Annotated in this window: 101 protein-coding genes, 2 tRNA genes and 4 pseudogenes (2 of these 107 only partly in view); 61 read left to right on the forward strand and 46 right to left on the reverse strand. The window is 40.4% G+C overall.

The window, feature by feature from the left end; translation table 11 throughout:
- The 6 genes from NOS7524_RS12170 to NOS7524_RS12200 form a co-directional block, all read left to right on the forward strand.
- Nucleotides 1-259 carry the end of a BCD family MFS transporter gene (locus NOS7524_RS12170; protein ID WP_015138782.1) on the forward strand. It extends 1,169 nt beyond the left edge of the window, so 259 of the gene's 1,428 nt are visible here — the last part of the coding sequence; its start codon lies beyond the left edge, outside the window; its stop codon occupies nt 257-259.
- Between the two features lie 23 nt (nt 260-282).
- Nucleotides 283-1,089 (forward strand): inositol monophosphatase family protein, encoded by an 807-nt coding sequence (locus NOS7524_RS12175; RefSeq protein ID WP_015138783.1) that lies wholly within the window; start codon nt 283-285, stop codon nt 1,087-1,089.
- Between the two features lie 232 nt (nt 1,090-1,321).
- Nucleotides 1,322-1,897, forward strand: coding sequence for a hypothetical protein (locus NOS7524_RS12180; protein WP_015138784.1), 576 nt, complete (start codon nt 1,322-1,324; stop codon nt 1,895-1,897).
- 74 nt (nt 1,898-1,971) lie between these two features.
- Nucleotides 1,972-2,926 (forward strand): IS630 family transposase gene (locus tag NOS7524_RS28610; RefSeq protein ID WP_216087509.1). Its coding sequence is split into 2 segments (ribosomal slippage): nt 1,972-2,315 and nt 2,314-2,926, totalling 957 coding nucleotides; the frame shifts between segments, so codons are not numbered across the junction.
- Between the two features lie 340 nt (nt 2,927-3,266).
- Entirely contained in the window at nt 3,267-3,836 is a 570-nt protein-coding gene (locus NOS7524_RS12195) for a hypothetical protein (RefSeq protein ID WP_015138785.1), read from the forward strand.
- Nucleotides 3,837-3,953: 117 nt separating this feature from the next.
- Nucleotides 3,954-4,907, forward strand: coding sequence for an MDR/zinc-dependent alcohol dehydrogenase-like family protein (locus NOS7524_RS12200; RefSeq protein WP_041555295.1), 954 nt, complete (start codon nt 3,954-3,956; stop codon nt 4,905-4,907).
- A gap of 55 nt (nt 4,908-4,962) precedes the next feature.
- Here NOS7524_RS12200 and NOS7524_RS28615 read toward each other — a convergent pair whose 3' ends face one another.
- The 4 genes from NOS7524_RS28615 to petP form a co-directional block, all read right to left on the reverse strand.
- Entirely contained in the window at nt 4,963-5,250 is a 288-nt protein-coding gene (locus NOS7524_RS28615; RefSeq protein ID WP_015138787.1) for a hypothetical protein, read from the reverse strand.
- A 274-nt stretch (nt 5,251-5,524) separates the two neighbouring features.
- Entirely contained in the window at nt 5,525-6,535 is a 1,011-nt protein-coding gene (gene chlG, locus NOS7524_RS12205; RefSeq protein WP_015138788.1) for a chlorophyll synthase ChlG, read from the reverse strand.
- 157 nt (nt 6,536-6,692) lie between these two features.
- Nucleotides 6,693-7,793 carry a Get3/ArsA fold putative tail anchor-mediating ATPase NosAFP gene (locus NOS7524_RS12210; protein WP_015138789.1) on the reverse strand — a complete coding sequence of 367 codons (1,101 nt, stop codon included), beginning with the start codon at nt 7,791-7,793 and terminating at the stop codon, nt 6,693-6,695.
- A gap of 86 nt (nt 7,794-7,879) precedes the next feature.
- Nucleotides 7,880-8,071 carry a cytochrome b6f subunit PetP gene (petP, locus tag NOS7524_RS12215; protein WP_015138790.1) on the reverse strand — a complete coding sequence of 64 codons (192 nt, stop codon included), beginning with the start codon at nt 8,069-8,071 and terminating at the stop codon, nt 7,880-7,882.
- Between the two features lie 249 nt (nt 8,072-8,320).
- Between petP and NOS7524_RS12220 the strand changes: the two genes are divergently transcribed.
- The 12 genes from NOS7524_RS12220 to NOS7524_RS12275 all read left to right on the forward strand — a co-directional run bounded on the left by NOS7524_RS12220 (nt 8,321) and on the right by NOS7524_RS12275 (nt 22,250).
- A complete protein-coding gene (locus NOS7524_RS12220; protein ID WP_041555728.1) occupies nt 8,321-9,118 on the forward strand; it encodes a Uma2 family endonuclease in 798 nt (265 codons plus the stop codon).
- 12 nt (nt 9,119-9,130) lie between these two features.
- On the forward strand, nt 9,131-9,826 hold the full coding sequence (locus tag NOS7524_RS12225; protein ID WP_015138792.1) for a Uma2 family endonuclease: 696 nt from the start codon (nt 9,131-9,133) through the stop codon (nt 9,824-9,826).
- A gap of 226 nt (nt 9,827-10,052) precedes the next feature.
- Complete coding sequence (locus NOS7524_RS12230; RefSeq protein WP_015138793.1) at nt 10,053-10,859, forward strand: ABC transporter permease; 807 nt, start codon at nt 10,053-10,055, stop codon at nt 10,857-10,859.
- On the forward strand, nt 10,860-11,591 hold the full coding sequence (locus tag NOS7524_RS12235) for an ABC transporter ATP-binding protein (protein ID WP_015138794.1): 732 nt from the start codon (nt 10,860-10,862) through the stop codon (nt 11,589-11,591).
- 92 nt (nt 11,592-11,683) lie between these two features.
- Complete coding sequence (locus NOS7524_RS12240; protein ID WP_015138795.1) at nt 11,684-12,871, forward strand: glycosyltransferase family 2 protein; 1,188 nt, start codon at nt 11,684-11,686, stop codon at nt 12,869-12,871.
- Between the two features lie 96 nt (nt 12,872-12,967).
- On the forward strand, nt 12,968-15,319 hold the full coding sequence (locus tag NOS7524_RS12245; protein ID WP_015138796.1) for a glycosyltransferase: 2,352 nt from the start codon (nt 12,968-12,970) through the stop codon (nt 15,317-15,319).
- 25 nt (nt 15,320-15,344) lie between these two features.
- Nucleotides 15,345-17,615 (forward strand): glycosyltransferase, encoded by a 2,271-nt coding sequence (locus NOS7524_RS12250; protein ID WP_015138797.1) that lies wholly within the window; start codon nt 15,345-15,347, stop codon nt 17,613-17,615.
- A 7-nt stretch (nt 17,616-17,622) separates the two neighbouring features.
- Nucleotides 17,623-18,567 carry a glycosyltransferase family 2 protein gene (locus NOS7524_RS12255; RefSeq protein WP_015138798.1) on the forward strand — a complete coding sequence of 315 codons (945 nt, stop codon included), beginning with the start codon at nt 17,623-17,625 and terminating at the stop codon, nt 18,565-18,567.
- A 10-nt stretch (nt 18,568-18,577) separates the two neighbouring features.
- Entirely contained in the window at nt 18,578-19,648 is a 1,071-nt protein-coding gene (locus tag NOS7524_RS12260) for a glycosyltransferase family 4 protein (protein ID WP_015138799.1), read from the forward strand.
- Between the two features lie 97 nt (nt 19,649-19,745).
- The gene (gene rfbC / locus NOS7524_RS12265) at nt 19,746-20,291 is read left to right on the forward strand and encodes a dTDP-4-dehydrorhamnose 3,5-epimerase (RefSeq protein WP_015138800.1); all 546 of its coding nucleotides are present in this window, start codon (nt 19,746-19,748) and stop codon (nt 20,289-20,291) included.
- Nucleotides 20,284-21,177 carry a dTDP-4-dehydrorhamnose reductase gene (rfbD, locus tag NOS7524_RS12270; protein ID WP_015138801.1) on the forward strand — a complete coding sequence of 298 codons (894 nt, stop codon included), beginning with the start codon at nt 20,284-20,286 and terminating at the stop codon, nt 21,175-21,177. Before rfbC ends, rfbD begins: the two co-directional genes overlap by 8 nt.
- Complete coding sequence (locus NOS7524_RS12275; RefSeq protein ID WP_015138802.1) at nt 21,174-22,250, forward strand: glucose-1-phosphate thymidylyltransferase; 1,077 nt, start codon at nt 21,174-21,176, stop codon at nt 22,248-22,250. The genes rfbD and NOS7524_RS12275 overlap by 4 nt, the downstream gene beginning before the upstream one ends.
- A 378-nt stretch (nt 22,251-22,628) precedes the next feature.
- Here the strand turns inward: NOS7524_RS12275 and pyk are convergent, their stop codons facing one another.
- The gene (gene pyk, locus NOS7524_RS12280; RefSeq protein ID WP_015138803.1) at nt 22,629-24,398 is read right to left on the reverse strand and encodes a pyruvate kinase; all 1,770 of its coding nucleotides are present in this window, start codon (nt 24,396-24,398) and stop codon (nt 22,629-22,631) included.
- 366 nt (nt 24,399-24,764) lie between these two features.
- Here pyk and crtR point away from each other — a divergent pair, with 366 nt between their 5' ends.
- The 5 genes from crtR to NOS7524_RS12305 all read left to right on the forward strand — a co-directional run bounded on the left by crtR (nt 24,765) and on the right by NOS7524_RS12305 (nt 29,357).
- Entirely contained in the window at nt 24,765-25,655 is an 891-nt protein-coding gene (crtR, locus tag NOS7524_RS12285) for a beta-carotene hydroxylase (protein ID WP_015138804.1), read from the forward strand.
- Between the two features lie 187 nt (nt 25,656-25,842).
- Nucleotides 25,843-26,433 carry a Crp/Fnr family transcriptional regulator gene (locus NOS7524_RS12290; protein ID WP_015138805.1) on the forward strand — a complete coding sequence of 197 codons (591 nt, stop codon included), beginning with the start codon at nt 25,843-25,845 and terminating at the stop codon, nt 26,431-26,433.
- Nucleotides 26,434-26,442: 9 nt separating this feature from the next.
- Nucleotides 26,443-28,416 carry an MFS transporter gene (locus tag NOS7524_RS28620; RefSeq protein WP_015138806.1) on the forward strand — a complete coding sequence of 658 codons (1,974 nt, stop codon included), beginning with the start codon at nt 26,443-26,445 and terminating at the stop codon, nt 28,414-28,416.
- 246 nt (nt 28,417-28,662) lie between these two features.
- Nucleotides 28,663-28,944, forward strand: a complete 282-nt coding sequence (locus NOS7524_RS12300; protein WP_015138807.1) for a hypothetical protein — start codon at nt 28,663-28,665, stop codon at nt 28,942-28,944.
- Nucleotides 28,941-29,357: a type II toxin-antitoxin system VapC family toxin gene (locus NOS7524_RS12305; protein WP_015138808.1), complete on the forward strand. Its 417-nt coding sequence runs from the start codon at nt 28,941-28,943 to the stop codon at nt 29,355-29,357. Before NOS7524_RS12300 ends, NOS7524_RS12305 begins: the two co-directional genes overlap by 4 nt.
- 141 nt (nt 29,358-29,498) lie before the next feature.
- Here the strand turns inward: NOS7524_RS12305 and aroH are convergent, their stop codons facing one another.
- The 3 genes from aroH to NOS7524_RS12320 all read right to left on the reverse strand — a co-directional run bounded on the left by aroH (nt 29,499) and on the right by NOS7524_RS12320 (nt 31,745).
- Complete coding sequence (aroH, locus tag NOS7524_RS12310) at nt 29,499-29,912, reverse strand: chorismate mutase (protein WP_041555297.1); 414 nt, start codon at nt 29,910-29,912, stop codon at nt 29,499-29,501.
- A gap of 137 nt (nt 29,913-30,049) precedes the next feature.
- Nucleotides 30,050-30,871 (reverse strand): signal peptide peptidase SppA, encoded by an 822-nt coding sequence (gene sppA / locus NOS7524_RS12315; protein ID WP_015138810.1) that lies wholly within the window; start codon nt 30,869-30,871, stop codon nt 30,050-30,052.
- Nucleotides 30,872-31,448: 577 nt separating this feature from the next.
- Nucleotides 31,449-31,745, reverse strand: coding sequence for a hypothetical protein (locus NOS7524_RS12320; RefSeq protein ID WP_015138811.1), 297 nt, complete (start codon nt 31,743-31,745; stop codon nt 31,449-31,451).
- Between the two features lie 420 nt (nt 31,746-32,165).
- Here NOS7524_RS12320 and NOS7524_RS12325 point away from each other — a divergent pair, with 420 nt between their 5' ends.
- The 6 genes from NOS7524_RS12325 to NOS7524_RS12350 all read left to right on the forward strand — a co-directional run bounded on the left by NOS7524_RS12325 (nt 32,166) and on the right by NOS7524_RS12350 (nt 36,908).
- Nucleotides 32,166-32,963 carry an MlaE family lipid ABC transporter permease subunit gene (locus NOS7524_RS12325; RefSeq protein ID WP_015138812.1) on the forward strand — a complete coding sequence of 266 codons (798 nt, stop codon included), beginning with the start codon at nt 32,166-32,168 and terminating at the stop codon, nt 32,961-32,963.
- Nucleotides 32,964-33,155: 192 nt separating this feature from the next.
- Nucleotides 33,156-33,542 carry a DUF3119 family protein gene (locus NOS7524_RS12330; RefSeq protein WP_015138813.1) on the forward strand — a complete coding sequence of 129 codons (387 nt, stop codon included), beginning with the start codon at nt 33,156-33,158 and terminating at the stop codon, nt 33,540-33,542.
- Nucleotides 33,543-33,662: 120 nt separating this feature from the next.
- On the forward strand, nt 33,663-34,946 hold the full coding sequence (locus NOS7524_RS12335) for a DUF3086 domain-containing protein (RefSeq protein ID WP_015138814.1): 1,284 nt from the start codon (nt 33,663-33,665) through the stop codon (nt 34,944-34,946).
- 61 nt (nt 34,947-35,007) lie between these two features.
- Nucleotides 35,008-35,679 carry a Uma2 family endonuclease gene (locus tag NOS7524_RS12340; protein ID WP_235622428.1) on the forward strand — a complete coding sequence of 224 codons (672 nt, stop codon included), beginning with the start codon at nt 35,008-35,010 and terminating at the stop codon, nt 35,677-35,679.
- Nucleotides 35,680-35,920: 241 nt separating this feature from the next.
- Nucleotides 35,921-36,601: a glycerol-3-phosphate 1-O-acyltransferase PlsY gene (gene plsY / locus NOS7524_RS12345; RefSeq protein WP_015138816.1), complete on the forward strand. Its 681-nt coding sequence runs from the start codon at nt 35,921-35,923 to the stop codon at nt 36,599-36,601.
- 55 nt (nt 36,602-36,656) lie between these two features.
- Entirely contained in the window at nt 36,657-36,908 is a 252-nt protein-coding gene (locus NOS7524_RS12350; protein WP_015138817.1) for a TIGR03643 family protein, read from the forward strand.
- Between the two features lie 92 nt (nt 36,909-37,000).
- On the opposite strand, the gene NOS7524_RS12355 is transcribed toward NOS7524_RS12350, so the two are convergent.
- A complete protein-coding gene (locus NOS7524_RS12355) occupies nt 37,001-37,333 on the reverse strand; it encodes a hypothetical protein (protein WP_015138818.1) in 333 nt (110 codons plus the stop codon).
- The gene (locus NOS7524_RS12360) at nt 37,333-37,719 is read right to left on the reverse strand and encodes a hypothetical protein (protein ID WP_015138819.1); all 387 of its coding nucleotides are present in this window, start codon (nt 37,717-37,719) and stop codon (nt 37,333-37,335) included. The genes NOS7524_RS12355 and NOS7524_RS12360 overlap by 1 nt, the downstream gene beginning before the upstream one ends.
- A 234-nt stretch (nt 37,720-37,953) precedes the next feature.
- On the opposite strand from NOS7524_RS12360, the gene NOS7524_RS12365 reads away from it, so the two are divergent.
- Complete coding sequence (locus tag NOS7524_RS12365) at nt 37,954-39,363, forward strand: DUF3370 domain-containing protein (protein WP_015138820.1); 1,410 nt, start codon at nt 37,954-37,956, stop codon at nt 39,361-39,363.
- 79 nt (nt 39,364-39,442) lie between these two features.
- Nucleotides 39,443-40,159, forward strand: a complete 717-nt coding sequence (locus tag NOS7524_RS30690; protein ID WP_015138821.1) for a 4-Cys prefix domain-containing protein — start codon at nt 39,443-39,445, stop codon at nt 40,157-40,159.
- Nucleotides 40,160-40,255: 96 nt separating this feature from the next.
- On the opposite strand, the gene NOS7524_RS12375 is transcribed toward NOS7524_RS30690, so the two are convergent.
- The 7 genes from NOS7524_RS12375 to NOS7524_RS12400 form a co-directional block, all read right to left on the reverse strand.
- Entirely contained in the window at nt 40,256-40,465 is a 210-nt protein-coding gene (locus NOS7524_RS12375; RefSeq protein ID WP_041555730.1) for a DUF6887 family protein, read from the reverse strand.
- Nucleotides 40,462-40,641: a DUF6888 family protein gene (locus NOS7524_RS31190; protein ID WP_442789477.1), complete on the reverse strand. Its 180-nt coding sequence runs from the start codon at nt 40,639-40,641 to the stop codon at nt 40,462-40,464. The genes NOS7524_RS12375 and NOS7524_RS31190 overlap by 4 nt, the downstream gene beginning before the upstream one ends.
- Nucleotides 40,642-40,747: 106 nt before the next feature.
- Nucleotides 40,748-41,599 carry an Rpn family recombination-promoting nuclease/putative transposase gene (locus tag NOS7524_RS12380; protein WP_015138824.1) on the reverse strand — a complete coding sequence of 284 codons (852 nt, stop codon included), beginning with the start codon at nt 41,597-41,599 and terminating at the stop codon, nt 40,748-40,750.
- A 150-nt stretch (nt 41,600-41,749) separates the two neighbouring features.
- Nucleotides 41,750-42,055, reverse strand: a complete 306-nt coding sequence (locus NOS7524_RS12385) for a small RNA NsiR4-regulated ssr1528 family protein (protein WP_015138825.1) — start codon at nt 42,053-42,055, stop codon at nt 41,750-41,752.
- Between the two features lie 84 nt (nt 42,056-42,139).
- The gene (locus NOS7524_RS12390) at nt 42,140-42,394 is read right to left on the reverse strand and encodes a hypothetical protein (protein WP_015138826.1); all 255 of its coding nucleotides are present in this window, start codon (nt 42,392-42,394) and stop codon (nt 42,140-42,142) included.
- Nucleotides 42,395-42,470: 76 nt separating this feature from the next.
- Nucleotides 42,471-45,548, reverse strand: coding sequence for a phosphoenolpyruvate carboxylase (ppc, locus tag NOS7524_RS12395; protein WP_015138827.1), 3,078 nt, complete (start codon nt 45,546-45,548; stop codon nt 42,471-42,473).
- Nucleotides 45,549-45,721: 173 nt separating this feature from the next.
- A complete protein-coding gene (locus NOS7524_RS12400) occupies nt 45,722-45,946 on the reverse strand; it encodes a hypothetical protein (protein ID WP_015138828.1) in 225 nt (74 codons plus the stop codon).
- Nucleotides 45,947-46,162: 216 nt separating this feature from the next.
- Between NOS7524_RS12400 and NOS7524_RS12405 the strand changes: the two genes are divergently transcribed.
- The 4 genes and pseudogenes from NOS7524_RS12405 to recR all read left to right on the forward strand — a co-directional run.
- Nucleotides 46,163-49,162: a DUF1574 family protein gene (locus tag NOS7524_RS12405; protein ID WP_015138829.1), complete on the forward strand. Its 3,000-nt coding sequence runs from the start codon at nt 46,163-46,165 to the stop codon at nt 49,160-49,162.
- Nucleotides 49,163-49,236: 74 nt separating this feature from the next.
- Complete coding sequence (locus tag NOS7524_RS12410; protein WP_015138830.1) at nt 49,237-50,736, forward strand: MBOAT family O-acyltransferase; 1,500 nt, start codon at nt 49,237-49,239, stop codon at nt 50,734-50,736.
- A gap of 204 nt (nt 50,737-50,940) precedes the next feature.
- On the forward strand, nt 50,941-52,023 hold the full coding sequence (gene psbA, locus NOS7524_RS12415; protein ID WP_015137045.1) for a photosystem II q(b) protein: 1,083 nt from the start codon (nt 50,941-50,943) through the stop codon (nt 52,021-52,023).
- Between the two features lie 180 nt (nt 52,024-52,203).
- Nucleotides 52,204-52,800: pseudogene (gene recR, locus NOS7524_RS12420) on the forward strand (recombination mediator RecR); the annotation flags it as partial.
- Between the two features lie 79 nt (nt 52,801-52,879).
- On the opposite strand, the gene NOS7524_RS12425 reads toward recR, so the two are convergent.
- The 4 genes and pseudogenes from NOS7524_RS12425 to NOS7524_RS12435 all read right to left on the reverse strand — a co-directional run.
- On the reverse strand, nt 52,880-53,719 hold the full coding sequence (locus NOS7524_RS12425; RefSeq protein WP_015138832.1) for an SWIM zinc finger family protein: 840 nt from the start codon (nt 53,717-53,719) through the stop codon (nt 52,880-52,882).
- A gap of 5 nt (nt 53,720-53,724) precedes the next feature.
- A pseudogene (locus NOS7524_RS12430) lies at nt 53,725-55,731 on the reverse strand (DEAD/DEAH box helicase); the annotation flags it as partial.
- A gap of 99 nt (nt 55,732-55,830) precedes the next feature.
- Entirely contained in the window at nt 55,831-55,989 is a 159-nt protein-coding gene (locus tag NOS7524_RS30005; protein WP_171815336.1) for a hypothetical protein, read from the reverse strand.
- A gap of 339 nt (nt 55,990-56,328) precedes the next feature.
- Nucleotides 56,329-57,489, reverse strand: a pseudogene (locus NOS7524_RS12435) (ATP-dependent helicase); the annotation flags it as partial.
- A 203-nt stretch (nt 57,490-57,692) separates the two neighbouring features.
- Here NOS7524_RS12435 and NOS7524_RS12440 point away from each other — a divergent pair.
- The 4 genes from NOS7524_RS12440 (at nt 57,693) to NOS7524_RS12455 (ending at nt 61,470) form a co-directional block, all read left to right on the forward strand.
- On the forward strand, nt 57,693-58,082 hold the full coding sequence (locus NOS7524_RS12440) for a hypothetical protein (protein WP_015138833.1): 390 nt from the start codon (nt 57,693-57,695) through the stop codon (nt 58,080-58,082).
- Nucleotides 58,083-58,460: 378 nt separating this feature from the next.
- Nucleotides 58,461-60,800 carry a WD40 repeat domain-containing protein gene (locus NOS7524_RS12445; protein ID WP_015138834.1) on the forward strand — a complete coding sequence of 780 codons (2,340 nt, stop codon included), beginning with the start codon at nt 58,461-58,463 and terminating at the stop codon, nt 60,798-60,800.
- A gap of 27 nt (nt 60,801-60,827) precedes the next feature.
- Nucleotides 60,828-61,145: a DUF433 domain-containing protein gene (locus NOS7524_RS12450; RefSeq protein ID WP_015138835.1), complete on the forward strand. Its 318-nt coding sequence runs from the start codon at nt 60,828-60,830 to the stop codon at nt 61,143-61,145.
- On the forward strand, nt 61,138-61,470 hold the full coding sequence (locus NOS7524_RS12455) for a DUF5615 family PIN-like protein (protein ID WP_015138836.1): 333 nt from the start codon (nt 61,138-61,140) through the stop codon (nt 61,468-61,470). Before NOS7524_RS12450 ends, NOS7524_RS12455 begins: the two co-directional genes overlap by 8 nt.
- A 236-nt stretch (nt 61,471-61,706) precedes the next feature.
- Here NOS7524_RS12455 and fba read toward each other — a convergent pair whose 3' ends face one another.
- The 4 genes from fba to pdhA form a co-directional block, all read right to left on the reverse strand.
- Entirely contained in the window at nt 61,707-62,786 is a 1,080-nt protein-coding gene (fba, locus tag NOS7524_RS12460) for a class II fructose-bisphosphate aldolase (RefSeq protein ID WP_015138837.1), read from the reverse strand.
- Between the two features lie 494 nt (nt 62,787-63,280).
- A tRNA-Lys gene (locus tag NOS7524_RS12465) sits at nt 63,281-63,352 on the reverse strand.
- Between the two features lie 60 nt (nt 63,353-63,412).
- Entirely contained in the window at nt 63,413-64,282 is an 870-nt protein-coding gene (locus NOS7524_RS12470) for an aldose epimerase family protein (protein ID WP_015138838.1), read from the reverse strand.
- A 98-nt stretch (nt 64,283-64,380) separates the two neighbouring features.
- Nucleotides 64,381-65,415, reverse strand: coding sequence for a pyruvate dehydrogenase (acetyl-transferring) E1 component subunit alpha (gene pdhA, locus NOS7524_RS12475; protein WP_015138839.1), 1,035 nt, complete (start codon nt 65,413-65,415; stop codon nt 64,381-64,383).
- 719 nt (nt 65,416-66,134) lie between these two features.
- On the opposite strand from pdhA, the gene NOS7524_RS12480 reads away from it, so the two are divergent.
- The 4 genes from NOS7524_RS12480 to NOS7524_RS12495 all read left to right on the forward strand — a co-directional run bounded on the left by NOS7524_RS12480 (nt 66,135) and on the right by NOS7524_RS12495 (nt 72,485).
- Nucleotides 66,135-68,438 (forward strand): IMS domain-containing protein, encoded by a 2,304-nt coding sequence (locus NOS7524_RS12480; protein ID WP_015138840.1) that lies wholly within the window; start codon nt 66,135-66,137, stop codon nt 68,436-68,438.
- Between the two features lie 104 nt (nt 68,439-68,542).
- Nucleotides 68,543-69,532, forward strand: coding sequence for an AEC family transporter (locus NOS7524_RS12485; protein ID WP_015138841.1), 990 nt, complete (start codon nt 68,543-68,545; stop codon nt 69,530-69,532).
- Nucleotides 69,533-70,059: 527 nt separating this feature from the next.
- Nucleotides 70,060-71,301 (forward strand): DUF4912 domain-containing protein, encoded by a 1,242-nt coding sequence (locus NOS7524_RS12490; RefSeq protein ID WP_015138842.1) that lies wholly within the window; start codon nt 70,060-70,062, stop codon nt 71,299-71,301.
- Nucleotides 71,302-71,537: 236 nt separating this feature from the next.
- The gene (locus NOS7524_RS12495) at nt 71,538-72,485 is read left to right on the forward strand and encodes a phosphodiester glycosidase family protein (protein ID WP_015138843.1); all 948 of its coding nucleotides are present in this window, start codon (nt 71,538-71,540) and stop codon (nt 72,483-72,485) included.
- An 82-nt stretch (nt 72,486-72,567) separates the two neighbouring features.
- Here NOS7524_RS12495 and NOS7524_RS12500 read toward each other — a convergent pair whose 3' ends face one another.
- Together NOS7524_RS12500 and pirA are read right to left on the reverse strand one after the other, a co-directional pair.
- Entirely contained in the window at nt 72,568-73,581 is a 1,014-nt protein-coding gene (locus NOS7524_RS12500) for an alpha/beta hydrolase (RefSeq protein WP_015138844.1), read from the reverse strand.
- A 164-nt stretch (nt 73,582-73,745) separates the two neighbouring features.
- Nucleotides 73,746-73,901, reverse strand: a complete 156-nt coding sequence (gene pirA, locus NOS7524_RS30010; protein ID WP_015138845.1) for an arginine synthesis PII-interacting regulator PirA — start codon at nt 73,899-73,901, stop codon at nt 73,746-73,748.
- Nucleotides 73,902-74,012: 111 nt separating this feature from the next.
- Here pirA and NOS7524_RS12505 point away from each other — a divergent pair, with 111 nt between their 5' ends.
- Nucleotides 74,013-74,804 carry an SAM hydrolase/SAM-dependent halogenase family protein gene (locus NOS7524_RS12505; protein WP_015138846.1) on the forward strand — a complete coding sequence of 264 codons (792 nt, stop codon included), beginning with the start codon at nt 74,013-74,015 and terminating at the stop codon, nt 74,802-74,804.
- Nucleotides 74,805-74,857: 53 nt separating this feature from the next.
- On the forward strand, nt 74,858-75,523 hold the full coding sequence (locus NOS7524_RS12510) for a DUF2301 domain-containing membrane protein (RefSeq protein WP_015138847.1): 666 nt from the start codon (nt 74,858-74,860) through the stop codon (nt 75,521-75,523).
- An 82-nt stretch (nt 75,524-75,605) separates the two neighbouring features.
- On the opposite strand, the gene NOS7524_RS30950 is transcribed toward NOS7524_RS12510, so the two are convergent.
- A complete protein-coding gene (locus NOS7524_RS30950) occupies nt 75,606-77,300 on the reverse strand; it encodes a calcium-binding protein (RefSeq protein WP_015138848.1) in 1,695 nt (564 codons plus the stop codon).
- A 403-nt stretch (nt 77,301-77,703) separates the two neighbouring features.
- Between NOS7524_RS30950 and NOS7524_RS12520 the strand changes: the two genes are divergently transcribed.
- From NOS7524_RS12520 to NOS7524_RS12530, 3 genes and pseudogenes are all read left to right on the forward strand, one after another.
- Nucleotides 77,704-77,901 (forward strand): hypothetical protein, encoded by a 198-nt coding sequence (locus tag NOS7524_RS12520; RefSeq protein ID WP_015138849.1) that lies wholly within the window; start codon nt 77,704-77,706, stop codon nt 77,899-77,901.
- Nucleotides 77,902-77,926: 25 nt separating this feature from the next.
- On the forward strand, nt 77,927-79,045 hold the full coding sequence (gene dprA / locus NOS7524_RS12525) for a DNA-processing protein DprA (RefSeq protein ID WP_015138850.1): 1,119 nt from the start codon (nt 77,927-77,929) through the stop codon (nt 79,043-79,045).
- Nucleotides 79,046-79,224: 179 nt separating this feature from the next.
- Nucleotides 79,225-80,035, forward strand: a pseudogene (locus tag NOS7524_RS12530) (IS5 family transposase).
- Between the two features lie 434 nt (nt 80,036-80,469).
- Here NOS7524_RS12530 and psb28 read toward each other — a convergent pair.
- The 4 genes from psb28 to NOS7524_RS12550 form a co-directional block, all read right to left on the reverse strand.
- The gene (psb28, locus tag NOS7524_RS12535; RefSeq protein WP_015138851.1) at nt 80,470-80,838 is read right to left on the reverse strand and encodes a photosystem II reaction center protein Psb28; all 369 of its coding nucleotides are present in this window, start codon (nt 80,836-80,838) and stop codon (nt 80,470-80,472) included.
- 339 nt (nt 80,839-81,177) lie between these two features.
- Entirely contained in the window at nt 81,178-82,653 is a 1,476-nt protein-coding gene (locus NOS7524_RS12540) for a serine hydrolase (RefSeq protein WP_015138852.1), read from the reverse strand.
- 212 nt (nt 82,654-82,865) lie between these two features.
- The gene (locus tag NOS7524_RS12545; protein WP_015138853.1) at nt 82,866-83,606 is read right to left on the reverse strand and encodes an RNA methyltransferase; all 741 of its coding nucleotides are present in this window, start codon (nt 83,604-83,606) and stop codon (nt 82,866-82,868) included.
- Between the two features lie 235 nt (nt 83,607-83,841).
- Entirely contained in the window at nt 83,842-84,990 is a 1,149-nt protein-coding gene (locus NOS7524_RS12550) for a cysteine desulfurase family protein (protein ID WP_015138854.1), read from the reverse strand.
- Nucleotides 84,991-85,151: 161 nt separating this feature from the next.
- On the opposite strand from NOS7524_RS12550, the gene NOS7524_RS12555 reads away from it, so the two are divergent.
- Nucleotides 85,152-85,427 (forward strand): hypothetical protein, encoded by a 276-nt coding sequence (locus NOS7524_RS12555; protein WP_015138855.1) that lies wholly within the window; start codon nt 85,152-85,154, stop codon nt 85,425-85,427.
- Nucleotides 85,412-85,810 (forward strand): type II toxin-antitoxin system VapC family toxin, encoded by a 399-nt coding sequence (locus tag NOS7524_RS12560; protein WP_015138856.1) that lies wholly within the window; start codon nt 85,412-85,414, stop codon nt 85,808-85,810. Before NOS7524_RS12555 ends, NOS7524_RS12560 begins: the two co-directional genes overlap by 16 nt.
- A 45-nt stretch (nt 85,811-85,855) precedes the next feature.
- On the opposite strand, the gene NOS7524_RS12565 is transcribed toward NOS7524_RS12560, so the two are convergent.
- The 6 genes from NOS7524_RS12565 to NOS7524_RS12590 all read right to left on the reverse strand — a co-directional run bounded on the left by NOS7524_RS12565 (nt 85,856) and on the right by NOS7524_RS12590 (nt 92,950).
- Entirely contained in the window at nt 85,856-86,125 is a 270-nt protein-coding gene (locus tag NOS7524_RS12565; RefSeq protein ID WP_015138857.1) for a hypothetical protein, read from the reverse strand.
- 166 nt (nt 86,126-86,291) lie between these two features.
- Complete coding sequence (locus tag NOS7524_RS12570; protein ID WP_015138858.1) at nt 86,292-88,115, reverse strand: ATP-binding protein; 1,824 nt, start codon at nt 88,113-88,115, stop codon at nt 86,292-86,294.
- Nucleotides 88,108-89,730: a DEAD/DEAH box helicase gene (locus NOS7524_RS12575; RefSeq protein ID WP_015138859.1), complete on the reverse strand. Its 1,623-nt coding sequence runs from the start codon at nt 89,728-89,730 to the stop codon at nt 88,108-88,110. The genes NOS7524_RS12570 and NOS7524_RS12575 overlap by 8 nt, the downstream gene beginning before the upstream one ends.
- Before the next feature lie 56 nt (nt 89,731-89,786).
- On the reverse strand, nt 89,787-91,397 hold the full coding sequence (locus NOS7524_RS12580; protein ID WP_015138860.1) for an ORC-CDC6 family AAA ATPase: 1,611 nt from the start codon (nt 91,395-91,397) through the stop codon (nt 89,787-89,789).
- An 18-nt stretch (nt 91,398-91,415) separates the two neighbouring features.
- Nucleotides 91,416-92,135 (reverse strand): hypothetical protein, encoded by a 720-nt coding sequence (locus NOS7524_RS12585; RefSeq protein ID WP_015138861.1) that lies wholly within the window; start codon nt 92,133-92,135, stop codon nt 91,416-91,418.
- A 14-nt stretch (nt 92,136-92,149) separates the two neighbouring features.
- Nucleotides 92,150-92,950, reverse strand: coding sequence for a phosphoadenosine phosphosulfate reductase family protein (locus tag NOS7524_RS12590; RefSeq protein WP_015138862.1), 801 nt, complete (start codon nt 92,948-92,950; stop codon nt 92,150-92,152).
- A 910-nt stretch (nt 92,951-93,860) separates the two neighbouring features.
- On the opposite strand from NOS7524_RS12590, the gene NOS7524_RS12595 reads away from it, so the two are divergent.
- Nucleotides 93,861-94,769, forward strand: a complete 909-nt coding sequence (locus NOS7524_RS12595) for a DUF4351 domain-containing protein (RefSeq protein ID WP_015138863.1) — start codon at nt 93,861-93,863, stop codon at nt 94,767-94,769.
- Nucleotides 94,770-94,973: 204 nt separating this feature from the next.
- Here the strand turns inward: NOS7524_RS12595 and NOS7524_RS12600 are convergent, their stop codons facing one another.
- The gene (locus NOS7524_RS12600) at nt 94,974-95,180 is read right to left on the reverse strand and encodes a hypothetical protein (protein WP_015138864.1); all 207 of its coding nucleotides are present in this window, start codon (nt 95,178-95,180) and stop codon (nt 94,974-94,976) included.
- A 193-nt stretch (nt 95,181-95,373) separates the two neighbouring features.
- Between NOS7524_RS12600 and NOS7524_RS12605 the strand changes: the two genes are divergently transcribed.
- Together NOS7524_RS12605 and NOS7524_RS12610 are read left to right on the forward strand one after the other, a co-directional pair.
- Nucleotides 95,374-95,790, forward strand: a complete 417-nt coding sequence (locus NOS7524_RS12605) for a XisH family protein (RefSeq protein ID WP_015138865.1) — start codon at nt 95,374-95,376, stop codon at nt 95,788-95,790.
- Nucleotides 95,778-96,113 (forward strand): XisI protein, encoded by a 336-nt coding sequence (locus NOS7524_RS12610; RefSeq protein ID WP_015138866.1) that lies wholly within the window; start codon nt 95,778-95,780, stop codon nt 96,111-96,113. Before NOS7524_RS12605 ends, NOS7524_RS12610 begins: the two co-directional genes overlap by 13 nt.
- Nucleotides 96,114-96,192: 79 nt before the next feature.
- On the opposite strand, the gene NOS7524_RS12615 is transcribed toward NOS7524_RS12610, so the two are convergent.
- From NOS7524_RS12615 to NOS7524_RS12630, 4 genes are all read right to left on the reverse strand, one after another.
- On the reverse strand, nt 96,193-96,534 hold the full coding sequence (locus tag NOS7524_RS12615) for a type II toxin-antitoxin system HicB family antitoxin (protein WP_015138867.1): 342 nt from the start codon (nt 96,532-96,534) through the stop codon (nt 96,193-96,195).
- Nucleotides 96,535-96,576: 42 nt separating this feature from the next.
- On the reverse strand, nt 96,577-100,101 hold the full coding sequence (locus NOS7524_RS12620; RefSeq protein ID WP_015138868.1) for a hypothetical protein: 3,525 nt from the start codon (nt 100,099-100,101) through the stop codon (nt 96,577-96,579).
- 62 nt (nt 100,102-100,163) lie between these two features.
- Nucleotides 100,164-101,084 (reverse strand): DUF4007 family protein, encoded by a 921-nt coding sequence (locus NOS7524_RS12625; RefSeq protein ID WP_015138869.1) that lies wholly within the window; start codon nt 101,082-101,084, stop codon nt 100,164-100,166.
- A gap of 389 nt (nt 101,085-101,473) precedes the next feature.
- Nucleotides 101,474-101,545, reverse strand: a tRNA-Thr gene (locus NOS7524_RS12630).
- Nucleotides 101,546-101,986: 441 nt separating this feature from the next.
- Here NOS7524_RS12630 and argF point away from each other — a divergent pair.
- The 6 genes from argF to NOS7524_RS12655 all read left to right on the forward strand — a co-directional run bounded on the left by argF (nt 101,987) and on the right by NOS7524_RS12655 (nt 112,274).
- On the forward strand, nt 101,987-102,907 hold the full coding sequence (gene argF, locus NOS7524_RS12635; protein ID WP_015138870.1) for an ornithine carbamoyltransferase: 921 nt from the start codon (nt 101,987-101,989) through the stop codon (nt 102,905-102,907).
- 199 nt (nt 102,908-103,106) lie between these two features.
- Entirely contained in the window at nt 103,107-103,712 is a 606-nt protein-coding gene (gene lexA / locus NOS7524_RS12640) for a transcriptional repressor LexA (protein WP_015138871.1), read from the forward strand.
- A 276-nt stretch (nt 103,713-103,988) separates the two neighbouring features.
- Nucleotides 103,989-105,467, forward strand: a complete 1,479-nt coding sequence (locus tag NOS7524_RS12645; protein WP_015138872.1) for a DNA phosphorothioation system restriction enzyme — start codon at nt 103,989-103,991, stop codon at nt 105,465-105,467.
- Between the two features lie 475 nt (nt 105,468-105,942).
- Nucleotides 105,943-109,977 carry a PAS domain S-box protein gene (locus NOS7524_RS12650; RefSeq protein ID WP_015138873.1) on the forward strand — a complete coding sequence of 1,345 codons (4,035 nt, stop codon included), beginning with the start codon at nt 105,943-105,945 and terminating at the stop codon, nt 109,975-109,977.
- Nucleotides 109,978-110,031: 54 nt separating this feature from the next.
- On the forward strand, nt 110,032-110,205 hold the full coding sequence (locus tag NOS7524_RS30015; RefSeq protein ID WP_015138874.1) for a hypothetical protein: 174 nt from the start codon (nt 110,032-110,034) through the stop codon (nt 110,203-110,205).
- The gene (locus NOS7524_RS12655) at nt 110,202-112,274 is read left to right on the forward strand and encodes an AAA family ATPase (protein WP_015138875.1); all 2,073 of its coding nucleotides are present in this window, start codon (nt 110,202-110,204) and stop codon (nt 112,272-112,274) included. The genes NOS7524_RS30015 and NOS7524_RS12655 overlap by 4 nt, the downstream gene beginning before the upstream one ends.
- Nucleotides 112,275-112,408: 134 nt before the next feature.
- On the opposite strand, the gene NOS7524_RS30710 is transcribed toward NOS7524_RS12655, so the two are convergent.
- Genes NOS7524_RS30710 through NOS7524_RS28635 form a run of 3 tightly spaced genes read right to left on the reverse strand, consistent with a single transcriptional unit; the run spans nt 112,409 to nt 113,685 of the window.
- Nucleotides 112,409-112,810, reverse strand: coding sequence for a transposase (locus NOS7524_RS30710; protein WP_327084611.1), 402 nt, complete (start codon nt 112,808-112,810; stop codon nt 112,409-112,411).
- Nucleotides 112,726-113,478, reverse strand: coding sequence for an IS630 family transposase (locus NOS7524_RS29435; RefSeq protein WP_015137665.1), 753 nt, complete (start codon nt 113,476-113,478; stop codon nt 112,726-112,728). The genes NOS7524_RS30710 and NOS7524_RS29435 overlap by 85 nt, the downstream gene beginning before the upstream one ends.
- Nucleotides 113,479-113,514: 36 nt before the next feature.
- The gene (locus NOS7524_RS28635; RefSeq protein ID WP_015138876.1) at nt 113,515-113,685 is read right to left on the reverse strand and encodes a Photosystem I reaction centre subunit IX / PsaJ; all 171 of its coding nucleotides are present in this window, start codon (nt 113,683-113,685) and stop codon (nt 113,515-113,517) included.
- A 378-nt stretch (nt 113,686-114,063) separates the two neighbouring features.
- On the opposite strand from NOS7524_RS28635, the gene NOS7524_RS12670 reads away from it, so the two are divergent.
- Complete coding sequence (locus tag NOS7524_RS12670; RefSeq protein ID WP_015138877.1) at nt 114,064-114,534, forward strand: DNA phosphorothioation-associated protein 4; 471 nt, start codon at nt 114,064-114,066, stop codon at nt 114,532-114,534.
- Nucleotides 114,535-114,555: 21 nt separating this feature from the next.
- Nucleotides 114,556-115,343, forward strand: the 5' portion of a protein-coding gene (locus NOS7524_RS12675; RefSeq protein WP_015138878.1) for an HNH endonuclease. 154 nt of this gene lie beyond the right edge of the window; the window shows 788 of its 942 coding nt (coding positions 1-788); it begins with the start codon at nt 114,556-114,558; its stop codon lies beyond the right edge, outside the window.

A 115,343-nucleotide genomic window follows, 5' to 3' on the forward strand; every position in this document is an offset into this window, starting at 1 on the left:
AACAGCAGGGACATTTATTGGTGCTTGGGGATTGGCGCAGTCTGTCTCCAGGGGGCTAGCAGTAGTAGCAGGTGGCGCGGTGTTGGATTTAGGCCGGAGAGTGCTACCAACATTAGAATTAGCCTATGGGCTGGTATTTGCTTTGGAAGCTGTGGGAATGGTGCTGTCGATTTTGTTGCTCAATAGAGTCAACGTCACCGAATTTCAAACCAATACCAAGCAAGCGATCGCTTCTGTCTTAGAAAGTGATTTAGACTAGAACGGCTTTGTGAGAATTTATAAATGAATGATTTTTGGACAACAGTTGTTGATTTTGCCCAAACCACTACTAACAGAGTGGGAAAGCAATTAATGCAAGATTTTGGACAGGTGCAGGCTGCACAAAAAGCTGATGGTAGCCTAGTGACACAGGCTGATAAATGGGCAGATCAAGAAATTCGGGATGCGATCGCTTCTACTTTCTCCGGTTACGGGATTTTGAGTGAAGAAGGCGATCAGGTTTTTCCCGGTACAGATTGGTGTTGGGTAATAGATCCCTTAGATGGCACAACCAACTTTACACGAGGTATTCCCATCTGGTCGATTTCTTTGGCTTTACTATATCAAGGCACACCCATTTTTGGTTATGTGTACGTGCCACCATTGAATCAAGCCTTCCACGGATTTTGGGAAGGTACTTCCGGACTTACTACACCATCGGGAGCATTTCTCAATCATCACCCCATTCATACCAGTATTGACGCTCCCACTAGCAATCATTTTTTCAATCTTTGTTCCCGTAGTTTAGCTGTAGTGCAGCAAGGCTTTCCTTGCAAAATTCGGATGTTAGGTGTAGCGAGCTATAACTTCCTCACCGTTGCGGCTGGGGCTACATTAGGCGGTGTAGAGGCGACACCCAAAGTTTGGGACATTGCAGCAGCTTGGGTGATTGTGCAAGCGGCTGGTGGTAGCTGGATATCGCTTAATTCACAGCCATTTCCTTTAGTATCGGCAGCAGATTATAGCGATCGCTCTTTCCCTACCCTCGTTGTCAGTCGTGGGGAATTAGTTCCGTTTTTTACGCCTTTTACCCAATCTGTGAAGATCTAAAGAGTTTTTTCAGCTTTTAATCCTAAATATTTCTCATTAGCCCAAGTTGCCTAAAGCCAAAATTTTTACAGGCAACTTGGGTATTTTTTCAGGATATTACATCTTTACCGCGTATATGTAATTAGATGATGTCATTAGCTGATGACTGTACTGTCAATAGCCAATTAATTCATACTGAAACACTGAATTGCTTTTCTTATAAGCATAAGTTGCTTTTTGGGTATCAAAACTTATGTTAACTAATCTAGATTTAATGCGAGAATTTGTTGGGCAATCTATCCAAAAGAAAGAAGTTTTATTAGCAAACTCTTCTTTGAGAGCGCAAATGGTTTATAAAAGCAATCAACTAATTGCTAAAAATGAAGGGGTAATTGCTACTGCCAAGCTAGATCACACGCCATCTGATTTTTTGATTTATGCGACTTCATCTTATTGGGAAGTCATAAACGAAACTTTAGCAGAATACAGTTATATCTGTACTGGTGAAATAGATAGAAAGGGCTGCTATCAATATCAACCATGTTCCATTCCCCAAGGTTATAAACTACGATGTACTAACTCGGTTTGCCTCTGGCAGACTTGGTGGAAATACCGTAAATATGCTTCACAACTAAAAGTTCCCTTAGATATTTTAATCAGAAGTAGAAATTCCTGGTATGGCGTTAGAGATTTGATGATTAGTGATGGACTGGTTTACATTAAGACCTTGGTCAGTGAAATTGCATTAGATTCTAAAGATTTAGTAATTTGGTTAAGCAAAATTGAATCAAATTCTCAAGGAGAAATTGGTAGTGAAAATAGTCATTAGTGAGTATATAGCGTTTACCGGTCTAATGAAGTACACTAAATCAAATAAAACTGTACATCTTCGCCAGGGTAAAAATGAAAGCATATTCGCTCGATTTACGCCAAAAAATACTTGATACATATAAGACAGGTGGAATATCACAACGTCAGTTAGCCAAAAGATTTTGTGTAACTTTAAGCTTTATTGAGAAATTACTTAAACAATATAGAGAAACAGGAAGTATCGCGCCTAAAGTCAGGATGCAACAAACTCCACCAAAGCTAAATGAAGAACAATTGAATGTTCTTTTTGAAATAGTAGAAGCCAAGAATGATGCCACTTTATCAGAAATTCGTGAGCAACTCAAAGAGAAGACAGGGATAACGATTGGTATTTCCACAGTAGACAGAATGTTACAGAAGATGGAAATCAGCTTAAAAAAAAACATTGCACGCCGCAGAAAAGGAAACTGAGAGAGTTCAATTATTAAGAGTCCAGTTCTGGCTCTTAATTCAAGGAATACCTGCTGATCATCTGATTTTCCTTGATGAAGCTGGAGCTAATCTATCTTTGAGCCGACATTCTGCTCGTTCCCCTAAAGGTAAAAGAGCGCATGGTTCTCGACCTCAAAAACGCAGTAAAAATGTTTCGATAATTGGTGCAATTGGTCTGAGGGGTGTGATTAGTCAATATAGCATTTTAGGTGCAACTGATGGGCTGACATTTGAGGCTTATATTGCTCAAAAATTAGTTCCTAAACTTAAGGAAGGTGATTATGTAATCATGGACAATTGCTCAATTCATCAAGGTGGAGATATTGAAGCACTCATTGAGGCTGCCGGAGCTAAGTTGATTTATTTACCACCATATTCTCCTGATTTTTCCCCTATTGAAAATTGTTGGTCGAAGCTGAAGAACATACTACGTTCTCTTGGTGCTAGAAGTTATCCAGATTTAGCAAAAGCAATTGAAATGGCTTTTAACCAAATCTCTTTAAATGATATTTATAATTGGTTTACCCACTGTTGCTACTGTACTTCACCAGACTGAGAAACGCTATATTTATTTCATTTCCTATTTCTCACTTCTTTTTCCAGTATTTATACTGGGTTTATATAAAAACTTTATTTTTTATCAAAGTGATTTTTAGATATTGGTTAAAAAATCATCTAAAATACATGAATAAAATATTTTTTCATAAAAACTTTACTACCTGTAATAGACAAATTTAAAGAATCAAAATAGTTCACCGTATATTTACAAATTTAAAAAATAGTTTGTGTATAATTAAGTCTCAAGCGATTATATAGTACCAATGATATTACGGTAATTGCGGACTGACACTGAGCGATCGCTTAAGTAAAAATGGTGCATTGAATATAAAATAGCTATGTTATCTAATTTAGATTTACTCAGAGAGTTTGTTAACCAATCTATCCACAACAAAGAAGTTTTGTTAGCTAACACTTCTTTACAGGCGCAGACAGTCTACAAAAGTAACCAAGTCACAGCTAAGGCAGAAGGTGTGATTGCTACTGTCCAACTAGCTCACAAAACACTAGAGTTCTCAATTAAATCTACTTCATCCTATTGGGAATTAATGAACGAAGCCTTGGCAGATCACAGCTATATTCTTACAGGGGAAATAGATGAACGCCATTGCTATCGGTATCAATACTGTCCACTGCCTCCAGGTTATCGTATGCACTGTACGAAATCCGTCCATCTGTGGCGGGCTTGGTGGAAGTATCGCAAAAATAAGTTACAGTTAGGTATTCCCTTAGATTTGTTAATCCGTACACGCACTTCATGGTATCCCATCCGAGACTTAATTATCAGTGACGGACTTTTATATATAAAAACCTTGGGTAGTGAGATTGCAGTTCACTCCGATGACTTGGTAATTTGGTTAAGCAAAACTGAGGTCAAATTTCCCAGTTTATCGGAGTTAGAAAACTAAGTGGTGTAAATACTTGCAAAAAAGGTATCAAAATCTTTCTTACCCAATCCCCAGTTCCTTCACAAGCTACTTTCAGTGTGGTTAAAATGCCTGTGAGTGTTTGGCAGGAAAAAGATGATGAAAGGACTTTGGCTAGAAAATAACCAATTACACCTGCGTACAGATATTCCGATTCCTGAACCACCCCCAGATGAAGCACTGGTGCGTGTTTTACGTGCAGGAATTTGTAATACGGACTTAGAATTACTGAGAGGCTACTATCCTTACACTGGTATTTTAGGGCATGAATTTGTCGGTTTGGTTGAACAAGGGCCGGAACATCTTGTCAATCAGCGCGTAGTGGGTGAAATTAATGCGGTGTGCGGTTATTGCCGTTTCTGTCGCCGGGGACAACCAACCCATTGTGAAAATCGTACAGTCTTAGGGATTGTCAACCGTCACGGGGCATTTGCTGACTATCTTTGTTTACCAGTAAAAAATTTACATCCCGTACCCGAAAATGTACCAACAGACATTGCCACCTTTACCGAACCCCTAGCAGCCGCCCTGGAAATTCAGCAGCAGGTAACAATATGTGCAGATGACCGCGTGCTAGTAGTAGGAGATGGCAAACTCGGCCAGTTAGTGGCGCAAACATTGGCTTTAACTGGTTGTGAATTATTAGTAGTTGGTCGTCATCGAGATAAACTAGCTAATTTAGAGGCACGGGGGATAAAAACTGGTTTAGTTGATGCTGTGACAGATAGAAGTTTTGATATATCAGTAGAGTCTACTGGCAACCCTGAAGGATTTGCGATCGCTCGTCGCGCTTTACGTCCTCGTGGTACTCTCGTACTGAAAAGTACCTATGCAGGCAACCTCAGTTTAGATGCTTCTGCTTTAGTAGTAGATGAAATTACCCTGATTGGTTCTCGTTGCGGTCCTTTTCCAGCCGCGCTCGATTTATTAGCCGCCCAAAAAGTAGACGTAAAACCCCTAATTCATGCCAGTTACCCCCTCCATGATGGACTAGAGGCTTTTAAACAAGCCCAACGTCGAGGGACTTTAAAGGTATTGTTGGAGATGAGTTAAGAGTGCTGAGTCAGGAGTAACAAACAAAAATTACTAACCTCCTGCCCCCTGCCTCTTAATACAAATAAGGATTCGTCTTCGGTTGAAAATCACAACAATGAATTGCCTCTTCTGTGTTCGCTATAGATGGGTGGACAGTGCATTTAAGGCGGTAGTTGTCGGTGAAAAATTGGCAACCGGGACAGGGTATCTGGTGCATTCGTTTTGCTGTAGTGATGCCGTCTCGTGTGGCTGTCCATAGACTCCAAACGACGAGAGAAATGAGTAACCAAGCGCCGACAAAGCAAATGGGTACTAAAAATGGTTGAATGCCTCTGATTAGTAAAGATATTAATTCCAACACGGCAAGTTCTGACAAAAATTAAGAGCTAGAAGTATATTAACTCCTAACTCTTTCAAGCTAACTTCTGGCTACAGAAGTATAAATTCATTGGGATTGGGGAGTGGGGATTGGGGATTGGGGATTGGGGACTGGGGACTGGGTAAAAATTCTACCTTATCTCCCCTCACTCCCACCCTACGGGTAGGCTTACGCCATCGTAAGAGAAGCAAGCTACATCCTCCCCTGCTCCTCTGCTCCCCTACACCCCTACACCCTAAAACCAGTGTCTTATATCTTAAATTCCCGCATGACCTAATGCTAAACCTGCTACTAGCATTCCCAGCACCAGGAAGGGTTGGGCGCTGGCTTGGTATTTCACATCATTCTTTAGGGGGTCACGTAAAAAATACATATCCTGGAAGGTGATTTGGGGAATGATTAACAGTACCAAAATTGCCGCATACAAATTTTCATGGATACTCACCAGATAAGCAGCTATCAACCCTTGAAAGACATCAATCATCACTACACAAATCAAAGCTGCTTTGTCGATACCAAACATTACAGGTAATGATTTTAGACCAAGTTGGCGATCGCCTTCCACACTCTTAAAATCATTAACAATGGCTATCCCCAACCCTGCCAAGCTGTAAATCAAGGTGAGAACGATAATTTTCCAGTTGAGTTCGCCAAACAAAGCATGACCAGCCCACCAAGGTAAGGCGATATAACTAGCACCTAAAGCGTAGTTACCCAACCAACCGTTTTGTTTTAACTTTAGAGGTGGGGCAGAGTAGATAAAGGCGATAAAAGAACCAAATATTGACAAAACTGTGACGTTAGGAAATTCATGACCTGCCCATACATCTAAAACAAAGGCTAGGGCAATACCAGCGAGAAATAAAAAGATAATTTGACTAACTACTTGCGGTACAGAAATTGCGCCGGAAGGGATGGGACGATAAGGTTCATTAATGGCATCAATTTCGCGATCGTAGAAATCATTTAGGGTTTGAGTGTAACCCGTCAGCAATGGCCCGGACAACAGCATACAAGCGGCGGCCTTCAGGACGTTTTCTAGAGTCCATGTGTAGTTACCAGAAGAAGCCGCACCACAGACAACGCCCCAAATTAAAGGAATCCAGGTAATTGGCTTCATCAATTGCAGGCGGATTTTCCAAATGGAAGTTTCCCCTGGTGCTGCGCCTTTCATCCCTAACAATTGCCGGGTTTTCGCAGTACGGTCACTAGGGGCAGCACTAGCTTCAGAATTAGAATCGGGAGTTATGGGAGTTAGTTCTGACATAGGAATTAATTATGAATTTGGGCATGGGGGAGGCAATGCGTTGGGTGAGTTTCCCGACTTGTAGCAACTGCCGTCATAGGGAATAGGACATGAAGAACGGGGTATCAAAACACTCCCAGTCCCCAGTCCCCAATCCCCAGTCCCCAGTCACCATTACCTAAAAAGAAATGATCAAATAATTATTTTGAAACTTAGCCCCGGTTACAGGTCTGCCACTCAATGCGGGCGGGAGAAAGATGTTCCGCCGTTGGTCGCCAGCTTCTACCGTGACTTCGGGGCCATACTGAGTGAGTTTGACTTGTTTTTTATCGAATCCAGGCAAAAACAAGCGTACTTGCAGGTTGTGGACATCGATAGTAATTGGTGTGGGGGCTTGCACTGCCTGTTCAACAAAATTAGGTAAAGCATCTATTAATGGTTGCCAATTACCATTTGTCAAGTCAGGCACAATGCTTACACTTAAAGGTGTAAATTCTTCTGATAAGTTGGTATTTACCTGGGAGGAGATTTGGATTACACCACCAACTATTAACCCGATTTGTTGGGCGCTGCCCCACAAATAACGGGCGCTGGCTACTTCTAGGGGGTCTGGTGTAGTGACCAAAAAGGCGGCAATCCGCTTGGGGTCAGCAAGAGCCGCTTTTCCTTTGTCTAAGAAATTATTGACTTGGTTGGTAGGATGAGCAAAGTTATCTGCTGTCCAGTTGATATTGAAAAAGCTGGTGATTAGCGGTTGAATCAAGGGTGATTCGGCAATAGTTTTACCTAAGTCCGAGTTGACTATTAATTGTCGAAATCGCCTGACATACCAGCTCAATGACTCTGGCATACCAAACAGTCGCAGGTTGGAAGAGTCACCCGTGCCGTTGTAGACGATCGCATCATACTTGCCACTGGCATCATATTCACGGATAGCATTCAGGGCAAGGGCATGATCCATGCCTGGTAATACCACCAGTTCTTGACCGTAGACATCTTTAATGATGGGCGTTTTGAGGTATTGCGCCTCAAGTTTTTTCACTTCATCCCAACTACGCTCTAAGAGTACAGATGCTTGGAACTGTACAACATCTAGATTAGGTGCAATTTCCTGGGGGTCAGTTGCCAGGGTTTGCTCTAAGAGTATGGGTAGTATTGGTTCTGCTAATCCTGCTAGCAGGACACGCTTGCCTTGAGTTGCCAATGACTTAGCAGCAGCGATCGCTATTTTGGTACGCGTAATGCTGCTTGCACCCAAAAATGTCAATATCTGGGACATTATCTTGATTTCCAATTACCGCCGGTCTTTCCAATTCCAACTTAGCACTAGGCAAATACTCTTAGCTTCTACCTTGAGTGCCGATGCTAGACGGCTTTAATTTCATCCTCAAAAAACCAAGTGGCAGTATTATCATCAAACTTTACGACTACACCTACACCGCTACCATCGGTAACTTTATAACCTTCAATTATGCCAATTTTTCCTAGTTTCTGAGCGATGCCAGTAGAAACGCGATCGCGTAAACGAAACACCTTAACCTTTTGTCCGATTTCCATGCCTACATTAAATGCAATAAACCAAGAATTAGTTTAGCTGAATCTGGTACTATCCGAAATTCAAAATTCCAAATTGACTATTGACTAAAAGTTTAAAATTAAATCAACTAGCAATCAGTTGCAAGAGTTTAACTTCAACCAGCAATTGCTTTCAAAAACCTCATGGGAAAAACTCACAACCAATATGAAAAAGTTTTTCCCTTACACCCCATTCCCAACTCCCCACTCCCTACTCCCCATTTCATAACCATGTATCAAACTGATCCACCCCGTCCACCCCAAGAAACCATGCCGACAATGTATGATTTACCCAGTGAATTGGTAGGGGAATCAGGCTTGCCAGACGAATTTCATTGTATACAGGCAGATTTGCTCAGTGAGACTTGTCAGCCTCCTAATTATCTACCAGAGGAGATTTTACTGGTTAGTGACTTAAACCTTTACTACGATCCCCGCCATCCTTTATGGTACAAGCGTCCTGATTGGTACATGGTTTTGGGAGTATCCGGTGCTACTCAACAGCAAGACCTACGTTTAAGTTACGTTATATGGCAAGAGGGAGTAGCCCCGTTTTTAGTAGTGGAATTACTTTCACCAGGGACAGAACAGGAAGATTTAGGGCAAACGCTACGAGAAGTAAACAAACCGCCAACCAAGTGGGAAGTGTATGAACGCATTTTGCGTGTTCCCTACTACGTTGTTTATGACCGTTATGAAAATAATTTGCGGGCGTTTCGACTCAATGGTACTCGTTATGAGGCAATACCTTTACCAGAGAAGCGATTTTGGTTAGAAGAGTTAGAACTAGGTTTAGGTCTTTGGCAGGGTACTTATCAACAGACAACGGGTTTATGGTTACGTTGGTATGATGCAGCAGATTGGCTACCAACCTCAGATGAACAAGCACAACGAGAACGCCAACGGGCTGAACAAGAACGGCAACGGGCTGAACGAGAACGGCAACGGGCTGAACAAGAACGCCAACGGGCTGATAGACTAGCTGAATATTTGCGATCGCAAGGAATTGACCCAGACAACTTACCGTAGTCAGAGGTAGCTATGACGACAAGCATCAAGTTAGTCAATCCTAATATTGAATATCCCAGCTCTGACGGTGAACCATTGGCGGAATCTTACATCCATCTCTACGCAATTCTGACTACTCTAGAAGTAATCAAACAATACCTAGCAGGCAGACAAGCAACCGTTCTGGCTAATCAGTTTCTCTACTATGCTCAAGGTTTTCCCAAACTCAGGGTTGCACCGGATGTCATGGTAATTTTTGATGTGCCGCCTGGAGGTCGAGATAGTTATAAAGTCTGGGAAGAAGGTCAAGTTCCCCAGGTAGTCTTTGAAATGACTTCTCAAGGAACCCAAAAACAAGACCAAGAGCAAAAGAAAAACCTGTATGAACAGTTAGGAATTGTAGAATATTGGTTATTTGACCCGAAAGGGGAATGGATTACAGAAAAGTTAAGAGGATATAGGTTAGAGGATGAGACTTATCAATTAATTACTGATGGGATATGTCAACCTTTACAATTGCGGGTAACAGTTGAGGGGGAATTATTGGGATTTTATCGTCTAGATACGGGTGATAAATTACTCATACCCACAGAACTAGCCCAACAGTTACAGCAGGAACGTCAAAGAACTGAACAGGAACGCCAACGGGCGGAACAGGAACGTCAACGAGCTGATAGACTAGCTGAGTATTTGCGCGCTCAAGGAATTGACCCTGATAGTCTCAGTTAAACCAGAAATTACTCTGAAACTGACAAGCATTAAGAAGCACAATGATTGATAAATTTATTTTTGCTAAAAATAGACTCAGGTATATTTAGTTGATTTTCTGATTACGCAAGTAAGATTGTATTATAATACGCCAAGAAATCATGGTTGATATAAATCATTCATACCAGGGGAACTTTCATCAATAGTCAGCTTCATTGAAGAATTAAATGTGTGGTGGTTGTTGAGGATGACAATTTCGATTAAAGGCAATTCAAATTGGGTGCAAATGCGCCGCTACTGGGAACTGCTGCACGTCTTAGTCACGCGAAATCTCAAAGTGCGTTACCGAGGTTCTTTATTAGGCGTATATTGGTCACTACTCAACCCGTTAATTATGACAGCACTTTATAGTGCGATATTCGGTACAACATTTGCTTCCTACTATGGAAATTCTATACTGAACTACGTGCTAGCTGCCTTCACTGGCTTGGTGGTGATTAATTTTTTTTCAGCCTCCACATCCCAAGCTTTGTCAAGTGTAGTAGGCAATGGGGCATTATTAAACAAAATTCGCTTACCCGTAAGTGTTTTTCCTGTCTCAATGGTAGTAGCCAATATCTTTCAGTTTGCAGTTGGGGCATTTCCGTTATTGGCTGCGATCGCTCTCATTAATTCTAAAAGTTTTGTCAATGTTTTAGCACTACTGTTTCCTTTCCTATCTTTGGTTTTAGTTTGTACCGGAGTAGGATTTCTAGTGAGTGCATTGTATGTGTTTTTTAGAGATTTACCTTATTTCTACGAGTTAGTTGTATTTGTACTGTGGATTAGCAGCCCTGTATTTTACCCAGCAGCTATTGTGCCATTGCAAGTTCAAAAATTTTTATTTCTCAATCCCCTCTCACCAATTATTGAAAGTTTGCGTCAAATCACCTTATCCGGTAATTTACCTGATTTAACACTAATTTGGGGTGGTTTGTTAAGTGGTATCATTATTTTGTCATTGGGATGGGTTAGTTTTCATATGTGGCGACATCAATTTATGGATCTGTTGTAGATGGAAGTTATTCGTCTAGATCAAGTTTCACTGTGGCGAAGAACACAAGAAGAGTTTTCTTACGACCTCAAGAAAACAATTTTATCTATTATTGAAGGGAAATACCGCCAACCTGCCAGAAAATTAGTAATTGATCAAATTAATCTGGTTGTTAATTCAGGTGAAAAGATAGGTATTATCGGCGCAAATGGTTCTGGTAAATCTACTCTCTTGAAAATTATTTGTGGGATTTTGCAACCAACAAAAGGTACAGTCAGAGTAAGAGGACAAATAGCACCCTTAATTGAACTAGGTGCAGGGTTTGATCCAGAAATTGCTGTAATGGATAATATTTTGCTGTATGGTGTATTACTAGGTTTTTCTAGAGCCGAGATGAAACAGAGAGTGCGGTCTATTTTAGAGTTTGCAGAATTGGAGGATTATGCTTTAGTTCCAGTGAAGGGTTTATCTTCAGGTATGGTTGCTCGTTTGGGTTTTTCTATTGCTACCGATGTACAACCTGATATCTTGATTTTAGATGAAGTTTTATCTGTAGGAGATGAAAAGTTTAAAAATAAATGTAAGCAAAGAATTGATAAATTTTGGAACATGGACGCAACCGTTTTAGTTGTATCTCATGATTTAGACTTTGTGAAACAATATTGTGAACGTGTAGTTTGGTTAGATAAAGGCACAATAGTGTTTATTGGTGAACCTCAAAAGACTATATCTTGCTATTTAAGTGGACTTTGAATCAATTTTGGTTAAATATAAAATTAGATTAAATTAAATCACCTTGGTTGAGATGTTGAGTCTCAAAAATTTAAGTAGACACTATAAAAAATATGGTCGAGCTAAAGCATTTACATCCTAAAATAACTGTTATAATGCCAGTTTTTAATGGAGAAAAATATATTCAAACAGCAATTGATAGTATTTTAAATCAAACTTTTACTGATTTTGAATTAATAGTTATTGACGATTGTTCATGTGATAAAAGCTTAGAAATTATAAAATCTTATAATGATAACCGAATAAAACTATTAGAAAACAATACTAACTTAGGAGTCACGAAAACAAAAAATAAAGGGATAGAAAAATCTTTAGGTGAATATATTGCTTTTTTAGATTGTGATGACTATGCCTATCCTTCGAGGTTAGCAGAACAACTTGAATTTATGGAAAGTAACCCAGATTTTGGTATGATTGGGTCTTGGGTTGAGGTAATGGATGAAAATGGTGTTTTAACAGGAGAGGTTTGGAAATATGTAGAACCTGCTCAAAAAATTCCATCTATACTTCTCTTCCACAACTATTTTGCTCAATCAGCAGTTTTCCTCAGAAAAAGTGTATTGTGTGATGAATGGTATAGACGACAAAGAGCAGAAGATTACGACCTATGGGTAAGAATAGCAAGAAAATCCAAAGTAGGGAATATTCAAAAAGTTCTAATAAAGTATCGACTACATCCGAGTTCTCGCAGTCAAAAAGCAGTACATGCAATTGAAACGAATGTAGTAGATATTGTTTCAGAGCAGATCAACTATTTAGGTATAACACCGACATCTGAAGAGTTAGCCTTACATAGACAATTAGGTGCATATAATTACAACGATATTAATTTATCTTTAAAATTTATTCAAGAATCAGCAGAGTGGTTGACGAAGTTGAGGAACGCCAACTCACAAGTAAACATATATCAGAATAATGATTTTAATCAAGTATTAGCAGATATACAGTTAGCCGTATTTTGCAAATGTTTAGAAAACCAAGAAATACAAGTCACAACCAAACAATGGGAATTGGAACAAAAGCAGTATCAAATTCAAGCCACTCAAAATGAATTGGAAGAATGTAAACATTGGATAAAAGAGCTTCAGGAAGGAAAAGATTGGCTGGAATCTCAGTATTATATTTGGATTAAAGTTGCCAAAGATAAACAGACAGAAATCGAACAATATCAAACTCAATTACAATATCTAAAGCTTGAGTTAGAAAATTTGCAATTAAAATTACAAAAATTTCAAAATTGATAACAGAATTACAGTCCGGCATAGTCTGGAAAATGCGAAATCAATGGCTTAAATAAAAAGATTTTTTTTAAATTAAAAAATTATAAGGATTCAAGAATGACTACACCTAGACCTTCAAAAAACGTCAATGAATTTATTAATTTAATACTTGCGAACAAGCAAAATTACAAAATTGAATCGAGCAAGGAAGTACCTGTTGTTTCTATAATATCTTCCTTTTATAATGCTGATAAATACTTTGAACAATGCTATAGCTGTCTAGCCAACCAAAATTTTCAAGAATTTGAATGGATTATCGTCAATGATGGTTCTACCGACAAAAATGCTCTCGAATTATTTGATTCGCTACCAGAAAGAGACTCAAGAATTAAAACTGTGCATCATCAAGTAAATAATGGAGTTTCTGCTGGAAGGAATACAGCAGTTTCTTATGCAAAAGGCAAATATTTATTTTTCCTAGATCTAGATGATTTGCTAGATCCTACTTACATAGAGAAGTGCGTTTTATTCTTAGAATCTCATCCGGAAATTTCTTTAGTTAATTCATATTCTGTGGGCTTTCAAGAGCAAGAATATTGGTGGTCTCATGGTTTTGAGAAAGTCTCTGATTTTATTGAACAGAACTGGTTGACAGTAATGTTAATGTATAGAAAAGAAGACTTTGTTAAACTAGGAGGTTTTGATGAAAGTCTGAGATTTTATGAAGATTGGGAAAGATGGCTAAGAGCGATCGTTAATCAACAAAAGTGCTGGACAATACCGGAGTATTTACATTGTTACCGACGTAGTAATTCTGGTCTTTTACTCACTTCAATAAATAATACACTGCAAAAAAATCAGGCAACTGACCTAATACAGTCACGCTATAAGCAATTTTTTAAAGACAATAATATACAAAATACTTACTTAAAACGTCCTTCAGCATTTGAAGTTGATTTACAGAGCTATAACTTTTCAATAAACAATTATGTTGGTAACCGACAAACACGTAAGCGTATTCTTTGTTTTTTCCCCTGGCTAGAAGTAGGTGGAGCAGATAAGTTTAATCTTGATTTAGTTACATTGCTAAGTGAGAGAGGGTATGATATTACCATTACTACTACTTTAAAATCTGAACATCCTTGGCATCATCATTTCTATCAAGTCACTTATGATATTTTCCATTTAAATAATTTTTTACATTATACTTACTTCCTTGCTTTTGCACGCTATTTAATAAAATCTCGCCAAATTGATATTGTTTTTATTTCTAATTCATACATTGCCTATTACTTAGTACCCCTTCTAAAAGTAGAATTTCCCAATGTTGTTTTTATAGATTATGTCCACACTGGTGATCCAGGTTGGCGTAAATGTGGCTATCCACGAATATCTTGTCAACTCAACCAATTTCTTGACTGTCAAGTAGTGTCATCAAAACATCTATTAAACTTTTATAAAAATCTCCATCCTGAAACTGAAAGTAAGTTGAGAGTTTGTTACACCAACGAAGATACTCAAAAATGGACTCGCAATCAAGAAAAAGGTAAAAAATTACGTGACCAACTCAGGATTGATGAACACAATGTAATTTTATTATATCCTGCCAGAATTGTTGGTCAGAAAAGACCTTTATTGCTAGTAGATATTGTTCAGGAACTAGTAAGTAAATCTTTGCCAATATCGGTTATTGTTCTGGGACAGGGAGAACTACTGTCTCAAATGCAAGCTAAAATTACTCAGCTAGGATTGGAATCAGTATTTCATATCCTCCCACCATGTGAACCAGAACAGATGATTGATTTTTACTCAGCATCTGACATATTGCTATTACCTTCAGAATATGAAGGTCTTTCTTTAGCTATTTATGAAGCTATGTCTATGCAGTTACCAATCGTAGCTTCAGACGTAGGTGGACAAAGTGAATTAGTTATACCGGGAACTGGATTTTTGATTCCTAAAGGAAATGGCGACGCTAATGAAATAAAAGCATATATAGAAGTATTAATGCCATTAATCCAAGATTCTGTTTTGCGCGATAAGGTAGGATTTGCAGCTCGACAGCGAATTCAAGAATCTTTTTGTTTAGAGGCGATGGGCGATCGAATGGAAAGTATTTTCGCAGAAGCGATAGCCAACAATCAAACTAAACCTAAAATATCCATTAATCCAGATATAGCAGAGGAAATGCTGCGTTTAGGGCTAGAGTATCTTCATCAAGAGCAAGTCTTAAACGACATATGGCAAGAAAAATGCCAAATAGAACAAGAAAATAAAGCACTCTGGTTAGAAAAATGCCAAATAGAACAAGAAAATAAAGCACTCTGGTTAGAAAAATGCCAAATAGAACAAGAAAAAAATGTACTCTTCTCAAGAAAGAATGCAATGGAGACATCCAAGTTTTGGCAACTCAGAAAATTGTGGTTTAAATTCAAACGGAAACTACGATTAACTGATGAAGAACCATAATAGTAAGCAATCTTAAATAAAAATTATGAAAATATTTTTAATTGCTAGTGAATGTCCCCCAATACCAGGTGGCATAGCTACGTATGTACAAAATGTTACAACAATGTTTGCTGATGCAGGGCATGAAATGACTGTATTTGCTCGTAATAATCAAGGTGGTATCGAGCAACGAGGAAATCTGAAATTTATTAAAATACCTCCAAAAGATGTTCACTTAATAGCCTCTACAAATATATCCCCACTTTCAGAAAAGCATCCTGCTTTTCCATACAATGTTATGGGTTATTGGGCTGCACTGAGTTATCAGTTAGCAGAGGAAGTCATTAGTTACATTCGTAGTCATGGGAAACCAGATGTTATTGAGAGTGAAGACTTCAGCGGTATTGCATATTTCCTAATTCAGAGAAAATTATTAGGTAGCCCTGAATTACAAGGAGTACCAATCGTATTAACATTGCACAGTTGCCAATATATGCTATACCCAGCAGATAAGATGCCTAGCTATCAACTATCTGACTATTGGGTAGGACGTATGGAAAAATTCTGCACTTTAGCTGCTGATGGTATTATTGCCCCAACTCACTACATCGCAAAACAAGCAACAGATGCTTTGGGTACTGATTTAGATATTGACATTATTCCATTACCAGCACCGAAAACTTTATTAGATGAAACTCAATACCCTAAATCAAATCCTACACCTAGAGATATTGTTTATTTTGGCAGATTAGAAGTAAGAAAAGGTGTCATACCTTTATTTGAAGCTTGTAGTCATTTATGGGATGCTGGTATTGATTTTAAATTAACAGCTATTGGTGGCGACACTTGGTATCACTTACAGGGTTGCCATGTCAAAGAATATCTTAGGGATAAATATTCCGCATATATAAATAATGGTCGCTTAATTATCTCGCCTCCCCTCAAACAAACTGAACTTTATGAACGGATATCTAAAGCATGGTGTGTAGTTATTCCTTCACTGTGGGAAAATTTTCCTAACACTTGCCTAGAGTCCATGCTGCTAGGAAAACTTATACTAGCATCTTCTGATGTTGGTCATGTAGAGATGCTTCAACATTCAGACAGACAAGGTGGGTTTATTTTTGATTGGAAACAGCCAGAAGATTTTGGCATAAAATTACAACATATTTTAAATTTATCTATTGCAGAAAATTTAGAAATTGGGCAAAAAGCTCGTGCTTTAATAAGTGACATTTCTGGATATAAGAATGTATTAAATCAACGGGTTCAACACTTTGAAAAAGTTATTAAAGCTTCTTATATTAAAGATAAAAATATTTTTCCTTCGTTAAATTATCCTCCACATGGAAAGGTAGCTTATCCCAAATTTCTGTCTGTGGAAGATAGAGAAAAAGGTATAGTATCTGTTTGTATACCTTTTTATAATCACGGCGCATATATTAGAGATACGTTAAATTCTGTATATGCGTCTGATTATTCTAACTTAGAAGTAATCATTTTCAATGATGGTAGTACAGATAGCTCTAGTCTCAAGGTACTAGCTGAAGTTGAAAAAGAGTATAGCGATCTCACAGTTATTCATAGCCATAATCAAGGTGTCGCCACGGCAAGAAATAAAATGGCCGAAATAGCTAGGGGAGAATACATAGCATTTCTTGATTCAGATGACAAAATATCTCCTAGCTTTTATTCACAAGCTGTAAAAGTTTTGAATCAGTATGAAAATGTTGGTTTTGTCGCTTCTTGGATTAAAGAGTTTGGTGATTCGCAAAAAGTTTGGGTTGCATGGAATACAGAATTTCCATACTTACTTTGTCATAACACTCTTGGTGTTTGTACTGTAGTCCGGAAGGGTGCTTACATAGCATCTGGGGGTATGAAGCCGTTATTAGCTGAAAATTTAGAAGATTATGAGTGTTGGATCAGCATTTGTGAACAAGGTTGGCTAGGTGTAGTAATTCCAGACCTTCACTATTTTTATCGCATTCGTTCAGATTCTCGATTGAGAAATAGTAATCGCGATCAACTACTTTATCTTTATGAAGTAATTGCTGCTTTACACCCAAATTTGTATCGTGAATATGGAGAAGAAATTTACCATCTATTAAATCAAAATGGTGCATCCTGGTTATGGGATAATCCTTCAATGAAAGTGGGAGGAGTTAATACAGATATGACAGGTATGGAAATATTGTCTCTAGTTGTCAATAAGTTGAAAAGGGTTTATGGTGATGGGGGTTTATCTTTAATATCAAACAGATTATTGAGAGTTACAAAATCATGGCTATTTAGCAAAATATCAGATCAGAAGTGAGTATTTTGTGTTATCTTATTCTATCTCTATTGTTATCTGTACTGTTGATAGATGTCATTCTTTACGCAATACTTTAAATTCTATTGCTGAATGGCAATCCTCTTTCTCAGAATTAATTGTTGTTCATGGACCTTCGCAAGATGAAACTAACGATTTACTGCAAGAATATGAACATTTAATTGATAAAGTTATCGTTACTGCTAGCAAAAATGTTAGTGTAGCTAGGAATTTAGGCTTAAAAGAGGCAACTCAAGATATTGTTATGTATCTTGATGATGATGTTATACCACCTCAAGATTGGCTAGAAACACATTTAAGTTTTTACAAATTATATGGTCAAAAGTGTGGCTGTGTCGCAGGGGATGTTAGGGATAAAACTAAACCTGATGCACCTTTACAATTTTCTAGAGGAGTTAACAGTTTACTTAGTGAATCTAAGCCGATTTTATCTGAGGATACTGCTACAAAATATTTATCTAGTCCGTATTGGTTCAGTGCAGTCATGGGAGCAAATGCATCTTATAGAAGAGATGCTTTATTAAAGATTGGTGGATTTGATGAATTTTTTGAATATTTTTTAGAAGAAACTGATGTTTGTCTAAGACTTATTCAATCAGGATATAAAGTTTATTATACAGAAAATACTGTAGATCATTATCCTGCACAAAGCCATAATCGCCAAGACCAAAAACATCTTACTTGTTGGTATTCACTGGGCAAGAATACTACTTATTTTGCCTTAAAACACGCTTTCCACAAAATTCCATTTCCTATTTTAATTACACGTCTTTATCTACTACTAAATTATCGTTGCTTTTTAAGAATTATACGCCTCAAATTTATTTATAATCTTTCTAATAAGCTTATATTAAAGTATTTGCAGGAGTCTATAGAAGGTATTCGTGTAGGCTGGACTGCTGGTTTTGCTTTGCATAAAGTAAATAGCAACTAAATTTGATATTGTGTCTCAGAAATTCCTGATTAATTTTTCATTTCTACTCACTAAGCCTACAGGTACAACTACTTATGCACTGAACCTACTACCTTACTTGCAGCAGCTTCAGCCTACACTATTAGCGGCACAGTCCTGTACTAATTACAACTGCTATCCAACACCTCCTGAGCAAACAGCAGAACAAGGAATTAAAGGCCATGTTCGACGCTTAGTTTGGACTCAATTTCAACTACCGCGAATATATACACAGATCAAAACAAAGCTTTTATTTTCCCCAATTCCAGAAGCACCTTTATATAGCAATTGCCGTTATGTTGTCATGTTTCATGACTTAATACCGTTGCGTTTTCCCAAACGCTTCTCGCCTATCACACCCTACTATCGGTACTACGTTCCTCAAGTGCTGAAACAGGCGCAACACATCATCTGCAATTCTCAGGCTACAGCTAGGGACATGATCGAATTTTACCAAGTCCCAGCCAACAAAATTACCCCCATTCCCTTAGCACACGATCGCACTCACTTCCGCTATCTCAATTTACCAACTGGCAACTATTTTCTCTACATTGGTAGACAAGATACTTATAAAAATCTACATCGCCTCATCGCCGCCTTTGCTGCGCTACCCAATAACGACTATGAACTATGGCTAGCAGGCCCCACTGACAAGCGTTATACCCCGCTTCTACAAACACAGATTGAGGAACTGGGTATAACTCACCGAGTCAAGTTCCTCAATTATGTAGCGTATAGTGAATTACCTACCATTATTAATCAAGCGATCGCACTTGTCTTTCCTAGTCTGTGGGAAGGCTTTGGTTTCCCTGTATTAGAAGCAATGGCTTGCGGTACACCAGTCATCACTTCTAATCTCTCCTCACTTCCAGAAGTTGCTGGTGATGCAGCCATTTTAATTAATCCCTACAACACAGCAGAAATCACTGATGCAATGCAAATGGTAGCTAATGATATTAAATTGCGATCGCAGATTTCAACCCAAGGTATCATCAGAGCAAATCAATTTAGTTGGGACAAAACAGGAGAAACTACCGTTGACGTTTTATTACGCTTTTTGTAAAAGTATCTGACGATGCAGTGAGAAGTTTAACCTTTGTTGCTGTAAACTACCAAATTTACAATCGCCAGATTTACAAAGCATAAATGAAAATATTCCCATGAACATCATCCCAACGCCCATCCTCGATGTTCTCCTCATCGAACCGCAAATATTTCAAGATGATCGCGGTTTTTTCTTTGAATCCTACAATTACCAAAAATTCACGGATAAACTAGGTATTACAGCTAACTTTGTTCAAGATAACCACTCTTGTTCAAACAAAAATGTCCTGCGTGGACTGCACTACCAAATCATTCAACCCCAAGGTAAACTTATTCGTACTGTCGTCGGTACTATCTTTGACGTAGCTGTAGACTTGAGAAAAAGTTCTCCCACCTTCGGACAATGGGTGGGTTATGAACTCAGTACCGAGAACAAACAGCAAATGTGGATACCTCCAGGTTTTGCTCACGGGTTTCTCGTACTTTCCGAAACAGCAGAGGTTATTTACAAAACTACAGATTACTATACGCCTCAAGGCGATCGCACTATTCTATGGAATGATCCTGATTTAGCTATAGATTGGCCTCTCAAAGTACCACCAATACTATCAGCTAAAGATAGCAACGGTCAGGCATTTAAAAGCGCAGAAGTCTATGGGTAAATCAATCTTACTACTGGGTAGCAACGGTCAAGTAGGTCAAGAAATCCAACAACTCCTCTCACCACATCACAAAATTATCCCAGTTGCGCGCCCCACTGTAGACTTGACTCAACCCGAAAACCTGCGTCCAATTATCAGAGACACTCAACCACAAATCATTATTAACGCCGCCGCTTACACTGCTGTCGATAAAGCCGAAACCGAACCAGAACTAGCCACAACCATCAATGCTACAGCACCTCAAATTATCGCGGAAGAAAGTCAAAAACTCGGCTCGTTTTTAATTCACCTTTCTACAGATTATGTATTTGATGGTCAACAAAGTCACCCATATCAAGAAACTGATACCACTAACCCATTAAATGTTTACGGTAAAACCAAACTAGCCGGAGAAATAGCAATTGGGCAAACTCACCCTGATCACATTATTCTCCGCACAGCTTGGGTTTATGGCAGTTTTGGGAAAAGTAACTTTGTCAAAACTATGCTGCGACTGGGTAAAGAACGCCAAGAAATCCGTGTAGTCGCAGATCAAATTGGTAGTCCTACCTGGGCGCAAGATATTGCTGACGTAATCGCTCAAATCATACCCCAGCTAAAACCAGAAATTGCTGGCACTTACCACTATACCAACAGTGGTGTTATTAGCTGGTACGACTTTGCTGTTGCCATTTTGGAGGAATCCCGACAGCTAGGCTTTCCTCTCACAGTCCACAACATTGTCCCTATAACCACTGCTGAATATCCGACCTTAGCCCGTCGCCCGGCTTATCCTGTTCTGGCTTGTAGGAAAATATCACAAATTATAGGGAATTATCCACCCCATTGGCGACAAAGACTAAGACTAATGCTCAAAGACTGGCTCTCTAAATCTTCATCATTATGAAAGCACTAATTCTCTCCGGCGGTAAAGGTACACGTCTGCGTCCACTCACCTATACAGGCGCAAAACAACTTGTTCCAGTTGCTAATAAACCAATTTTGTGGTACGGCATAGAGGAAATGGTCGCTGCTGGAATCACTGATATTGGTATCGTGATTAGCCCAGAAACAGGGACAGAAGTAAAAAATCAAACTGGAGATGGCAACCTTTTTGGAGCTAAAATCACATATATCTTACAAGATGAGCCGGCTGGACTAGCTCATGCTGTCAAAGTTGCCCGTCCTTTTTTGACAGATTCACCCTTTATTATGTATCTAGGTGATAACCTGATTCAACAAGGTGATTTAAAAAACTTTCTGCAAAAATTTACCCAACAACAACCAGATGCTTTAATTCTTTTACATGAGGTTGTCAATCCTACTGCCTTTGGTGTGGCTAAAGTAGATGATACGGGACGGGTATTACAATTGATTGAAAAGCCTAAAGTTCCCCCGTCAAATTTAGCATTAGTGGGTGTTTATTTCTTTTCACCTATTATTCATGATGCGATATCTCTAATTCAACCTTCAAACCGAGGTGAGTTAGAAATTACCGATGCTATTCAAAGTTTAATAGATCAGCAAAAACAAGTTTTAGCTTGTAACTTAGATGGTTGGTGGCTAGACACTGGTAAAAAAGATGATTTATTAGAAGCTAACCGGATAATTCTTGATACCTATTTGACTCCATCTAATGTAGGCGAAGTTGATGCCAAAAGTCAGATTATTGGAAGAGTCCAAATTGGTGCTAATTCTAAAATTATCAATTGTACAATTCGCGGTCCAGTGGTTATTGGCAGCAATTGTTATTTAGAAAATTGCTTCATTGGCCCTTATAGTAGCATTGCTCATAATACAACCCTGATTGATACGGATTTAGAACACAGCGTTATTTTAGAAGGTGCTAAAATTGTCGGAATTAATCAGCGTATTATTGATAGCGTCATTGGTCAACGGGCAGAATTAACCATCGCCCCCCGTCGTCCTAAAGCTTTAAGATTTTTGATTGGTGATGATTGCCAAATTGAACTGACATGATTGAATTTTTAGCAGTTAACTATTTTTCTAGCAATCTCTTATAGCAGGTGACAGGTGACAGGTGACAGGTGACAGGTGACAGGTGACAGGTGACAGGTTGAAAAGCCTCTGATGGTAATGGTTTTATGATTCCCTGATGTCCTAAACTCATTACCTACAGCTATAATTGTCAAATTATTAATCAAGCGATCGCACTTGATTTTTAAGAAAATTTAGTGATACAAGTATTAAAATCACAATCAAAATAAAAAACTAGCGATGAAGAATAAGTTTCAACTGTTGTTAAAAACAACCAAATTCTTCATCGCCAGATTTATGAATCTATCAATATTTATTAACTAATTCAAAATCCAAAATGATTTTTTGGATTTTGAATTGTTACGGTGTTCCCACTGCCCCAGAGTAAACTATACCCCGTTGCAAATCCATAGTGAGAATCGCCCCATCACGAATGACTTGGGTAGCTTGCTTCACACCCACAATCACAGGTACACCTAAGCGTAAACCAATCACAGCTGCGTGACTCGTCAAACTTTCATCTTCTGTAATAATCCCGCCAGCTTTGCGAATTGCGTCCACATAATCTGCACCAGTGCGAGAAGCAACTAAAATATCGCCAGGGTTAAAGTTACTCGCATCCATTCCGGTGTGAGCTACCCTAGCACGACCACTGATTGAACCTTGTCCCAGTCCAATACCCTGGCCGAGTATAGCTGTCACCACCTCAACTTTAATTAAATCCGTTGAGCCGGAAACCCCTTGGAGTGTACCGGCTGTCATCACCACCAAATCACCTTCAAACAGCAATTTATGCTCCTGTGCCACATTAATCGCAGCTTGGAAGGTTTGACCAGTGGAAGGTAATTCTAATACTAACAACGGCTTAACTCCCCATACCATCTGTAGCTGTCGCGCTACATTGACATGAGGTGTCACTGCCAAAATGGGTGTGTGAGGACGGAATTTCGACACGTTGCGAGCTGTCGCCCCAGTTTGGGTTAAGGTCATAATTGCTGCTGCTCCCAATTGTTCAGCAATTTGCCCTACAGCTTGGCTAATGGCATTGGGAATAGAACGGCGATTATCTCGCAGTTGCCGTAGTTTGCTGGCGTTGGCTTCTTCCTCCTCTATACGTTCGGCAATACGTGCCATTGTCGCCACTGCTTCCACAGGGTAGCTACCTACAGCCGTTTCATTGGAAAGCATCACCGCGTCTGTACCATCTAAAATGGCGTTGGCTACATCTGACACTTCCGCACGAGTGGGACGGGGGTTACTCACCATGCTGTCTAGCATTTGGGTAGCGGTGATGATGGGAATCCCCAAACGGTTGGCTGTGGCAATTAGCCGTTTTTGGAGTACGGGTACATCTTCTGCTGGTAGTTCTACCCCTAAGTCACCTCTCGCCACCATTACGCCATCGCATAAAGCTAGAACTGCTTCCATTTGTTCAATAGCTTCATGTTTTTCAATCTTGGCAACTACTGGGACTTGCTTACCGGTGCTGGAAATGAGTTCTTTAATTTCGATGATGTCTTGGGGGTTGCGGACAAAGGACAATGCTACCCAATCTACACCCTGGTCTAGACCGAACATCAGATCCTCTCGGTCTTTGTCGGTCATGGCTTTAATCGAAAGGTACACCCCAGGAAAGTTTACGCCTTTATTATTAGATAACTTACCAGCAACCGTCACACGGCAATGTAAATCACCTTTCTCACGGTTGATCTCCTCCACTACCATTTCTACACGGCCATCATCGAGGAGGATTTTTGCACCTACAGGGACTTCTTCTGCCAAATAATCGTAGGTGACACAGCTAATTTCTTGGGTACCGACAACTGGGCGATTTGTCAAGGTGAAGCGATCGCCTTTAGCTAAAACTATAGACCCGTTTTCAAACTTTCCTAAACGAATTTTTGGCCCTTGCAAATCTTGGAGAATTGCCACTGGCTGATTGAGTTCAAAAGCAGTTTGCCGAATTAAGCGAATATTACGCTGATGGTCGGCATGGGAGCCGTGGGAGAAGTTGAGCCGCAGCGTTGTTGCACCCGCTTCAATAATTGCTTTTAGCATTTCTGGGCTGCTAGTGGCGGGGCCGATTGTCGCGACAATTTTTGTCCGGCGTACAGAATCTCTTAATTGCATAGGGGCTGATTCTAGGGAGCTATTTAGTGAGTCATAGTAAATTGAGGAGCGTTTAATTTTCAGTCACTACTATATCCGTGACTTAAACAACGCCAGAGGTAGGGGAACTGTGACACAGAGTAGATATCGTACACCAATCTGGGTTCCATCCTCCCTCAGTGAGAGATTTTTACATCAAGATTATTCCTTAAGCGGATAGCACACCCTAATCAGCAAATCATGGAGTCTTGTCTGGAATCATAGCGTTATTCATCTACTAATCGACAAAGATATAGATAAATCTTGCTATGGAAATCCTTACAAAAGTTTATTATTCACTAATCTTTGTCGTATATTCGTAATTATTTGATCAAAAAGGAGATATTAATGCTCACATTGGAGGCACAGCAACGACTAAAAGTCCCACCGAAGGAATTTTTAGCGCCTCCTGGTGATTTTAACCCCACAATGCTGTTATTTCTGTCAGCTGTGGTCATGTTGGTGTTGTCGAACTTTGGCTATTGGCTTTGGCAATGGCCCCATTGGTTATGTTTTGGCATCAATACTCTAGCTTTGCATTGTTCAGGGACGGTGATTCATGATGCTTGTCATCAATCTGCTCACCGTAACCGGTTAATTAATGCGATGTTGGGTCATGGTAGCGCCTTGATATTAGCTTTTGCGTTTCCTGTGTTTACGCGGGTGCATTTGCAGCATCATGCCCATGTCAATCATCCCAAAGACGACCCAGATCATTACGTCTCTACAGGTGGGCCACTCTGGTTAATTGCTGTGCGGTTTTTGTATCACGAAGTATTTTTCTTTCAACGGAAACTTTGGCGTAAGTATGAATTACTAGAGTGGTTTATTAGTCGCTTGATTGTGGTAACAATTGTCTATATTTCCGTGCAGTACCACTTTTTAGGATACCTTCTCAATTTTTGGTTTATCCCAGCTTTTATCGTGGGGATAGCACTGGGGTTATTTTTTGATTATCTGCCCCATCGTCCCTTTGTTGAGCGCGATCGCTGGAAAAATGCCCGCGTCTACCCTGGGAAACTGCTCAACATCTTGATTCTTGGTCAGAATTATCACCTAATTCATCATTTGTGGCCTTCTATCCCTTGGTATAACTATCAGCCTGCTTATTATGTGATGAAGCCATTGTTAGATGAGAAAGGCTGTTATCAAACTTCAGGTTTGTTGCAGAAAAAAGACTTTTTTGAGTTTGTTTATGACATCTTTTTAGGGATTCGATTTCATCATGATCAGGAATAAATTTCGCTGATGATGTTTGCTTTGTTGTATCAATAATTTCGTTGTGCTGAGAATATGGGTTAAAAGTTCGCGCCAAGGCAGCGCGCTGGACGGGTTTCCCGACTTGAAGCGACTGCCGCGCAAAGGCGCAAAGATTCCAAGTAGCTTCTCGCAGATTGGGCGCAAAGAAGAATAATGATTAAACTCTATGTTTAGTCCTGCATATCTCCAACTTAACAAGGTTTTGCAAAATCTGGTTGAGATGCCAGCAGATGAAATCGCGAAATTAACCCGTGTCTTTCAACCACTAACCTTAAAGAATGGAGAGTTTTTAGTTCGGGCGGGTGAAATTCCCTCCCAAATTGGATTTGTGGTTTCAGGTATTTTACGTCTTTACTATGTGAATTCAGCCGGGACTGAATTCACAAAATCATTTTGTCCAGAAAATCATTTTGTTACTGCCTACAGTGCGCTAGTTTTAAATCAACCTGCCAAATTTTTTATTGAAGCTTTAGAAGAATCTTTATTGTTAGTTGTAGATTATAGTCAGTACGTGCAATTATGTGCAGGTCATTCATGCTGGCAAACTATTGATCATAAATTGGTTGAGGCGTTGTTTATTAAGAAGGAAAAACGGGAGGCGGAGTTACTTCTTGATGACGCTACCACACGATATCAAAAGTTTTTGAAAGAGTACCCCGATTTAGAAAATAGAGTTAAGCAATATCACATAGCGTCTTATCTGGGAATTTCACCTGTTTCTCTCAGCCGCATTCGTAAAAATCTTCAGCAGAATTAACATAAGTTAATGACTTCACCATTGTTTCAGATTACATCTGAACAAGATGTTATCAAATGCGATCGCACTCAACTGGCAATGGTGAAAACAACGCTACATCCTTTTATCCTTTACACAGGCTTTTTAGCATTTTTGGGCTTCGGAGTCCTAAATCCGATTATGCCGACTTTGGTGGGGCTTTATGGTGGCACAGCATGGGAAGTTGGACTGCTATATGCCGCATACTCACTAGCCCAATTTTTGACGCTGCCAGGAATCGGCTGTCTTAGTGATGTCTATGGGCGGCGATTTATGATGCTGGTGAGCCTTTTCGGGGCTAGTTTGGGATATTTCATCTTTGGGAGTGGCGGCGCATTAGCGTTACTGTTTGCGGGATGGCTGATTGTGGGGCTAACCGATGGTACTGCTAGCATGGTGTTTGCAGCGATCGCAGATTCTACCACCCATCAACAGCGCACTCGTGCTTTTTCCTGGGTGAGTGCGATGATAGCCCTAGGGTTGATTATCGGCCCCATTTTGAGTGGAGTCATGTCTGGGATTCATCCTAGTTTACCTGTGTATGTTGTGGCGATCGCCTTTTTTGTGGCTTTGGTGTGGGGGTATTTCGCCATGCCAGAAACTTTACCGCCAGCCCAGCGTTCTCCCAAACCTAGCTTTGCTCAATTAAATCCCTTCACGCAATTGCAAGCCTGTCTCGCATTGCCGCATCTGCGCTGGCTGATGTTCAGCTTTTTGATTGTCAATATGGCTATGTTTGCGCTCATTTCTAACTTGCCTGCTTTAGCAAATGAGCAATTTAATTGGCAAGCATCACAAATTGCCCCGTTATTTGCCCTATTTGGTGTAATTAGCGTTTTCGATCAAGCAATTATTATTCCGTGGTTATTGCCCAGATGGGGCGAAGTCCGCATGGCATTTTATGGCGCGTTAATCACCGGATTAGCTTTTACTTTGTCTGGCGTATTCGCAATTACTGGCTCAGTAATGGTTCTCTATATCAGTATTGTACTTGTAGGAATTGGACAGCCTTTAGCAGAAACTTCCTTAATTGGATTGATGTCCAAAAGCGTTGGGGAAAAAACTCAAGGGCGAATCAACAGCAATATTCAGACAGTACAAGCTTTAGCTAGAATGATTGCCCCATTGTTAGCTGGTTGGTTATATCAAAACATTAGCCCATCTACACCTTATTGGTTAAGTGCTGCCCAAATCCTTGTAGCTGCTGTTGCTGTCAAGTTGTCAGTGCAGAAATCTACAATGTCAACCCAAAATAATACAGTTTTAATTACTGGCGGTTCATCAGGAATTGGTTTAGCACTGGCGCGAAAGTTTCTGCAAGAAAACAATACAGTGATTATTACTGGACGTAATCCCCAAAAATTAGCTGATGTCAAGAAAATATTTCCTGATATTATCACTGAAGTTGCTGATTTAAATGATTTCAATGCCTTGCAACAGCTAGTCAATCGCTACCCAAATGTAAATATTTTGATTAACAATGCAGGAATTCAATACAACTATGAATTTATTAATCCAGAGATAAAAGTAGAGTTAATTGAGACAGAATTACGCACCAATTTAATTGCTCCATTGCAATTAATTAAATTGATGTTACCCCATCTGCTGACAAAAAAAGAAGCGGCTATTGTCAATGTTTCCTCTGGTTTAGGATTAGTTCCTAAACAAAGTGCGCCTGTCTACTGCGGTAGTAAAGCTGGACTACATATTGCTACAAAAGCTTTGCGCTGGCAATTGGAAACCACATCTATTAAAGTGTTTGAAATTATTGCGCCTTTAGTGGATACACCGATGACTCAAGGACGGGGTAAAGGGAAAATCTCACCTGATGCGTTAGTAGATGAATTCTGGGATAATTTTACACGCGATGGCTATGAGATGCGAATCGGTAAAACTAAACTGCTGTTTTTCCTCCAGAGATGGTTTCCCCAAGTAGCTGAGAAGATTCTCCGCCCTGGACTTTAGGTTTTGCTAACGCTTTTTCATGACTTTCTGGGATAGTTCTGTTGTGTTCATCTATCTTCTGTTATCGGTTGCTGAAAGCATCATCATTATTTGCAGCACATGATTTCATTGAATAACTATGAACAAAAAACAGCGTGGTATATTGGTTTATAGCCAGCATATTTGACGGCTCTGTATGTAGTTAAAGTATAAAATTTATGTAATATTTCAAAATGTTCTAAACCACAAAATAAAATAGGTCAAGTTATGAGTACAAAAGAAGAACTAATCAAAGAAATTGCTCAAGCACCTGATTTTATAATTGAAGAAGTCTTAAATTTCTTACTCTTCATCAAAAACAGATTTAAGCAAAGGATTTCCGAAAGCCAAACAGGTGATCATACCGAAAACTTACCAGAAGAACCTTTTTTAAACTTAGTTGATGATATGACCAACCAAATTCCTCAATCAGAGTGGGAAAAGCTACCATCTGACCTGTCAAAAAATTTAGATTACTATCTATATGGTTCACCAAAAATTGAAGAATGAGAAAGGTATTTGCTGATACAGGTTATTGGATTGCTCTACTAAATCCTAACGATGAATTAAATCTGAAAGCTAGAAGTGTAACTGCATCTTTATCAGCTAATGCACGCATAGTTACCAGTGAAATGGTATTCACGGAATTATTGAATGCTTTTTCTAAACAAGGAAGTATTTTAAAAAAAACAGCAATTAGTTTAATTAATAAATCTTTTAGTAACCCTAATATTGAGATTATCCCCCAAACGAGTGAATTGTTTATTGGCGCACTCGAATTGTATAGCCAACGTCTAGATCAAGGTTGGAGTCATACAGATTGCGCTTCATTTAAAATCATGGAAATGCAAAATCTTTCAGAGGCTCTAGCTTATGATAAACACTTTGAACAAGCAGGTTTTATAGCTTTGCTTCGGTATTGAATTTTTAAATTTCCTAGATTATTGTATAGCAGTCATAACTTAGGCAACTGATAAAGCGATCGCTTCCCCAAGTAGCTGAAAAAAATCTCCGCCCTGGAATTTAACGAAATCGGGCGGAAGCGAGTTTTTCAAATAATCGAGTTAAACTTTTGACTCCACTACTTGCTGCGGGGCTTGTAACACCTGGGGTAAACTCCAATCAGGACGCAACTTTTTAGCTTCGCGCAAATAAATATGATGAATGGGCGTAGAGGTGGGTAGATAGGCGTGGATTAAAAACCGAATGCAACGCTGTAAACTGCCTTCGACGTGCATTTGCTGCACATCTAGCATAGCGACATTATCCCAACCTGGGCGGGGTCTGGCGATCGCAGCTGGAAAAACCGCGTCTAAATCACGGGTTACAGAAAACGTCACACTAATCATGTCTTCTGGCTGGAGTTGATTTCGCCTTTCCAGTTCGTCTAGCAGTTCTGTCACCGCTTCTCGCATGGCTTCCACTGTGTTTTCAGAAACTGTTGTTGCTCCACGAATCGCCTGCATTCGCCACTCCACGCCAAAATCCTCCTGAATTAGTTAATAGTTAATAGTCATTAGTCAATAGTCATTAGTCAATAGCCATTACCTATCTTCCTCTGCATCCTCTGCTCCCCACTCCCCTGTCACCTGTCACCTGTCACCTGTCACCTTCATCACGGCCTATATAACCACAACGGTAAACCACTGGTAGACATTTCAAATTCGAGCCAGTCAACTCCTGCACCTAGTCTAGAAGAAACTTGGCGACTCCCAGGTAGAATCCGACTCAACAAGGGTTTTCTTTCTTCTAGCGTATAACAGGGTGTTTTCTCTGGATCAAGTCCAACTAACTCTGCTGTCCAACGGCGGGCTTCTTCTTCAGTTCCCAGGCGATCTACAATACCCAATTCTAAAGCTTGCTGCCCAGTGAAAATCCGTCCATCAGCAAAGCTTTTAACTTTTTCTACTGCTAAAGACCGTCCCTCGGCAACAGTCTGGACAAACTGCTGATAACTGGTGTCAATCAACTCCTGCAAAATATCTTGTTCTGGTGCGGTTAGTTCCCGATCAAATGCCAAAATATCTTTATAAGGGCCAGACTTAATTACTTTGAAGGAAACACCAATCTTTTCTAACAGGCGTTCTAAGTTATTCCCCCGCAGAATTACACCAATGCTACCTGTGATAGTTCCAGGGTTAGCCATGATATGTTCAGCGCCCATACCAATGTAAACGCCACCGGAAGCCGAAATATTGCCAAAACTGGCGACTATTTTGATTTTTTCCCGTAACCGCTTCAAGGCACTGTAAATTTCTTGGGAATCCCCAACTGTTCCGCCGGGGCTATCGATGCGTAGCAGTAAAGCCGGAAATTTCTTTTCCTCGACAGTTTTTAAGGCTTCTAGTACCCGTTTGCGCGTAGCACTAGCGATCGCACCTGTAATTTCAATTCGAGCAATTTGTTTACGAAACTTGGACTTGAAAGGCCAAACCATGAGCAAATAACAAACTTAGTAATAATCTCAATATAAATTGTCTAGCGCCCAAATAACCTGATTTGAACGAGTTCTATTATTAGCGTAGCTAGTGCTGAGTGCTGAGTAAAAATACTAATCTCTAGTTTCTAGTCTCTAACCTCTAGCCTCCAGCCTCCCATCTAAGCAGTAGGTACTGCGCCATGAAAAATTTTAATGAAATTTTTCTGGTTTACATGGATGTTTGTTTGCTATCCTCGATTCATAGCAATTACAACCTGCTCAAAATTAAATTTAATCCTTCACGAGTTAAACAATTAAAAGATACATCCCTTGTTATTACACACAGATCTGTTTCTTTTACTTAGTCCAGGCAACCAGAAAAAATTGGATGTAGCCATATTCAGGCAACATGAATACATATAAAATTTAGTAACTTAATAACTTTTAAATTATTTTAAATAAAATTAATTAATACAAACCGATTAATTTCTATCCCAACTGAAATCAGGACTCACAATAACTCCTTTTTTTTAGGAACAATGCTTTAACGTCTCGGTATTTAGTTAGTCAAAACCTGACAAAGGCAATTCCATCATTAGGAGTCTAGACGCAAGATTTGATAGCGGTAGTAAACATAAGTATCAAATAGCCCACCGACGAAACCGCAAGTCAAGCTAATCACTAAAATACCATTCAAGATCGAACCACTACCAAAAACAGACAGAAAGTTCAAAATGCTAGTGGCACATACCTCAGCCAACTCTTGCAACAAAGGAACATAGCCACCAACAGATAAAAATAGCAATACGCCGCCGATGAAAACAAAAGGAGTCACGAAACTAAAAATAATCGTGAGCATTAAAGAGCGAAGATAGTTAGTGAAAGTAGACATTTCAGACCAACTCCTAGAATTCGAGTCAACAATAGCTAATTAGCTATACGTCCTCTTCTACAATACGTGCGATCGCTCCTCTGTGGGCAAGATGTCAAAAATCTTAAGTTTTCATTAAAAAAATAGTTACCTGTTACACTCGGTGATTAAGTCCCAAAAAAGATAAAAATCCCTAAAACCCCTGTTAAATCAAGCTTATATTTCCAGATATCGGGACTTTACAACTTGTAACGTGTTTATGCAAAGCTATATTATCTGAGAAAATCATTAAGCTAAGTTAACAATGTCTGGGGAGCAGGGAGAAAAGGGGAAAGTCCTCCCCCTTGCAGCCTACCCCAATGCCTAATACCCAATACCTATTGACTATTAACTATTGCCTTTCGCTATTCTTAAGGCAGTCACTGAGTTAGCTACAGAACATTGAGTCAAACTACATCTAAATTCGGGTTAGGAACGTGGGGTCAGCGATTGCTGGCGGCGGTTTTTTTAGGTGGACAAGCTATCATTCACCTATTGAGGGGTAAAATCCACTGGCGCAATACTACAGAGCAAATGGCAGCCGTAGGGCCAGATTCCTTATTTATTGCATTGTTAACTGCTATTTTTGTCGGCGCAGTATTTACTATTCAGGTGGCGAGGGAATTTATTAATTTTGGTGCGGGGAATCTTGTAGGGGGTGTATTGGCGGTAGCCTTAACACGAGAATTATCACCAGTGCTGACAGCAGTCATATTAGCCGGGCGTGTTGGTTCTGCCTTCGCCGCAGAAATTGGCACAATGCGAGTTACTGAACAAATTGATGCCATGTTAATGCTCAGAACCGACCCGATTGATTATTTAGTTATTCCCCGTCTCATAGCTTGTGGCTTGATGCTACCAATTTTAACCCTTCTATCTCTGGTGACAGGAATGTTGGGAGGGTTGCTGATTGCATCTAATATGTATGGCATCTCGGACACTGTATTTTTAGATTCTGCACGCAATCTTGTCGTCAGTTGGGATATTTTAAGTGCCATGATCAAAGCCTGTTGCTTTGGGATGTTAATTGCCATCATCGGTTGTAGTTGGGGTTTAACCACTACAGGAGGAGCCAAAGGCGTAGGACAATCAACCACAACTGCCGTTGTCACCGCTTTGCTCATTATCTTTATCAGCAATTTTTTCCTATCATGGATAATGTTCCAGGGTCCCGGTAGCGCACTATTGAAAGGTTTTTAAGATGGATGTGTTAGTCAATAGTAGTAGGCAATAGGCAATCACTCTTCCTCCTCTTCCCCATCTCCCACCCTGTGGGTAGGCTTACGCCATCGTAAGAGAAGCTAAAGCTACATCTTCCCCCATCTCCCCGATCTAACCCATAACTTTTACAATGGTGAAAGTGTCTACTTAAAGAAAGCAGGACGGGAAACTGTGACAAGTTCAATTGCTCCAAACTCCGCAGCAACTGTGGAACTGAAACCTAGTTACAATATCCCTGTAATTCTGGTAATTACTGCCATTCCACTCATGTTTATACAACCCTTGTTAGGAGCGGTGTTTGCGTTTTTGGGTTTATTTCTCTTATTTCAAACCGTGACGTTACGTTTGGAATTTACCGCCACTGATTTAGATATTAAACGCGGCGAAACCCTAATTCGGCGTTTTCCTTACCGAGAATGGCAAAACTGGCGGATATTCTGGAACAGAGTGCCTATTTTGTTTTATTTTAAAGAAATTAACAGCATTCACTTTTTGCCGATTTTATTTGACCCTAATACCCTCAGAAGTTGCTTAGAAGAACGTTGCCCACGTATTTAGCGCCAAATGCTGAGTGTTGAGTAGTTTCGAGTTAGACTGATAACTCAGGAATTTTCAGGCAAGTCAAGAGTATATTTCTGAAAGCTATTTATTCGCATTATAGGGATTGCACTATAGTTTATGAACCCAGAGGAATCTCAAACCCCAGAACAAATTGATGAATGGTTGGAGCAAATCCAATTAGAAAACCCTCAGCCGGAGAATCAAGAGAACTCATCCGTAGAGATAGCTGTGGACTTAGAAGCCCAAAATCAATTTGTTGAGCCACAATCAGACAATACAAATTTTGACTCACCTGTCTTTAATGAAGTTGGAGATAGTACAGGAGATTCAACAGAAGAGTTTGTCCAGCAATTGGCAGAGGAAAGCACAACACTGGGATCAGAAATAGAATCAGACACACAAGAAAGTTCACTATACGCACAAGCAGAACAACGCATCGCTGAACTGCAAAGCACCGAAGCAGCCCTGAAACAAGAAATAGCTACTCTGCAAACTACATACAATACTCTGAAGGCACAACTGGGTGAAACTCAATCTGCACTAGGAAAAATTGTGCAAGAGTCTTTAGGGCAATTAGAACAACGCAAACAAACCCTACAAATTTCTATAGAGCAATTAGAACGCCGCCAAGAAAGGATTCGCAATGAAATGCGAACAACTTTTGCGGGTGCGTCTCAAGACTTGGCAATTCGGGTACAAGGTTTTAAAGATTATCTCACGGGTAGTTTACAGGATTTGGCAGCAGCAGCAGAACAATTACAGTTAGTACCTCCTGTGACTGAAAGAGAAAAACCAGCTGTAGTTGTCAAAGAAGCTAAACAGGCACAACCCCAACCAGGAACTCCGCAATTTGCCGCACAACAATTTCAAGACACAACTAAGCAAATCCGTCGTCTAATTGACCAATACCGCAATAAGCCTGATTACTATGGCCCGGCTTGGCAGCTACGCCGTACATTTGAACCAGTCCATGCTGAACGAGTAGCTAATTGGTTTTTTAACCAAGGTGGACGGGGTGCTTTGCGAACAATGGGTAGCCGCTTGCAGAATGTTTTGATTGCTTCGGCGGCAATTTCGATATTGCATAAACTGTATGGCGATCGCCTCCGTACCCTGGTTTTAGCTAACACACCAGAACGCCTCGGTGAATGGCGGCGTGGTTTACAAGATTGTCTAGGTATAGGTCGTCCAGATTTTGGACCTGACCGGGGGGTAGTATTATTTGAAACAGCAGATGCCTTAGCTCAAAAAGCAGATCGTTTAGTGAAAGCCAATCAACTACCCTTAATTCTGATTGACGATTCTGAGGAGCAGATTAGCCTGGGACTACTGCAATTTCCCCTGTGGTTAGCTTTTGCTCCTGATCCTAAAACCATGAGAAGTTATGATGATGATTTTTGATAGTGAAAATAGCTGAAGATTGGTAATAGATTTAACAAAAGTGTGGAACTAACCCCGAACAATGAACGGTACGGAGGATCAAATGGTTGTTACACTGCAACTACGTCAAATTGATGTTCAACCAGGGCAGTGCTTGACATTGCGGGATATTAGTTGGGCAGAGTTTAAAGCAATTTTAGAAGAACTGGGAGAACATCGCGCCGCACGAGTCGCTTATTATCAAGGGGTGCTAGAGATTCGGATGCCGTTACCAGAACATGAATTTACCAAGGAACTCATTGGTGACATGGTTAAGCTTGTACTGGATGAGTTAGATCTTGACTGGGAACCTTACGGCTCAACCACATTTAAGCGTCCAGAAATGTCAGCAGGTGTAGAACCAGATACCTGTTTCTATATCCAAAACGCTCGTCAAATGATCGGCAAGCGACGGTTAGATTTATTAGTTGATCCACCACCGGATTTAGCCATTGAAATCGATGTCACTTCCAAAACTCAGTTGTCAGCTTATGTGGCGTTGAAAGTACCTGAAATCTGGTGTTATGCAGATGGCAAGTTAAAAGTTTTTGTGCTGCATCAACAAGAGTATATTGAGGTAGAAACTAGCCCCATATTTGGGAAATTGCCTGTGATTGAGGGAATATTGCAGTTTTTAAAATTGAGTTTGACAAAAGGATCTAGTACAGCAAGACGAGCATTTCGTCAGTGGTTGCATGAAGTGTTAACAAAATAATGCTCTTTGAAGTAATCAATTGCTTCTTGAGGAGAATAATTATGGAATTGATTAACATCTTCCTCATCGATTTGGAATGAAAAATTAATCATCAAATATTATGAGTCAATAATTTTGCTACTAGCAGTATATGGATAATTGCCTTTATTTCTTGATTTGGTTAAAGCTTGACTAATAGTATTAACTTAGACAACTCAATATAGACTATTGACTATAAACTATTGAAGCTTGTGAATTTCCTATGGCTGTTTGGTTAAGTTTGTGTGGTGCAGTTGTACTTTTAGCTTACCTTTTAGGTTCTTTCCCCACTGGGTATATTGCTGTCAAACAACTCAAGGGTATTGATATCCGGGAAGTGGGTTCAGGCTCAACAGGTGCAACCAATGTTCTCAGAACCTTGGGTAAAGGGCCAGGGGCATTCGTTTTATTAGTAGATTGTTTAAAGGGAGTATTAGCGATCGCTCTAGTCTACTATTTATTCAACTTCGCCTCTATGCAAAATCTGATTCCCAGCACAGTAGATGTAAAACTTTGGCAACCTTGGCTAGTTACTTTAGTAGGTTTAGCCGCTATCTTGGGACACAGTAAGTCTATCTTTTTAGGCTTTACAGGTGGTAAATCTGTCGCCACCAGCTTGGGGATTTTGTTGGCGATGTGTTGGCAAGTGGGTTTGGCTACATTGGGTGTGTTTGCCATCGTGGTAGGAATATCGCGGATTGTATCATTGAGTTCAATTGCTGGAGCGATCGCAGTTTCTATTTTCATGGTAATTTTCCACCAACCCTTACCCTATATTTTGTTTGGTGTGGCTGGTGGGGTGTATGTCATTTTGCGACACCGAGGTAACATTGAGCGTTTGCTAGCAGGTACAGAACCAAAAATTGGACAGAAGCTAGCAACTGAAACAGAAAATAACGCATAAAATTAATTAATCAATGCAAACTTGCTAAATTAGTTTGTGCCACTCCAGTCAAAATATGAACTTACCCGAACTAGATTCTACAACCATAGATCGCATTATAGAAATGGCCTGGGAAGATAGAACACCTTTTGATGCTATTGAAATTCAATTTGGCTTATCAGAAAAAGAGGTAATTAACCTCATGAGGCGAGAAATGAAAGAATCTAGTTTTCGGATGTGGAGGGAACGAGTTACCAAGCGCAAAACGAAACACCTACGTAAGCGAAATTTTATTGCAGGCAGGTTTAAATCAGATAATCAAAAATAAGCTGATTGGTCAGCAATGCGACAGTTTACTGAAGAATGAAATCGTCAATGCCTATTAATGGAAGATTTTTATCGGCAAGGCTAATAATATTACTAATCATATCGATGTTTTTTGGATTTAATAACTTCTATCACATCATCATGACGCTGACCTTCAATGATGTCATTCAAATGAATTTTACCTTCAATATATTGCAAATGAATACGCCATCCAGATAATTTATCAATATCAGCACGGTAGATTGCCTGTTTAATACCTTTAACTTTACGGAGTCTTGTCTTGGGAAAAGTTCTGGTTCTATGACATTCATTATCTTCTAATTCAGCCAAAGCTTCTAGAAAATCTATTTTGAGATTGTCCGGTAAAATCTCCATAGCTTCATGGATAACACCATGCTCATCTAGAAGGGGTTTAATCCGTGACATTAGCTAGAACTAACCTCAATTTCTTGATGTTTTACGCTAAAGTCTTGGTAGAGAGACTCGGCGACTAAAGTATATGCTTTTGAAGCATTTTCAGTATTGACAACCCTGAATAATGTAATTACTGTAGTATCAAAAATTGGATCATCATCAATAGTCAGGATCAATCTGATATCTTTATCAATAATTAAGGCATAAAGTGAAGAATCATAATCATCACTAAGCTTAATTTCTTTGAGTTTGAAAGCTTGATTTTCTAATAATTTTTTGTTTTTCGATAGTAGTTCAACATATCGATTTAACTTTTTGACAATTTTAAATTTTTCTTTATTAGTAAATTTATCTAAATCTTGCTCAAAATCTTTGGTTGACTCAATAAGTATTTCCATTTAACTGATTCCAGAACTGAAATACTAAACTAATTTCAAATTTAACGTATAACTGGAGATGTTTGAAGTATTCCAAGTATATTCATTGGAAAAATAAATGATGTTAATAGAGTTATAATTATAGTCCAATTTTCTAAGTTAAATATTACATAAATTATAGATAGCGATCGCCTTCAGAAATCAGCTTAAATACAGTTGTATTTAACATAGGTTATCTTTAGCACCCAATTTCTTATGCCAACTAAATTAATATCACCTTTATTGATAATTTTATTAGGGTTGACTCTGACTCCAACTGCCGGATGTACTAAAAATAAAAGTGATTCAGCCGTTGCTCAAAATTCACCCAATCCAGCACACCAAATCATTGTCCAACCTGGAGAAGTAAGACCTTTACCTGGCAAGTTAGATAACATCCCTGTCTTTAACAGTAATAGTCCAGAATGGATTAAAACTGAGGGCATTTTACTGTCTACCTTCCCAGCAACTGGCAGAAAAACCACAACCGCGCACCTCAATTTTCCTTTACAGGGACGCTTTGATTTATTTGCTCACCACTATACTCACACGCCCAAAGACTTACAAACTCTATACCTGGGGGTAATTGTCCAAAACCCTGGTAAGCAACCTGTAACCATTAATGTATTGCAAGCAGCTAGTTATTTGATGCAGGATGCACCCTTTGTCACCTTACCCTCTTACAGAGAAAATAATGATGGTAAAGTATACTCCGGGCCGGGTGCTAGGGCTGTTGCTGATGTACTGCGGGGTGTGCGACAAGCTGACTTTCCAGCCAAGTTAGTCATTCCTCCAGGACAAAGCCGGATGTTGTTGAATCATCCTATTCCAGTGCGGAATTTGGAAAGACCTGTGAACGGTCGGTCTAGCTTTATGCGATTGCGGAGTAATGGTAAGGTTTATGCGGCGAGTTTGGCGATGTTTGCCAAGAAAAATGCTGATGGTTCTGATCGCGCACCAACTCAGGCTGAATGGCAAGCTTTGCTCAATAACGGTAACTTCGCCGGGCCAAGGGATAAAACACCCACTCCTCCTAATGCTACCAGTGGGGCGTTGATTTATGGACGGGTGGCTGGCGTTTCCCAAGGTTCGAGGTGGCAAGCGAACTTAGTAAATCCTCAAGCGACAACACTTACTATTCCTGAATCTGGTAAAGGTATTTCTTACCCGTTAGTGAGTTTGCGGGGTGGACGTTTAGGCACTGGACAAAACCAAACCGCCAAATTGCTGGTACGGTATCCTGACACAGCCTATGAAGCGCATGGTAATTATGGAGTGGAATATAATCTCAGTTTGCCCTTAAAAAATAATACCAATCAAACTCAAAAGGTGACAGTCACCTTAGAAACACCTTTGAAGGAAGATAAATTATCTCAAGGTGGGATACGTTTTCGTAAACCTTCCCTTGATTTTCCCTTTTTTAGAGGGACTGTTAGGTTACGTTATGTGGATGACCAAGGCAAACAACAAAGTCGCTACATACATCTATGGCATAGAACTGGTCAGGTTTTAGAACCATTGGTGCAGTTGGTTATGCCACCATCTAGTAACCGTAATGTGCAGGTAGATGTGATTTATCCTCCAGATTCCACTCCACCGCAGGTTTTGACGGTGAGAACTTTGTAAAAGCTGATGAATTAATTAACTGGTGTGAAACATATCAATACTGGTAGACTAGCAGATAAAACTTTTACCTGCTGATGCCATGAGCCTCTGCATAAACCCCAGTTGTACACAGCCGCAAAATCGTGATGATGAGCTATTTTGTTTGACTTGTGGCTCAGAACTGCTATTAAAAGGACGTTATCGAGTAATGCGTCAGTTGGGTGGTGGTGGCTTTGGCTTAACTTTTGAAGTCAACGAAGTGCGTAGTAACACCCCCAAGGTTCTCAAAGTCCTGATTAACAATCAAGAGTGGCTGCAATGGATGTTAGCAAACACTGTGGCGTGGGTTGTAGGGTTTACTATGTTCAATATGAACCGATTTAATAGTAATTTTTTGATTGGTTTCACGCTTGTTATTTTATTGCCCGCTACTTTGTGGGGGGGTATGCAATGGTTCATACTGAGGAGGTTGTTTCCCTGCAAGTGGTGGGTTGTGTTAACAGTTTTAGGCGTGACTGTAGGATTTTTTTTGTCTGCTGGGATTTACGATAATTGGAGGTTTTTAGGTTGGGTTTGGGTAGCTATGTCTGGTGCGGTGTGGGGAGGTGTACTTGGCATAACGCAATGGTTAATGCTGAGGTGGCAATTCTCTCACAGTAGTTGGTGGCTTGTAGCAAATACTATCTTGGGTTCACTAATAATTTACAGTTTTTATGCGGGTAGTTTAGTTTATGGTTTTGTGGCTCTTACAGGTTTCGGAGCAGTTACAGGGGGTACTCTAGTTTGGCTGATGAGACAGCCTGCTGTAAAATATTAAGTCTTTGACGTAGGGGCGATCGCTCTCGATAAAATATGGCAAGGCGATGCTTATAATTACAAGTGTAGGTGCAGCCCACCGCAGGCATCATTTCCCTTAAGAATCTGAACCTTTATTCAACTTGTTGAGAAATTCAGGGTAATTTTGCAAGTCATCTAAAGATTGCAAAGGTGGCATTTCAATCCATGTTGCTTGTACGTGTAGTTTGTCCACGTAAGTATGGAAGGCTTCTATATTTTCTCGGTGCGCCAAAACATACGTATGTAGTTCTTTTATACTCATTGCTTGGAAATTAGGCTGACTCACACTACATACCTCCATTTGCCATTGGGATATATCTCTATAATATTTTCTTCACCCGCTAATAGAAAGGTATTGCCTGTACGCTCATCCACTCTTACAAGACTAATAGGCAAGTACAATTTTGTTAACCAACAGCACAAGATAAAGCACTGGGTTTTTTGCTCAAGTGTAGGAATAATTTGCTAACCTCAGTATTGATCACAAAACAATAACACGATGAGCGATGCCTACGGCTGACTGCGCCTATGCCTATCCTCATCATTACAGGCGATGTCTGGGTTCAATTTAATTCATTCTTGCCTGTAACCAAGCTTGCAAATCAGCCACACTCGTAAAATCCAGTAACGCTTCCCCCAACTCTTCCAGCATTGGTAATTGCAAACCTCCTACCACAGAAAGCACATCTTGGGGAATTTCCCCCAATCGCTTCGTTAACTGTCGGCTAATCATATTAGCCATTGCCTCTCGTCCTTCCTCTCGTCCCTCTTCCTTGATTTCTCGATAAACTCGTGTTTCTTTCAATGTGATGTCTAACATTGACTCCACCTCCGTTCGACTTAGTTGCTCAAACCGATAAGCGATGATCGTGGTAATTATTTCAATTATCGCATTGCTGAGTGGTGCAGCAGTTTCTTGACGAGTTCTACTCAACAAATACCTGGCTTCTGAGGGGGCTTGCTCTTCCTTGATAGTAGTTAACACCATCACCGCCATCCATAAGGGTAAAGAACGAATATCTCCCAACTCATCTAAATATATCCGATGCACTTGGTCGCCGTTGAGTAATGTGCGATGGGGACGAGTATCACTTTGCTCAATACTCCGTGATGGATAAATGATTACAGCTTGCCAATCACTAAATCGGTCACGGTTGCGGTAGAAATAGAGTGAAGATTCTGCAAATACTCTTTCATACAGCTTTTCGTCTTTTTGGAATTGGACTTCACAAAAATAAACAGTCCCTGGAGTTGCATTTTCTGGAGGTAAAAATACCCCATCAATTTCAAACTTGGGTTCTTTAACAGCTACCGAGTCGAATGTATATTTATCTGCGTTTTCTGGGCGATTTGTCAATAATTCAAATAATAAACTAGGCGACTGTTGGAATATTTTGTAAAAAATCGAATCTCGACGCATGATACCAATTCAAAATTCAAAATTCAGACAATAAGATTTGCTATGGCTTTTGCAGTTTGCAGATGTATGAGGTTTTGTGTGAATTGGTATGAAAAAATGAGAGTGGAATATTATGTAGAAGTAATGCGTAGGCTAGGCCTACGCATAAACTTACTTACCGCCGTAGAAAAAGGCAACTTCTTTTTCTTTCAGGGGGGCGAAACCTGCGTCTGCTAGTAATTGATCAAGTTCTGCTTGGGGGATGTGTTTTGCACCTATGCGGACAATGCGCGATCGCATAGTATTAGATACACCACTACGCTGTCTGTTTGCTTCTAATGCCATGACTTTGGTGTATAGTTCTAACTTGGCAGTTGGAATCGGTGTACCATCAAAATCGATGCCGTTAGCGATCGCTTCATCAATGGCATCAGCACCCTTGGTAGTAGAATTTACTTGTGTAGTGTCAGCAGTCATGGTAATTTTTCCTGAAAGTTCTAGGCATATATTACCAGTTATGCTGATACCGGAGATTGGGGGTTAGGTAGGAGTATTTATTCACTAATAACGATTTTCCCGTATTACCAAACCACCAGCAAAAGCACCTAATATTGTCCCTGTCCAAATGCCGGTTGTACTACCTTGCCATGTTGCGCCGGGTGTTATCCAAACTTGGCACATTTGCTGTAAACCCCAAGCCTGATTTTGACACTTTTGGCGATGAAGCATTAAGGTAATTTGTCCGCCGATATAACCGCCGAAAAATCCTGATGTTAGTGCTAAGAATGTACAAATTAAAATGGGATTTTTAGTCATCTCCAGCCATGAAATATGCGTTATCCAAAAACCTTGTAGAGACGTAGCACTCCTACGCCTCTACATGATTTATCAATCAACCTGTATTTCTCATCCCTGCGGCAATACCGTTAATGGTTAATAGTGCGCCTCTGAGTAACTCGCCTTTGCTGTAACGCGAATGAATTACGCCGGAGGTGGCAATATTTTTGGATTGGCGCAGGCGCTTGAGGAGGGAAACTTGGATAAAACCAAGGGGGACGATTGTACCGTTGCGTAACTGTACAGAACGTTGTAGCACGGGATCGCCATCTAATAACCGATGATGATCGGTAATTTTGAGAACTAAATCCCTAGTAAGGTAGAATTCACTGGCAATTTGCTCAAACACTTTTTCAAACCGGGCTTTGTCTTCTGGGTTAGATAATTCTTGGACGTAATGGCGTGCCATTTGCATATCTACCTTTGCCAGTGTCATTTCCGCTTTGGAAATGACCATTTTGAAGAACGGCCACTTAACGTAAAAGTAGCGGAGTAATTTTAGGTGTTCTTCTGCTTCTTCACCCAAAAATTCTTGTAAAGCTGTACCTACACCGTACCAAGAAGGTAGCAAAAAGCGGGTTTGTGTCCAACTAAATACCCAGGGGATAGCGCGGAGACTGCTTAAATCTTTTTTGCCAGAGGGACGACGGGCGGGACGAGAACTAATTTGTAGCTGGCTGATTTCTTCAATTGGGGTGACTTGGTGGAAAAAATCAATAAAATCCGGCTGTTCGTAAATTAAAGCACGATAATGTTGCCGCGATCGCGCTGCCAATTCTTCCATAATCTCGTTCCAAGGTTCGATGTCATCAAACCCTGTCCGTAACAAGCTGGCTTGAATTACTGCCGTGGTGATGGTTTCCAGGTTGTATAAAGCCAAATCTAGTAAGGAGTATTTGGAAGCTAACACTTCCCCTTGTTCCGTAATCTTGATGCGGCCGTTGATACTATGGCCTGGTTGTGCCAAAATTGCTTCGTGGGCAGGGCCGCCTCCTCGTCCTACAGAACCGCCGCGTCCATGAAAAATGCGGAGCTTAACGCCGTATTCTTCAGCTATCTTTTGCAAGGATTTTTGGGCTTTGTGAATTTCCCAGTTACTACTTAAGAAACCAGAATCTTTGTTACTGTCAGAATACCCCAGCATTACCTCCTGTAAGTCAGGGGTGAGAGAAAACGCCTCGGTGGGGAGGGGGAGATGGGGCGAGGGAGGTAGGGTTTCTTGGCTACCGTTGAGTACGGCGTAACCACCTGCTAACAAGGCACGATATAAAGGAAGTTCAAACAGTTGCCGCATGATGCTGCGGGAACGTTGCAAGTCTTCGACTGTTTCAAATAATGGTACAACGTGAATTGTGCCGACCGCGATCGCCGGATCAAATAATCTGGCTTCCTTGGCTAATAGCAACACTTCCAGGACATCGCTTACCTGACGACACATACTAATGATGTAGGTTTTGCAGATGTTCACGCCAAATTCTTGCTGTAGCGATCGCACTACCCGGAAGGTTTTAATGACATCATTAGTCTTATCAGAAAATGGCAACTCTGATGAGATTAAGGGGCGGCGGGTTTGGAGTTCACTGGTTAACCATTCAACGCGCTGCTCTTCCGAGAGTTCGTTGTAAGGTTGGGGCAGAATTTGTAGGTATTCCAGAATCTCGTTTAAAGCATCTGAGTGTCGGGAAGATTCTTGGCGGATGTCTAGCTGGGTGAGATGAAAGTCAAAAATTTCGACTTGACAGATGAGATTATCTAACTCTCGACAACTTAATCCGGTTTCCGTCAAGTTACGCTGAATCAAGCGCAGTTCCGCCAAAAACTCTGCACCAGAACGGTACATAGGGCTATCTTCATTGGTGGGAGTTTCGCCCTTATACAAAGCTAAATTGCGATCGCGGGTATTTTCCAACCGCTTCAGGACATAAGATAGCTTGAGGCGATAGGGTTCTTGGCGATATCTTAACGCTAGTGCGTCGTAAACTTCACTTAACTGGGATTGATCTAACTCCAGAGACTCCAGCAAATCTGGTAAAACATCACTCCAGTGCATAGAAATACTCAGTAATTCAATCAATTGTTTGACTGACTTGATATATCTCTCTAGCACCATTTTGCGCTGATAGCAGGCTGTCTGCCAGCTCACTTCCGGGGTGACAGATGGATTTCCATCCCTATCTGAACCTACCCAAGAACCAAAGGAACAAAAATCTGTACTTGGTGGTTCTAGCCAAGGAAATGTTTTCCCCAAGGAGTATTTGAAGCGTTTATACAGTTGAGGGATACCATCAAATAATACTTCTTGGAAGTAGTGCAAGGCATAATCTACTTCATCCAAAACCGTAGGCTTAAACTGGTGCAGTTCATCAGTGCGCCACCAGAGGCGAATTTCTTCTAATAGTTTTTCCCGTAGTTCTCCTGCTTCCCAAGGGTAGCCGCTACCATTATTAGCGCCAGTTTCCACAGCATCGAGTTGTTGCAGCAATTTGACTACCTGCCGTTGTTTATCGCGGATGGTGTGGCGGACAATTTCCGTCGGGTGGGCTGTAAATACCAAACGCACGTCCAACTGGGAAATCAAGCGTTGAATCTGTTGGGGTGGGACATTCAACTTATGTAATAGGGGAAATAGAGCGGCGAATGTGCCTCTTTGTCTATTTTGTTCTCTAGAAGAACCATTTTTTGTTAGCCAATCCATGCCTCCAGCACCATTTAAGGTGAAATCATCTTCATTTTGGTTGGAGGAATAGTTAATATTGTGAGAATTTTCCTGATGGGCTAATTCTTGTTCTACTTCCGAGTAGCGAGTTAATTGCTGCTTTTGTTCGTATTCCTGCTCTATGATGTTGATCAGCTGAAAATACAAAGCAAAACCCCGTGCTGCTCTGATCGCTTCGTTAATATTTAACTGTTCAATCAATTTGACAGCAGAAGTGGCTTGATCTTTTGTCGCTTGTCCTTCTGGTGAACACAAGTCACGCAACTGCCGCAATAGATCCACCATATTCTGCCCGCATTCTTGCCGGAGTACGGACTCCCACAATTCTTCTACGATTTGCAGACGACGGCGCAAAAATAATTCTGAGGCGGGGTATAGATTGGCAGATTCAGATAGAGAGTATAAAACAGAACTCATATTTGCTTCTCTTGTAAAGCCGATTGCTGTCCGACGGTGTGCCGCTACGCGGAAGTCAAAATTCAAAAGTCAAAATTCTTAATCTAGTAAGCTTTTGGGGCATTTTGAATCAGGATTCTGTTGACATCGCATTAAGCAGTTTTTGGTAAGTATATTTTTTTAACTTTGATGATTTAATCAGTTACATCTGGAAAGGGAAGAATAGGCAGGCGATCGCCGCGAAATAATTCTTCACTGGCTTGTCCTAGGGATTCTAGGGCTTTTACTGAAACTTTTCCAGTGGTGAGCAGCAGTAGTATAGACGCTGAACCTAGTTGTAAGAGGAGAGATTGGGGAATGCTAAACAGAACCAAATTCAATCCGGAGTTATCTGTGGACTGTTGGGTAGTAGGAGGCATTGTTTGTTTTTAGTAATTGGCCAAAGAGTAGAATGAAACGCAAAACTTCAAATCTGTATGACTTGCAACCTTATAAGACTATTCTGTCTCACTTAGCAAGCCCAAAAGGTAACAAAAGTGTTAACAAAAAACTGCAAAATGTGATAGACCTATGGTTCTAGTTTACAAGTGCAGGCACTATCCCCCAACAATCACTTCCTGTAAAGTTAACTGCCCATGAAAACATTAATATCAGATAGCCAGCAATCCTTATTGCAATGGGTCAGCCAAGCAACAGGGATTAACAGTTTCGGGGTAAAAGTCCGATTACGGGGAAATGACCTTCATATTCTGTGTGAAGGGTCAGAGTGTCCTCAACGCTGGCGTACTCTATCCGACTTGCTTCATGCACTCCAGCAAACAAACTTAGATGCCTTAACAAGCAGCGAACAACCCTCAATATACCAAGTATTCGTCTACGGGCGAAAGAAAGGGGAATATCGTCCCCAATGGTGTCATAAAGTTTACTTAAATCAACTAGAACGCCATTTAGAACAGGTAGAACAGGCTTTATTAGAAGACGCTGCTAAAGCCCCTGGAGGGGCGCTGATCATTTCTAATGAAAGTTTGGCACGCCGGGGTGATCCTAATGCTATTGCCCGCTATCTCAGCGAAACTCTAAGTGCTATGGGGGTGGCGGTACAGGTACAAGTCAAGCAGCACCAATTAAGTGACGGTAATACGGCTGTATTTGATCGTCTGTGGATATTTTGTCAGTCGAGTTATAGTCCTGATCCTTCCTTGTTGGCAGAACCAGTAGCCCAGCAATTGCGACAGTTGAAGTTGTCTGGCTACAAAGATGCCGTGATTGTTTCCCAAATTACTGGTGAGACAAAACATGAGTGGCGGTTACGAATTGACTTAACGCCGCCAGAGGTGATGCTGAAAGAGTGGGCGCGGTGGGGTGATGTGCAGGCGATCGCCCGACTGTTAACCGCAGTATTATCAGAGTTACAAATTAATGTCCAAGTTTCTCTACAAGAATCAACTTTACATATTTTTTGTGTACCAGCTGTTCCCAATGGAGAAGATTCCCGCGCCCCAGGAAAGGCAGTTTGTTTAGAAAAAATATCACAACAACTGGAAGCGATCGCACCCCAAGGTATTCTGGCGGCTACGGTTTACGGACAGAAAACCCCTGACGATAAACAACCAGAATGGATTGATTGGCTGACTTTACCTGCTAAAGAATATCCAGCTTTGGCTATCCCAGCTTTAGAATTAGCAACTGACGGTGATGAACCGGCAATTATTTTCTTACTAGAACGCCTACTTAACCCTAATCTGGATCGCAAGTTAAAAACAGGTGGATTACGAGTTTTGCTGCTGCGGAAAGATGATTTATTTCACATTATGTGTGATGCACCAATTTGTCCCAGTCGCAAACAAGTAGCGCCGAAAGTTACCCAGTTTATTCGCCAATTAAATATTGCTGGGATTGCTGGTGTCAGGGTTTATGGTAGACGTGCTGGTAATAAAGAACCTTTTTGGCATCATGGCGTAGATTTAGCCCAACGCCAACGCTTAGTTCCAGAAGCTACCCCAGAATTTGCCGCTACGGCTGAATATGTCAGTGAATTAATCACCCAAGACAACGACGAACCAATTTTACGTCCTGACTTAACTACGGAAGAAGTTCACAGTTTTGTCACCGAAGTGGCGAGGGATTGGGTAACAACTGCAACTACAACAGTCAAAAAATGGCTGTTGCATACCCAGCTATTTACAGAAAGTGATCAATCAGGCAGCCAAATTCCTGATGCTCAAGGAATTAAAGTTGCCTTAGTTTGGGGTACTCTAGGCTTACTGCTGACCTTGCAAACTGATTGGATCTTGGGTTACATCGTCACTCGCACTCTACCAAGTAACAATGTGGTATCTCCATCATCTTCTGGGCAAAATTCATCTGTAAACGAGAGAGATCAGCAAAACGAAAGAACAGCATTTTTCACCAGTAATCCTCAGCAGAAAAATTCCACCTTTAATGCTTCTGGTTTTACTCAAGAAGATGACAGCCAGCCTAAAAATCTAAACGCTGCACCCTTAAGAAAAAAAGCAAGTGCTACAGCAATTTTGTTAGCTGCGCGGTCTTCCATGCCCAGCTTTAATGTTAGGCAATTAGATGAGCAACTAGCTTTATATAGACAACGTATTGCCAGAAAGGGTAAACCTGCCGACGTGTTAATTATCGGTTCTTCCCGTGCGCTGAGAGGAATTGATCCAATGGCTTTATCTAAAGCCTTAGCACGTCAAGGTTATCCCAATGTGGACATATTTAATTTTGGTATTAATGGTGCAACTGCCCAAGTTGTAGATTTTGTGATTCGTCAAGTTTTACAACCATCAGAATTACCCAAATTAATTTTGTGGGCAGACGGTTCTCGTGCTTTTAATAGTGGTCGTGACGACTTAACATTTAAAGCGATCGCTACATCTAAAGGTTATGAATATATCTTACAGAAAGCACAAACTTCTCCCAGTAGCGATGACTCAGCAACAACTCAGGCAAATGCTGCTGCAAGTGAGAAAACCACACCCCAGCCAGAAATTAATCCCTATCAAGCTCTTAATCAATCTTTCAATCAAATTCTTGCTACAGTTTCCCTGAGCTATCAGAACCGCAACCATGTTAAAGCTTTACTCCAAAAACAATTGGAGTCTTTGCCGATATTGAGTGAATCGCAAAATAACCAATCACCAATACAGGCAAATACAGATAATGCTGAAGATGAAAATAATTTATTACAAGCAGTAGATTTTGATGGTTTCTTGCCTTTATCCGTACGCTTTCATCCTGCAAGATACTATCAAAAACATCCTAGAGTTTCTGGTAAATATGATAACGACTATAAAGCTTTTCAAATGGGGGGAGAACAAGACGCTGCTTTACAAGATTTATTGCAGTTTACCCAATCTCAAAATATTCCTTTAGTCTTTATTAATCTACCCCTCACAGCAGAATATTTAGATTCATTTCGTCGCCCACATGAGCAAGAATTTCAGAGGTATATGTTAAAACTAGCCACGACTCCTAACTTTATTTATCGAGATTTAAGTGAACTATGGCCAAAAGCCCATGACTACTTTTCTGACCCCAGCCACCTGAACCGTTTTGGTGCTTACGAAGTTTCACAAAAGCTAGCCAATGACCCGATGATTTCCTGGCCAGTGAAGTAGATAAGGCATGGGGCATTGGATAGAAAAAATAGAAGAAGAAGAATAATTAATGATTATTAACTATTAACTAAAATATGAACTTTATATCTATCATTTACGGAATTTTTCTACTGAGTGTTATAGGAATTTATTGGTCTTTTGTCCGTCAGCAAATGCGGCTATGGACTTTACTAATTGCTAGTCTGATATTCTACGCATCCCTCAGCTTTCAATATGTACCACTGCTATTAACTCTCACTTTTATTAACTTTCAGTTAGGTAGAGAAATTGGTAAAAACACTACACCAGGAAAACATAATCAAGAATGGGAAATTTCTAATGAAGAATGGCAGTTTGCTAATGTAGATTGGAATCGCCGCCGTTGGAAATTATTATGGTTTGGTATAGGTATAAATGTTGTAATTTTATTAACGTTTAAATATATAAATGGGTTACTAAAATTAATTTTTGATTTGCCAACTAACTCGCTAGATGGCTCTTTAAAAATTATTGCTCCTTTGGGAATTTCTTTTTTCACCTTTGAGTGTATTGCCTATTTAGTAGATGTCTATCGTGGTGCGCCTGCCACCAATCAATTTCTCAAATTTGCCACATACAAATTATTTTTTGCCAAATTGATTTCTGGCCCCATTACTCGCTATCACAATCTAGCCAGTCAATTTAACGTCCAAGAATTTCCCACTACTGAGCAAGTGTCAGAAGCATTGTGGTTAATTGCTAGAGGTGCTGTGAAAAAAGGGATTTTGGCAGATAATTTAGGTGTATTTGTCGATTTATGTTTTGGGAATCTACAACGGGCTGGTAGCAACGACTTATGGCTGGCGACTCTTGCCTATGGTTTGCAGTTGTATTTAGATTTCAGTGGTTATGTAGATATTGCCCGTGGAAGTGCTTTGCTGTTTGGTTTGGTGCTACCAGAAAATTTTGATTTTCCCTACTTCAGCACTAGCATTGCGGAATTTTGGCGACGTTGGCACATGACTTTAGGAGATTGGTTACGTAACTATGTCTACTTTCCTTTAGGCGGTTCTCGTCAAGGTTTAATTCGCACCTGCTGGAATCTATTTATTGTCATGCTCATCGCTGGGATTTGGCACGGCTCTGTTTGGGGTTTTATTGTTTGGGGTGTGTATCACGGTTTAGCTTTGGTGGTGCATCGATTGACTGATGTCGTGAGCGATCGCTATGAAAAATTAGAGCTATTCTGGCAAAATCCTCTAGGTGTAGTTATTGCTTGGCTATTAACCCAATTGATGGTATTCACATCTTGGATTTGGTTCCGTCTGCCAAACTTGCAAGACTCTTCTTGGGTATTTCAGCACCTTTGGGGACAGACTGCTGATGCCCAGTTTTATCAAAAAGTCTATATTGAAGCCCTGAATACTAGCCCCAATCAAATTGCTTGGATGATGGGAATTTTGGCTATGTTCATGGGTATAACTTATATCTTTAAAGGTAGACTCAAGCTAGACTTGAACTGGCCTCTAAAATTGGTATTTGTGCCTCTATTTCTCTACGCTGTCTGGTTATTTGCTCCAGAGGGCAGCCTTCCTTATATTTACTTCGATTTTTAATCACAGCAAGTAGTTTATTGAACATATTCAGTCAACACACAATCTGTAATGAGTATTATTTTATAAGTAAATCTAATTAATAGATTGGCAATACATAAGAACTTTGTTTATTGAAATTGCGTAAATAGATGTAAAGTTTATGAGACAGGCGTTAATTTTACACGCCTAATTCATTTGGTAAACATTCCAAGCAATCATAAAAAAATGACCACAACCTTACAACAGCGCAAAAGCGCCAATGTATGGGAGCAGTTCTGCGAGTGGATCACCAGCACCGACAACCGGATTTACATCGGTTGGTTCGGCGTGTTAATGATCCCCACCCTGCTAGCTGCAACCACCTGCTTCATCATCGCCTTCATCGCTGCACCTCCAGTAGACATCGATGGTATCCGCGAACCAGTTGCAGGTTCTTTAATCTACGGAAACAACATCATCTCTGGTGCAGTTGTTCCTTCTTCTAACGCTATCGGTTTGCACTTCTACCCCATCTGGGAAGCAGCTTCCTTAGATGAGTGGTTGTACAACGGTGGTCCTTACCAATTGGTAATTTTCCACTTCTTGATCGGTTGCGCTTGCTACCTAGGTCGTCAGTGGGAATTGTCCTACCGCTTAGGTATGCGTCCTTGGATCTGCGTAGCATACTCTGCACCTTTGGCATCTGCTACAGCAGTATTCTTGATCTACCCCATCGGTCAAGGTTCCTTCTCTGACGGTATGCCCTTGGGTATCTCCGGCACCTTCAACTTCATGATCGTGTTCCAAGCAGAACACAACATCCTGATGCACCCCTTCCACATGTTAGGTGTGGCTGGTGTATTCGGCGGTAGCTTGTTCTCTGCAATGCACGGTTCCTTGGTAACTTCCTCCTTGGTGCGTGAAACCACCGAAACCGAATCTCAAAACTACGGTTACAAATTCGGTCAAGAAGAAGAAACCTACAACATCGTTGCAGCCCACGGCTACTTCGGTCGTTTGATCTTCCAATACGCATCTTTCAACAACAGCCGTTCCTTGCACTTCTTCTTGGCTGCATGGCCAGTAGTAGGCATCTGGTTCACCGCATTGGGCATCAGCACAATGGCGTTCAACTTGAACGGTTTCAACTTCAACCAATCCGTGATTGACTCCCAAGGTCGCGTTATCAACACCTGGGCTGATATCATCAACCGCGCTAACTTGGGTATGGAAGTAATGCACGAGCGTAACGCTCACAACTTCCCCTTAGACTTGGCTGCTGGTGAAGTTGCTCCTGTTGCTTTAACTGCACCTGCAATCAACGGCTAATCTTCAAGCTTTAGCTAAATAAAAAGCGTTCCTCTTTCTGAGGGACGCTTTTTGCTTTTGATTAAGTTCGTAGTAAGGACTTTAGTCCTGAAAAGCGTGAGGACTAAAGTCCTTACTACAAACCCTGCTAAAAATGGCATGATAGTTAAGGTATAAACTAAGCATTCTGGAGATACGACTACGGTTTACGCACGTCCTTTAGCAAGATTAATTGAACAGTTGCAACGCCTACCCGGAGTCGGCCCCAAATCTGCCCAGAGATTGGCTTTGCATATTTTGAAGCGTCCGGAAGCGGAAGTCGAGGCTTTGGCGCAAGCTTTGATTGATGCGAAAAAACAAGTGGGTTTATGTTCTGTTTGTTTTCATCTGTCGGCTGAACCTGTTTGTGAAATTTGTCGTAACCCCAACCGTGATAATCAGACTATTTGTGTAGTAGCTGATTCCCGTGATGTGATTGCGCTGGAAAAAACCCGTGAGTATAGGGGTAAATATCATGTTTTGGGTGGGGTGATTTCTCCTATAGATGGTATTGGCCCAGAACAGTTGAATGTGCAAGCTTTGGTAAGGCGGGTAAGTCAGCAGAAACCGCAAGAAGTGATTATGGCGATTAGTCCTAGTGTTGAGGGGGAAACTACGACATTATATTTGGGACAGTTACTTAAGCCATTTACGAAGGTGACGCGCATTGCTTTTGGTTTACCTGTGGGCGGTGATTTGGAATACGCTGATGAGGTGACTTTGGCGAGGGCTTTGGAAGGAAGAAGAGAGTTGGATTAGAGTGTTTTAACGCAGAGGGGCGCGGAGTTCACGCGGAGGTACGCGGAGTATGTTTTCTCTCTGCGCCTCTGCGTGAGATTTACATTAAATTCTGATTCTTATTTTTAACTCGTTGATAAAGTTCTTCCATTGTCTCAATGAAAGAATTATCTTTGCGCCAGAAGGCTGGGAAGTCACCTTCTTTTTTGACTAAAATTGCTGAGACTCCGCTATCGTTGGTGACTTCAATTGTAGATGGTAAACGTTTTGTACCTAGCCAATATTCTCTTAAGTTTGGCTTGTCGCTGAGAGTCTGTTTTTCTGGTTTGGTGTAAAAAGATTGACTGGGTTCAATAGTTAATTCTTGTGCATCTAAGACGGTGGATAGTGCTTTACCTAAAGGTGAATCAGCAAGTTTGGCTTGTAGTTCTGTTTTGGCCAGTCCCCGCAATTCAAATAGTAAAAAGGGGTTGTTATCGAGTTGGGAAGCTACTAAATAATAAACTCCGGCTATGTGCTTACAAGGGTTAGCATAATCTGGACAAGAACATTTGGTTTTGAAGTCTTTACTACAATGGGGTAATAAGTGTAATCCCATTTGGGAGAAAGTTTCTTCAATATTTTCGGGGACTTCGTTCAGTAATAAACGGGAAACAATACTAGCTTTGGCAGAAAGATTTTTGATGGCTTCATTCCAGCGAGCTTTGGCAATGGGGGTAATTTCAATGACTATGTTATATGTGGGTTCTTTGTAAACTCCAAAGTAGGGATTAACTGAACCTCTAACTTGAGCAGTGATGATATTTTTATCGATTTCAAAACTTTTAACTTTCCCACCACGAGCATAGGAACGTCCTCTTTGCAGGCGACCATCATCGGTAAAATCTTCTAATGCTTTAATAAAGCGATCGCCCCACCAAGTTCTGCTAAACTTATTCATAATAACTACTCCATAATTGTGCTTTTATTCAGGGAAATTAGTTTCTTAAAGGCTTCGTTATCTAATTCTGTCAGCCACGATTCATCACTACCAACGACGGCGGAAGAAAGTTTTTTCTTATCTTCAATCATTTGGTCAATTCTTTCTTCTAAAGTGCCAAGTGCGACAAATTTATGTACAAACACATTCTTTTTCTGACCTATCCGAAAAGCGCGGTCTGTGGCTTGGTCTTCAACGGCTGGATTCCACCAACGGTCAAAATGAAAGACGTGATTGGCTTTAGTTAAAGTAATACCAACACCGCCAGCTTTTAAGGAAAGAACAAATACAGATGCTTCTGTATCGGGATTTTGGAAGTCATTAATCATTTGTTCCCGACGTTGGCGACTTGTACCTCCATGTAGGTAGTAGGTATTGCAATGTAAGTTGTGTTTGAGATATTTATCTATTTGTTCGCAGACTTCTGTAAATTGACTAAATATTAAAAGACTTTCGCCTTCCGAAATCGCTTCATCTACCATTTCTACTAAGCGCGAAAGTTTGTGCGATCGCTCCGGTAAAAATTCGCTATTATCTTGGAGGAACTGTCTGGGATGGTTGCAAATCTGTTTCAATTTCATCAAGGTGGAGAGAATTAAGCCTTTGCGTTGTATTCCCTCAGCTTTTTGTAATTTCTCTTCCACATCTCGCACCACCACTTCATATAATGAAGCCTGTTCTTTGGTGAGGTTGGTGTAGAGTTTTTGTTCAACTTTATCCGGTAAGTCTTTAATAATTGATTGGTCTGTTTTTACCCGTCGTAAAATTAACGGTTCAACTAATTTCTTCAAGGTAGTTGATTTTACCTTGTCGTTGTCCTTCTGGATGGGAATTTCAAAAGATTTGCGAAATTGTGCTTCTTTCCCCAAGTAACCAGGATTGAGAAAATTAAAAATTGACCACAAATCAAGTAAGCGGTTCTCGACTGGTGTACCGGTTAAAGCGAGACGGTGTTTGGCTGAGAGTTTGAGAATAGCTTTGGTTTGTGCCGCTTTGGGATTTTTAATATTTTGCGCTTCATCTAAAACTAGACGTTGCCATTTCACACTACCCAGGAGTTTTTCATCTTTGCGCGCCAAAGTAAAGGAGCTAATTACCACATCATGCTGTTGACAGGCGGCTTTAAACTCCGCAGAGTCTTGCAGGCGATCGCTCCCATGATGCACCATAGTTTTTAAATGGGGTGCAAACTTGGCAATTTCTCTTTCCCAGTTACCCACAACGGAAGTTGGCGCGATTAATAATGTCGGTAATGGGAAATTTTGGCTATCTTTCTCCTGTACTAATCTTGCAATTACCTGTACGGACTTACCCAGTCCCATATCATCGGCTAAACAGCCATTTAATCCCAATTTCTCTAAATATTGCAACCAAGCTACACCCCGCTTTTGATATTCTCGCAGGTTGCCTTGCAAATTTAAATCTTCAGAAATCGGCTCAAGCTGACTTTTATCTTGCAACTTCGCCATAATTTCCGATAAAGCCGCATCATATTCAATTTCCCATTCTTCCCCCGCTTCCGCACTGCGTTGCATGAATTCCAACAAACTCATTTCCGGCTGTTCATCACCGTGAGACTGCCAAAATTCTAGTAACTGCTGCATTTTATCTCGGTCTAATTCCATCCACTGACCGCGAAAATGCACTAAGGGAGCTTTCGCATTAATCAATTGTTCCCATTCTTGAGGTGTGACAGTTTGCTCACCAATTGCCAACTCATACTGATACTGTACCAGGGAGTCTAAACCAAAATAGCTTTTGCTTTCCCCCTTAGTTGCAGCCTGTTTCCCACTGGAAGCTTTGAGGCGAATTTTCGCACGGCGACGACCAGCCGGAGTATACCAAGCTGGGACAATAACCTTAAATCCTGAGTCTTCCAACACCCAAGCACTATCTTTGAGGAAATCAAACGCCTCATCTAAAGTTAGCCGCATTCCCGTGGGAGAGTCCGTTTCTAACCCTTGCCAAAGTTTAGCTTGAACTGACAGAAGCCTCTCACTTACCGCAATAGCGGAAGTGATGAGATGAATGGCAGGGCGGTGAGGAGTCCCACCCCCGACCAATAACGACTATCACTCGTTGAGGGAGTGGGGTGGGCGACGAATCGCCAAACTTTGGACTAAGGTTCTCAACGCTTCAGACATCGGGATATCCAGAGTCTCTGCGAACTCTTTTAAAAGTCCCAATTCCCTGTCGTTAAGTCTTGTTTCAACCCTGTGTTTTCTTGACATAATTACGACAAATCACCGTAACCATGATATACTTAAGTCGTACAGGTTTAATCAAATTAATAGCTAACCGCTTCCTGTGCGCCGAACCTTGACAACTCAGAGTATGGGGTTCTACCCAGTAACAGACATTTGTTTGTCGCTTCTGTGGGTAGGTAAAACTCTGACAGTACAAAGGATTGAACATTTTTGTACTTGTTCAAGTCTGCGGAGGGGCATCTCGTGGACTCAAAACAAAGCTCATCGCCTCCGTTCGCGTAGCGTCTCCGTCAGGAGAAGCAATAGCTGGATTGGATGAGAAGCCCACACTGTATGCTTGCATCAGTGTGGGAGTATGTCACGATACATCCGTGCTGCATAACCTAAATTCAGCAGTAAATTAGTATCAAAATCCTTACCAAATTCTTTGTATAAACCTGTTTTAGTTTTTTGATTCATTGTCCAGTAATCTCCTAAAGCCAACTTTAAAGAAGGGTCTTTTTTACTGGATACTAAAAATTGCATCTGCCAATTGTCGATTTGGTCAGATGGGGGAGAATGCAACTGGAAACAGAGATGAAATGGTGAGTCAGCTTGACTACGAGTAATTCTATTTTTCCATGCCAACCATTGCTGATACTCTTGCAGCGCAGTATTAGTTTTGAGTGGGTTGTGCTTTTGAGGATAAAGACAATAGTAAATGAGAGAATCCTCAATTTTTTTGTCAAATGCTGCGGTTGAGGGTGTCTTAGTCACTAAATTATTGAGGAGATATTCTGAGAAGTGACGTAAGAGAGTTTCCTGATTAAAAAATTCTAATTTATCGCCTGGATTGCTATTACCTGCCACACAAATCAGTGGCATATATTCAATATATTTTTGGATATTTGCTTCATATTGTTCCGAGATAATTTCCCAGCCAGCATATATTTCAAAGGCTGGTGTGGGTGTTTGTTTAGTTTTTCTCTTAGTTGTAGCAGTTTCTATATTTTTATATTTTAGAGATGGAATGTATTGGTCTTTAATAATTATTTGTCTAAAGGCTTGCGTGTAATGATACCAAAATAATAAATCTGACCCTAGTTGAAATTCATTAGGATTATACAGAGCCAAAAAATGAATATCCTTGAGTAATCTAATAATATTAATTGCTGTTACTGATTTATTAGTATTAACCGTCTCATAACAAGTCACCTGCCAATATCGAAAATCTTCATATTCTTCAGGAATTTCTACTTCTAGATACTTGATTAATTCTGGGGAAGGTAACGGCTGATTATTTGCAGTTGGTAAAGCAAAATATTGGGAAGATATACGTTGTTTTAATTGAAACTCAGGGTCTTTAATGCCCAAAACTTGAGTTAAAAAAGAGATTAATGCCTCTGAAGATAGATGTCCTGGGTGAACCTGTGATTGATTACGGCTTTTTTTCGTGATAGGAGTTTCTACCCATAGATAAAATGCACCCGACTGCACAAAATCCGCAGATGTGTTTGGTATCCACGAGCCATGAAGGACTTTCATCTCAACCTCCGTTGGAATCCTCACCCTTAGTTAAGGGTGAGGTGATGTTGTTAAAAATTTTTTATCTCTGGAATTTCCAGAAAAGTTTGTACTTGTTGATTACTCTATCAAAAACCGTATTCTATTCTGCAAAAGATAGAAACTTTTTTACATCTGGGTTAGTCACTCCCTTGTATCAACTTGGTAGGTAGTGAGGAGTCAGCATGAACAGAGCAATTATTGCCAAATCAATCATCACATCATTAGGATGTTTAGCTTTATTTGCTCCCAATCCAGCTGCGGCGCAAATCATCCCTCAACCTTGGGTTTCAGTCGGAGGGAAAGATGGGGATACAACATATGCAGTGGGAGCCAGAGCGTTAAATTTGGGTGTAGAGTTAGGTGTAGGCCCCGATGGTGCCACAGGGGTAGATGTGCTGAGATTTCTGCGGTTGCCAGTGGTTTCCCCTTATGTGGGAGTGGGATACTATTCTGAAGATAAAGGCGTAGCGTTGTCTGGTGGTGTACAGATGGGTGCAGGCGATCGCTTCTTCGTCGGTGCTGGTTATAATTCTGTACGGGGAGTCAATGGACAGTTAGGAATTAGATTCTAAATATTAACTATAAATGTTGCTTAGTTATTGACAAAATCAAGCCCTTGGTATCTTTATTTCACCAAGCTAATCCCAATCCCCAAGGTTAATCTAAATCATTCCCCGTCTAGGAAAATTAGCTGTTAATCAACAAAAGAGCAGGATAAAAAGCAAATGCTATATCTCGCTCTTTTTTTTGTGACTACAATTTTTTTAAAATCAACTTTTATGGCAAAAAGACTCCTGCAAGTAGTAGGATAGGCCATATCTAGAGATAACTTTAGATAGATGGCAAAAGTATTGAAATTGAAATGGATTGTATCAGTTATGTCCAGGGACTAACTAATACTGAGGTTGAAAGCAAAGTATTAAAGTTATTGATGTCACAGGAATCTCCTTATGGAGCAAGGGTTAAAGCTACTGATTCAATTAGTGGTAGAGTTTGCACCTGTAATTGTTGCTCTGATCAACAAAAGAACAGACGAAAGTCTAGATATCACTAAATATCAAATTCCTCAAGCGATTCAAACATTTATTGAAATTGCTGATACTGTCACACCTAAAAAAACTGTAGAGACAGGGTTTGAGCAAGAAAAACTCTTGCAACAGCAATTGTCAGCTTATCAGCGAGAGACACTATTAGAAGTAGCAAAACAAGAAAGAGATACGGCTCTTAAATTACCAGAAGTCAATAAAATTCTTGATAGTTGGCCTTTAAGGCTATATCCTTCACAAATTTTAGAATCTCATGTTGGTTATGGTCGCACACCACTAAAAATTTTCCTTGCGCCTCCACAAGTGAAATTTGATGAATTTGACCACAAACATGAAGAGACTGCTGGTATTGAGCTAATGTTAGCAGAAGGAATCAGGGAGTTTATCAACAACAACTACTCCCTCCATCATCCCATGCGTCCTATAGAATTTTTAGCAGGAGCTTGGGATAGTAAGCGGTTTCATAGTGAATCTAGTATCAAGGCTCTGTTTGGAATGTTAAAAACAGAGCCAGTTTTAATTTTAGAATCAGAAAATGATGGCGATTATTTAAATTTTCGCATTGCTTATTGGGGTTTAGGTCAAACAAATTACTACTATAAAACAATTTCTAGAATAAACTACAGAGAAATTATTCAGCAATCCGCTAAGAATAGAGCTTTGGAATGGAAAAAAATCCGCGATAATTTATTAGCTTTAGGGGAAGATATCGCAGAAATCAACAAATTTGGTCAAGATAATGTAGTAAATTTAGCCATTTTAGAGAAAGCAGAGAAATGGCAAGCTCAGGGAATTGATATTAGTAAGTTAGGGTTAAAATATCAAGTAAATCACCAAGATTTTGAGCAACTTGGTCAAGTATTAATTACTTGTCATCGTCTAGTAGCTGCATGGGTAGCAGATATTTATCATCTGGTTCATCATGATGTACCCCCCTTACTGCCAGAGTTACTACCAAGCTTACTTAAAGATGCTTTTGACTTGCAATCAGTGCAAGCCATTGCTATGGGTTACAAGCAAGTTTACCAAGCTTTGGAAAAAGAGCGTCTTTACTGGGTTCCAGAGCTAGCCTTACAATTAGCCCAGAGTTTAGCTCATTTACCCGATCGCTCATGGTCACAAGAACAAATTAATTATTCCATCAATACCTGGTTAGATTTGCATCGAGTTTCACGCCATGAATTTGCTAATCCCCTAGAGGCGATGCAATCAGCTATCAGAGTTGAAGATGAGGAATATGTACACAAGTTAAAGGCATATTTCCTCGCTGTTAACGATCGCCAGAGTATTCTGGATGTGGAGAAATTATTAGTAGCGATCGCCCATCTCAAACACAAGCGTACCTTAGAAGCTCCCAGTTTGGGTTATACCCTCAAAGGTCATTCAGGTAGAGTCACATCTGTTGCTATTAGTCCGGAAGGTGAAGTTCTAGTCAGTGGGTGTACAGATCAAAATATCAACATCTGGAATCTTAATGATGGTAACTTTATCAAGACCATAGCCGGGAATTTGGGAGAAGTTTCATCAGTCGCCGTTAGTCCTAACGGTGATTTCCTAGCTGTGGGGAGTTGCGAACATCCTAGAAGTAACGTCAAAGTCTGGGATTTAAAGACAGGTAAACTCATCCATACCCTCCTAGGGCATCAAAAACCCGTCAATGTCGTAGTTATCAGCCCAGATGGACAGATTTTAGCAAGTGGTAGCAACAAAATCAAACTTTGGAACTTGCATAAAGGCGATCGCATTTGCACCCTTTGGCATTCTTCAGCAGTTCATGCGATCGCGATCAGCCCCGATGGTACAATCCTGGCCAGTGGGAGTTCCGACACTAAAATCCGACTGTGGAATCCCCGCACAGGTGATCCTTTACGCACACTTGTCGGTCATGCTGGTGATGTTAAAGCGATCGCTATGAGTCCAGATGGTCAGTTACTATTTAGTGGTAGTGCAGACACCACCATCAAAATTTGGCACTTAATTACAGGTAAATTGCTTTACAGCTTAACAGAACACACCGACGAAATCACATCCTTAGCCGTGAGTCCTGATGGACAAACCCTCTTTAGTAGCAGTGCAGATACAACCATTAAAATCTGGCGAATTTCTAACTGTGAAGCTGTACAAACTTTGACTGGACATTCCGAAAAAATCAACACTATTGCTCTAAGTCCTGATGGTAAGGTTCTCGCCAGTGGGAGTTCCGATCAAACCATCAAAATTTGGCAAATAGATAAAATACAATGAGCTAAAATAACTCTGACAAAAAACATCATGTTTATTCCCATCATTAAAGAACACATCGAGATTACGCCTGGTGTGTGTGGAGGAAAACCCAGAATTGCCGGACATCGCATCAGAGTTCAAGATATTGTGATCTGGCATGAAAAAATGGGAATGTCACCCGATGAAATTCTTTATCATCATCCTAGTATTAGCCTAGCTGATGTTTATGCAGCCTTAGCTTATTATCATGATCATCAAGAAGAAATTCGCCAACAAATTGCTACAGATGAAGAATTTGCTCGTCAACTGCAAGAACAAAATCCATCATTATTACAACAAAAACTAAAACATCGTCAGCATGGCTAAGATTAAATTTCATTTAGATGAAAATATAACTCTTGCCATAGCAAATGGATTACGAAGACGTGGTATTGATGTGACCACTACTCCAGAGAAAGGAATGATCGGAATATCTGACGAACAACAATTAGAATTTGCGATTTCTGAAAATAGAGTGATTTTTACCCAAGATACTGATTTTCTGAGACTACATTACGCAGGTTGTTCTCATCGAGGTATTATTTACTGTCCACAAACAAGTAAATCTATTGGAAAAATTTTACAAGGTTTAATATTAATTTGGGAAGTAATAGATTCTGAAGAAATACAGAATCATTTAGAATATTTATAAAGGTAGGCGATTACTGTTGTTTCTAATGTATCAATAGATGAGAGAATCAACGACCTAATTTATCCCTCTAGGATATAGGTTTTTTAGAGACAAGCATTGAACAGAAAATTTAGCCACTAAAAACTATCACTCACCCTACAAAAAACCGGGAGACTTGACAATTTCCCGGTTGATTGATATGAATATCAAAAATTTTGCAGGAGCAAATAATTGCCCCTATTTATCTTTGACTAAAATTAAACTTTAGCAGCAGCCTTGGTGACAGCGTTAAGTTCACCTTTAGCATACTTAGCAGCAAAATCTTCGAGAGTAACTTGCTTAATCTTGCTAGCATTACCAGCAGTGCCGAATTGTACATAGCGTTCAGCACAAACCTTCTGCATATATTTAATAGAAGGCTTGAGGAAGTGACGGGGGTCAAATTCCTTGGGAGCTTTTGCTAAAGCTTCGCGCACAGCCGCAGTGATAGCCAAACGGTTGTCGGTGTCGATGTTAACTTTACGTACACCGCTCTGGATACCTTTTTGGATTTCTTCTACAGGTACACCATAGGTTTCAGGAATCGCACCGCCGAATTCGTTAATCAAAGCGATTAAATCTTCAGGAACGGAGGAAGAACCGTGCATTACCAAATGGGTGTTAGGTAGACGACGGTGAATTTCTTCAATGCGGCTGATAGCCAAAATTTCGCCGGTGGGTTTGCGGGTAAACTTGTAAGCACCGTGGCTTGTACCAATAGCTACAGCCAAAGCATCTACTTGGGTTGCTTCTACGAAGCTAACAGCTTCATCGGGGTCAGTTAACAGTTGAGAATGGTCAAGAGTACCTTCAAAACCATGTCCATCTTCAGCTTCACCTGCACCGGTTTCCAGAGAACCCAAGCAACCGAGTTCACCTTCTACACTTACGCCCAAGGCATGAGCTACATTTACAACTTCGCGGGTAACGTTAACGTTGTACTCGAAGCTAGCAGGGGTTTTAGCGTCAGCTTCCAAAGAACCATCCATCATTACGCTAGTGAAGTTGTTCTTGATAGCTGAGTAGCAGGTAGAAGGAGCATTGCCATGATCTTGGTGCATGACAATGGGAATGTGAGGATAGGTTTCTACCGCAGCCAAAATCAGGTGGCGCAGGAAGTTTTCACCTGCATAGTTACGCGCGCCACGGGAAGCTTGCAAAATGACGGGGCTATCTGTCTCTTCAGCCGCCTTCATAATTGCCTGAATCTGCTCCAGGTTGTTAACGTTAAAAGCTGGGATGCCGTAACCGTTCTCAGCCGCGTGATCCAACAACAGCCGCATTGGTACCAGCGCCATAGATAGTCCTCCTAATAATGATTTTTAGCTAGTCGGCGTGAGACAAGCGTAATCTTTACGCTAATCTTAAGAGTTTTTTCAACTTATAGGAAATTATAACTACTGTGGGGTGTTTATGTTGAAAAAGTTTACGCTGTTACTCATCAAGATGCCCTATACTTGACCTAGACTACTGTACAGTGTGCTACGTCACAGGTAGATGCTTTGGTAGTCTAATATTCCAAATAGTCTACTCAATGTGTGAGTTTCTGGACAAATGCTGCTTGTTCAGCTATTTGTAAGACTGATTTTAAAACAGTCAATACATCCTGCATATTCCCTTGTAATAAATCTGGTATGAATTCTAAATATTCACCCTGTTCTAAATCAAACCAACTCAGCTTTTGCTCCTATCCTATCGATAGGAGAGGTTTTCAGTAGATCAGGCAAACATAAGGGCTTGAATCCAAACTCAGTCTTTCATCACCCTTGCCTATGGGTTATTTATGATTTTATGGGTCGCCCGGGATTCGAACCCGGAACTAATCGGTTAAAAGCCGAGTACTCTACCGTTGAGTTAGCGACCCACATTGTTTTCGCAACTTCGCTATTATAGCACTAATATCTGGGGATTTGTAAAGGGGTATCTAGAAAAAATTTGCCGTTAATCTCACAGATGCTGTGTGACTAGCCCCCGGTTCAAGCACAGTCAACTTTTCACCAGTGTTGAGAGCATTGCGGGGTGCGCTCCAAGGTTCGAGACAATAGAACTCTTTACCTTGTAATGTCCAAAATACCAACATGGAAAAGATATCGTCTGAGTCTAGGGTCAGTTTCAACTGGCGGCTATTGTCTGTCACACTAGCAGACTGACTGGTAATCTGCCCAAAAGCAAAATCAATTTCATCGCGGTTAAAGTCAAAATTACCGTTAAAGGGATGAATTTCTTTGCTTTTCTGGTCTTGATACTCCTGGGAGGGAATAGCAAACTCTAGCTGATTTTTATCCCCAGTCAGGAAGTAAGGATGAAAGCCTATAGAAAAAGGTAACTGTGTAGATGACAGGTTGTGATACTGCTGCCGAATTTCGAGAGTATTTCCTTGGAGTTCATAGGTGAATAAGAGTTGGAAATCAAACGGATAAACTGCCTTGGTTTGCTCGTTGCTGCTGAGAACAAGGGTGAGGGTAGCTTTATTCGTCGTTGTCTGCTCGATTACTTGCCAAGGTAAATCGCGGGCAAATCCATGTTGTTTGAGGATATACTGCTTGCCGTTGAGAGTGTAGGTATTTTCAGGTAAGTTACCACAGATAGGAAACAAAATCGGAATCCCACCTCTGACACTCAACTCTGGATTAGCAAAGCGTTCAGCGTCTAGGTAGAGAATTTCTTCGCCCTTAACTTGCCAACGGGTAATAATCCCACCGCGTTCTGGAACTATCTCTAAATGAGAGCCTGCTGTTTCATCAGAAAGGATGTAGGTTTTGTACTGTTGCTGTTGAATGGCAATGCTAAACACAAGATTAGTCCTCATGGGTATGGGCATGGGGCAGGGTGCAGGGCGCAAGGGGGGAAACTGTCCCCTTTTCTCCCTGCTCCTCTGCGCCTCTGCTTCTTCTACTCGTCTTCTGCAAAGATGAAGCGATACAATTCGCTAGGATCTGGTTCAGGGCTGCTTTCGGCGAATTTCACAGCATCGTCGATTACTGCCTGAATCCTGCGCTCAATGTCTTTGAGTTCTGCTGCATCTGCTAGGTTCTGCTCTACAAGATAAGTACCTAGTTTTTTGATGGGATCGCGGGAGAACCAGAATTCTTTTTCATCTTTGCTTCGCAGTTCGTCTGGATCTGCTAAGGAGTGACCCCGGAAGCGATAGGTGAGGGCTTCGATGAGGGTGGGGCCTTCTCCAGCACGGGCGCGAGCTACTGCTTCTTGGGCTACAGAATGTACTGCTAGTACATCCATACCATCTACTTCTACGCCCACCATGTTGAACACGCTGGCTTTTTTGTAAATCTCTGGATCGGAGGTAGCGCGATCGTGTGCCATCCCGATCGCCCATTTATTATTCTCTACTACAAAAATAATTGGCAATTTCCACAGGGCTGCCATATTCAGAGTTTCAAAAAACTGCCCGTTGTTAGCAGCGCCATCACCAAAGAAGCAAGCGGTTACTTGATCGGCTTTGGGATCACCCAAGACTTCCCGGCGGTATTTACTTTGAAAAGCTGCGCCAGCCGCTACGGGAATACCTTCCGCTACGAAAGCATAGCCACCAAGTAAGCGATGTTCGGCAGAAAACATGTGCATGGAACCACCGCGCCCTTTACTGCAACCTGTGGCTTTGCCGAATAATTCTGCCATGACTTCTCTTGCTGGTACTCCCGCACTCAGAGCATGAACGTGGTCACGGTAGGTACTGCTGACATAATCTTCACCAGGGCGCATGGCTTTAATTACGCCGCTAGAAACTGCTTCTTGTCCGTTATACAGGTGGACAAAACCAAACATTTTGCCTCTGTAGTACATTTCGGCGCACTTGTCTTCAAAGAAACGCCCTAAAATCATGTCTTCGTATAACAGTAACCCTTCTTCTTTGGTGATCTGGGCTGTGGCAGTATCAAATTTAGGTAATGTACGTTCTTGAACCATTATTTTTTAGTATTCCTGTCCTAAAATCGAAATTTACCATTTTAAATAGGTTGTTCTCTGAGCAATTTTGCTGTTTCTTAGTGAAGTTTTGCTAGAGCCAACCACCATTGTTTATGCACCGGAACCAATTCTAGGGAAGAGTCAGAAGAAAATGGATGAATTTGTCACTTTTGACCCAAATTTATATGATTATCTCACCCTAATCACAACATTCTTTCTCTGAGTCTTCTTAATTTCTACTTCATTTCTTAGGCTATCACTTAGGGTAGCTTAGTTTCTGCATATCCATGAACAATTTAGAGAAAATCGCCCCGAAAATTCTTCATTAGAAGTATATATCTATATAGTTGTAAGAAAGTTCTAATTATGATAATCTCTTGCTCTTTATGTAATCAGCATCTATCCTAAGAAGCAGTGCATCTTTAACTCGGTATACAGGGATTCCTCTAAAGGAAAGTTAATTATAACTTGTAGTGAGTACAACACTTGTACTACTAAGCAATAGTAGTTAGGTTTTGTATGCTCAAAAACTGATAACATTTATTGCCAGGAAAAATACTAAGAAATAAGACAAAATATCACCACTTTCTAGGCGAAATCAAAATGTTGGGACTAAAATGTGACTCACATTTTGGGAAGCAACAAAACTAATTGTTGCAATCTACACTTGTAGTGTAAGTCCGGCACGGTTTTACACGCCTGGATACTCTAGGTGAATTATGTTGATCACGGTGCAGGGGAAGCAGGCTGTGCGAATTCCGCTCGATTACTACCGAATTTTAGGACTACCGTTAGCGGCAAGTGATGAGCAATTGCGGCAAGCGTATAGCGATCGCATTGTCCAACTACCGCGACGCGAGTATTCTCACGCAGCAATTGCTTCCCGTAAACAACTTATAGAAGAAGCTTACGTGGTTTTATCAGATCCCAAAGAACGTAGCAGTTACAACCAGTTGTATCTAGCTCACGCCTACGACCCAGACACTACTACTACTCAAGTAGCAGTGGAACAGAGGTCACATGGTAATAATAGTCATTTTGATGCCCAAAATCTCAGCATCGAAATTGCCTCAGAGGAGTTAGTTGGTGCTTTATTAATCCTGCAAGAGCTAGGAGAGTACGAACTTGTACTGAAACTAGGTCGTAACTACCTGGGTAATCAAAACGGTGCAGCCACAGCCAGAACAGTTAATCATCTAGCATCTGAAGAGTTTCTCGACAGTGCTGAACGTCCAGACATTCTGCTGACTGTTGCCCTGGCTTGTTTAGAACTAGGGCGTGAGCAATGGCAACAAGGGCATTACGAAAATGCGGCTATCTCTTTAGAAGCCGGATTAGAATTGCTCTATAGTGAAGGACTATTCACCAGCGTCCAGGCAGAAATCCAGGCTGACCTTTACAAGTTACGCCCATATCGGATTTTAGAACTATTAGCACTGCCTCAAGATAAGACTGTCGAACGCCATCAAGGTCTAGAACTATTACAAAGCATTCTAGACGATCGCGGTGGTATTGACGGCACTGGCAATGATGAATCAGGTCTCAACATAGATGATTTTCTCCGATTCATCCAGCAACTACGCAAATACTTAACAGTTGCCGAACAACACAAGCTGTTTGAAGCAGAAAGCAAGCGTCCTTCAGCTGTTGCTACCTACTTGGCTGTTTATGCCTCCATTGCACGGGGATTTACCCACCGCCAACCAGCCTTAATTCGTCATGCCAAGCAAATGCTCATGCGTTTAGCGAAGCGGCAAGATGTACATTTAGAACAGTCTTTATGTGCGCTGCTACTAGGGCAAACGGAAGAAGCCACCCGTGTTTTAGAACTGAGCCAGGAATACGAGGCTTTAGCTTTGATTCGGGAAAAATCACAAGATTCTCCGGATTTATTGCCGGGTTTGTGCCTTTATACTGAACAATGGTTACAAACGGAAGTATTTCCCCATTTTCGCGATTTAGCTGGGCAACAAGCATCCCTCAAAGATTATTTTGCTAACCCGCAAGTACAAGCTTACCTGGAAGCTCTGCCCAATGATGCAGAAACAACGAATGAATGGAATGTCATTAATCGTCAGTCCTTTTCTCAACCACCACAGATCAATCATCCCAGTGGGAGGAATCGACAGTTTTATCACAATAAAACGGTTGATCCAGAGTTGCCAGCAACCCGCAATCACAGCAGGCTAGAATCTCCCCATCCTCAGCCAACCAGAGAAAATACTTCTCCCATACCTCCTTACACTGGCACACCACAACCAGAAACTTCTGCGGTGAGGCTTTCTGGTATGGAACGTACAGCTAAAGCCACTCATCCTGTAAATCACAAATCTCCAGCCACTGCAACACGCCCAACTACTAAGCGTAAGAGACGCAAGCCCTCTGAAGGTGTCAAGCAAGGACGGACTCGCCCACAACCAAGACACACTCTCAACCGGAGAACCCGATTAGTGTGGACTGTATTTATGTCTTTAGCGGGAATTTTGGTTTTCTGGGTGTTAGTCTCAACGACTTTTGGTTTCGTCAAAAATCTGTTTTTCCCTGCACCTGTTTTGCAAGGTAAACAATTATCGATTCAACTCAATGAACCGCCAATTACTATTCCTGATGGCAACAGTCCATTACAACCAGCAGATGGGGTGCTAACAGAAGTAACTGCTGGGGAAGTGATTCAATCTTGGCTATCTACCAAAGCCACAGCCCTAGGCCCTAACCATGAACTTGGCGGTTTAGAAGAGATTTTAACTGGTTCTGCGCTGTCGCAATGGCGACTGGTTGCCCAACAAGTTAGAGCGCAAAACCACTATCGGCTGTATGACCACAGCGTTAAGGTGGAATATGTCAATAAATTTGAAACAGACCCCAATCGTGCTGTAGTGGGCGCTGCGGTTAGGGAAATTACCCAATTCTACGAAAATGGACAATTGAGAAAGACGGCTGACGAAAGTCTACGTGTCCGCTATGAATTAGTTCGACAACAAAACCTGTGGCGCATTCAAGGTATGTCAGCCGTTGTCAATTAGTAGAGATGTGTTGAATCGCGTCTCTACAAGAGCCATTAATTTATTTAATCCATCTGTGGGAATTATTTTTAAAATTGATATTAGTTAAATGATTATTAAGATTAATGGCGGAATCTCTGGTTCATGCTTATACACCCCTCATTCTGTGGATGGGTTTGGGGTTATTGATTTTTAGATTTTTACCGCATTGGTTGCCAAAACTCTTAGGGCGTAGTCTTTACTGGGTTGGTGTGCCGTTGGAATTAGTGGCACTGGCTCGTCAAGACAATCAAAATGAATTGGGTGGAGTAGAAGGTTTCCCGATAGTAGCTTCGTTGGTTACTGTAGGGACATTGCTGCTGGGTTTAGCGATGGCTTTGCTGGTGTGGTGGGGATGGGAATATATTTTGCCCCGTTTGTTCAAACCGGATTTAGGGGAATCAGTTTCTCAATCGGTGCTTGACTCTGCCACTAAAGGCAGTTTTTTGTTGGCGGCTGTTTTGGGGAATACTGGTTTTGTCGGTTTAGCGATCGCACCCTATTTAATCAAAATTGATGCACTCAATTGGGCTGTTATTTACAGCATTACTCACAATGTCATTGGCCCCTACGGAGTAGGAGTATTAATTGCCAGTTACTTTAGCCATGCACGCTCTACAAATCGCTGGTGGATGCAACTGTGGGATCTTTTGACAGTACCGCCTTTGTGGGGTTTTGTGATTGGTACGCTCACCCAACAGGTAAAACTCCCAGAAGTTTTAGAGTCAGGACTCCAAGGTTCTGTGAATGTGGTAATTGCAGCAGCTTTTTTATTGACTGGGATTCGTTTGGCTCAACTGCAAAGGTGGAAAAATTTGCAACTGGCCTTGATCCCCAGTGTTCTCAAAGTTGTCATTACACCCCTGCTGGTGGGTTTACTGACAACTTTGTGTTTGGGATTATCAGGCGATCGCCGCTTGGCAATGGTTCTCATGTCGGGAATGCCCTCAGCCTTTGCTGGTGTGATTTTAGCGGAGGAGTACAACCTCAACCGTGATTTGATTGTCAGCAGCATTATCCTCTCCACAGTTTTGTTACTCCTGGTTCTACCTTTGTGGATTCAGGTTTTTGGGTGAGGGAGCAGGGGAGCAGGGGAGCAGGGGAGGCAGGGGAGGCAGGGGAGGCAGGGGAGGCAGGGGAGGCAGGGGAGGCAGGGGAGGCAGGGGAGGCAGGGGAGGCAGGGGGAGAAAAATCCTATGCCCGATACCCTATTTCGGAAATGTCATGAAATCTTGATATAAATACCCTTATTCAAACTCGTTATGTCATGGAAACATAACAAATTGATCCCAGAAGGGCTGATAAGTTCGTGAAATAGGCAAAAAAGCCTGTTGACACCCCTTGATCCCTACCGAGGGTTAATAGTTAATATTCATTTAACAACTTAGTAACAAGTGACTCCTCTGATCCCAAAGTGCTGATTTTGGCATGAGTAAGAAATTGAAAGGGAGTGACCTCTTTTAACAAAAGACTAACTAAAAAACACACTGGGCAAAACCAGGAGTCAGGAATAAGAAATTCATCTGGGACTAATCAAAATTTAATCAAGCATTCATTAACCCAGAGAAATCATTTACCTTTCAAACGACTGGAGGCCAAAATCATGGCGAAAGAACGCCCACCGCTAGAAGAGATGACATTACGGCAATTACGTAAAGTTGCCAGCGAATGTAGCATCTCTCGCTATAGCCGGATGCGTAAATCACAATTACTAGCAGCAATTCAAGAAGTCCAGCGCAACAAAGCATCACTTACCCCATCTCGTTCACTGGAGGCACAGGAAACCGTGGAAGCAGCAAAATTTGAATTAGGTCAAGATGACCGTACTGGTGGCTCTCTGGCTGATGTTGATGAAGGATTAGCAGATTTACCAGGTGGTTACGGCGATAGTCGAATTGTGCTTTTACCGCGTGATCCCCAATGGGCTTATGCTTACTGGGATGTTCCTAATGATCATAAAGAAGAGTTGCGCCGCCAAGGTGGACAACAACTGGCGTTGCGGATTTATGACGTTACCGACATCAATCTGGAATACCAAAGCCCCCACAGCATCCAAGAGTATCCTGCTGATGAACTAGCTAGGGAATGGTATATACCAATTCCTGTGAGCGATCGCGATTACGTACTCGATATCGGTTATCGTACCTTTGATGGTCGTTGGTTGGTACTAGCTCGTTCAGCTCGCGTTCACATTCCGCCTGTTTATCCTTCTGACTGGATTGAAGATGTCTTCATCACCGTCAACTTTGAGGAAGATTTACGCGGCAAAACCCTTTACGAACTCGTTCCCCCCGCCAAAAAAACCGCCGCAGTGGGTGCAAATGGCAACCCCATCTACGAACAAATCTTTGGTATGGCAGAGTCCGCCGAAGCACAACGGGTTGCAGGTTCTCTGTTCGGTTCTATGCAGCACGTACCTGGTTCTGTCCGTCCCGAACAAGCTATCAGCTCCTATGTCTTCCCCTCTGGTGTAGGTATGTGGGCAGTTCCCACCGTTTCCGGCTTAACAATGTCCGGTGTGGGAATGTCAGGTGTAGGCTTCTCTGCTTCCGCCGTACCAATGCGTCCTCGTCAGTTCTGGTTAATTGCTGATGCGGAGTTGATTGTCTACGGTGCTACTGAACCTGATGCTACCGTAACAATCGGCGGTCGTCCCATCAAACTGAATCCCGATGGTACATTCCGCTTCCAGATGTCCTTCCAGGATGGTTTAATTGATTACCCCATTTTGGCTGTTGCAGCTGATGGTGAGCAAACACGCTCAATCCACATGAAGTTTAATCGTGAAACACCATCTCGTAATACCAATACTAAGGAAGAAGCTGTTTTAGAGTGGCTGTCTTAAGGTGACAGGTGACAGGTGAGCCGGCGCGGTCTTGGGGGTTTCCCCCATGAGCGACCGGTGAACCCGAAGGGTGACAGGTGATAGGTGACAGGATAGAGGAGAAATAATCGTTTCTTTTCTTAATTAGTGGAAATGATTTCAATTAATTCCCAATCCCCAGTCCCCAGTCCCCAGTATTGATTGGAAATTTGAATGATTACCCGCTATAGTCATGCTGTAGCGGGTTTTTATTGTTTATGTATCTTAACAAAATATCTGGTTTATTTTTCTTAATCACTACCGTTAGCTTATTATCAGGATGTCAAAAGATAGACGCACAATCAATACCAAAAGCTACACCAAAAGCTGCAAAAATTTGTCCTGGTGAAAATGCGAAATTTAGTATTGATTTTTTTAAAACTAACAATCGAGGTGAGAAATTTGCTAAAGGTATCAATCATGTAATTATTTTTAATCCCAGGTCAGCGGCTTTAGATTTTAAGGTGAATGTGGGATTATCTCATAAAATTTATGCTCAAGACACTAGAGGCAGAGTTCGTAAAGAATACATACCAAAACAGTTTAATGAACTGATTGCTGATGATAACTCTAAACTTAATGGACAAAGACCAATAGCAGCCATTAATGCTGACTATATAGATACTGAACATAAACCACAAGGCTTAAATATTTCTCGTGGAGTAGACTATTCAGGAGTGTTTAAAAATAAGCGTTCTTCCTTTGGAATTTCTGGTGGTAAGCCACAACAGCGACGGGCGACAATTCAAGTGGGCAGAAGAAATGCTAATATTCTCAACTACAATTTAGTAGGCGGTAATGGTAGGTTTTATAGCCAGGGTAAGTTTAAAGATATTTGTTCAGATTTGGGAGAATTTGCTTGTAAGCAAGCAACTAATCGCTCGATGGCAGCTATTACTAATAAGGGTTATGTGATTTTGTTAGTTAATGATTTTAAGGCTAATTCTAGTATTGAGTTTTCTGCGGTTAACCAAGAGTTATTACCACACCAATTTGATGATGTATTAAAAGGTATTGCTCGTAATAATTGTTTAGGGAAAATTCAAGAAGGCATATTGTTTGATGGTGGTATGTCTCCCGGATTGTATTACGATAATAAAATTTATGTGCAGAATCCAGGGCCTATTGGTTCAGTGTTTTTAATTTATAAGAAGTCTCAAAATTAAGTTAGTAGGGTGCGTCAGTAGGAATAATTTCTTGGTGTAGTTAAGGTTTCCTCCGGCTGACGTACCCTACATTTTTGGTAGATTATTTGCATGGATTTATACATTTGAGATGATCACAACCAAAATGTTGAGTCATCATTGCAGAAAGTATTTGGAAAGTTGAAGCATCAAGATTTAATTCTTGCTTGATGTCATCATTTACCTCTGGTTGAGTTATCTGCTTTGCCATTTCTTGAAACTGTACCCAAGTTAAATCACTATTAACAAAAGCTTTGGCAAGGCTAATTACCAGTTCTTCATAATCATTGTCTTCTAACCTAGTCATCATTCGGTGTTGAATGTGAAGCATATCGTCAAAGCAGTAATACCAAGATTTTGGTTGCTGCTTAAGTAGCATTTTAAAAAAATCCTGCTGTTTTGAGCGACTAACAGCCTTATCAGCCTCGCTACACACCATTAATATAGGAGCAGAACAATGGATTGGTACTTGTTTTAACAGCTTCTCTCCCAATTCTAGAAATATTCTTAATGCTTTTAAACAAAAACCGTCATAACCGAAATTGCCGGGTGCATCTTTGTTGAACCATTCAAAATAAATTGGTAGGATTTTGATGAGCCAATCAGTGATGAATTGACGACTACCCAAATAAGGAGTGAACAATAAGGCGCACTCAATCTGTTGGGGATATTCTAAAGCTAACCACGCCGCTAATGTTCCACCTGTTGATAATCCTCCGACTACGACTTTTTGACCTAGGGTTTTGGCAATCTCTAACCACTCGATGACAAATTGCTGGTAAGTCCGAATGTCCGTTGGTAATGGTGGAGGATTGAGGCGATTCCAGTCTCCTAAGCGTCCATGACCTGGTTGTAAGGGAATCAGAACATTATATCCAGCTTGAAAAAAAGCCTTGCCGAGTGGCTCAAATTGGTACGGGCCGGCGGTGAAACCATGCAAGAATAGACAAACTTTTGACGTGGGATGGGGATGAATGAAGAATTTTGAACGACAGGCTTGGTTTTTCAGTCTCAACGCCGACTCTGATTGATGAACTTGCTCAAGAATCTCTACTGTCTTGTGAATGCAAACGTCCATTTGATGAATTGGTGTACTTGTGCATATATTCGTTATTTTCTTAACTCAGTAAGCCTGCGAAATCTAGCAAATGGCATATTTAGGACTTACGCATGAGTCACCAAAAATAAAACCCGCCGTAGCGGGAGTACACACAACAACACTATGAACAATGAAAACTTGATTTAGGTGCAATACTTCATTTCTGCTTCTAATTGCCTAATTAGTCTTTCATCACCACGAGATTTCGCTATTTCCAAGCGATACTCGATGTTCCTTTTAATATTTTGTTTGTGTATTTCTGTTGCCGCACTCATCGCTCTGTGTCGATTCTGGCTCATAGTGGTCAACCTCTTAATCTTTTACATTATGTCTGTGCTTCTTAACATAGCACAAATTCCGTAGCCTTTGTTACAGAAATAATTAATGTAATATACATTTACTTTTAAAGTATGTGGGAAAATCAAGCTTTCCTAACCTTATTAAGCGATTTTAGCGATCGCGATGTCTACGTAGCTGTGATGAAGGGAGTAATCGCCCAAGTCAACCCGAAATTACAGGTGGTAGACTTGAGCCATGAGATTCCGCCTCAAAATATTGCGGCGGCTAGGTTTTGTTTGTTGAATGTTTATCTTTACTTCCCAGAGGGGACAGTACATATAGCTGTAGTAGATCCGGGTGTGGGGAGTAAAAGAAAGGCGATCGCGGTAGAATTTGCAGGTGGGTTTTTAGTAGGGCCAGATAATGGCATATTTAGCGGTGTGTTAGCTCAAACTCCAGCCATTGCAGCAGTCGAGTTAACGAATCCCCAATATTGGAGAACCCCCGAACCTAGTAAGACTTTTCATGGTAGGGATATTTTCGCACCAGTGGGCGCTCATCTAGCTAGTGGTGTTTCTCTGCAACAGCTAGGACAAGCAATTGAGCCTGCAACTTTAACGCAATTAAATCTGAAGCAATGTCATCATACAACAACTGGTGTTACAGGTTGTATTCAATATATAGATCACTTTGGTAACTTGGTGAGCAATATTCCAGGGAGTTACGTACAAGGTAAAAAATGGTGTGTGCAAGCTGGTGGGTTAATCGTACCTGGCTGTGCAACTTACAGCAATGTTCCCTTTGGGGAAGCAGTCGCTTTAGTTGGTAGTCATGGCTGGGTAGAAATTGCCATCAACAGTGGTAATGCACACTCGCAGTTACAGATTAATTTGCAAGATTCTCTAGAAGTCATTAGTTATTAGACTATGGATAGGGAAAATTTTTCTTGAGTAGAACTATTAACTTTGAATTGCTTATGACTACGCCAACAATATCTGCATCGGAAGTTTATCAAGGTCAGTTTGGAGAGTTTACAATTAATCAGAGCGATCGCACAGGTGTAATTATCTATCGTTCTGGGTTAATGGTAGCTGCTTTGTGCTTTGCTATTGGCAGTGGTTTAGTATTATTTGCCAACAATCCTACTACCATTCAAGCACTGACCCCTTTATATACTTGCTTCAGTCTGGCTCTTGGTGTCAGTTTATTGACAATACATATTTACATGGCAGCATTGCATAGAATATTACAAGCCTTTTGGTTAATTGGGAGCATTTGTGCATTTATCATCAGGCATTTTGACAGTCAACCTTTTGCTGTGACTGTGTACAATCAACCCCTAACTTTATTCGGAGTTGGTTTTACTTTTGCTGCTTTAACAGGCATTTATTTTAAAGAAGCTTTTTGCTTTAATCGTCTAGAAACTAAAGTGTTAACTGTGATAGTACCACTGCTATTATTAGGGCATTTAGTGGGGATTTTACCAACTCAATGGGAACAAGTTTTATTAGGAACTTGGGCGATTTTATTTTTAGTATTTGCCTTACGGAAAACAGTACAAGCCATCCCTCCTGATATTGGTGATAAATCAGTATTTGCTTATTTGAAACAACAACGAACAGTGAAAGAGGCTAGAGGTTAGTATTTATCAGCGTCAGTTCATCACCTGCTCGATAGAAGGAGGATTTGAAAATAAATTCCCCCTTGAAACCGAAGTCTCTTAATTAAGCGTTGACAAAGATATCAGCATTAGTTAAAGCCAGACCGATATTGAGAGTAGCAATTTGAACTTGTGCAGATACTCCTGTGCCATCTTGATCAAAGAAGAGTGCGCCACTGGTTTGATCGTAAATAAATCGATGATTACTGGTAGTGGCTGCTGTACCGAGAACGAATTGACTAGCAGCGATCGCCGCACCCGCAACCAGCCCACCGCCAAAGCCAACCGCAGACACAGCAATGGTATCATCAACTACGTTAAAATCAGTGATGTTGTCAATTCCTTGAGTTAGAGAGTTGAAGATAAAACGATCAGCTCCTGTACCACCTGTGAGCGTATCATTGCCAGTCCCGCCAATTAGGGAATCATTTCCTGAATTACCAATTAAGATGTCATTACCAGACCCGCCATTAAGAGTATCATTACCAGAACCGCCTTCGAGAGTTTCATTGCCAGAACCGCCTATTAAAGTGTCATTGAACTTAGAACCAATTACCCGCTCAATACTGATCAGGGTGTCTGTACCGCCTTGTCCATCAGTGGTTATACCTGTGGAGAGGTTAACGTTGACTGCCGCAGTGGCATTTTGGTAAGAAGCAGTATCATTGCCAGTCCCGCCATTGAGAGTATCATTGCCAGCACCGCCATTGAGGCTATCATTGCCAACACCACCTATTAAGGTGTCATTGAACTTAGAACCAATCACCCGCTCAATGCTGATCAGGGTGTCTGTACCGCCTTGCCCATCAGTGGCTGTACCTGTGGAGAAGTTAACGTTCACTGCCGCAGTGGCAGTTTGATAAGAAGCAGTATCAATTCCTGAGCCACCATTGAGAGTATCATTGCCAGCACCGCCAATTAAGGTGTCATTACCAGCCCCGCCATCTAGGGAATCATTCCCAGAACCACCATTGAGGCTATCATTGCCATCACCGCCATTGATGGTGTCATTCCCGGCATCACCATACAGATAATCGCCACCTGTTCCTCCGGTAATTAAGTCATTGCCAGCACCACTATTAACTTCGGTACCAGTCACAAAAGCTGAGAGATTGATTGTGTCATGACCATTACCTGTGGTGACTGAGATATACTCAATGCCTGTAAATTGTGTGCCAGTAGATACAGTACCAGGATTAGCAGCATTGGTGAACGAGACAGTTAAGTTACTGGTATAAGCGGTTGTATTTAAATACAGGACATCAAGTCCTGCACCACCATCAATATAATCTCTGCCATTACCAGCATAGATGAAGTCATCACCGTTACCACCATAGAAGAAGTCATCACCTGGATCTTCATCGAACACTAGGTAAGAATCAAGGTAATCTTGTCCCTCATACCGAAAAACAACATACTCTTGATGAGCATTAATGATGTCATTACCATCGCCACCATTGACGGTATCATTGCCAATACCACCCCAGAGGGTATCATTATCTGCTTCACCATTAACGCTGTCATTACCTATCCCACCTGAAAGAGCATCACTGCCAATACCGCCCCAGATAGTATCATTGCCGCTCCCATCATCATCAGGCTCGTAAATTGGTACACGAATGAGTTGACCATTAGCGACAAACTCCCTGATTGTTATTGCAACATTAACTGTATCATTACCTGCAAAGGTTTCAATTAAGTCATCTCCAGCAGTACCTTGTAGGTAATCGTTTTGATTGGAACCGGGAATATATGGCATAAAATTTTGCTCCTTTTCAGCAAGTAGTTGTTTTACAAGTTGGTATTGTCTTTAATTTCCGATATCAAATCTATGCAATATATATTTGCGTTGATGGTGGTTATCTTTTTTGCACCAGTTTTAATAATTCCAGGTTGAGCAATGCTGACAAAGTAAAGTTGTAGAGATTCAGCAATGCTAAACCCCTACGAAATATAATTTGTTTCCTGGCAATACATATTTGCTCTTTCCTGTAAATGCGTCATTTGTAGTTACAAATAATTGATAAAAATTAATTACTAAAAGCTTGAATAACTTCCGAATAATTTATTGTTGTGGGTTGAGCATTTACTATGCTTAATTGGGACATACTCCATCGTGTATTGCTATTTTCGGTTATCTATCAGTGATTAATTAGGGAGTTATGCAATTTCAGATCAAATATAATTATGGTAATTCATCCCAATTTTATGTATCGATGATTATAGGTAGTGGCTGCTGTACCGATCACGAATTGACTAGCAGCGATCGCTGCACCAGCAACCAAACCACGATTTTTCTGACTGACGTATCCTTGCAAGAAATGAGATTTTACCCCAATCCCCAAATTTGGGAACAATAAACCCAGTGGGTGCGAGGATATAGAAGTGTTGGAAGAAAGAGCATATTGGTTAGCGTGGTCAAAAATTTCTGGAATTGGGCCGGTTTTACTGCAACGATTACAGCAGCATTTTGGTACGCTAGCAACAGCTTGGAACGCTACCAAAGCTCAGTTGCGGGAAGTTGAGGGGTTTGGTTTACAAACTTTAGAGAAAGTAGTAAAACAGCGATCGCAGATTAATCCAGAACAATTACTGATCCAGCACCAACAAGACAACCCCTATTTCTGGACACCAGCCGATGCAGATTATCCCCGCTTACTACTAGAAACTCCCACTCCCCCGCCGGTTTTGTACTATCGGGGTGAGGTAGAACTACAAGAAAATTTGGGACAAAAACCCTTAGTGGGGATTGTGGGAACGCGCCAACCTTCCGATTATGGTATCCGTTGGACTCGTCTAATTAGCGCCGCTTTAGCGAAAAATGGCTTTACTGTAGTGTCAGGGATGGCTGAGGGAATTGACACCGAAAGTCATAGTGCAGCCATGAAAGCTGGTGGACGGACAATTGCAGTTGTGGGTACAGGCGTGGATGTCGTTTATCCCCACAAAAATCGGGATTTGTACCAACATATTTTGACGGCTGGATTGGTTGTTAGTGAATATCCTGCTAAAACTCCACCCGATCGCACCCACTTTCCTCGTCGTAATAGAATTATTGCTGGTTTAAGCTGCGCCACCTTAGTTATTGAAGCGCCATTAAAATCTGGTGCGTTAATTACGGCTACCTACGCCAATGAATTTGGTAGAGATGTTTATGCACTGCCTGGAAGATTGGATGATTACCCATCCCAAGGTTGTTTAAAATTAATCAGTCAAGGCGCTGGTTTAATTCTCAAAGAATTAGATGATTTGTTAAAAATGCTGGGTGCTGTACCAAAAATTGATGCAGTTGAAACACCACCCACAGCAGAACAGTTAAGTTTGCCGATTTTATCGCCGGAATTGCAACAAGTAATGAATGTATTCGGTTGTGATACTTTACAATTTGATTTACTTGTTCAACAAACCGGGATGAATGCTAGCTCCGTTTCCAGTGCTTTATTACAGTTGGAATTGATGGGTTTAGTTTCACAATTACCGGGAATGCGGTATCAGAAATGTTGAATAGGCAATAGGCAATAGTTATTAGTTTTTCTCCTCTGCTCCTCTGCTCCCGTTATATGTTAGGACGAGAAGCCTAAAACTCTGCCTCTTTAGAGGGTGTTTGAAAAGTCAGGTATGTTGTAAAAAAGCTCTCTCAGTATACGCTGTGAATAGATAATCAACAGCACCGAGAGAGCGACATGAGTAAAGCTTACCCCAGTAACCTGAGCCTCGCACAATATGAATTTCTTAGCGACTTGATTCCAGAAGGGAAACCGGGTGGTCGTAAGCGTGAAGTCGATATGTGGGAAGTCCTGAATGCAATTTTTTACATCCTGCTAGAAGGAGTGAGATGGCGATGCCTACGGCGGGCTACGCCTACGCTACCTGGGGACTTTCCTACGAGAGCAAACAGTGTACACATATTTCCGAAACTGGCGTAAAGACGGGACATGGTTGCACATTCACGATAGTCTCCGAGAGTGGACGAGAATCGAAATTGAACGTCATCCGAGTCCATCGGAAGCGATAATTGATAGCCAAAGCGTCAAGAGTGCGGCAATGGTGAGTCAATCAGTAGGCTTTGATGCTGGCAAGAAAATCAAAGGACGCAAGAGATTTATGACCGTTGATACCTTGGGGTTAGTGCTGCGGGTTTTGGTAACAGCAGCCAATGTCGGTGAGCGAGAAGGAGGCAAACAAGTTCTCCAACGAGTTAAACAGTCTCAGCCACAATCTCGGTTAACCACCATCTGGGTTGATGGTGGCTTTGATGGGGAACCGTTCATGCAGTGGGTCATGAATTTTTGTCGCTGGATTGTACAGGTGGTGCTGCGACCAGAGCAAAGCAAGGGCTTTGTTTTACTCAAAAAACGTTGGGTGGTGGAACGCACTTTTGGCTGGTTCATGGGATGTCGGCGATTGGTCAGAGATTATGAATTATTGCCCGAAACCTCAGAAACTTTTATCTATCTTGCAATGATCCGTATTATGGTGAAGCGATTGGCTTAATTTTTGACTCCCTAAAACTTTTCAAACATCCTCTTAGAGCAGAGATGTAGGGCAAACGGCAATTTTAATTGCCGTGTTCATGGTACAATTGCCAACAGTGGAAGGGTAATCAACCACTCAAAAAACCCATTTGCTGCTTAACACGCAGACGCTGAACCTTGACAACTGAATCTAGATGGTTCTACTTCGTAGTTCTAGTATCACCTGGAAGTAGGTAAAAGATTCACAGGTACTAGACGAATAGCATTTAACTACAAACAAATTTTGCAGTAATGCAACTAGGGTAGGGCATACCCAAAGTTAACGCTTGGGGAGAGAACCACCTCTGGCTTAGATACCGCAAGGAATCTAAGTTAAGTGGACTCGTTGAACCAAGAATCTCCCGGTTTTTCATCGAAATGAGCAATAGCGAAATTTCGATAACCGGGAGAGTGTCAATTCTCGCCGTACTCCATACCATTTGCGTCTGCATAACGGTGCATAAAGCGCATGAATCTATCCCAATGATCATCGCGCTCAATTTCAAATTTACACTCTACACCCTGTAGTTCATCACCTTCGTCACCCCCAAATATAAAGCGTGTGGAAGAAGGAGTTACACTAATTTCACCTTCTTCATCACTTAATAGCAAGGCGTTTAAAGATTGTTTTGTAAAGCTATTAAATCCTTCTATAGCTTTCAATTTCTCGAATTTCATCATCACGACACGTTTGCCAGTCCGCACTTCCCGCCGCAAACTGACGTTACTAAGTTCTTCAAAAATACCTGTAAAAAACTGAATTGATGGGTTGGTAGATGACATAACAAATTCAAAATTTTATGGTAGGGGACAGGTGACAGGTGACAAGTGAGCCACTGCGGTGGACGGGTTCCCCGGCATATAGCAAGTGGCGAACCCCTTTAGGGGTGACAGGTGACAGGCTGGAAAGTCTCTTAGTGTAAAGGTTTTATGATTGCTTGATGTCCTAATCTATATGGCGACTGCTATATATGAAAAACGCTATTAACCAATTAAATCAGTCTAAACTCAGTAAAACTACTCAAATAGAATTACTTACAAAAATTATTTTTATTGTCCCAATCCCCAATTCCCAGTCCCCAGTCCCTAGTCCTTAGTCCCCAATCCCCAATCCCCAATCCCTTATCTTGAAGGATAGGGATTAATCATTGGAGTCTGATAAGCACTTATAGGTGTGGTGGGTGCAGGTGTAGTCATGACTGGTGGCTGATAGCCGGTGGTGGGTACGGTGGTGGTTGTGTTGCTTGGTGTAGCAGGAGTTTGCGTAAACTGTTGGTAAGCCGCACGGGAAATTGAGCTAATGAGTTTTTCGGCGCGGGGGTCGTTGTTGGGACGTTGTACCATGACAGCAGCTACATAACGTTTCCCGGTGGGAGTGTCAATTACACCTGCGTCTGCTAACAGAGTACCAATATCACCGGTTTTGTGATATGCTCTTGCGCCTGTTCCTAAACCAGAGGGTAAGAGATGATCTCGCTCGGTTTGGCGCATGATATCAAGTATTTGGTCACGCGATCGCATACTGACTAATTTACCCTGACTAACCATAGCCAGCAAGTTCACTAATTCTTTGGGACTGGTGGTGTTTGTCCCTGATAAATCAGGAAGTGGATTGCGAATAGCTGTGCTGGTTAATCCCCAACTCCGAAAACGCTGATTGATGGCTTCTATACCACCTAGTCGGGCAATCAGCATATTAGTTGCTGTGTTGTCGCTGATTGTCATCATGTTTTTTGCTACTTCCAAGGCAGCATACTGGGTTCCGGCTGGTTTGAATCGCATATTTCCCGAACCACCAGCAATCATCTCTTGCTGCATTGTCAACATTTCATCTAGGCGAATTTTGCCAGCATCGACATCTTGGAAAAAGGCGATCAAAATTGGTACTTTGATTGTGCTAGCGGCAGGTAAACTGCTGTCACCATTAATATCTACATAACCACCCGTGTCTAAATCTACCAGGAAAACCCCTGGCGTGAGATTGGGATTAGCTGCTGCCAAATCTTGCACAGCAGTTTTTAAAGGTGCAATTTCTTGAGTGAGGTATAAGCCTGCTGCAAGGTTATTGGCCGTTGTTTGGGACTGATTTGGCCGAGTATTATTAGCTGGAGTTGATGTAGTGGGAGTCATGCGAGTTGCAGGGTCTAAAACCGACAAAACTGTACCGACGATCGCACCAATACCAACTCCCACAATCAACAACCGGATAGTATATAAAATGGCTCTGGCCATTGGCTTTAACCGTGTTTTGCGTGATACTCTTTTCACCATTTTGGGTGATGGCTGTCTCTGCACTCGTACTGTTTTGACATTGACATTTCTAGGAGAGGGTGGAACTTGCCTTGTCACAGTGGGGATAGGTTTGACGGCGGTTGGCATAACCAATCCTTGTCTTGGCTTTCTAGAGCTAGACGCGATGGGGGGAGGCAGAACGTTATCATGGAAGCGCGTCACTACTACCGAACCTGTAGGAGTACGCTGCTGGTTAGGAACTTTACGTTTTTTTGATTCTACCTTTGAAACTTTAGGCGATCGCTGGCGACGGGTTACGGGTTGTCGCCCTGAGAAAGTTCTTAGTTTCTTCCCTGACTCTGACACTGCCACTCCTTGTCACCCACTTGAATTGTTTCCTGCCGACTCTCGACCCAAAATTTAATCTAGGGATTGAGCATCGGGTATAGAGGATAAAATTCTCCTCTCATCCTCTGCTAGTCCCTACTGCATGATTACTACTTAGTAGCATTTTTCTGTTTAGTTTAAGCCATCTGCCAAGTTTTGGGGAATATTCCTGTAAATATTCCACAAAAGAGTTACAAGTTTTTACTATCAGTTTGGTTATCAATTGCCCATTCTACCTGACGTAAGATCCCCCGCAACATTGCTACTTCATGATTTTGTAGGTGGGCGCGATTATATAGTTGGCGAAATTTCTCCATTCGGCTGGTTGCTGTATGAGGATACAAGTACCCTATTTTTAATAGTAACGATTCTAATTGCTGATAGTAGGCTTCTACCAGTTCTAGGGGAGCTAGTTCAGTGGCAGTGATAGTTGGAGTGTCCTCTACCTGAGTTTGTTGTGCTAGTTCGTAGCAACAAATACCTACAGCAGAAGCCAAATTTAAAGATGGATAATTGGGGCTGGAGGGGATACGAACAAATCTTTGGGCATAGTTTAATTCTTCATTGGTGAGTCCCCTATCTTCTCTACCAAAAATCAAGGCTGCGGGTTGATTGTGGGCTTCTAGTAGCCAAGGTAAGGCATCTCTGGGGTTTTCTAATGGGAATGGACAATGGCGATCGCGTCCGGTAGTAGCGATCGCACTTACACATCCTTGTAAGGCTTGTGGTAGGGTATCCACCACTACGGCTGATTCTAAAATCTCTTTGGCATGGACTGCCATTCTCATGGCTTCCGTTGACAGGCGATCGCATTGGGGATTGACTAAAACTAGATGTTCTAGTCCAAAATTTTTCATGACACGGGCTACGCTACCAACATTCAACGGCCCAGCTGGTTCTACTAGCACAATTCTTAACCCAGCTAATCCCATTTGTTGATTGCCCAATTCTTTGACCACTTGACAAATTTATGTCCTTGAAAATCTGACGTAAAACCCTCACTTGGTAGGGGTCTTATTATTTTATGTTCAAAGTAGCCTCATAGAGACTTCTTTTAATACACAAGGGTGCGTCAGTATGAATAATTTCTGGGTATGGTTAGGTTCTATCGCACTGACGCACCCTACCAAACCATCAATTTCGGATAGTTTATTTTCTGGTGTTCCCTTAGAGCAGCTGATGAACTTGATTGACTGCGCCGATGATCACAGAAGATGCTGTTGCGATTTCTTGTTGGGTTGTAAATTTACCAATGCCAATTCTTAAGGCTCCCTCAATGATATTCTCTGACAGATTCATCGCTTGTAAAACGTGCGATGGTGCAATTGCACCCGATGAACAAGCCGCACCTGTGGAAATGGCTAATTGCTGACGAACTCGTGCAATGATGGCAGTATTAGAAATATCAGGGATGGAAATGTGTAAGTTACCTGATAAACGGTGGTTTAAGTCTCCATTCACTGCTAAATCGGGAATTGCGGTTTGGAGTTGGTTTTGTAGCTGATCTCTTAAAATGGCGATCGCATTTTCATCTTGTTCCATTTCCAACCTTCTCAATCTGCAAGCTTCCCCCAAACCGACGATTCCGGGGACGTTGAGTGTACCGGATCTCATACCCTGTTGATGTCCACCACCGTAAATCATTGGTGGGACAGGATGATTTTTTCTCACTACTAATACACCCACACCTTTGGGTGCATAGAGTTTATGTGCGGAAATTGCTAGATAAGTAATCCCCCAGTCTTGGAAGTTGAGGGGAATTTTCCCGACGGCTTGGGATGCGTCGCATAAAAACGGGATATTGTGAGAGGATGCGATCGCGCCAATTTTTTTGATGGGGTAAATTGTCCCGACTTCATTGTTAGCCGCCATCATACAAAGTAAAGCCGCACCATCAGCACAGACTTTTTCCAGATGTTCTAAATCAATCTGTGCTTGTTGATTGACTTTTAACCAAATAATTTCAACAAGTCCTTTTTTAACTAAAGCTTTGCAAGTATCTATAACGGCTTTGTGTTCCACTGGGGAAACGATGATTTTGGCGGGGGTATTTTGTTGTGCAATTTGTCCTTGAATTACTAAGTTGATGCTTTCTGTTGCGCCAGATGTAAAGATAATTTCCTTGGGTGAGGCGTTGATTAATTCTGCTATTTGTTGACGGGCTTGTTTAACTGCTTTTGCTGCTATATTGCCATAATCATGATCTACACTATTGGCATTACCAAAGGCGGTAGTCATATAGTACATGACTTTCTTGGCTACTCTGGGGTCAACGGGGGTAGTTGAGTGGTAGTCTAGATAGATTATGTTGGTCATTTTTTTAAACGCGGAGGAACGCGAAGTCAACGCAAAGTAACGCAGAGAATGATCATAACAACTCTCTCAACCCTTTGCGCCTCTGCGTGAGATTTAATCACCCTAATAAAGCATGGTTTCGATATTATAGGGTTATCGGGTTCTAGTTAGCGAGTCAGGTTATGGAAAGCATAAAGATTAGAACACATATCGGTAATGATGGAATTTTGCAAATCCAGCTTCCACCTGAGATTGCTAACCAAGAATTAGATGTAGTAATTGTCTTTCAGCCTGTGAGTCCAGAACCATCACAGAATACAGCCAAAACACCCCAAGAATTAGGTTATTCTCATAGGTTTTTAGAAAATGTCATAGGTAGTTGGGAAGGTGAACCCCTGGAAAGAGCAGAACAGCTTCCCTTTGAGAATCGGGAGGAGATTCAATGGCCTACCTCCTAGATACAAATGCGTGTATCCAAATTCTTAATTCATCAAATTCACCTGTTACCCAAAAAATTCTGACAATTCCTGCTAGAGAAATTTACATCTGTACAGTTGTTTATAGTGAACTGTACTATGGAGCTTACAAAAGAAAGAATGTTAACAGAAACCTCAGTCATCTGGAAAATTTGTTGGCTGAGTTTACTGATTTACCACTAAATATTCAAGCAGCAAAAATTGCTGGAAAAATTCGCGCTCATCTTGATACTTTGGGGACTCCAATTGGAGCAAATGACTTGTTAATTGCTGCGATTGCTTTAGCAAATGATCTCACGCTGATTACCCACAACACCCGTGAGTTTAGCCGTATTGATGGGTTGAAATACGAAGATTGGCAATGACTACAGATATTAATAGTATTTTCTTTGCTTTTACCATCTAGTATCTTACAAGTTTTCGAGTTGATTCGGACACCATTTACTTTTTGCTGCTAGTTGAGCGTTAATCAAGGTAAAGATTCGCTCTAATTCGGAGATACCTATATACTCGGCTTCTTCTTCAGGAGTGAGCGCATCAGCTTTTTTCTTCTCTAACAGTTCTTCAAAACGAGACTGTAGCTCATCAGTAAATTTAAACAGATAAATGTCGCCAAATTCACTCATTTTAACACCAGAAGATATTAAAGATGAGGGTTGAACCATCATTTGAGTAGTCATTGTGTGTTGATAGCGTCTTTGATTCTATTGTGCCTCAATTAATCAGCGATCGCACTTTATCATTCTCAATAAACGCAGAGAATTATCATCACAACTCTCTAACCTCTTTGCGTCTTTGCGCCTACCGCAAGCGGAACGCCTGGCGGCGAATGCGTGAAATTTACTCTTATTCATTCTCTAAAAACCTCCTAGCAACCCTCCCCCAATCAATGCGGGTATCTTGAGCATTATCTTTAAATTTACCCTCTGGCTGTTCATCTTCATATCTAGCCCATGCCATCAAGAGTAACTTTAACCCATCTAAAGAGTTAACTAACCGAGAACGCAAAGTATCTACATCAGCTTTATCAACATCCTCTTCTAAGATTTCAACTAAGTTTTGATAAGCTGGATGATTAGTATTTAGAGTCACAATAATTGCCCCTCCTCTCGGTTTAACAGAGAAAAAAGCAGGAGTATCAAGGGGTGCTTCAACAAAAGTATATTTCAAGCCATCATCTACTGTTGTGGCGGCTAATAATTCGGCTTTTGTTTCCGTCACTCCCTCTTCTTTGAGAGTTTCTTTAATTACTTGTTTGCGTTCTTCTTTGGGTAATTTTTCATCTGCATCACTTTGACCTTTGTAACCCTGTGATTTACGCTCTTGAGTTACAGTAGTTGCAACTTTTTCAGGTTTATAAGGGTCATGGCGTTTTTCAGTGGCGGTACGAGTACCTTTTGTTTGGGCTTTGAGTAAACCACGAATAACACTCAACTGGTTATTTATTTTATCGACAATATCTAAGAGAGGTCTTTTTGGATCTTCATCTTCTTTTAACTCTTCTTTTAACTGTGTGAATGTCTTCCCATCTTCTGATAAAGATTTATTATCTATTTGCAAAAGTTCACTTAAATTACGAGCAGATTGTTTATTATTAGTTACTCCAAAAATATCATCTAAGGCAGGGGGAAATTCAACTTCTACGCCCCACCAACGTTCTGTAGGCTCATAACCATTGACTACTCCCGTATCTAGTTCTAGTTCTCTATCTGCACGAACAATAGAAACTCCTATGTTTCTCTTAGCGTGTTGTCCATGAGGTGTGCTTCCTGGATTATTTACTCCTTCTATAAGACGTGCTTCTTCCTTAGCATAAGAAAAGCGAACTTTAACTTCATGTTCTTGTTCTCTAAAATTAATAGTGAAAGTCGCTTCATAAGATGTATCTCCTTGCCAAGTTCCAAACATTGCTTTGTTATCAAATGGTGGAGGACAGGAGGTTTTTTCTATTAAATAACCAGGGTCATTGGGGAGGGCGTATTTCTCTAAAATCAGGCTATATAAAGCATCTAAATCAAAGGCTACCATGCGGATTTTGACATCGCCGCTATTAATGAATTTGCGATACATTCTCCCAATCACAAATTCTGAATTATCAATAATTGCTTTGCCAGTGCGCCAAATACAACGGTCGATGTTTGACCATACTACTAATGTGCCACTTTCGCCAAATTGTTGACCAATTCTTGTCCAAGTTGTGGGAATGGCTTTAGGTTTCGGTTCTGGTACTTCGGTTATCCGCCGAGTTTTAATTTCATCTAAATCTAGGTAACTATGCAGTGCATTTTCTATGCCATTTTGCCATGACCAGACATCAACTCTCTGACATTGGGAAATAGAAGACGAAGGTAAACCCATGCCAAAACGACCGATTCCGGTGTGTTTGTCTTCATCTAAATATGTACCATTCCCAAATTGCAGGGCGAGACGTAAAACATTCGCATCCATTCCACAACCATTATCTAACACGGCGATTTGTTCAATGCGCGATCGCCTCCTCCCTTCTACCAGTTGTTTCCGTTCGCCACACAGCAGTTCTACTTGCGATGCACCTGCTTGAATGGCATTATCCATTAATTCGGCTAAGGCGTAGGCGGCGTTTTTATAACCGTTATCGCGCATGGCTTGGACTGCGAGGTGTGTGGGAACGATATCATGGGCGTTATTCATGGGTTTTCCTCCAAACGTCTTCCCAATTGTGAAAGGCTGATGCAACTGAACCAAAACCAGGGAGTTGATTATCTATAACCGTGACAATTTCGGCGGTAGCATTACCCCCAGCTTTGATTCCTCTGATGGCGCGTCCTACCATTTGGCTGTAGAGAACCAGGGATTTGGTAGGACGGGCGATAACAGCAGCACTGGTTTTAGGTGCGTCGAAACCAGTGGTTAATACGCCGTAGTTACATAAAATCTTGGTTTGGGTTTGTTGGTCTTTAAAGCTGTGAATCAGCCGTTCTCGTTCGGATTTGGGGGTTTCCCCTGTGACAGCATCAGCATGAAAGCCACGTAAACGCAAAATGGAAGCGATGAGTTTGGCGTGTTCCACGGAGGTATTAAATACTATGATGCGTTGATGATGTGGGGCGAGGGCTTCTAGTTCTAGGATGATGCGGAGGTTGCGTTGTTCGTCTGCGGCTAACCGATTCAGGATATATTGGGGAATATCTAAGTCTGTATGAATGCGCTTGAGGTCTTGGGGTGTGAGTTCAATGCCGGTTTCGTAAAATAAAGAGCGATAGTTAACTTGAGCTAGGTATTGTTGATCTACGAGATAATCAATGGGGTTGTCATAACCCTCGATTTCTAAGGTAACTTTTTGGTGGGCGAAGAATTTAGCGAGTTGTGCATCGGTGTTAATATCAGCCCAAGTGCGTCCAGGTGTGGCGGTTAGTCCTAATAAGGCGGTTTTTTCGTAGGGGACGACGAGGGAATCTAAGACGAGTTTATAGGTTTCGGCTACTGCTTGATGGGCTTCGTCGATAATTACTAATGAACAACGCACACCGAGTTGATTAATAAAGCGGATACTCTTTTTGGCGGCGTTGTAGACTTTGGCTAATCCTGCTACTACTAAGCCATCTTGCGCTTGTGCTAAGTCTATCTCATGGTTGCCCCAGAAGCGGTAAGTTGAAAGGGTGCGATCGCCTAAACTGTCCCAGGCTTTTTGAAATTCTGTAACCGCTTGTTCGCATAGTTCTTCACTGTAGGCTAACCAGATTATTAATGTGGGTTCATTGTTTCTGAGATGGTCTGCAATAATATTCATTGCAGTACGGGTTTTACCTGCACCAGTAGGAAGATGAAGAAGGACACGACGAGGTTGTTGACTCAGATAGTTTTTTACTTTGTTAGCTGCTTTGCGTTGGTGTGCAAATAAAGGATATTTGGGAGTATTTTCAATTATTGTAGGCGTTTCAATTGTACTTTCGTTTCTGGGTTTAAGTGGTATTTCAAAAAAGTTAAATAGATATTTTTTACTTTCTGAATTTCCACTTATTTTAAGTTTTTTTAATGCTTGATAAGGGTCTTTATTTTCAGGTGCTTCTAGTACAACAGCGAGAATTTTCGCTTGTTCTGGCGTGATTAAATCAAAAATTAAATCTCGTTTTTCTTTTGATAAGAGTAATTCTTCTGGGGTATGAAGGGTTAACAGAATTTCTCTGAGTTTACTAGGATGAACTAAATTAGGTTCTAGGAGTTTGAGCAGATGAAAAGTTGCACTACCTAATAATTGCTGTAGTGTTTCTTCATCTGCTTTTGATAGTAAATCGTTGAAATTCAACCTCTAAAATTCTCCAAATTAATGTAATCATTATATTTAATTTGTATTAAATATATTTAACCAGAAAGATATTCTAAAATTTCAGCTACTGCTGCATTTTGAATCCTTCTTGCTTTAACTTCTCCTACACCATAAATTTTATTAATTATGTCTTGCTCGGTAACATATAAGACATCATTAATTGTATGAAATTCATTTTCTATAAGTTTACTTTTTTGCCAATCTGTTAAACTCAAATAATTAATCGATTTTTGAAGTAGACTATCAATGATTTGTTGTATCTCTGCATCAGACTCTAAGTTAATTGGGTTTGGAAGCGGAGAAAAACTATCACTATTAGCTCCATACTCTGTAAATAAATAGTTGTCTAAGTAATCAATTATCTGATTAGAAATTTCTTTGGATTTTTCAATTGCTAAAATACAACCTAACTTAATCTCGTAACGTGTACCTAATTGAGAATTAGTTCCCCTTATTCTTTCTCCATTTTTTCTAACAATACCTGTATATTCTAAAAGTCTTATAGCTTCTTTTACAACTTCAGGTGCATCTCTATGAATCCAGAAGTAACAGGTAGATTTATGATCGCTTATTCTACGCTCATTTTTATCTTTAGTTTTAGGGATAACTTCTTTTTCAATAAAATTTCTTCCCCAATCAACTATATCTCGATGTCCTTTATATTTATCACCTAAACCTGAATGTTCAGCCCAAATTTCGGCAACGTAAAAGTCTTTAATATTTTTTGTTACTGTTTCCCATTTTAGATTATTACATTTATCTAAAATTCTTAGTAATATTCTTGGATTTCCACTGGCAGAATAAGCAAGAATTTTAAAATTTCCCTTTTCTTCTTCTATTTTTTTTATTTTTTCTTCACTAGCTTGTTTATAAACTATTTCCTGCATAGTAGTCAAATAGTCATTATCTTGAATATTTCTTTCAAGACTTATTAATTTTGCATCATGAGCTATCTCAAATGAGTCCCCATAAGAAGTTACACCAGGATAAACGGCTGCATTACAATCAATATATGGAGTTCTTAGTTTTCTGAAAAGAGAAAAAAAGTCTCTTTGTTGCTGTGGTCTGAACATATGAATAGCTTCATCGAAAAGAAAGCATATTCTTTGAATATCGTAAAATTTACATATCTTTTCAATTATTTCTAAAAAATCATCTATTTCGGGTATTTCATGAATTATTGAATTATCAAAGTTTTTATCTTTATTTCTATAAGAATTTTCATAATATTGAGTTATATCATTAAACTTTGATGCAAGAAATTCTGTGCTGAAGCTATCACCTAAAAGCAACTTTGCATTAGGAATATTTTCTACCCAAAATCCTTTATATACGAGTTCCCTATATAATTTTTTGCAAATTTTTGCCATCATCCAATTTGTAAATTGATGTGGATCATTTGTTTGAATCAGAGTAGCAGATGATAAGGTTAAATATATAGGTAATATTTTTTCACTATTAAAAGTATCATTTAATTCAATTTGTGCCATTCGTAATAAAAAAGTCTTGCCAGTTCCTCTACTACCTTCTAAAACAATAGGATTTGGAAGTTTTAATGCTTCAATAATTCCTCTTTCTAAGTCAGTTGATACAAAAAAATCTTTGATTTTTTCGTCTCCTATACTTTCAGTTCTAAGGTAAAACATTTTTTCTATCCTCGTAAACTATAAAGGTCTTCCTAAAAGAACTCTAGTAATTTTTATGTCATCAATACTCTGAATTAAACATTCTTCGACTTCTCTTAAATTGTCTTGGGATAAGTCTTGAGAAAATCTAATTAAGAGTGAATAAAGTATAATTTTTGAAGTGTTATCAGATAAGTTTTTCCATAAATCAAATTCTGTTTGATTGAAAACTATATGAGAGTTATTAGTTTCCCATGTATAATTACCTCCATGAACATATGCTGATAATTTCCTATAGGTTTCCTTTGCTAATTCGGCAATTAATTTGATATCATCTTTATCTTTTTGATCAGGTTCTGAACTATAAAATGCTTTTAACCATGTAATGGAAAAAATACCAGTTTCTTGATCTGTAATTTTTGCCCATGATATATCTACTAAACCTTGTTTCCATTTGCGGAAATAAAACTCATCAGAGGAAAACAATATGCCAGATAAAGCTAGTTCTAGTACCAATCTTAGTGAAGCAAAAGCTTGTCTATAAAGCCCAGATGATACTAAAAAAGCTGAAAACTGTAACTCATATGCTACATTTTCCAAAACTTTCATTTCATTTCTCTGTACTTTCAAAAAATTAGACCATACTAATAAATCACTTGAGAAAACATGATATTTACCTAAATCTAGCTGAGTATGTGACTGATTTATAATTGATTCTAAATTGTTGCAAATTCCTATATGATAATTTTTTAAATCCATAAATTATTTGAATTTTACAAATGACAAACCAAACAAGGTAACTCATCATCTTCTTGATCTAAAATTTCTTCTAATGCTTCAGATAAAGGACGATTAGGAGAGGCTTTTTTCTCTTTAGCCATTAACTTTTCATGTTGAGCAATAATTTCATCCTTGCGTGCTAGAAGCTGCAATAAACTTTCGCCATCAGTCCAAGTATAGGTACGTCCATCAGCATGATTAGATTCATACTCAACAGCCTTTTGAAATAAATCAGGATGTTCCTGCGCCAACATTACCCATTCATACTTGCGTTGGAAGAAACAGAAAAAACACCCAGAACGACTGCGCCAGCGATAATAGTCAGGGAGTCCAATACCACTTTCTTCTAAAAGCCGAATAATATCAGCCCTAACTAAACCCCTTTCCTTAAACGGAAACACAGGTGTAATATTCGGCTTAGTGGAGATATAACCCTCACGGTTTTCATCAGCACGGATACCAATGTAACTAATAGCCTCATCATCCCCGACAAAATCCTCCAACGGCTTAATTTTCATCTTCACCGTACACCATCGCATTTGGGGAGAAGGTAACAAACCATCATGAATCGCTAACCAATGGTCAAAACCGCGTTTATCACTGAGATAATGAATTTTAATCCCCAAACGTGCCTTAATGCGGTCAAGATAATCGTAAGTTTCCGGTAATTCTTTATGGGTATCACAAAAAAAGTATTCCATCTCTGGAATTTCCCTATGCAGTAACACCGCTAAAGCCGTGCTATCCTTCCCCCCAGAAAGTCCGAGTATGTGTCTAGTTTTTTTCTCCGCCATGCTGGTTTTTTAGTGCGCTTAGGCAACTATATTAATCATGCTAATATTTTAGCAAATGTGTAAAGATAATCTGTAGCATTTTTAAACTTATTTTAAAATTCCCTAGTAATATCACTGTTATAATTAGCCTTTTATCAACTAACTAATTAAGGTTTTATACCTCAGCACGGTTCAATTACATTTAGTAGGGTGTGTCAGTATAAGAACCCCTCCCCCAACCCCTCCCCTGCAAGGAGAGGGGAGTTTTGCTCCTCATTCCTATCATCTATCCCACTATTGCTACCACCTTGAAGCAATCCTCCCCTGCAAAGAGAAGGGAGTTTTGCTCCCCATTCCCTTGTAGGGAAGGGGGTTGGGGGGTTAGGTTTTTATCTAAACTTATAGAGATTTGGGGAGTAGATGGTAAAGCGATCGCATTGTCAAAATCGGCAAAATAACACGATTACACGTCAAAAACATCGGCACATAAGCTAAAAAAGATTAATTTACGAGTTCTCATATTGATTTACGACTCGTGAAGTTGATAAATAAATCGTAAATTAGATTTTGGACTCGTAAATTAGATTTTGGACTTGCAAAACTTGATTTACGAGTCATAAATTAGATTTTGGACTTGCAAAACTTGATTTACGACTCGTAAATTAGATTTTGAACTTGCAAAACTTGATTTACAAGTTGTGAACCTTGAAAAGTTCTTCATAGTAAAGCAAATACTTTGAGATCCCCCTAAATCCCCCTTAAAAAGGGGGACTTTGATTCTTGTTCCCCCCTTTTTAAGGGGGGTTAGGGGGGATCAATCAGTACCTAAAATCATAGCCAACCACTTTTAAAAAATCCTCTAAACGATTACGCGATCGCACCAGTTCTTTATAATTTTAAAAACTAGAAAACTCAATAATATTCAAATTAGATGACACGGTTCATACATGACAAATTTGCCAAAGACTATCTAGAAGAACTACTAAAAGACTACGGAGAAGTCAAAGCATCAGAAAAAGTCTCAGGAGAAATCAAAGAAATAGATGTCTTCTTCACACCCAACAAACAGCAAACACCTAACTTAGAAATCCTGGGTTTACTAGGAAGATTTGCCGAAAATCCAGCCATTATAGAACCCTTTCGCAATCCAGCATCCACCGATGAAATCTGTGATTGTATACTCAAATTATTAGAAGTCAAAGCCTCACTGCGACGAGAAGCTAAAACCAACAAAACCAAACTTCAAGACGCAGAAATTCCCCAATTATGGGTACTGACTCCCACAGTATCCGAAACTAGATTATCTAGCTTTGGAACTATCCAAAAACCCGATTGGATATCAGGAGTACATTTTCTTCCAGATGCACTACGCACAGCCATTGTCGCCATACATCAACTACCACAAACACCCGAAACGCTATGGCTGAGGCTTTTAGGTAGAGGAAACGTACAATCCCAAGCAATTATGGAATTGCAAGCGTTACCATTAAATCATCCATACCAAAAAGCCACCCTCGAATTAGTTTACAACCTGCGCGAAAACTTAAGAATCAATCAAGAATTAGAAACAGACGATAGGGAGTTAGTTATGCGATTAGAACCACTTTATCAAAGAGATAGAGAACAAGCTATATGGCAAGGAAAGCAAGAGGGAAGGAAAGAAGGAGAACAAGACTTAATATTACGTTTACTCAATCGCCGACTTGGGGAAATTAACCAATCATTAATCGAGAGCATTCAAAGATTATCAATTGAACAATTAGAAAATCTAGGAGAAGCATTACTAGACTTTTCTAACATTGCTGATTTAGAAACTTGGTTAACCCAACAACAAGAATAAACCATCAAAAATCAAACTTAAATTGTAGGGTGTGTTACGGCTGTGAAAGCATTTGGAAGTGTGAGCAAATCATATCTAGCCGTAACGCACCGTATGATGGTGGTGCGTTACGCTTTGCTTGAACGCACCCTACTTAATAATTGTTATCTTTCTTCATCAGGATTAAGCCAGTTTTCTACCTTTAAATTAGAAACGCGGGAAAATTCACGAACATTGGCTGTAATCGGCTAAGTCTTCATCCAGTGGTTCAAGAGTGGAAAGGGTTTCTAGCAGGGATTTTTTCTGAATAGGGGAAATGATAGCGAAGTGAATACCATTTTGGATGATAGTGAGGGGTTCACCTGTTTTTTGCGCTTGGTTAATTAACTTTTGAACAGTTTCAGGCAGTTCTGCAAATGTAATTTGCTGCATAGTAGTTTATAAAGGTTAAATGCTAGAAATTTACTTTGTGTTCTTTCTTTATCATAGAGTCTATTGATAAAGTAAATATATAGTAGGGGAGGCAAAAAGCGGTGTGGATTTTCCTCCCGCTTTATTGCCGTTGTGTTACGGCTGTGAAAGAATTTGGGTATGTTAAAAATATATATAACAAACTTGTGTACTAATGTCAGCCAGAGATTTATTTCATGAAGCAGTCAAAAATGCACTTCAAAAAGAAAACTGGATAGTTACTGATGATCCACTAGAAATCGAATTTGAGGAAGTAACACTTAAAATTGACTTAGGTGCGGAAAGGCTGATAGCCGCAGAAAGAGAAGGAGAAAAGATAGCTGTAGAAATTAAAAGTTTTGCCAGTAACTCGGCGGTTAGTGACTTTCACACGGCTTTAGGACAGTTCTTAAATTATCAAATTGCCCTTGAAGAAACTCAACCAGAACGTAGATTATATTTAGCAATCCCAGTTGACGCATATAGTACATTTTTTCAGACTAGATTAGCACAAATTGCAGTCCAAAAACATAAGTTAAAATTAATGATATATGATCCAATCATGGAGGTAATCTTATTATGGACAGATTAGAAATATATCGTCAACATATCCAAAATTTGTTAACTAAACATAGTCAGTCTAAACCTAACCATGAAGAAATTGAAAATCAATTATTATTGGATACAGCACATGATCATTATCAGTTGATGCGTATAGGTTGGAATGGTTTAAATCGTGTGTATCACAGTGTCATTCATTTTGATATTAAAAATGGCAAAATCTGGATTCAGCAAAATATGACAGATGTGGATTTAGCACAGGAACTCTTGGAAATGGGAGTACCAAAGGAAGATATTGTGTTTGGTTTACAACCACCATACAAACGTCCATACACGGGATATGGAGTGGCTTGAAGCATTTCAGGAAGTTCTGCAAGGGTAATTTGTTTTATTTATCCTAACGAAACGTGATCTGTGTTTAATACCCAAAGGCTCATACATTATTATTTATATCTAATTCACGCTCATCACGCAGTTCCTGCGCTAGTTGTGCAAACTCTTCATCTCCCTCAAAAATCCCAATAAAATCTGTCCAGGGATTATTGGTTACTTCTAGCGTCAGCACTTCCATATTTGCCAGTTTAGCCTGAACTTGCTCCTGTACAGATGCGATGCCTCCGGCAACCCCAAAGGGGAACGCAATTTCACGAGTTTCAGCTTCCACCATACAATCAGGTAATTCTGGAACTGACGCGATAAAATTTCCTGACTCAGCTTGTTCAACTAGAACATGAAGAGACAATTTATGTAAACTTGTGACGGCTAGAAGATTCATAAATACTGGTGTTAGGTTCTCTTTCTCATCATAATACTTCCATTAACCAGCATTTTTCCCCGCTATTTCATCATTCCCCTTATCGCCAATTTGCGCCACCGTCTCAGGTAAATCAGCATTTAAAATGCGTTCACTTAACTTTGCTAAAATCGCCTGTCTTAACTGTTGATCATCAGGTAATTTTGCTAAAATGTCGTCAACAATCTGCTCAACCTGCGACTCTCTCTTATGATCTACCCATACCATTCGATTGATATCATTACCATCAGGACGAGTGATAGTAATACGTCGTGCTTCAAAACCTTCGCCTTTGGCGGCGACTTCTTTTTGTAAAGCTTCCAAATTCTTAAACCGACGCACCAAATCGGCTAATTTCATCTCAAAGGCAACTGCATCATCATCAGTCCAAGATTCTGCCGGTTTATCGGCTACAATCATCACCAAAGCTTCTAACCATTGAGCATCAGTTTTAGTTTCATCCGATGCAGCCCGAATAAAGCGTTTGAGTAGAGGTTCAATACATTTTCCGGCTAAATAATTCGCCCTGACTCGCAAATCTTCCCGCAATTTTGTTTCTGGACTTCTCACCCCAAAGGCTTCATAAATCAATTTTTGACAATCACTCAATAATTGATCGTAAGCTGTATGAATATCTCTTAAAGCATGAACTAACTTAGTCCGTAAACTTCTCGCTGTTACGCCATCATCACCAGTTTCCGTCCCAATTGCAGGTAAATTACAAGCTGCGGGTAAAGCTTTAAATAATAATTCGTCAGGCTCAACAGTGGTTTGTAATGCTTTTAAAATGGCTCTCGGTTCTGTTGCAAGTCTTTTTGTTTGTTGAGTGTATTTCGGCAGTTTTTTCACAAATTGATAAAGGGGAGTCACCACTGTTAATAAAGTCGCGTTACGCACTTTACCTAATTTCTTTAACTGGGGATTGCGTAAAATAACTTCCAATTCTTTAAATACTTCCGCCCTTAATCCCACAACTGCAAAATATTTAACTGCAAATCGTTCGGGATATTTAACTAACAATTCAAAATGTTCTGTTCCCAATACCGGAATAAATGTCCCGTCTTGATATAACCCCAAATCATCAGCGTGATACAACAACACAGCCGCTAAAATCACGGGAACTGCACCCTGTTTTACCCCGAATGGTGGTGCTGATAAATGTTGATAGAGTAAATCAAAACTTTGGCTTTTCTCGGTTGCTGCTAGACAAAAATCTTCAACGGCTTCCCACAGAGAATTTAAACCAGAATTTTCCAATGGTGGGTAAAAATCCCAGTCTTCATCTTCTTGACGTTCGCGCAGCGTGCCGGAGGCATGAATCCCTGTTTCCTCTAACAGAGAATAATACATACTCACTTCCGGGCCATATCCTTCTAAGCCTAATCTTTCTTCATGTTGATGTTCTAACATCGCCTGAATCAATTCCCGCCTAGCTTTCGCCCCTTGGGAGGTTAAATCACGGCGGTTGATTAATTCATTCCATAAAATGGGACTGTGATGATAAGTGCGATCGCAAATCTCCGACAGCTTACTATTAAAGTCAGTAATGTTATTTAATGTCTCGACTTGTCCCTGAATCCAACATTGCTGATTCATTCCAATACTAAAGCACTGATTCAGGGTTTCATCTAAAAATTCTTCCGCTTCTTGTAAGCGATAATTTACCTCTTTTCTCGCCACCCCATCAGTTTGCAACTCTTTGGCGGTTTTTTTGATATTACTTAAAGCCACAAATTCCAGGGTACGAATTCGCAATATCTCTAAGCTAGGCGCACCCAAAATCACCAATGGCTTACCATCGCTAGTTGTAGCAGTAACAGCACTCGGAACTATATCATCTACCCAATACCCAACAAAACCATCTGCATCTATGCTATTGCAACTTAACTGACTTAAATCTTGGGAATTATCTAAATAATGGCGTTCAAAATAACGTAAAGTCCCCGTTTTGTAGCTGTGGCGTTGGGCGACTAAAGGTTTGAGAGGACGGTGTATAGATAATAGTTTAACTAAAGGAGTTCTCTCTTGTTCTATATATGTACTTAACTCACTGTCAACATTAAAATCCGAACCTTGCCAAATCCGCAATTCATCTAACTGACGACGATGGGTAATGAGATTCTGTTTTAGTAGTTTATCAATAATTTCTTGCCAATAATTAATCTCTGCGGCCGAGGGGAAATTACACATCGCTAAACAGACTAAATTTCTCGTTGCCCGCATTGAACCTGTAATAGTAATCAGGTTAAAAATCCCAATTGTTTTTAGTACCCTGAGACTATCTTCTTCTAAACGTTTAGCATCATTAATTAAATCTTGCACTTCTACCCATCTTTGCAAATTAGGGCGAGAAGCTAAACCCATTCCCGCAGATTCAATAAAATAATCATAAACTTGGTAGACTTTTAGACACGGTAAATCATAATCTTGCACCGTTTCTGATTCTAAGAAATTACGAAACGATAAAGGCTCACTACTCGTTAAAAATGTGAATAAAGAACGGTCATTTTGAGCATACTTTTGACAGAGGCTCGGTAACACCAAAGCCGATAAAGGATGTAGTGGGTAAACTTTTTTGATGACTTGAGCAGTGATTTCTTCATCAACAATGATTGATTCTAAATACTTACTCCAATCCTTAGAGTAAGTATGAGTTGCACTATTAATATTATCTGCTGCTGATGAATTAATGGCTTCACCAATCAAACTCATCATTTGTCCAGATGATTCAGTAAAGGGAATATCCTCAAATCTTCCCTGAATCTTCGCCCATTCGTTTTTTTGAATAGTTGCTAAACGTTGACCATATTCTGCAAAAGCTTGATGTAAGATACCTAAAATATAAATAGGATGTTTGCTATCTTTTGGTAATTCCGCTAATTGTTGTAAAAGATATAAATCCTCATCTCCTTGAGCATGAGCAGCATACTCTAGATTCTTCCCTAATTCATCAATAACCAGGAAAATTCCTGTTTGAGATTCCTTAGCTAATTCCAACACCAAATGAGGAATTTCTCTACTATCAACCTTGCCACCATCATTAATTTCAGCTTCTAAATCTACCAACTGACGCACAACATTAATTTTATTTTTTTGGCTAGCCGTCCAAAAATGATCAACGCCAGTTAACAAAGCCCTAATAATAGTATGACTAATCGGTTCTCTTTGTCCCGTAGCTACAGCCCTAATTAATCCTTTTGGGTTAATCTTCTCTTGAATTAATTGATAAATATCACTATCTTGCCCTAATTTATCTTCAGCTATGGATAAAGCTTTAATATGTATTTTACTTTGGGATTTAGCAGCCAGGGAAATTAAATAGTGAGCGAAAGCAGATTTCCCAGTTCCATAAACACTGGTTAAAGTCCAAGCTCTATTTCCCTCATCAGAATTCAAATTACTTAAAATACGTTTTAGAGCATCAATAGCTCTTTTAGTCAGCACATAACCGTCTAAAGCTTCCACACTATCTAAATCTCTTTCTAAGTTAATAGAACGAGAATAGCGACGCTGGAGACTAAAATAATGGGATAGCTTTTTGTTGGTCATAATTTCACTCATTTTTATCAATAAATATATAGTAATTATCAGCTAGAGTAGGACAGATGATTTTAATTCCGTTCTCTACGATAATATTTATCTAAAATTTCTTCAGCTAATATCTCTGGATTTTCCGGTAAAGATAACTGAATTAACCCGGCGGTATCAGAAAGAACTATCGCATTAAATTCTTTAGCAACTGTCTCAATAGCTGCACATAAAATACTTTCCGTCAGTTTAAATACCATCCCCGGACTACCTTCATCATAAAGTAACTTACGAATGGTAATTGTATTACTATCTTGATTTGCCCAACTAGCATATTCTAAACAAGTAGCAACTATAACTGATGCAGGTAAATTAGCTTTTGCGCCAATTTTAAACTGATAATTTTTGCCAAAATGACGAATTAAACCCAGTTCATTGAAAGGACAATCAATAGAATCCTCTATAGGGGTATTGTCTCTAATAAAATCCTGTGTTGCATACATTCTTAAAATACAATTGACATCTTTAATGAAAGAAGAATCAGCAATATTTTTGCTAAAATTCTTGATATAGTCTTTCAATCCTGCCAAAATATCTTCTTTTGTGAAATCTAAATCTCGAAAAATATTAAAAATATAATACCAAGCAGCCGCTTCACAAGTAGGTTTTAACAAATTCCAATGTAATAACCATAATGAAGCCGGATCTTCTAAATAAGCATCCCATCCATTATTACCTAAAAGTTTTTCTCCAAATGTTGTTGGCGAATTATTCTTATCAAGAATTTTGAACGCACTACACCAATAGCGAATAGCGCGTACCATATTTTTACCAACACCTAAACGTACAGGTGCATCATCCTGTAGGAAAACACCTGGATTTTTCTTGGCAGCATCAAATCCTTTTTTCAACCAGCCAAAACGAGGGTGAAAAGTTTCATGGTTAGCAAATACTGGATTAACTGGATTTTCCTGATGTTTTAAGTTCAGAGTAGTTTGGATCACGATAGGATGACGATATAATAGTAACTATTTTGTTTATTATGGCTCAAATTTAGATACAAGTTAATTAATTTATGCACAATAAATTTGAGCTTACATAATACTAACAAAATGATTTTATTTCTATATATTTACTAAAGTTAAAAATTTTAGCTTTAACTTATAAAGATAGAATATTACTTCAATCACTTTGAATCTTAAAAATTTCTGTTAGTGTTACATTATTTTTAGCATTCCGTTTATAGTAATGCACAGATTGTCAGCAATTGAATCATAGGGAGATTAACTGTAACCCAATCATACCCAGTCAATCATACCTTTTATACTTCATTGGGTCAGGTAATTAAATTTACCCGTGTAATCCTTACGAATAAGCGATCGCTACTTCCAAAAGCCAGCAGTCGGATTTGAACCGACGACCTTCCGATTACAAGTCGGATGCACTACCACTGTGCTATGCTGGCGAACTAGGTTAATGCTTTAAGCACTCACCGATTTATGATTGTAGCATAAGCAAGTTATTTGTCTACTCTTTATTTTGATTTTCCTTGGAGATCTAGACGGGTGTGCTGCTCATCTAGTTTTGCAACTATTGCCAATGTGTTCAGGGCTTAAGTGGGGTGCGTCAGATATCGAAAACCTGTTCATGTTTACCCAGTTATCTGTTCTGACGCACCCTACCAGAAACTTTGATGATGACAATTGCATCAGTCCGAATCTGGAAATTCCCAGAAATAATTGATTGGAAGCCCTCAGAAAGTTGATAAATTAATAGGCATAGCAAAAGCTAATTCAAATCCTAGACTTGCAGAAAAAACCTTGAGTACAGTTGCCAAACTGTATTTTTTTTGACATGGCTGGGCAAGGAACAGAAGTATAAAGTTGTTCTTTACAGATTCAAAAGCATGGCAGCATTGTTTGGACGAGATTTGTTAAGTCTGGCGGACTTGAATCCTACAGAACTTCAAGAACTCCTACAATTAGCAACTCAATTGAAATCACAAAAATTGCAGTTGCGGTGTAATAAGGTACTGGGTTTATTGTTTTCTAAAGCCTCAACTCGAACACGAGTGAGTTTTACAGTGGCAATGTATCAATTGGGTGGACAAGTCATTGATCTCAACCCTAATGTTACCCAAGTGAGTCGGGGAGAACCAGTACAGGATACAGCACGAGTATTAGATCGATATTTAGATATTCTGGCAATTCGCACTTTTGCCCAACAGGAGTTAGAAACTTTTGCTAACTATGCCAAGATTCCTGTAATTAATGCCCTGACAGATTTAGAACATCCCTGTCAGGTATTAGCCGATTTATTGACTGTGCAAGAATGCTTCGGCACAATTTCTGGGCTGACTTTGACTTACGTTGGTGATGGGAATAATGTAGCCAACTCTTTGATGTTAGGTTGTGCTTTGGCGGGGATGAATGTGAGAGTTGCTACTCCTAGTGGATATGAGCCAAATGCGGCGGTTGTAGAACAAGCACGGGCTATAGCTGGTGATCAAACGGAAGTCTTACTAACTCATGATCCAGCATTGGCAGCTAAGGGTGCATCTGTACTCTACACCGATGTTTGGGCAAGTATGGGGCAAGAAGCAGAAGCAGACGATCGCTTTCCCATTTTCCAACCTTATCAAATTTCGGAACAGCTATTGAGTCTGGCAGCATCAGATGCCATTGTTTTACATTGTTTACCGGCTCATCGTGGTGAAGAAATTACCGAAGAAGTCATTGAAGGTTCTCAATCACGGGTTTGGGATCAGGCAGAAAATCGATTGCACGCTCAAAAGGCCTTGTTGGCTAGTATCTTAGGGGCAGAGTAATTGGAATTAGGGAGTAGGGAAATCCTTAACGTGGCGCGAACTGCCTCCTGCCTTTTTCCGATAAAAATTAAAGGCAAAAGAAAGATAACTTCGGTTTCTTTTGCCTTTAATATTTTTATTTTGATTTTTATCTTGTGATTAGAGTTTTTTTATAGTACTAATGTTCTAGGGACATTTATATTTACTTCCCTTTTATTTTATGGAAAGACTAACAGAAGCGCAACAAGAACTTTATGAATGGCTGGCGGAATATATTCGCACACATCAGCATTCTCCTTCAATTCGTCAAATGATGCAAGCGATGAATTTAAAATCGCCTGCACCAATTCAAAGTCGTTTGGAACATTTACGTACCAAAGGATATATTGAATGGACTGAAGGGAAAGCGCGAACAATTCGGATTTTGCATTCCGTGAAGCAAGGTGTGCCAGTTTTGGGTACGATCGCAGCTGGTGGTTTAATCGAACCCTTTACCGATGCTGTAGACCATATTGACTTTAATAATATGGCTTTACCTCCCCAAACCTATGCGTTGCGGGTAACAGGGGATAGCATGATTGAAGATTTAATTACTGATGGTGATTTGGTATTTCTGCGCCCCGTTCCCGAACCCAATCATTTAAAAAATGGCACAATTGTCGCAGCCAGAGTTGATGGCTACGGTACTACCTTAAAACGTTTTTATCGCAGTGGCGATCGCGTCATCCTCAAACCCGCCAATCCCAAATACAACCCCATTGAAGTCTCTGCCATGCAAGTAGAGGTGCAAGGTTCACTCGTTGCGGTGTGGCGCGGTTATCTATGAAGAGGAACTGGGGACTGGGGACTAGGGACTGGGGATTGGGAAGAAACAGCAGAGAAGCAGAGGATCACAAACAGGACTTACGCCAGAGTAATCAATTTTCTGTTGGGGCAGTCAATAGTCAATAGTTGTCCATAGTCCATAGTTAAAAGCAAAACTAATAACTATTAACTACCTGTCCTCTTGTTTTAGTATGCCAGTTACCCAATCCCCAATCCCCAATCCCCAATCCCCAGTACCCAATCCCCAATCCCCAATCCCCAATCCCCAATCCCTCCTATGTACCTGACGCTAAATCCAGTGCAGCAACTTCCTACTTTCCGGTTAAAAGTACCTTTTGCCGGGGAGAGTAAGGGTAGTTATCAAACGCAGCCATTACCAGGATGCCCTAGAATGCCAGCATCTCTGCAATTACGCCAATATCAGCGACAAGCTATTACTAACTGGTTTGCGAATAATGGCAGAGGTACGCTAAAAATGGCTACTGGTAGTGGTAAAACTATCACTGCACTGGCTGTAGCTTGTGAACTGTACAAACAAATCAACTTGCAAGTGTTATTGGTGGTGTGTCCCTACCGCCATCTTGTTACCCAATGGGCTAGGGAATGCGAAAAGTTTAATTTACAGCCAATTTTAGCCTTTGAGAATGTCCGCAATTGGCAAAGTCAACTTTCTACCCAACTTTACAATCTGCGTTCTGGTTCTCAAAGTTTTGTCACGGTGATTACTACTAACTCCACGTTAATTGGTGATGGTTTGCAATCACAACTTAAGTATTTACCAGCGAAAACTCTAATTATTGGCGATGAAGCTCATAATTTAGGCGCACCAAAATTAGAAGAAAGTCTACCTCGGCGTGTGGGGTTGAGATTGGCTTTATCTGCTACACCCGAAAGATATTTTGATGATCAAGGTACCCAATCTTTATTTGATTATTTTGGCCCAGTTTTACAACCAGAGTTTACTTTAAAGGATGCGATCGCACAAGGAGCTTTAGTACATTACCTGTATTATCCCATACTGGTAGAGTTAACAGAATCTGAAAGTATTTCCTATTTAAAGTTAACGAAAAAAATCGGCAGGGCGCTACTATATCGAGAACGGGAAACCGGAGACTCAGCCAATTTTGAAGACAATGAAGATTTAAAGCCGTTATTAATGCAAAGAGCTAGATTAATTGGTGCAGCAGCTAATAAATTAACAGCTTTACGTGACTTAATGCAAACTCGTCGCGATACTACTCATACACTTTTTTATTGTAGTGATGGTTCACCAGAAATAGGACAGCGTTCATCTCTACGTCAACTCAAAGCCGTTGCCAAAATTTTGGGTGTGGAATTAGGTTATAAAGTCAGCACCTACACTGCCCAAACACCCTTAGAGGAAAGAGAAACCTTGCGTCATCAGTTTGAAAACGGTGAATTACAGGGTTTAGTAGCAATTCGCTGTTTAGATGAAGGTGTGGATATCCCAGCAATTCAAACGGCGGTGATTTTATCTAGTTCTGGTAATCCTCGCCAATTCATTCAGCGCCGAGGTAGAGTTTTGCGTCCTCACCCCAGTAAGGAACGGGCGACTATTTTCGATATGATTGTTTTACCACCAGATTTAGATAGAGAAACTATAGAAGTAGAACGCAATCTGTTAAGAAAAGAGTTACGTAGGTTTGTTGAATTTGCTGATTTGGCTGATAATGCTGGTGAAGCGAGAATTAAATTACTAAATTTACAAAAACGCTATGGATTACTCGATATTTGACGCGTAAAAGCTCAATTTAGACGCTTTCAAGTCAGCTAGTATCAATTGTATAAATAGTTGTATAATCAATCTAGGACATTTTAGTAATACAAAGTTATTAATATTGCAAACAATCATCCCAGTATCTTAACAAGATTTAACAGAACAAGTAGAACGACTGGAAAAAACCAAAATATGTTAAGCAATGTAAAAACATTAAGATTTAGTTCGTAGTCAGGACTTTAGTCCTTTTCTGTTACCTGCGGGACGCTGCGCGAACGCGGAGCGTCTGTATACGACACCCTATGGGAACACAGAGAGAACTAAAGTTCTGACTACAAACCTTTAATTATTTACCTGGTTCTACTTAAATGTGATTTGAGCAAAAAGTTAAATTTTGTCATCTGGCTTGAAGATTCATGCTTTTGAAGCTGATTTTGTGCTGTTCAGATTTTTAATATCACTTTTTTATTGCTTTCACTGAAAAACTTAACTAATGCCATCAATTTATCCTGTGGACTTACCTACCATAGAGCAGGTAATGGAGAGTTACCCTTTAACTGTGTTACCGGATACTCTGCTCGTTGATGTAATTGCTCTGATGAATCCGGTAAGCAGTAGTAAAGTAGAATCTGCATCTGATTTTAGTAGTTGTGTTTTAGTAGTTGAGGAAAAAAACTTAGTCGGTATATTCACTTTACGGGATGTAGTCAGGCTGACGGGGGCAGGGATAGATTTATCCAGGGTGAAAATTTCCGAGGTAATGACGCAACCAGTTATTAGCCTGACACTGGCTTCCGCTCAAAATGCTCTCACAGCTTTAAGTTTCATGCGCCAGCATCACATTCGCCATCTGCCTGTAGTAGATGAGCAAGGGCAATTGCTAGGCTTGATTACCCAAGACAGAATTCGTCAGGTACTCCAGCCAGCGCATCTGCTGAAACTGCGCTGTGTGACAGAGGTGATGGTGACAGAAGTTATTCATGCACTGCCCACTACATCTGTATTGGCATTATCGCAAATTATGAGCGATCGCCGGATCAGTTGTGTCGTCATTGTCGCCCCACAGGAGACAGTGTTGATACCAGTGGGGATAATCACCGAGAAAGATATTCTCAAAGTCCAGTTACAGGGACTAGATATAGCTCAAACCCAGGTACAAACTGTAATGAGTACCCCTGTATTAAGTATCAGTCCTAGTGAATCTTTGTGGACTGTTCACCAGTTGATGGAAGAGCGAGGGGTGCGACGGTTAGCCGTAGTAGGTGAACAAGGACAACTGCAAGGGCTGGTGACACAAACCAATCTCCTGCAAGTGCTTGATCCCCTAGAAATAGTCACAGTCATTCAAGCTTTACAAAACAAAGTTGCAGAGCAAACCCTTGAACTCAGGCAAACCAACCAGCAGTTAGCACAGGAAGTTAAACAACGCCGTCAGGTGGAAAAATCACTACGCCAAGCTCAACAAGAATTAGAGTTACGAGTGGTGGAGCGTACAGCCGAATTGGTAGCAGCCAATGCTTGTCTGCAACAGCGTGAACATCAATGGCAAGCATTGTTTGATCATGCTTTGGATGCGATCGCTATTACAAATGACGAGGGACAGTATATAGATGTCAATCCCGCAGCTTGTAAGTTGTTTGGTGTATCTAGGGAAGAACTTTTAGGTTCCACAATTGCGGACTTTGCCCCATCTGAATTTGATTTTACCCAAGCTTGGCAACAGTTCCGTGAACAAGGACAAATGGTTGGTAAGTTTAGCTTACATCGTCCTGATGGCACAGTGAGAGAAACTGAATTTGCGGCGGTTGCCAATTTTATTCCGCATCGCCATCTTTCTATACTGCGTGATGTGAGCGATCGGCAACAGGCTCAGGCAGCCCTGAGAGAAAGTGAGCAACGGCTCAATCTCGCTCTTTCAGCCAGCAGCACAGGGATGTGGGACTGGAATCTTCAAACTAATGAACTGATCTGGTCTGAGAGTATGTGTTATCTATTTGATCTCGATCCCCAGACATTTGACAACAGATTGGAATCATTTTTTAATTTCATCCACCCTGAAGACCGTAAATTTGTAGAACAATCCTTAATGAGGGCAATTGATGAGCAAGCCATCTGTAATATCGAATTTCGGGTAGTTTGGCTTGATGGTACAGTACACTGGGCAAATGGCAAAGGACAAGTCTTCTACGATGAAATTAATCGTCCACTCCGTATGATTGGAGTGCATCACGACATTACAGAACGCAAACAAGCTGAAACTGCACTTAGAGCCAGCCAGCAACAGCTACAGGCAATCATAGATAATTCTCCGGCTGTCATCTATGTCAAGGATGTGCAAGGGCGGCATACTCTGGTGAATTCTGAATTTGAAAGAATTACCCACCTGACACACGAGCAAGTTACAAATCAAACTAACTTTGAAGTATTCCCTCCTAACATTGCTCAAGTCTTCACCAGAAACGATCAAAATGTTCTCAGTTCTGTGACACCTTCGCAGTTTGAAGAAGTAATTGAGCTTGATGATGGTTTGCACACTTACTTAACAGTCAAGTTTCCCCTCTGCGCTAGTGATGGTAAACCCTACGCTATTTGTGGTATTTCCACAGATATCACTGAGCGCAAGCAGTCTCAAGAAGCACTAAAGGACAGTGAGCAAAAACTGCAAGCAATTATCAACAATTGTGCTGTGGCCATCTACATGGTTGACGCACAAAACAGACATCTGTTAGTTAATCGCTGGTATGCAGAACTCTTATCGACAACTCCAGAGAATATGGTGGGTAAGAGTATCTATGAATTTTGGACTGCTGAGATTGCTGATAAATTTGCTGCCTATAATCAACACGTACTCAAAACCAAGCAATTGATTCAAATAGAAGAAGTTGTTCCTCAAGCAGATGGGCTACACACCTACATCACTGTGAAGTTCCCCCTCTGCGATGCGACTGGTAAACCCTATGCTGTGGGTGGTATTTCCACTGATATCTCTGATCGCAAGTTAGCAGAACAAAAAATGGCCGAACAAGCCGCTTTAATTGATATCGCCACCGATGCCTTTTTCGTCCGAGATTTAGAAAACCGCATTTTGTTCTGGAGTCGAGGTGCTGAAAAATTATACGGTTGGACAGCAGAGGAAAGTGTAGGGAAATTAGCCCATGAACTTTTCCACACAGAATCCTTGTCTCAACTGGAAGCCGGTTTAAAAACCACTGTCGAACAAGGTTCTTGGCAAGGAGAGTTAGAGAAAACCACCAAAACTGGTAAAAAAATTATCGTTGCTAGTCGATGGACACTGATCAACAATCTATTCGGACAAACCCAATCTATCTTAGCAGTCAACACCGACATCACCGAGAAAAAACAACTAGAGCAGCAATTTTACCGCGCTCAACGCCTAGAGAGCGTAGGAACTTTAGCCAGTGGCATTGCTCACGATCTCAACAACGTTTTTGCTCCCATCATGATGATTGCCCAACTTTTGCCATTAAGATGCAAAAATGTTGATGCACGGACTCAAGAACTGTTCCAAACACTAGAAAACAGTTCCAAGCGGGGATCTGACTTAGTTAAACAAATTCTCACCTTTGCCCGTGGCACAGAAGGGAAACGCATCCTGTTGCAACCTGGACATTTGCTCAAAGAATTAGTCAAAGTCATCAAGCAGACATTTCCTAAATCAATTGAAATTGTTAATAATATTGCCACAAATACTTTGTGGCTGGTGCAAGCAGATCCCACCCAACTAGATCAGGTGTTCATGAACTTAGTAGTCAATGCCCGTGATGCCATGCCCAATGGTGGGAAGCTCACTATCACTGCTGAAAACCGGATAATTGACGAAACCTATGCGCGAATGCACCTAGAAGCACGCCCAGGAGACTACATCGTGGTGACTGTCTCAGATACAGGCACAGGAATTCCGCCAGAAATCTTAGAACGCATATTTGATCCCTTTTTTACTACTAAAGAAGTCGGTAAAGGTACAGGACTAGGACTATCAACGGCTTTAGGTATTATCAAGAATCACGACGGTTTTGTGCAAGTATCAACTCAGCTAGGTAAAGGAACACAACTTCAAGTGTTCTTACCCAGAGGAGAAGGCACAGCAACCGAGGCAATCATAGAGACGGAATTACCTAGAGGTAACGGTGAGTTGATTTTGGTTGTCGATGATGAAGCCATCGTCCAACAAACCATACAAGACACCCTGGAAAATCATCACTACAAAACCCTTGTCGCTGAAGATGGCATTGAGGCGATCGCACTATATGCCCAATATCAGCAAGAAATCAGCGTCGTCTTACTAGATATACTCATGCCTAACATGAACGGCTTAACAGCTATCCGCACCCTACGATCCCTCAACCCCAAAGTTAAGATTATTGCCACCAGTGGCTTACCCGCCAACGAACAGAAAGCGATCGCGGCTGGTGCAGAGAAATTTCTGTCTAAGCCCTACACCGCCACAGATTTATTGCATACTTTATCTGCTGTGATTGGGGAAGATTGGCGGAATTTACCAATGTAAAAGCAGCGATCGCGGCGGGTAAAATAGAGAAAAACGCCATTAAAAAAAACGAAGATGTCGCCAGAGCAAAATATTGATGATGTGCAAGAACCAATTATTAATGCTCCGCCAGAGGTGCGGCAAATTATTGAGCGAGTATGGCATCTAGAAAAAAACCGACTCGATAGGAAAAGTAACAGCCCCATCAACGATGATATTTTAGATATCGTGAAGGGGGCAGTACAATGAAGCTCACCTCAATTAAACTGTGTAACTTTCGCTCTTTTTATGGCAAAACACCAGAGATAATTCTGTCTGGGGGAGATGTCCTCAACACCACCATCATTCACGGCAATAATGGCGCAGGTAAAACCAGTTTACTGAATGCTTTTACGTGGGTATTATATGAGAAGTTTAGTGCTGCCTTTGCCTCTACAGAACAGTTAGTCAATAAACGAGCGATCGCAGAAGCTACACCCAATCAATCTGTAGAATGTTGGGTAGAAATTAACTGGGAACATGAAGGTAAACGCTACAATGTTAAACGCCAATGTCGAGTTTACAAAAACAAAACTGACGTTGCCATCACCAAAACCGAATTACTCATGCAAGTAGCTGGGGATGATGGAAGATGGTATTACCCCAGCCAGCAACCAGAAGAAATCATCGGGCAGATTTTACCAGTTAGTCTACATCAATATTTCTTCTTCGATGGTGAGCGTATAGAAGAAATAGTTCGTTCTGATAAAAAAGCTGAAATTGCCGAAGCCACCAAAATTTTCTTAGGCGTAGAAGTCATTAACCGTTCTATTAGACATCTAGGAGAAGCCAAAAAAACTTTAGAGAACGAGTTAAAAGCAATTGGTGATTCAGAAATCAAACAGTTATTACGTGAACAAGAAAAAATCGAGCAAGAAATTGCACGCATCAACACCCGCCAAGCAGAAATTAAGCAAGAAATAGAATATCAACAAACCTTTAAAAAAGAGACAGGTAATCGGTTACGTGAACTGAGTGCCGCTAAAGAACTACAAGAAAGACGACAAGAACTAGAAAATCAGAAAACAGCAAACCAAGACAACCTCAGACAAACTAGAGAAGCCCTGAAAAAAATTATTTCTGCGCGGGGTTATACAGTTCTCCTCTCAGATACTACAGCCCAATTTCGGACAATTCTCCATGATTTGAAACAGCGAGGTGAATTAACCTCTGGAATTTCACGGGAATTTGTTAATGAATTACTCAATTCTCAACGCTGTATTTGTGGTACAGAATTACATGAAGGTAGTCATGCTCATAGCAATGTCAGTCTGTGGTTAGATAAAGCTGGTTCTTCATCTGTAGAAGAAACAGCGATTCGCATGAGCGCCCAAGTAGACGAAATCGACAAACAAGCCACAGCATTTTGGGAAGAAGTAGACAGAGAGCAAGCGAGGATTAATCAATTACGCCAAAACATTTCCCAAATTGAAGTCGAATTAGATAGTATTCAAGAACGCTTGCGAAAAGATGCCAATGAAGAAATTAGCAGTTTACAAAAACGCCTAGATGAAATTGAAAATAAAATTGATGAATTAAACAGAGAACAAGGTGCAAATCAGCAGCAAATTTCTCACCTCAAAACCGAAATTGATGCCTTAGTCAAACAAATTGCCAAGCAGAAACTCAACGAAGATAAACAATTATTAGCACAACGGCGCATTAATGCCACCCAAGATGCCATTGAAAGGTTAACAGAAGTCCGCAACCGTCAAGAAAAGCAGTTTCGCTTGCAACTAGAAAAGCGATTACAAGAAATTTTTAATGCTATTTCTTTCACACCTTACATACCTCAAATTAGTGATAAGTATGAACTAACCCTAGTAGAAAACACAGCAGGTACAGAAGCCCCAGTTGCCGCATCTACCGGAGAAAATCAGATTCTGAGTTTATCCTTTATTGCCAGCATCATCGATAAAGTCCGCGAGTGGAGTGAAAAGCGCAAAATTCTCACCGTTCCTGATAGTAGTACCTTCCCCATAGTGATGGATTCACCTTTTGGTAGTTTGGACGAAAGTTATCGCCGCCGCGTCGCTCAAACTTTACCGAAATTAGCCAATCAATTAATTGTGTTAGTGACTAAAACTCAGTGGCGGGGTGAAGTAGAAGCAGAAATTTCAGACAGAATTGGTAGGGAATACGTACTGACTTATTATTCCTCGAAGCCAGATTGTGAGCAAGATTATCTTGAGGTGGCAGGAGAAAGATATCCTTTAGTTAAGCAAAGTCCAAATGAGTTTGAATACACAGAGATAATTGAGGTAGAACGGGATTGGTAAAAATAAATTTTAAAAACACCAATGTACACAACTGAAGGTAAAAGGCAGTAAAAGACGCAAGAGTTTACTATTAGTAACTTTGCGTCTTTGGTGATAGAATCAATCTGATTAAGCTGTCATCTATTAATACCAATTCACGAAAAGCCTGATACAAATAAAGCATCAAGAATAAAATCCCAACCTGTGATAGAAGCAACAACTGATGTGTTTAATTGTTCCAATCGCTTCCAGATAAATTCTCTTAATTCATCTAAATTTGAGAAGCTTTCCCAAGTTAGATGCCTTTTAACTTCTTCCCACAATCTTTCTATTGGATTAACTTGAGGTGTATGTGGAGGTTGAAATAACAAAACTATGTTTTCTGGTATTTTCAGATGCTGACTTAAATGAAAAGCCCCATTGTCTAACTGAAGAATATGAATATCTTGAGCATAAGTCTGGGAAAATTTTTCTAAAAAATATTGAAACAGGCTGTATTCAAATGAGAGAATTCCCAGATAAAATACTCTCCAGTTAAGGGTTCCACTAATCCATATAAGTAAAAATTATCCCGCTTCCATTGCATAATGCCGATGGGCTTGACTCCTTTTTTAGTAATTAGTCTCCCAGCTTCAGTCTTCAATCCCACACGGCTTTCGTCCCCACACCAATATCTCATTGTTTTTTGCCTATCTACTGGTGCTATGACGTGTTTTTTATTACTTCTAGGTATTGTGGCAGTTTTTTTAAATTCTGATTCTGCTTCGCTATCGTATTTAATACCTACTGCTCGCGGCACTTTTAGCTTTGCTTTCATTTGATAGCGCACTGTATCATGTACTACTTTATATGATGCTTCTATCCCTTCTACTGCTTTTAACCATGTTCGGATTTCCTCATAACTTTTGAATCCCTCCGATTCTTGAAGCTCTTTGTCTAGCTGCTCTCTTACTTGTAAGCTAATTATTGCAGGTCGCCCTGGACTCTTTAGAGTTGTTAATAGACCCTTGATTCCCGACTCTTGATAATTTTTTAACCATCTTTGTACCGTTACCCTTGCCCTTCCTACTACCACCGCTACATCTTGTATTGTTTTCACTTGTCCTATTTTCAGCAAATACAAAGCTTGAATCCGTTCAAAACTTGATGCTGTTTTTTGTTTTAAGAGCAACTCATGTAATTCCTCTACTGACTCTTTTATTTCTACTTTGGTTACTCCAGCCATCTTTGCTCGTTAATATTTATTCCTTATTTATCTGTATCATACTTTTCGTGAATTGGTATAAGGCATAGGATGGAAGAGAAGATCAGGAAAAACAAAATTAAAAATTGCCCATAGAGAAAATGCAATTGAGATGACAATCACAGCTAAAACTGGTGCAAGGGAAAGATACTGAAGAAAATAACCTTTTTGATCGCTTTGTTTTTGCATAAGATACTCACTCAAACAAGTTATTGAATTAATTGCAATCAAAGTGAGGCAAGGGAGATTTGTCTAAATTGTTTATGCAATTGACTGGAAAAATAGTTGTGTTTGCTTTGTATGAAAAACTGCCAGCATCCGAGGTAAAAGTTAAATCTACTTAACAAATTAATTACTATGATTTCATTAAGCTTCTAACTACAGATAGGATTTAAATTAATTGGTAATACTCAATATGGATGAGGAATTATATGGTATCAGAGAAATTACTGCTGCTGGCTGCTGGTATGGGCGATCGCCCTTACACTTAGTATAAAATAGTCAGGTTAGAGAGTGTGATCGCGTTGATATTTCAGTTACAATACCTACAAAGTATATATTTTCGTCATGGCTGCAAATAGAATCAAGGTTGCTAAAGATAAAGCTGAGTTGGTGAAATCATTAGTTACATCAAAAGACACAACAGGGCCATTCCAAACTTATGTAGAAGTCATGGTTTTTGCAGCTTCATTAGGCTTTAAATATAAAAAGCGTGTCCCTCTAGGCGAAACAACTAAAAGAGAACCTTCTCCAATTCCCCAAGAAAACTTTGCGTCATTGGGGTATGAACTAATTATTAAATTAATAGCAGTTAATGAAACTCAAGATATAGAGATAATTTCTTCAAGAGAAGAAGAATATGAAGATAAACGTACCCAAATATTTGAAGAATATGCTAATGGAGGGCTGGAAATATTAGAAAGTGAACTACGAGGAGCAGTTGATTATTCAGAACGTCTTCTATTATCTTTAATTTCTGAAAAACAAACTAAAGATTCACTAGAAGAAGAATTTGATTTAAGAAAATTTTTAAATTAATCTAAATTTTACCAATAAAATATGAAAAATTTAGGTTACTATTGCCAGTTACTTTCACAATTAAACGTGAGTAGCAGCCGTAAGCGTGGTAATGCTCAATATAAACCAATCTTAGTTTTAACGGTTATTGATCTGATTACACGAGGAATTATTGCTAACAATCAAATTCCAGTTTCTGAGGAATTAATTCAAACATTTGAAAGGTATTGGAATATTTTAGGATCTAAATCTTACAAAGGTGGTTTGCATTATCCATTCTTTCATCTCCAAAATGATGGCTTTTGGTACTTAGTATTGAAGCCGGAATTTAAGGGGTTACAGCCAAAAACAACTAACAAGCTAAAAGAGGCTGTTGCATATGCTTATCTTGATAATCAACTATTTAATTTTTTACAAGATGAATCTTCAAGACAAGAATTAATTGATGCACTTGCAACAACTTTTTTCCAAGAACAGCAGGATGAACTTGAAGAAATTTTACAAATTAATCAATCTTTTCTAGAAGATGATTTAGAAATAGCAAAATTAGTGAACTCAACAAACTTAGATATTAATCCAAAATGGTGTTTCAGAAAAGCAGCTATTAGAAATGCTTTTTTCAGAAAAACTATTGTTCATGTGTATGATTACAAATGTGCCTTTTGCGGTATTAGAGTAACTAAAGCCGTAAACCAAAATCTTGTAGATGGCGCACACATCAAACCATTTTCACAATTTTATGATAGTCGAATTCACAATGGTATTGCTCTTTGTAAGAATCACCATTGGGCTTTTGACCGTGGTTGGTTTACTGCTGATGAGCAATATAA

The sequence above is a fragment of the Nostoc sp. PCC 7524 genome (assembly GCF_000316645.1).
Taxonomy (GTDB): Bacteria; Cyanobacteriota; Cyanobacteriia; order Cyanobacteriales; family Nostocaceae; genus Trichormus.

Bases quoted from the DNA above. Each gene is read 5' to 3' on its own strand.
- NOS7524_RS12175 (WP_015138783.1), top strand. From the start codon at position 283: ATGAATGATTTTTGGACAACAGTTGTTGATTTTGCCCAAACCACTACT.
- NOS7524_RS12180 (WP_015138784.1), top strand. From the start codon at position 1,322: ATGTTAACTAATCTAGATTTAATGCGAGAATTTGTTGGGCAATCTATC.
- NOS7524_RS12195 (WP_015138785.1), top strand. From the start codon at position 3,267: ATGTTATCTAATTTAGATTTACTCAGAGAGTTTGTTAACCAATCTATC.
- NOS7524_RS12200 (WP_041555295.1), top strand. From the start codon at position 3,954: ATGAAAGGACTTTGGCTAGAAAATAACCAATTACACCTGCGTACAGAT.
- chlG (WP_015138788.1), bottom strand. From the start codon at position 6,535: ATGTCAGAACTAACTCCCATAACTCCCGATTCTAATTCTGAAGCTAGT.
- NOS7524_RS12210 (WP_015138789.1), bottom strand. From the start codon at position 7,793: ATGTCCCAGATATTGACATTTTTGGGTGCAAGCAGCATTACGCGTACC.
- petP (WP_015138790.1), bottom strand. From the start codon at position 8,071: ATGGAAATCGGACAAAAGGTTAAGGTGTTTCGTTTACGCGATCGCGTT.
- NOS7524_RS12220 (WP_041555728.1), top strand. From the start codon at position 8,321: ATGTATCAAACTGATCCACCCCGTCCACCCCAAGAAACCATGCCGACA.
- NOS7524_RS12225 (WP_015138792.1), top strand. From the start codon at position 9,131: ATGACGACAAGCATCAAGTTAGTCAATCCTAATATTGAATATCCCAGC.
- NOS7524_RS12230 (WP_015138793.1), top strand. From the start codon at position 10,053: ATGACAATTTCGATTAAAGGCAATTCAAATTGGGTGCAAATGCGCCGC.
- NOS7524_RS12235 (WP_015138794.1), top strand. From the start codon at position 10,860: ATGGAAGTTATTCGTCTAGATCAAGTTTCACTGTGGCGAAGAACACAA.
- NOS7524_RS12240 (WP_015138795.1), top strand. From the start codon at position 11,684: ATGGTCGAGCTAAAGCATTTACATCCTAAAATAACTGTTATAATGCCA.
- NOS7524_RS12245 (WP_015138796.1), top strand. From the start codon at position 12,968: ATGACTACACCTAGACCTTCAAAAAACGTCAATGAATTTATTAATTTA.
- NOS7524_RS12250 (WP_015138797.1), top strand. From the start codon at position 15,345: ATGAAAATATTTTTAATTGCTAGTGAATGTCCCCCAATACCAGGTGGC.
- rfbC (WP_015138800.1), top strand. From the start codon at position 19,746: ATGAACATCATCCCAACGCCCATCCTCGATGTTCTCCTCATCGAACCG.
- rfbD (WP_015138801.1), top strand. From the start codon at position 20,284: ATGGGTAAATCAATCTTACTACTGGGTAGCAACGGTCAAGTAGGTCAA.
- NOS7524_RS12275 (WP_015138802.1), top strand. From the start codon at position 21,174: ATGAAAGCACTAATTCTCTCCGGCGGTAAAGGTACACGTCTGCGTCCA.
- pyk (WP_015138803.1), bottom strand. From the start codon at position 24,398: ATGCAATTAAGAGATTCTGTACGCCGGACAAAAATTGTCGCGACAATC.
- crtR (WP_015138804.1), top strand. From the start codon at position 24,765: ATGCTCACATTGGAGGCACAGCAACGACTAAAAGTCCCACCGAAGGAA.
- NOS7524_RS12290 (WP_015138805.1), top strand. From the start codon at position 25,843: ATGTTTAGTCCTGCATATCTCCAACTTAACAAGGTTTTGCAAAATCTG.
- NOS7524_RS28620 (WP_015138806.1), top strand. From the start codon at position 26,443: ATGACTTCACCATTGTTTCAGATTACATCTGAACAAGATGTTATCAAA.
- NOS7524_RS12300 (WP_015138807.1), top strand. From the start codon at position 28,663: ATGAGTACAAAAGAAGAACTAATCAAAGAAATTGCTCAAGCACCTGAT.
- NOS7524_RS12305 (WP_015138808.1), top strand. From the start codon at position 28,941: ATGAGAAAGGTATTTGCTGATACAGGTTATTGGATTGCTCTACTAAAT.
- sppA (WP_015138810.1), bottom strand. From the start codon at position 30,871: ATGGTTTGGCCTTTCAAGTCCAAGTTTCGTAAACAAATTGCTCGAATT.
- NOS7524_RS12320 (WP_015138811.1), bottom strand. From the start codon at position 31,745: ATGTCTACTTTCACTAACTATCTTCGCTCTTTAATGCTCACGATTATT.
- NOS7524_RS12335 (WP_015138814.1), top strand. From the start codon at position 33,663: ATGAACCCAGAGGAATCTCAAACCCCAGAACAAATTGATGAATGGTTG.
- NOS7524_RS12340 (WP_235622428.1), top strand. From the start codon at position 35,008: ATGAACGGTACGGAGGATCAAATGGTTGTTACACTGCAACTACGTCAA.
- plsY (WP_015138816.1), top strand. From the start codon at position 35,921: ATGGCTGTTTGGTTAAGTTTGTGTGGTGCAGTTGTACTTTTAGCTTAC.
- NOS7524_RS12350 (WP_015138817.1), top strand. From the start codon at position 36,657: ATGAACTTACCCGAACTAGATTCTACAACCATAGATCGCATTATAGAA.
- NOS7524_RS12355 (WP_015138818.1), bottom strand. From the start codon at position 37,333: ATGTCACGGATTAAACCCCTTCTAGATGAGCATGGTGTTATCCATGAA.
- NOS7524_RS12360 (WP_015138819.1), bottom strand. From the start codon at position 37,719: ATGGAAATACTTATTGAGTCAACCAAAGATTTTGAGCAAGATTTAGAT.
- NOS7524_RS12365 (WP_015138820.1), top strand. From the start codon at position 37,954: ATGCCAACTAAATTAATATCACCTTTATTGATAATTTTATTAGGGTTG.
- NOS7524_RS30690 (WP_015138821.1), top strand. From the start codon at position 39,443: ATGAGCCTCTGCATAAACCCCAGTTGTACACAGCCGCAAAATCGTGAT.
- NOS7524_RS12380 (WP_015138824.1), bottom strand. From the start codon at position 41,599: ATGCGTCGAGATTCGATTTTTTACAAAATATTCCAACAGTCGCCTAGT.
- NOS7524_RS12385 (WP_015138825.1), bottom strand. From the start codon at position 42,055: ATGACTGCTGACACTACACAAGTAAATTCTACTACCAAGGGTGCTGAT.
- NOS7524_RS12390 (WP_015138826.1), bottom strand. From the start codon at position 42,394: ATGACTAAAAATCCCATTTTAATTTGTACATTCTTAGCACTAACATCA.
- ppc (WP_015138827.1), bottom strand. From the start codon at position 45,548: ATGAGTTCTGTTTTATACTCTCTATCTGAATCTGCCAATCTATACCCC.
- NOS7524_RS12400 (WP_015138828.1), bottom strand. From the start codon at position 45,946: ATGCCTCCTACTACCCAACAGTCCACAGATAACTCCGGATTGAATTTG.
- NOS7524_RS12405 (WP_015138829.1), top strand. From the start codon at position 46,163: ATGAAAACATTAATATCAGATAGCCAGCAATCCTTATTGCAATGGGTC.
- NOS7524_RS12410 (WP_015138830.1), top strand. From the start codon at position 49,237: ATGAACTTTATATCTATCATTTACGGAATTTTTCTACTGAGTGTTATA.
- psbA (WP_015137045.1), top strand. From the start codon at position 50,941: ATGACCACAACCTTACAACAGCGCAAAAGCGCCAATGTATGGGAGCAG.
- NOS7524_RS12425 (WP_015138832.1), bottom strand. From the start codon at position 53,719: ATGAATAAGTTTAGCAGAACTTGGTGGGGCGATCGCTTTATTAAAGCA.
- NOS7524_RS30005 (WP_171815336.1), bottom strand. From the start codon at position 55,989: ATGTCAAGAAAACACAGGGTTGAAACAAGACTTAACGACAGGGAATTG.
- NOS7524_RS12440 (WP_015138833.1), top strand. From the start codon at position 57,693: ATGAACAGAGCAATTATTGCCAAATCAATCATCACATCATTAGGATGT.
- NOS7524_RS12445 (WP_015138834.1), top strand. From the start codon at position 58,461: ATGGAGCAAGGGTTAAAGCTACTGATTCAATTAGTGGTAGAGTTTGCA.
- NOS7524_RS12450 (WP_015138835.1), top strand. From the start codon at position 60,828: ATGTTTATTCCCATCATTAAAGAACACATCGAGATTACGCCTGGTGTG.
- NOS7524_RS12455 (WP_015138836.1), top strand. From the start codon at position 61,138: ATGGCTAAGATTAAATTTCATTTAGATGAAAATATAACTCTTGCCATA.
- fba (WP_015138837.1), bottom strand. From the start codon at position 62,786: ATGGCGCTGGTACCAATGCGGCTGTTGTTGGATCACGCGGCTGAGAAC.
- pdhA (WP_015138839.1), bottom strand. From the start codon at position 65,415: ATGGTTCAAGAACGTACATTACCTAAATTTGATACTGCCACAGCCCAG.
- NOS7524_RS12480 (WP_015138840.1), top strand. From the start codon at position 66,135: ATGTTGATCACGGTGCAGGGGAAGCAGGCTGTGCGAATTCCGCTCGAT.
- NOS7524_RS12485 (WP_015138841.1), top strand. From the start codon at position 68,543: ATGGCGGAATCTCTGGTTCATGCTTATACACCCCTCATTCTGTGGATG.
- NOS7524_RS12490 (WP_015138842.1), top strand. From the start codon at position 70,060: ATGGCGAAAGAACGCCCACCGCTAGAAGAGATGACATTACGGCAATTA.
- NOS7524_RS12495 (WP_015138843.1), top strand. From the start codon at position 71,538: ATGTATCTTAACAAAATATCTGGTTTATTTTTCTTAATCACTACCGTT.
- NOS7524_RS12500 (WP_015138844.1), bottom strand. From the start codon at position 73,581: ATGGACGTTTGCATTCACAAGACAGTAGAGATTCTTGAGCAAGTTCAT.
- pirA (WP_015138845.1), bottom strand. From the start codon at position 73,901: ATGAGCCAGAATCGACACAGAGCGATGAGTGCGGCAACAGAAATACAC.
- NOS7524_RS12505 (WP_015138846.1), top strand. From the start codon at position 74,013: ATGTGGGAAAATCAAGCTTTCCTAACCTTATTAAGCGATTTTAGCGAT.
- NOS7524_RS12510 (WP_015138847.1), top strand. From the start codon at position 74,858: ATGACTACGCCAACAATATCTGCATCGGAAGTTTATCAAGGTCAGTTT.
- NOS7524_RS30950 (WP_015138848.1), bottom strand. From the start codon at position 77,300: ATGCCATATATTCCCGGTTCCAATCAAAACGATTACCTACAAGGTACT.
- NOS7524_RS12520 (WP_015138849.1), top strand. From the start codon at position 77,704: ATGCAATTTCAGATCAAATATAATTATGGTAATTCATCCCAATTTTAT.
- psb28 (WP_015138851.1), bottom strand. From the start codon at position 80,838: ATGTCATCTACCAACCCATCAATTCAGTTTTTTACAGGTATTTTTGAA.
- NOS7524_RS12545 (WP_015138853.1), bottom strand. From the start codon at position 83,606: ATGGGATTAGCTGGGTTAAGAATTGTGCTAGTAGAACCAGCTGGGCCG.
- NOS7524_RS12550 (WP_015138854.1), bottom strand. From the start codon at position 84,990: ATGACCAACATAATCTATCTAGACTACCACTCAACTACCCCCGTTGAC.
- NOS7524_RS12555 (WP_015138855.1), top strand. From the start codon at position 85,152: ATGGAAAGCATAAAGATTAGAACACATATCGGTAATGATGGAATTTTG.
- NOS7524_RS12560 (WP_015138856.1), top strand. From the start codon at position 85,412: ATGGCCTACCTCCTAGATACAAATGCGTGTATCCAAATTCTTAATTCA.
- NOS7524_RS12565 (WP_015138857.1), bottom strand. From the start codon at position 86,125: ATGACTACTCAAATGATGGTTCAACCCTCATCTTTAATATCTTCTGGT.
- NOS7524_RS12570 (WP_015138858.1), bottom strand. From the start codon at position 88,115: ATGAATAACGCCCATGATATCGTTCCCACACACCTCGCAGTCCAAGCC.
- NOS7524_RS12580 (WP_015138860.1), bottom strand. From the start codon at position 91,397: ATGTTTTACCTTAGAACTGAAAGTATAGGAGACGAAAAAATCAAAGAT.
- NOS7524_RS12585 (WP_015138861.1), bottom strand. From the start codon at position 92,135: ATGGATTTAAAAAATTATCATATAGGAATTTGCAACAATTTAGAATCA.
- NOS7524_RS12590 (WP_015138862.1), bottom strand. From the start codon at position 92,950: ATGGCGGAGAAAAAAACTAGACACATACTCGGACTTTCTGGGGGGAAG.
- NOS7524_RS12595 (WP_015138863.1), top strand. From the start codon at position 93,861: ATGACACGGTTCATACATGACAAATTTGCCAAAGACTATCTAGAAGAA.
- NOS7524_RS12600 (WP_015138864.1), bottom strand. From the start codon at position 95,180: ATGCAGCAAATTACATTTGCAGAACTGCCTGAAACTGTTCAAAAGTTA.
- NOS7524_RS12605 (WP_015138865.1), top strand. From the start codon at position 95,374: ATGTCAGCCAGAGATTTATTTCATGAAGCAGTCAAAAATGCACTTCAA.
- NOS7524_RS12610 (WP_015138866.1), top strand. From the start codon at position 95,778: ATGGACAGATTAGAAATATATCGTCAACATATCCAAAATTTGTTAACT.
- NOS7524_RS12615 (WP_015138867.1), bottom strand. From the start codon at position 96,534: ATGAATCTTCTAGCCGTCACAAGTTTACATAAATTGTCTCTTCATGTT.
- NOS7524_RS12620 (WP_015138868.1), bottom strand. From the start codon at position 100,101: ATGACCAACAAAAAGCTATCCCATTATTTTAGTCTCCAGCGTCGCTAT.
- argF (WP_015138870.1), top strand. From the start codon at position 101,987: ATGGCAGCATTGTTTGGACGAGATTTGTTAAGTCTGGCGGACTTGAAT.
- lexA (WP_015138871.1), top strand. From the start codon at position 103,107: ATGGAAAGACTAACAGAAGCGCAACAAGAACTTTATGAATGGCTGGCG.
- NOS7524_RS12645 (WP_015138872.1), top strand. From the start codon at position 103,989: ATGTACCTGACGCTAAATCCAGTGCAGCAACTTCCTACTTTCCGGTTA.
- NOS7524_RS12650 (WP_015138873.1), top strand. From the start codon at position 105,943: ATGCCATCAATTTATCCTGTGGACTTACCTACCATAGAGCAGGTAATG.
- NOS7524_RS30015 (WP_015138874.1), top strand. From the start codon at position 110,032: ATGTCGCCAGAGCAAAATATTGATGATGTGCAAGAACCAATTATTAAT.
- NOS7524_RS12655 (WP_015138875.1), top strand. From the start codon at position 110,202: ATGAAGCTCACCTCAATTAAACTGTGTAACTTTCGCTCTTTTTATGGC.
- NOS7524_RS29435 (WP_015137665.1), bottom strand. From the start codon at position 113,478: ATGGCTGGAGTAACCAAAGTAGAAATAAAAGAGTCAGTAGAGGAATTA.
- NOS7524_RS28635 (WP_015138876.1), bottom strand. From the start codon at position 113,685: ATGCAAAAACAAAGCGATCAAAAAGGTTATTTTCTTCAGTATCTTTCC.
- NOS7524_RS12670 (WP_015138877.1), top strand. From the start codon at position 114,064: ATGGCTGCAAATAGAATCAAGGTTGCTAAAGATAAAGCTGAGTTGGTG.